We start from the raw sequence: 85,962 nt of genomic DNA on the forward strand, positions 1-85,962 counted from the left end.
ACTTAACTTCTTGAACTCTCACAATTTTGAAGTGGGAGTCTTACTGCTCGTTAAGGCTGGGATAAAATGTAGGAGAGTAGTCACTAGTTAGAATGTGATTCACTCTCCTTTTTTGTAGTATAATATTTTATGAATAAGAGGTGAAAAAATGAGGAAATTAATAAAATTTATTTTAATACTCGTTATTGTGTTATGTATTGCAGGTTATGGATTATACTATTTCGGCACAAATCTGGCATCTGATAAAGTAATGGATGCTGTTTCAACAGAGTTGAATGAAAGCGGACAAATAGAGAAAGTAAAGAGGTATGTGGAAAATGATCCGGAACTTAAAAAATTCGTAGAGCAAGCACAAACAGCCGATCAATCTAAATTACCTTTTACAACAAAAGAGCAGGCAACAAGGGTACTCATTCAAAAAGTAGGAATTTCTGAACTTCGTAATATTCAGGTACAGGCTCAGGAAGGAACTATTTCTAAAGGGGAAGTATTGCAGAAACTAGAAAGTAATTTAACAGAAGACGAGATTATGGCTTTAAAGGTTATTGCCTATAAGGAATTATATAATAAATAATTTATATGTGTCCCTGTGGAATTTCCACAGGGCTTTTTTATATAAAAGAAGATTTAAGCTGGAATTAGAGTAAAAGTCCTTTTATAGTTACAGGACTTTAATATCTTATATTTACAATTGATAAACAATGTCATCCTATTAAAATTAAATTTTTACAAAATTAATTATTTTTAACAGTATATATATTTTCTTACGGCAAAAAATTTACATTCGTATGATTAACTTGTGAATGGGGAAATAAGTTAACACTGCTGACGGCACGCCGTATGCGATGAAAGTCGCCCGTACGGTGTAGGCTCATGACGAAAGCTATTTTTGAAGAGAAAAATAGTATAAGTGGAGAATAGCGAAAACATAGAAGTTGCAGCAGAACATTTCAGTGGTACAGTTGGTCAGCCGAAAATATATAAAGGCAGTATCATTGTAAATCTTACTAATGCTGAGAAATTAGAGAATGCTGTAATCAAAGGGAATTTAGTTTTAACTGGAACGCCCTCTGTAAATCTCACTTTTTCCAATATTATAGTAGAAGGTAATTTAGATGTGTCAAAAGTTGAAGCTGATAATATAGACTTTGACAATATTACGGTAGCCGGAGATATAGAACTCTAATTTCGTTAGTACAGCCTTTCGCTAACATGCGTAAGGCTTTATTTTTTAATTTTATTAATAAGGGGAAATGAAGATGAATAAGGAAAAGTGGAAAAAACCTTTAAGCACCTTTTTGTCTGTGAGCTTGGCAGCTAATATCCTTTTACCTGCAATTCCAGCAAAAGCCAATGCAACGGGACCTGCAGCTGATTTAATTATTTCTGAGTATATTGAGGGCTCAGGGAATAATAAAGCGCTTGAATTCTATAATGGTACCGGTATCTCAATTGATTTAAGCAAGTATCAAATAGAGCTTTATTCAAACGGTTCATCTACCGTGTCTCAAAAATTACCCTTAACAGGTGAGTTGGAAAATGGAGAAACTTATATTATTTCTCCTGGGAATGCAACAAACGAGGATATAAAAAGTAAATCAAATATAACGAACTCATCTGTTATGGCATTTAATGGGGACGATGCTCTTGTTTTAAGAAAAGGTGGAGATGTAGTTGACTCTATTGGACAGGTTGGAGTAAGGCCATCAGGCTCTTGGGGAACTGATGTAAAAACTTTAGATATGACACTTGTCCGCAAAAGCTCTATTACAAAAGGTGATACAGATACAACTGATAATTTTGATCCAGCCGAAGAGTGGAATGGCCTTCCACAAGATACGACTTCAGATCTTGGAAAGCATACTATGGATGTCTCAATAGAAGATGAAACTAAGACTCAACCTGTAACAGCATCGGAAACTTCAGAAACTGTAAAAGAGGGAACACAAGTAACTTTATCATCTGCTACTGAAGGAGCAAAGATTTACTATACTGTTGATGGTACAGAACCGACAACAGAAAGCAATACTTACTCAGAACCAATTACTATTAATAAATCTATAACAATCAAAGCATTTGCAATAGCTGACGGACTTGAAAGCGGTGATATTAAAACTTTTACTTATACAGTATCAGAAGATAAAACAATTGCTGATGTTAGAACTTTACCAATCGGTTCTCAAATAAGTACAAAAGGTATTGTAACAGCAATCTTAAAAAATACTGCCCATATTCAGGATGAGACGGGTGCCATTGCTATTCATCCAGTTTCAGCTGTGAATGCCGCAGTTGGTGATGAGGTAGAAGTGACTGGTAAATTGACGGATTATAGAGGACTTTTACAAATTGGCACAGCTGTTGTGAAGAAGCTTGGGACGGTTGATACCGTGTCTCCTAAAGTATTAATAGGTGCTGATTTAAAAGAAGAAAATGAATCTGTTCTTGCAACTGTGAAAAATGTAGAGCTTACAGATGTTCAAGCTGGTACTGGCTGGGCTAATTATACAGCTACAGATGGCACACGGTTTTTAGTTCGTGATGAACGGGGCAGCTTGAATCTTGCTAAAGGTAAAATATATGACTCTATTACAGGGATTGTGCAGGAATTTGATGGTGCATTCCAAATCATTCTTCGCTCTGCAGCTGATATAGTTGAAGATGAAAGTACTGTTCAGCAAGTGACAGCTTCTGTTACTGGAACTGTAGAAAAAGGAACAAAGGTGACACTTGCAACAGCTACTATAGGTGCAAAAATTTACTATACGATTGATGGTTCAGAACCTGTAACAGATAGCCCTCTTTATTCAGAACCTATTATCGTCAATGAAAATATGACTATTAAAGCTTATGCTGTTAAAGAAGGTTTAAAGGCTAGTGCAGGAGCAACGTATGAATATAAAGTATTCAATCCCGAACAAGGATTACAAATTCATCATATTCAAGGGGCTTCCCATTCCTCGCCTATGAAAGGTGAACTGGTAAAAGGGATCGAAGGAATTGTTACGTACAAATATAATATAGGAAGTAATCAGTATTTTCATATGCAGACTCCTGATGACAAAAAAGATAATGATCCAAAAACATCTGAAGGCATCGTCGTTTACATAGGCACTACTGCTAAAAATATTAAGCTTGGTGATTTAGTAAGAGTTGACGGTAAAGTGGATGAATTCCAAATTGACGGATATAACGATACGAAAAGAGAAACAGATTTACCTGTTACACAAATTGATGCGAGAAGCGGTAATGTGACGGTTGCCTCCTCAAATAACACATTGCCTGCGCCGATTGAAATCGGAGATAATCTTCCGACAGGTAAAATTGACAGTGATGGTTTAACATTATTCAACCCCGATACAGATGCAATTGATTTCTGGGAAAGCTTAGAAGGTATGCGTGTTGTTATAAAAGATTCAACTAGAGCAGTTGCTCCACAGGAACATGGTGATTTAATTGTCGTTAGGGACAGTGTTGCAGCTGATACAATTAATGGAGGAGTACGACTTACGAAGGATGATGCAAATCCGGAAAGAATTCAGTTTAAATTATATCCTAATAACGACGCTAGAAAATTTGACGTGAAAACAGGTGATACTTTTGCAGGCAATATTGAAGGTGTCGTTAACTACGGATTCCAAAATTATAAAATCTATGCTGATTTAGACTATATGAAAGGAAAGCATGCTGTTGGACAAGCGAAGCCTGAAAAAACATCTATTGCCTTTGACGAAAATAAGCTGACAATCGCATCATATAATTTGGAGAACTTCTCAAATAACACTGCTTCTAATGAAACACCGGAAGATAAGGTGAATAAGCTGGCAAGAGCATTTGTGGAAGATATGAAAAATCCAGATATTATTGGTGTAACAGAAGTGCAGGATAACAATGGTCAAGTAAATGACGGGACTGTAGATGCAACTGAGAGCTATAACAGATTAATTAATAAAATTAAAGCTATTGGTGGAGAAGAGTATAAATTCGTTAATATCAACCCGGAGAATAATCAGGACGGGGGAGCACCAGGTGCGAATATCCGTGTAGGCTTCCTTTATAATCCAAAGCGAGTAAGTCTAACTGGCGGTGAAAATCTGGGAAAAGCTACAGATGCAGTCAGTTACAAAGATGGAAAGCTAACGTTAAATCCTGGACGTATCGATCCGGCAAATGCTGTATTTAATAGTACTCGTAAACCATTGGCAGCACAGTTTACGTTTAAGGGTAAAGATGTTGTCGTTGTTGCGAATCATTTCAATTCTAAATCAGGAGATACACCATTATTTGGAGCGAAGCAGCCTCCGGTTTACGGAAGTGAAGCGAAACGTCAAGAGATGGCAGCTATCGTTAATAATTTCGTAAAAACTGTTAAAGCCGATAACAGAGACGCAAATGTTGTAGTACTAGGTGATCTCAATGATTTTGAATTCTCAAAGACATTAGATGTGCTAAAGGGAAATGAATTAACAAATATGATTGATAAAACAGAGGAAAAAGAGCGTTATACTTACCTATTCCAAGGTAACTCACAAGTGCTTGATCATATTTTAGTAACAAATAATCTGGTAAGCTCCACATTAGTAGATATCGTTCATATTAACGCAGATTTCACTGATATGGGTGGCAGGGCAAGTGATCATGATCCTGTACTGATCCAAACGGATCTTGCTGAGATCAAGGAAACAGTTCAGCCGTTAATACCAAAACAGATTTATAATTTTAAAAAGTCTATAGTAAATAACGTAGTCATTACAACACCATATACATTAGTAAATGTAGATGCGGACGTAACTATTAAAAAAGAAATTGTGTTAAAAACAACAGCAATTTTAAAAGGGGAAGGTTTAAAAAACACAAAGGTTGTTATAAAACCGACTTCTAAAAAAGAAGAGACAATTATTGATTTAAGCGGTGCAACAGTAAAAGAAGTTGTAATCGATAATGTAAATGTAAAAGAAATAAGAGGAGCGGAAAACGTTCAGAAGTGGATTGTTCCAAAAGGGATAGATACATCTAAAATTAAGTTTTACAATGCAAAAGGGGAAGCAATTGCTTCTCCTTTTGTTCCAAAAGAAAATAAGGCTCCGATTATTTCTTTGGCGTTCTTAACTCAGTATATAAATAAGAATGAAACAGTGAAAATAGACTTATCAAAACATTTTTCAGATCCGGAAAATGACCCGCTGACATATAAAACGACTTTCGGTGCAATAAATGGAACGATACTTACTGTTCCGGCCGATTTTCCGGGTCAATTTGATGTGAAAGTAGAGGCAAGTGATGGCCAATCAGCAGTTGAAGCTTCATTTTCAATAGTAGTAAAAAATAGTGAGCCATCTATAGAGGGATATTACAAACAGGCTGACGGAAAATTAGGAAAAGAATTAAAGTTGTCACTTCATAATATTATTAAAGACCATACTACTCTATCATATTCAGAAGCACGCTATGCTTTAGAAAAAACAGATGAAGATCCAAATAATCCGAACAATATTATATTGCTTTATACAGGACGCTCTCAAGCAAAAAATACATTCGGCTCAGGCGCTGACGATTGGAACCGAGAGCATGTGTGGGCACAGTCTCACGGGAATTTTGGAACTAGTAGAGGACCTGGCACAGATATTCATCAGCTAAGACCGACAGATGCATCGGTAAACAGCTCACGGGGGAATCTTGATTTCGATAAAGGCGGTACACCTCATAAAGAGTGTACACAGTGTAAGAGTGACTCTGATTCATGGGAGCCGCCAGACCGTGTGAAAGGTGATATTGCCAGAATCCTATTTTATATGGATGTTAGATATGAAGAAAGCCAGCTAAATTTAGAATTAGTTGACAGGGTGGGAACATCAGGCCCTTATCATGGGAAACTATCTACATTGCTACAATGGCATAAACAAGATCCGGTAGATGAATTTGAAAGAAAGCGAAATAATCTCATCTATGAACAATACCAGCATAATCGTAATCCATTTGTTGATCATCCCGAATTTGCAGAGATGATTTGGAGATAGAATTAATAAGAAATTATCAAAAATTAAGCTTTAATTATATAAGACGTATTTGATAATCAAGATTATAGATTTCTGCAGAGATGACTTTTGTGCTGAATAGAGGGTCATCTTTTTTAATTTTTCTATTGATATATTCAATATAAACTTCTTCTCGAATACTGGATGAATAATTCTAAATAATTGGATTTGATTACCGATATAGTAATATATAGGGACTTTGGATTATAGAACGAATATGGTGCTTTTGATAAGATTAACTTATCCATATAAATTAAAAAACTTAGTATCATTGCTGACATTAAATTGATTTTAGCATTTGATATTTCCCCGAGCTTCTAATAGGTAGTCAGGAGTCTATTTGTAATTTGCTGAAGCATCTCTTAATAAATACTTGCAATCAACTCTCTAGTTTCAAATTGTAATACTTACGCCTATTTGGAAGGAAGGATAAAATGAAATACTTTATACTCTTAGTGATTATTTCTTTAACTTTAATTGGATGTTCTAATACATTAACCGGTATAGATGAGGATACTTATGAGGAACTGAAAGATTTTATGGAAACATATAATGAAGTAGCGGATCGTAATGAATTTAAACTGGATAAATTAACAGAGGAAAAAATAGAAGATTTCAAGAAAATGGACGATGGGGATGGTTATAAGTTAACTCTTGATGAGGGAGGTAAGGATGCAACAACATTAAGATATAATGTGCGCTGCATATTTGATAAAGATAAAAATATTATTGGCTACGAATCATTCGGTATGGGAAACCCGAAAAATATCGATATGGATGGAGCAGTTAAATTTTCAGATAAAGGGATACAGAACGGTTATGCAATAGCAGAAGCTTTGAATTTGAATATGAATACTTTTGATATGTTTTATGGGAAATTAATGGATGATAGAGAAGAGTTTATTTATAAGGAAAACGATTACGAAGTGATAATGAAAGCAAACGGCAATATTGGTAGTATATCTTTTGAGTTTTTAAAAACTAATTAATTATGTATTGATTTAATATGTTTAACAGTCTCCGCGTCGGGGTATTTTCCAAATGTAACCTATAAAGGAGGCTGTTAGAATGTTAGGAGATAAACAATCTGTTAAAGTTGAGGAAAAGCTGACTGAAATGAGTCAGGAGAAGAAGGAAGAGATTTTAGAAAACTTTAATCATTTTGCGAATTATCTGGGTGACAAAGTGAGAATGGCTAAAAACATAGGTATGAGTGATGAGGCTATCGCAAAAAGTGCAGAAAAAGTCGCAAACTATCTTGCTGAACATCAAGAGCCGAAAAATAGGGAAGAACAATTGCTACAAGAACTTTGGAAAAATGGTGAACAAGAGGAGCAGCATGCATTAGCCCATATGCTCGTTCGAATGGTACAAAATAGAAATTAAACATAAGCGGTGTCGATCCTTTCTCTCTGGATCGGCACCGTTTTTTATTGAGTTTTCAATTACTGATATTATTTATGAAGGATTTTGATTAACATATGATTCTTTAATACTTCTATTAAAAAGACTTAATAGAAGTGAAATATTTTTTGATTTTTTAATTAAACAAACGTTTAATTAATTCTTTCTCTTCTATATAGAAACTAAAGAAAAGGGGAATCAGTATTGAAAATATGTTGAGATAAGACGATATATACATATGGGTACAGCTGGGGAAACCTAGTGCCACAAAACTACAGGGGCTAAGGAATCTACTCTATGCCAGCCAGTTACCATTGCCCTATTATAAATTGAGGAGGAAAAGGGAATGTATAAAAAAATAATTCTTGCAGCTGTTTTAACGACAGGAACAATTGTAGCAAGTCCGGTTTATGCTACTGAAAAGACAGAGAAAGTGAAAGTTTCACAAAAGGTGAACAGCTCTTTAAAAAAGGAAGAAAGTAAAGGCAAGCCTAATACAGAGTCTGGCAAATTAAAAGGACAGGCCAACCAGTTGAAATCTATTGATAAACAATTAGAGGAAATTGAAGGAGACTTCCTTTCTTATCAGGCAAATGCTTTAAGTAAAGATAAAAAAAAGGTTGGAGAAATTGAGAAACTATTAAAGGCACAGACAGAGGCTGTAGAAGAGTTAGCAGAAGACCAGGCGGAAGAAATTAAAAAATTAGAAGAAAAACATAAGAAAGAGACAAAAAAGTTAACAGAGAAGCAGACCAAAGAGACAGCACAATTAACTAATAAGCAAAAGAAGGATCGTAAAACTTCAGATAAAAAGAAAAAAGAAGAGAAAGAAAAGCTGGCTGTAAAGCAAAAAGAAGCTATTGAGAAATTATCTAAGCAGCAAAAGAAAGAAAGAGAAAAATTAGTAGAGAAGCAGAAAAAAGAAAGCAAAAAATTAACAGAGAAGCAGGAAAAAGAACTCAAGAAATTAGTAGTTGAAGATACTGCAGTTCCAACAGCTCCAGTTGAAGCAGAAAATAAACTCTTACCTACAGGAGATAATATAACTCAGCAGGAATCTGATGCTGACACAGAGGATGACCAAAAAGATGAAGAAACAAGCAAGGATGATGTTTGGAAAAATCCGAGCTATGCTGGAAAACTTAATTCTATTAAAAACCGTCTGAACAGTGTAAAAAAGCAGCTTGATTCACTAGCAGTAAGAGGCGCTGATAAGGCTGAGTTAGCAGGCAGATATGAAAAAGTTTCTTCACTGTCAGCACAAGTAGATGCAATTCTCAATAATGTGAAAGAGCCAACAACAGAAGTGAAGGCAAAGTAGAATAATATAAGATTACGAAAAATAAGGTTAGACTAATAGAAAGAGAGGCAGTCTCGGCGAAGTGTATATCGTCAGGAGGCGGCCTCTTGTTTATTAATAGATGCTTATATAAATAGGAATAAAGGCTGTATTCTATATAATTAGTTGTTATTAATTGGTGAAAATTGTATCATATACCATAAGGTGTAATGCTTTATTTGATATTTTCTGCCTAAGGATTAGGATGATAAAATATTCCTTTATAAAGATTTATATAAGGATTTTAGTATTTCCATGTTATTTTAATACTATAAGAAATAATTCCATTCTTAACTAATCTCTACATCAATTGGGAAAGGTGTCAGCAAAAAATGAAAAAAATTTTTCAATTTCAAAAGGGCAATCGTTTATGGATACTTATTCTTGCTGTTATTATTATTCCTAATATTATCGAAGAATTCTTAACTATGATCTTTCATTTTAAGTTTGACCACACGATATGGTATGAAGTTGTTGATACAGCAGTTGTGCTGGTGATAGCTACTCCAATTTTCTTGTACTTAATTAAGAGGATGGATGGATATGCTAATCAATTAGAAGAACAATTGATTAAAAATTTGAAAATTACAAAACAGCTGCAAATAAAAAATGAGCAGCTTAATCAGCAGGCATATTATGATTATTTAACCGGACTTCCAAATCGATTTATGCTATTTGAAAATCTTAATAAATTAATAGAGGATATGGACAGTGAAAAGAAACAAATAGCGGTGATGTTTATAGATCTGGACCGCTTTAAGACGATTAATGATACGATGGGACATATTTCTGGAGATTACCTTATCCAGCAGGTCGCAAAAAGATTAAGAGATTCAATTCCTAAGAAGGATTTTGTTTATCGGCATGGGGGAGATGAGTTTATTATTCTATTAGAAGAAACGGATAAAGAGCAATATATAAAAACTGCTTCTAGTATTCTAGAACTTTTTTCTTTGCCTTTTTCAATAAATAATGAGAGTCTGTTTACTACAGCCAGTATTGGAATAAGTATTTATCCATTCCATGGTGAAGATGCGGAAACACTTATCAAGAATGCGGATACAGCAATGTATGAGGCAAAGGAAAGAGGTAAAAATACTTACCAGATATATAATGCAGATCCTGATGATAAAATTATTAGAAGAATGAAGCTTGAAAATGGATTAAGGACTGTACTGGAAAACGATGAATTACGTGTTTATTATCAGCCGCAAGTTGATTTGCGAACTGGAAAAATTAAAGGTGTGGAAGCTTTATTAAGATGGATTCACCCTGAGTTAGGATTCATTCCTCCTGATGAATTTATTCCATTGGCAGAGGAAACAGGAGCTATTATTCCGATAGGGGAATGGGTGCTTGAAACAGCATGTAAACAAGCGAAACTATGGCAAATGTCCACAAATCCATCTTTATGTGTTTCTGTCAATGTATCTATCCGCCAAATTAAAGAAGATAATTTTGTTGATGTTGTTGCAGAAATAGTGGAAAGAAGTGGGCTTGAACCTGCATATTTGGAATTAGAAATTACTGAAACTCTTATGCAGAATATTGATGCGTCACTCACTGTTTTCAATCAATTAAAGAAGCTTGGTGTACAAATATCTATTGATGATTTTGGAACAGGCTATTCATCCTTAAGCCTGCTTGCCCATTTACCGATTGATTATTTGAAAATTGACCGTTCATTTACAAACGGAATGCTCGAGCACTCAAATACAATTTCAATTGTAAAAACAATTATTAATATGGGACGTAATTTAAATCTTAAAATCGTTGCTGAAGGGATAGAGGAAGAAAGACAGGAGCTTTTCCTATCACAGTACGGTTGTCATATTGGACAGGGTTATTATTATAGCCGTCCTTTACCTGTAGAAGAATTAGATAAATTGCTGGAGGAACAGCATGAAGCTGTTTTTACAGCGTATTAATATAAAAGTGAGGAACTGCGTTTATCCAGGCAGCTCCTCTTTTTTATTTATGCAGTTAATTTATTCATAAGTGTGGAGATTTGATATTTAAATAAGAAGAAAAATATAGAAAAGACTAGAAATGATAGATTCCCTTTATCTTAAAGAGACTTGAGTAATAGTTCCTCGCTTTTTCCCGTTTAAATATTTATCTTTTTATTTTGTATGTTTCAGAGATTTGTTCAATTCCTTCTTTTTGACATATGTATCAATTTTTAAGTTGAGAATGACAAAACTATTTTTGTCACAATTAAACTAGCTTGTGACATTTTTTCCCTCCTTCTTTTGAATATCGTCATCCTTTGAGATGTTATTGGACTTATCTACATTCTTTTTCCGACTTTTTTTTTCCTCCTTTTTAGTTTGTTCATCGCTTTAGACGGATAATACCAAAGTAAGCCCACCTCTATAAAATTCCTTATTTTCAATTTATTTATAAAAAAATATAGCCGTTTTATTACTTAAATAAAATATAATAACAAAAATGTAAATTATATAGGAGGGATGATAACTTAATAGATGGAAATGTTATGAATAATATCCCAGAATAAATATTTTATGGTTCCATTTTCCTCATTTAAGATATATTAGGATAGTAAATATTTTCTAAAATGATAATTTTTTGGTATTAAAAAAATTTCAATTTAAAAATGGCATATATTTCGCATTTTTGTTATTATTTATAGGGGTTCTATTAAAAGTGGTAAATATTACTGGTGAAAAGCCAAAAAAAGTATGATAGAATTCTAATTACATTGACAAGCAGTCATGTTTAATATTAATCTTATGGTAAGATTAATATTATGAAAAAGTAAAATTTTAGTATCTTGAGGGGAGAACATATACACATGTCTAAGAAAAAAGTTGCTAAACTTGGTCTTACTGCAGCTGTAGCTGCTACAACATTTGTCGCTGCAAATCCTGCTGATGCTGCTTCAGTTTCACAAGCAGAACAAGCTGTTAAAAAAGCAGAGCAAAATGCAAAGGGATTAGTTAAATTTTACAGCTCAGAAGATTTAAAAGTATCTGCAGAGTTCACAGCTTCTTACAACAACGTTAGAAAATTAATCAGCGATGCAAAAGCTCAATTAGCGAATTACAAAGGTAAAGATAAATCACAACTTGAAGCAATTCTTGCAAGTGCTGAAAACCATCAAGCAGCAGCTGCTCGTTATATTGATGCAGTAGGAATTCTTAATGGTAAATTAGTTGAATCTACAAAAGCGGTTTCAGCTTATATCAAATCACAAGAACTTAATGCTGATACAGTTGCAGCATATGACACATTATCTGCAGAAATCAAAAAGGCAGAAGCTGTTATCGGTAAAGTTCGTGGTGCTCAAATTCGTAAAGCATTTAAAGACAGCTTCTTACTTGATGCAAAACTTACTCGTGAAGCATTAATCTATGAAGTTTCACAATACCAATTACTTAACCAAATCAATGAAAAACTTAAAGCTGAAAAAGTAGATCTTAAAGAAGTACAAGCAGACTTCGCTAAATTAGATCGTCTTAAAGAGCGCGCAGTAGACATCAAAAAAGCTGGAAAAGAATTATATCCTGACAGAGACGATGTTTACCCAACACATACAGCTATCGAGCAACAACTTCGTAAGAGCGAAGCAGATGCTAAAGAAGCATATGTAGGGAAATTAGATCCTGTGGTTGAGAGTGTAAGTGCAGTTAACGCTAAACAAATTGTTGTTACATTTAACAAATCAATTAAAAAATCAACTGTAATCTCAAATGATACTACAGGCGCTTTAGTTGCTAACACAATTTCTGTAAAACGTACTGTAACTGATTCTGTTGCAAATAAAAACGTTGACTATCCAACAACAGATACTGTAACAGGTTCTTTAAGTGAAGATGGAAAATCACTAACATTAACTGTAGATGCATCAACAGCTAAATATCTTGATGGAAGTTATTCAGTAACTGTTGCGAATTCAGTTAAAGCGACAGACGGTACTGCCGTTAAAGCATTTGCTGGTACTGTAAGTACTAAAGATGAAACAAAACCAGAAGTAACAGGTGTTACTTATGATACTATTACTGGTCAAGTAGAAGTAACTGTATCTGAGCCAATTACTGCAGTTCCAGAAGTCGTACGTGTTGATGGACAGCCTGTAACAACTCCAGTAACATTTGTAGCAAATAAAAACCAAACAAAAGTTGTTTTTGCGAAACCAACTTCAGTTGATTCAGGAACTACAAAATCAGTTGAAATTTCAGGTGCAGTAGATGCAGCTGGAAACATTTTAACACGCTATACTGGAAATGTAACATTTACTGCTGATGCAGCTGCACCACAGGTAGAATCTATTACTCAATTAAGCTCTAATAAAGCAAAAATTGTATTTAGTAAAGCTCTTCCAACTGGTAGTGATGCAACAATTGATGGAGCAATCAATGTAATACTTGATGGTACTCCAATGGTTGCTGGTGATGTTACTGCTGCTCTGGATGCTGATGATAAATCTAACAGAACAGTAGTAGTAACACTTGCAGGCGGAGCTGCCCCAAATTACTTCTATGGTAACGCAAGTAGCAAAACTTTAACATTTGCTTTTGCTAACGAAGTAATTACGGATGTGTTCGGTAAAAAACTTGAATCTGTTACTAAAAATGTAACAATGACTAAAGACGTAACAGGTCCAAAAGTTGTTTCTGTTGCTCTTGCTGACAATAAAACTGATCTAGAAGTAACATTTGATGAAGAAGTTGCTGCAGCTGGTACAGTTGCTAATATCGTATTACGTAAAGATGGTGTTGCATTAACTACTCCAGCTACAGCTACTCGTAAGGGTGCTACAAAGGGAGAAGAAAAAGTATTAGTTATCACTCCAGCTGCTGGTGATTTAGTAAATGGTAAGTTACCAAAAGGTGAATACAGTGTTCGTTTAGAAACTGGTGCAATTACTGATGCACACACTAATAAAAATAGCGCATCTACTAACACAGTTTCTGTTGATGGAGATGCTGCAAAATTAACTGCATCATTTGCTAATGCTGGTGGTACACCAAATGAATTTGAAGTAACATACAGTGAAGATGTAGCTACTACATCAGCGTTAAACTTAGCTAACTATACTTTAGATGGTTCAGCATTACCAGCTGGTACTGATATTTACTTTAAAGCAGGTCAAGCTAACAGAGTAGTTGTAATTAAATTACCAAAAGAATCAATCAACATTGGTGCCCAAGCTGGAACTAACGCACGTTTAGGAGTAAATGGCGTTCAATCTAAATCAGGTGATAAAACTGTAGAAGCTAAATCTGCAACTGTTTTAGTTGCTGATAATACAGCTGCGACAGTTCAAACTGCTCAATTAGTAGGTAGCAACGTATTAAAACTTACATTCAATGAGAATATTGACAATGCATTTGCTATTGCTGATTTAGAAATTAAATCTGATGCTGGAACTTTCGCTGTAAGTGATACTACAGCTACTGCGACTAAGTCTGGTAAAGATTTAGTAATTACTTTCGCACCAGGAACAGTAGATAACTATGCTACTGTTGTTGCTGGAGCAAACTTAAAAGTTAAAACTCTTGATACTGGTGCTGATACTACTGATGGTTTAACTGGTACACTTGTTGATGCAAACGGTTATGCTGTTAAAGCTGGAGTACAAGTTAACGTTTCAAAATAATAAGCATACATTTATTATGATGTGAAATATGTTGAAAGCTCTGTTGAGAGAAATCTCTACAGAGCTTTTCTTTTGCTAGAAACCGAATTAAATAGAATAGTGAACATATATTATTTGTGTGATAAAGATATTCTAAGCCCTAATTCCTTTCAAGGAGTCAGGAGTATTTCTATTTGAAGAGGAAAATCGATGAATCAATATGAAAAGCAGCAATCAGAACTACTAGAGAAAGGAGTAGAAAGAAAAAATCAGTTAGTCTAAAATTAGTGAAGGAATCAAGCATACTATCCAAGGACCATTGTGTGAAAGTCTCGAGTATGATTATCAATTACAGAAATAACTCGTATGAAAAGCAGATAGGGAATACTTTATAGTTGTATGTTTAGATATGAAGATCAACCGACAGCTATCAAAGTTTGTGATATTGGAAGTCTGAATGCCAGCATCGTTCCTCCTAGGGAATGCCACAAACCAGTTGTTTTAGCAGCATTTATTTTAGTAGGACATAACGACCTATCTGGACAAGCAACATCATTAGGAGAAGCAGGGAAGATCATCAGCATTGATGTGCTCGATTACATCATTTTAGGGGATTGTACATTCGTTTTACTAAAACAAAAAGGTATATGTGAGGGAGCGAAGGAGAGAAGATATATTTATCGATTTGCTTGGCCAATGAAAAAGACTTTAGTATAGTAGTGCCACGAGGTGAAGTGAGTTATGAGGAATATGATTTCTATCATGAAGAACTAGATGGACTGCTCATTTCTGCTGAGCATCTAAAGAAGCTACTTAATCTGCTTGTTTTAGAAATAATCCTATGTAAATGAACAAGGTTATGAAGGGATTGCTGGGATGGTGGAGGAAGAGGTAACAAGAAGACTATTGTATGAAGTATAGATAAAGAATGGAAAGTAAATAGCCTATAACATAAACGTTGAATAAATATATTTAACAAATTTTTTTCAGAATCTGATGACAATCTTAATTAGGGAACAACCTGAAAAGGTAAATGTAATGAATGATAAAAAATAAAGATACTTTTAGTATATAAAACTGATAGTATTATTATATAACTATCGTAATAAGGAAGAGTGAAAAAATGAATCAAAATCATACATAAAAGGCTATCGATGTAGAACAGCATACATTAATAGCTTTTTCTATTCTAAGAGATCATATTTGCATCTAGACAACTTTTCAAACTGGCTCTTTACAGAATATAAAGCGATCAAAACAGTTGAGTCATCTGTAAATGACATGAAAAGATTTCAATCCTGTTTATATGAAGAAGCTCATTTACTCTTTAGTCAATTTTGTTGCCTCTATAATCAATAATAAAAGGATTAATAGTTTAAAAGGTTATAATACTATCTAAAATTATCGATGAGGAAATGGGTATTCATCCGTTTAAAGAAAGGTATAATTAAATGTTTACTAAACATGAATATTTTGATGGTCAATGTCCTATCGAAAGAACAGACAGGAAAGTTACTCTCTTATATTAATAACAGAAATAAATTGATTACATATTTTCTTTATAAATATGGGTATTAGACTAAACAAACTAGTCAGAATCAAAATATCTACTTTGTAATAATTTAACTCAACACTATCATTAAAAGATAAAAGAAACATATAATAATTAAAGTTAGTAGAAGCTATTTAATTAGTTTTTAAGATTGTTCAAAAATATGAAACTCAAATTACATTCTCCATCTAATTTCCACAATTTCCGAGGAAATAATTACATATTCTTTCCTATTATTCATTGATAATTGTCCAACATAAAAAATATTTGAAATTACTTGCAATTTTATGTGAAAAACTCCCTTATTTTCGAATAAATTTTGACGTGTTTTAGGGAAATTTGTTATATTCAAGAGAAAGGAGGAGATTCATGTGAAACTAGTAAAAAGTCTTTTTGTTTTTTCTTTGCTTTTCTTCATCATCGCATGTAGTAATGATGCAGGGACTGTGAAGAAGGAGGAAGAAGAGAAAAACGTTACAGAACAAGAACAACCTGCTGAAACTGAGACAAAAACAGACACAGAAACAGAAACTGAGGTAGAAACAGATACAGAAACTGTTGCCAAAGAAGATAGTAAGGTTGACGAAGTAGAAAAGCCGAAAACTACTGAAGTAAAGACGATGACAGCTATTTATGTGGGACAGGTTGATCCGCATACGATTGAAGTAGCAGCAGAAGGTGAGACAATTAATTTACAAACAACAGAAGCTGATATAAATTTTGATGAATTTTCTGATGGTGATGAAGTAAAAATCCAATATTATAAAAATGAACAAGATCAATATATTTTAAAAAGTATGAAATTCAGTGTAGTGGAAGAAAAAAAGGAAGATAGCTCTAGCCCTGTAAAAGAAAGTCCAAAGGTTATTTCAACAGAAGCAACATATGTAGGTCAAGTTGATACTAGTACGATTGAAGTAACAGTCGATGGAGAAGCAATTAATCTGCAAACAACAGAAATTGATGTAAACTTGGATGAAATCGAAGAAGGCAGCCAAGTTATGATTGCTTACTATCAAAATGAGGATGGCCAAAATATATTAAAAAGCATTGAATAAAAAATAAACAGAATTCTATGGACTTAATGATGCATTTCTGTTTGACAAACATGAGAGCCTCCATTATTCTGGAGGCTCTCATGTTTGTCATGCACTTGTCTAAAAGAAAAAGGTCTTACTAATTGTCAAACAGAATCAAAGTCATAAATATGGTAAATATACCAAAAATATCTTAGTGAACCATATATTATGAAATATGGGAACAATGACTATTCTATCATATTTATAAAGGAATAATATCGTTTTTTTCTCTAATTTGATAAATAAATTTCTTAATTTTTAAAATAAACCATTTTCTTCATTATATTTACTTATTATTATAAGAAATATATTTGATTCAAGGTTAAAATTGCTAAATAGCTTATCTAGCATTTCTCAAACCAATAAATCACTGTATACATAAGATTAGATAAAAAAAGAAGGATCATTTGTGCTCCTATAATAAAATTTTTATAAAAAAGGTCTGAATGTAATGACTTAAAGATTTGAAAGTGTTACGATAAAAATGTGAATAAAATCAAGGAGTAGTAAAAAATGTCTAAAAACACTTTAATATTTTGTATGATTGTATCCTGTCTTTTTGTTGTTATGGTTGCATACCCTCTAAAAAGCAGTGCTGCTGCAAATAATGAGGATGCTCCATTTGAGAATTTAGGACCGAAAGTAGAACATTTAAACGTTATAAAAGGTAAGCTTGCTTCTTTAGAAGGTCAGAATTATTACGTTGCCTTATTGCAAGGGAAACCTGCAAAAGTGGCTGTTATTGATTATGAGACGAAAAAGCTTATCGATCTTAAGGAGTTAGAAGGAGCAGAGGATCCTTGGTCTATTGAAACATCTCCAGAAGGTATTGTTTGGATTGGGACAAACCCTAATGGTCATGTATACAAATATGATTTGAAGACGAAACAGGTTACTGATGTTGGAAGAGCTAATAAGAAAGAGACTGCTGTGTGGGACTTAGCATACGATTTAGAAAATAAGCGTTTGTTTGGCGGTACTTCTTATCTTGGCACTTTATTTGCTTACAATGAACATGAGAGTTTTAGAGATTTTGGTAAAGTAATGCCAGGTAAGCAATATGCGAGAAGTATTGCATACGATAATACTGCAAATACTGTGTATATTGGCATGGGATCGCCTGCTGCATTGATTAAATGGAATCTAGTTACTTATGAACATACTAACTTATTAGAAGGCTATGATAAATCTAGTGGATCTGTCTATGATTTGGATTTAATAGATGGCCAGCTTTTTGCAAAAATGGAAGGAACGAATGAAATTATCCATTACGATGTGAAGACAGATGAGGTTGTCAACACGTTCAAAGCAAATTCAAGAGGTGTTTCAGAGAAGATACCTGATGAAACAGCTGTTTTCTATAGTGACGGCGGAAGTCTTTATAAATATAACTATATGACACAGAATAGTGAGAAAATAGAGTCTAATCTTTATGGAACGGCAGCGGTATCGCTTGATATTGTACCGGGAAAAAATAAAGTTGTCGGATTAACTGGGAATTCAGGAAGATTCTATGAATATGACTATAAGAAAAATCAATTTTCTATAAGTACATTAGAATTACCCGCTCAGTTTGTTGGAATTTATCGAATTGGAAGCAGCTCAACAGGTGATATTTACAGCTCGGCATTCATTTCCGGCTCTTTATCCAAGTTTAATCCATTAACCTCTTCAAATGAGATTAATAGAATTGGGCAGGTTGAAGGATTTGCAGAACAGAATGGTAAAATGTATTTCGGAACATATCCAAATGCTGATATTTATGAATATGATCCTAAAAGCAGATGGAGTGCGGGATCAAACCCACGTAAATTAATCTCGCTCTCAGATGTAGGGCAGTCGCGACCATCTATTATGATAAGTGATGAGGAGAATCATCGTTTATTTATCGGAACTGGTCCAAAACGAGGAAACCATAGCGGATTATTAACGATTTATGATATAGACAAGCGTGAGGAAATAGAAAGTATTGAATTAAAAGAAGGACAGAGTGTTGTTTCTGCTACATATGATAAAAAGAATAACATTCTTTATGCCGGGACATCCGTTTATGATGGTACAGGAAAGAAAACAGAAGAAAGCGCCAGTATGTTTAAAATTGATTTAAATGTATCTCCATTCAATGTAGAAGAAATTGTTATTTCTAAAGGATATAATGAGTGGGTTTCTGCACTTAGATGGCATCCGGATGGTCGTGTTTTTGGAGTAGTAGACAATAAATTTATCGCTTACTATCTGGAAACGGAAAAAATAGATATTTATCCGATCATTCCGGAAAGTGTATTAGGAATGGGTAAAAACGAAGCTTTAATTAATGGCAATGATGGCTATTTATATGGAAGTGTACAGAAGAATTTATTTAGAGTAGACCTTGACTCATTTGATATTAAATTGTTCCGTAAAGGAGATGTCAATACATTAGTTAGTGATCATCAAGGCTATCTTTATTTTAATAGCGGAGCGAATTTATGGAGAGTTCATTCAGAAAAGTTAACGAATGATATTGCGATCAATCCCGATCAGCTTCAAATTCCGCATGTAACAGTAACAGAGTCACCATTCCCGATCGCTCGTGTCTATACGAAGAAGCCAGTGGTTTTATATCAAAAAATGGCCGATGGAAGAATGGTTCCATATGATACACTTGGAGTGAAAAAAGCATTTCAGGTTTATGGTGTAGAAGGGCAGTATTATCATACTGGAGGCGGATATTACATTTATCATGAAAGCTCTAAGTTGTCTCCTTATATTGGAAGATTATTTGTACTTGAGCCATTTCCTATGTTAACACCAAATGGACAGTTACACAGATATATTCAGCCGGGAGAAGAAATTAGAGTATATGATTATGATGAAGAAAAATATGATGTAGGTAATGGGTTTACGATTGCAAAAGATGTACTCGTTACTTATTATACTGGATCAGTCACATTGCTGGAGAATACTCCATTTTACAAGCATGGTGAAACAGAGCCGGCTGGTGAATTACCAGAAGGCGGCCAATATTTTATTACGAAGGCAGATGGAGATAAATTAGATATTGGTGATGGATACTACATCTTATATGATAAAAGTACTTTAAAATATAGTAAGAGTTAAATAGAGTCGGACTAATCTGTGTTGGATTAGTCCTTCTCTTTATTTTTAAAATGCATGATGCATTTTTATTATTGGGGGTTCATTTATGAAAAAAGTAATCTATCTTATTATTGTTACACTTTTCTTTATACATTTTTCTACTATTCCTACATTTGCATCTGAACTCAATAATCATCCTTCATATGAAGAAAATTCGAATCCTCCATCTGCAGAAAGTTTGCAGGAATTACTTTCAAAAAGAAAGCCGACAGCTTCAACACAAGAGGAACAATCTATTACGTTAAGTGAAGTAAAAGATAGAGAAATTGTTGTGAAAGGTAAGCTTAATTTAAAAGAATTGGATGGACTAGGTTTGACTTTCATCGAATCTATCAATTTAGCAGCTTCAGACTCTCTTCTTTATACATTTAAAATTCCAAAAGAGCTGAATTTTGAAAACACTTTGCAAAAGGTGACTGAATTGGAAGGTGTGGAAAAGGCCGAACCGAATTATAAAATCGAATCGGCAGCTGTTTTAAATGATCCTCTTTATAAAGAACAATGGCATCTTCCAGCCTTGGATCTCCCGCAAGCTTGGGACTTAGTTCAATCTCGTAAGGAAGTAAAAGTGGCAGTGCTTGATACAGGGGTAAATAAAAATCATCCGGATTTAGCAGGGAAAATATTAAATGGCTATGACTTTATTAACGATGATGCCGATCCGAACGATGATAATGGACATGGAACAAGAGTGGCTGGAGTTATCGCCGCTGTTGCGAATAATAAAAAAGGGGTAGTTGGAGTAAATCAAAATGTGAAAATTATCCCTGTGAAAATTAGTAACCGGACAGGACACTCTACAATTGGTGACTCGGTTAAAGGGATTAACTATGCAATAGAACAAGGTGCAAATATTATTAATATGAGTTACGGAAATTACCGTTATTCAGATCTTGAAAATGAAGCGCTTTGGGATGCTTACAACCATGGTATTACTCTTATTGCAGCAGCAGGAAATGATGGTACGAGTGAGGAGATGTATCCTGCTTCTTACAGCCCAGTGATAAGTGTAGCAGCAACAAATCAAAGTAAAGCTCTTGCCTCATTCTCTAATAAAGGCGACTGGATTGATGTGTCTGCACCAGGAGAGAGAATTTATACTACACTTTCAAATGGAGGCTATGGCAGTACATCTGGCACATCATTTTCAGCACCTATCGTATCGGGAATAGCTTCGTTATTATTAAATCAAAATCCTGATTTAACTCCGATGGAAGTAGAGTGGGCACTGCAATTAGGAACAAATACAGGGAAGTGGGAACGACATAAAGGCTATGGAATTGTAAATGCACTCAATAGCTTAAATGTTAAGTTTCCGTCTTTAGATAATGATATTTCTGATGATGAAGAGCAAGCATATGAGCTGCAGTTTAACAAGCCTTACATAGAAAAAATCGATCATCCTTATGATTACGATGTTTACCATGTGAAAGTAAATTCTAATTCACAGTTGAGATTGATTGTTGATCAATTTTCACCAGAGTTGGATATTAATATACAGCTTGCTAAAGTGGAAAATGGGCAATTTCAATTAATTGATATAATTGATGAAAATGGACACGGAGTAGCAGAAGATCATTCACTTTTTGCCTCACAAGGCGATTATTATTTTATTTTATCTGATTACTATGATCATTGGTCAACGAAACCTTATCGTATAAATGTTGTACTTCAGAGAGAGGACGTTGTAATTCAAAGTCCGAAACCGAATGTATTATCGGGTAAGTATAATAAGCCATTCAATCTTGAATTAAAAGCTGAATCAACTTCTAAAATGATTAAATATACATTAGATGGTTCAACACCTTCTTCTTCGAATGGCTATGAGTATAAGGAGCCTATCCCAGTCTATGAATCAACGACTGTAAAGGCAATAGCGATAGCAGGAGCACTTGAAAGTGAAGTAGTGACTTTCAATTATGAAATTGATCCTTTGACGATCCCGAATGTATCTGCTCTAAAAGGATTTAATAAATATCCTGTTGCTCGTGTTATTATTCGCCAGGATGACATTGCTATGTATAAGAAGAATAGTGATAATAGCTTTACGAAAGCCAAAACTTTATCAAAGCATGAACAGTTGAAGGTTTTCGGGGTTTCCGGCTATTATTACAATGTAGGTGGTCCTTATTTTGTAAAATATGAGGAAGGAAAGACAATTTCCTATATTGGAAGAGTTCTTATTAAAGCACCGACAACCTTATATGATCCTGACGGAAATTTTTATAAAACGGTACAAAAAGGTGAAGCGCTGAAAGTTTATTCTTATAATGGCCAAGCTTATGATGTTGGGGGAGGCTATACAGTTCATAATGACCGCAACGCGTTTTTCTTAATCGGGTATATTAAACCGCAGAAGGATATAACAATGTACGATGTACAAGGCAGAAAGTTTTCAACATTAAAGAAAAATAATTTATATTATGTGAAAGCAATAGAAAATGGAAAAGTGGATCTCGGTAACGGCTATTACGTATTAGATAGTAAAGAAGATTTCAATTTTATTAAAAACTAAGGAAAAAGATCAGTTTCCCCATGGTTAGCGGGGGACTGATCTTTTTTATGGTTATGATTTATTAAGGTACAATCTTTTTAATTAACGGTATTTTTTGTAAAATAAGAACGATAATCAGACTGACGACTAAAGTGAAAGCAGATAGTAATGGGATACCAGCCCATGCACGCACTGTATGGCCATGGATATCATAATTTTCTAATAAAAGCAGAAAAATATATGGGTGAACTAAGTAAATACCAAGGCTTGCCCGATTAATTAAAGCAAATACAGAAAATTTACATAGATCAAATGTAATATACTTGAAAATAAGGAAAACAGCCATTGATGTAATAACTGCTGGCATGTTTAAGTAATGGTAAAAGTAACCATCTAATATACCTTCATTCTCCAGTGTTAAGAAGTAAGTGCCTCTTATAATAACGAACATTGCTATCGCTGCTAATAAATAAATAATCCATCTTGCGAACTTAGGAAGCTCGTAGTTATGTAAATAGTAACCGAGAAGGAAATAGCCGATATATCCTGTTGCAGCTTCCACATTTATATCGATTTTAATTTCATAAAATTTAGCTATTAAACTAAAGCCGCTCGTAACGATTAAACAGAGAATTAAATAATATTCAATATTTCTTCTAGTCGCTGTAGCAAAATAAACTCTTAGTACCGGAAGGATTAAGTAAAGGGCAATAATGACGTAAAGAAACCAGAGATGGTAATAAATCTTCCCTTCTAAAAATGCTTTAAGAATTAGAAATGGATCATTTTCTATCATTTCATCATTTATTTGAACGACTAAATAAAATATACTCCATGCTATAAACGGAATAATAACCTTACTTACCCGCTTTTTTACAAAAATAGACGGTTTTTCTACCTTCGCAGGTTTAAGCAATAAAGCTCCGCTTATCATGAAAAAGATTGGAACACACCATCTCATGAATGAGTCGTATACATTGCCGGTCCACCAAGTTACATTTGTAACAGAACCGAATTTATAAAGGATCGGTGCAGCACTATGTAAAAGAATAACACCAAAAGTAGCGATAATCCGTAGATTATCAAAGTATATAATCCTCGACCTGTCCATCATCAACACATCCTTTTTACAAGTTACTCGTAATAAAAGCATCCATTGAAGAAATATAGCAGATTATGTTTGGTAAATCAAAAGGCAAAATGAGGATTTCGACTATTTATGTTGAAATATATCCATTTATTTTAGTAGTTTTGATATGATTAATAATGTAGAAATTTAAGAGAAAAGGAGAATGAAAGTTGAAAAAGAGCATTTTATCCGCTTTTTTCTTTTTATGTATATGTATGCTGCTAAGCTTTTCACCGGAACAAGCTTCAGCTGCTTCATATATCGATACAAAGCAAGTATATACATATGAAATAATGGAACAGGACATTGAGGAATTGGCAAAAGCCTATCCAGACCTAATCCAATATAAAGTGATTGGTAAAAGTGAGTATGGCAGAAATATTTATGCTGTATCTCTTGGAAAAGGTTCTTCTGTTTCCTTCATTAATGGCTCACATCATGCACGGGAATGGATGACGACGATTGTAAATATGTATATGATCGATCAATATGCGAACGCCTATAAAAACGGTACATCTATAAACGGGTATAATGTAAAATCTATCTTAAATGATTCGACGATCTGGTTCGTACCGATGGTAAATCCAGACGGTGTAACATTACAGCAGTTCGGATTAAAAAAGTTTCCGAAAGAAGACCATGATGATTTAATTAAAATGAATGCAGGCAGTACAAATTTTAGCAGATGGAAGGCAAATGCAAAAGGACTGGATTTAAACCGCCAATACGATGCAGATTGGAAAAATATTTGCTGTAATCCTGGAAAGCCTTATTTTAAAAATTATAAAGGTCCAAAACCTCATCATGCAAAAGAAGTAACAGCAGTTTTAGATTTTGTTAACGAAATTAAACCAGAAATCTCTGTAAGTTACCATAGCAGCGGGCAGATTTTATATTGGAATTTCCACCAGAAAGGTACTCAATATAATAGGGATCATGCACTGGCGAAACAGATTGGAAGAATGACTGGCTACTCTCTCGTATATCCTAAATCGAATCCTTCCGGAGGCGGATTTACAGACTGGTTTATTTCTCATTATAACAGGCCGGCTTTTACACCGGAAATTGCTCCTTATGTGCAAGAGACAAGTCCGCCGCTGTCTGTCTTTCCTAAAGTGTGGAATGAAAATAAAGCAGTCGGACTTTACGTGACAAAAGAAGGGCATAAGCTGTTCATGGGGAGATATCAAAATGTTCAAGCTACTGCTACAAAGAAAGTAAATAATGCTCTGTTAAAGAGTAAAGCGTTAAGATCATATCATACAACGAATATTAAAACAGTGTCAGATCTTAATATATCAGCAGATTTTACTAATCTTTTTAATGATACAGGGAAGCTTATTAAAGAAGCAGAACAGTCTTTAGTAAACTTAACAGAAACAGATAAAACAAGGCTATCTACTTATATAGAAGAGGCAAAAGCACGTAGAACAGATGCGGCCAGATTTATAGACGCAGTTAATACCGGCAATAAATTATTAGAACAAAAAACTGACTTTGATCGCCTTCTGCTCCAAGGGAAGCTCGATGACACAATTGTTATGAATTATAATGAACTGTCATCAAGTATTAATAGAGCTGAAAAAGTAGTTAGTAGAATATACGGAAGTGAATACCGTAAATTAGCAGGCGAGAAATATATTAGTCCTAGCAAAATTTCGAGAGAATCTATTATTTATGAGGTTTCCACATATAATTTACTAGGAGTTATTGACGATGAGCTTGAACAACAGCAGTATTCACAAGTGAAAGAACGATTTGCTATGTTAGAGCGTCTTGAAGAAAGGTCCGTTCAAATAAAAGCTGACGGGAATAAAAAGTATCCTGGCAAATATCCTGATTATCCTGAAATTGAAGCACAGCTTCAAATATGGAAGCAGAATTTAGCTGGAAAGTATAAAGAGATAACTGATGGTGAGCTTAGTAATAATGTAGAATAAAAGCATAGAAATTTGTAGAACGCAGGTAGTAATACCTGTGTTTTTTATGGTTGATTTTTAAGGTTTTGTCGAGAATTATCCTAATTTGTAATATAAATGTAATATAAGAGTGTAACTTTTAATGTTCTTGTTACAGTATCTATTAAAAAGATCAGTTATACTACAGAAGTGTAATAATCAATGAGGTGATCTTTTTTGAAAAAATACATATATACATTTTTGTTGCTTTGCCCAATTCTATTATTAACTTTAAGTGTTAATAAAGCGATGGCAGCAACGAAGGAAGAACAGTTTATCGAGAACAGTAAGAAGTATTTGGGAATACCGTACAAATTTGGCGGAACAACACCGAAAGCTTTTGATTGCTCAGGATATCTTGGCTACGTTTTTAAAGAATACGGTTATTCGCTTCCGAGAACGGTTGCTGGTATATACAGTTCAAAGAACTTTTCACCAGTTAAGGAACTTCAAGTAGGGGATATCGTCTTTTTCACAACATATAAAAAGGGCGCATCACATGCAGGAATCTACATTGGGCAAGATCAGTTTATACATGCAGCAAGCTCAAATGGTGTGTCAATTAACAAATTGCAAGACTCTTATTGGAAAAATAGATACATAGGTGCAAAGCGTCATAGTTTACTATCAAATGATTTAAATTCTCCATCACAAGATGAAGTGGAAGAACTATGGAAAACTGGACTTCAACATTATATGAGCGAGAATGTAACAATGAAAAATGAAGAGCTTTTAAAAGACTTCCAGGAAATAAGAACAAGCCTTTCAGCTAATGATCGTGTAAAGGCAGAAGTATATCTTACTAAAACAGCTAATTTAATTGACTCTGTTAACTTAGCGGCTAAATTAGAACAGTCTACAAATGAGCTTAAAAAGGTATTAATTGAAAATCAGCAGCTTGATGAAAGTTCTGTTGCTTTATATCACAGTTTTTCTGAGGATATTCGTAAAAGTGAAAAAGTATACAGCCGTCTAAGCGGTTCAGATTTAAGAAAGAGATTCAATCAAGAATCTATTACACCAGCAAAGATTTCAAAAGAAACAGTCATCTATGAAGTATCAATGTACGGATTGCTTAAAGTAATTGAGGATACAGTTGCACAAGGTAATGTAAGTGAAGCACAAAGTCTATTAGAAAAATATAATAGACTTGAAAATAGAGCATCTGAAATTAAAATATTAGGTAATTCCATTCATGAAAATGCCTATAATACTTTAGAAACTATAAATGCGCAATTGAAAGAAAGAAAAAGTTTAATAGAAAAGCAATTACCTGCAGTAGAGAAACCGGAAGCAAAAGAAGAAGCAGTTACTCCGGCGGCATAAACTAAGTAAAGGGCACTTACTTCATTGTAAGTGTCTTTTTTATATGCATATTATTGATATACCCAATAATTTTATTATCAATCTTCAAATTGGATAAAATATGTTAAATATGAGTCGAAACTTAAGTATGTGTACAAGAGTTTAATCCTCTATCTGTAATAAAAAAAGAGAGCAAGTTATTTGCCCTCTTCTACATATTATTGTTCTGTTTTTGGAGGATACACTTTCCAAGATGATAAGTCAGGATTAGCATTTAATATTAGATCACTTGGGAAAATGAATGTCCATGGTTTACTTGTATTTGCTCGGACTTCAAAATTATTAAGATTAAATACACCTTTTGCAATGACATTTTTCGATGCATCTTCTACTATGAGAGGAAGCTGCTCCAAATTGATGTTTTTAAGGCTGCCATTCCGGATAAGAAGTGTTACAACAAGGTTACGCTGTTCATTCATTTTTGCCTCTAATCCCATAATATTAATCTCATTTTCTTTCAATGGTGGCATATTATTAACAAGCTGCTGTAAATGCTCTTTCATCTCTTTTGAAAGCTTGTCTTCCCAGCTTGTATCTAATTCTAACTCATGGACTTCACTCGGCTTTTTCTTAATTTCAAATGCAATTTGCCAATTTTCTAATTTTGTTGGTTCTTCTTCAACGTTCCAATTTTCTCTCTCAAATACAAATGACCAAGGACGGCAGCCCATAGAAGGTAGCTCACCGAATTTTTCCATGTCGAATGTTTCTTTTGCAATCATTTGTTTATTTTCATCTAAAATGATTAAATCCAACATTTCAAATGTAATAGCATTTGGAAGAGTATTACGAATAAAAGCTGTTACATAAATAAGCTGGTCAAATTGTTCCAGTTTCAGTCCGGAAATAGAAATTTGATTTTCCCTTAATGGTTCAAGCTGCTGATGCTGGAACTGATAAACATACATTTCTTGTTTGCTTACATTCCAATCTGGATGAATCGATAGTACAGTCTCGATTTGGTTTGTTGTTGACATTTTATTCCTCCACCTTTTTTAAACTGTTTACATAGGAATGAACTTTCGCTGTCATATCATATTGGAATGACTCTAAATTTTTATCAAATAATTCAAATCCTTCTAATGTGTAAAGACGATAAGGATCTTCCTGTGCATATCCTCTTAGGTGAATACCTTCTTTTAAATTTTCCATATCGTTCATATGATTGATCCACATTTGATCAAGAGCTCTCATCATAATATTTCTAATTTGAAATTCTATACTCGAACGGTCATCAAGTTCATTTATGAAAGCGAAATAACTGTCGAGTGATGGATTAAGCAATTCAGCTAAACTTTCTTTATCCATCTCAATAAGCTCTTTTTCATCGAGGGAAATACCAAAAAGCTCTTGGAGCCTATAAGTAAAAGCATCTCGCTTCTCTTCTGCTAACTCATTATGTTCATCTAATGAGTGGAAGATAAGCTTGTCTACATAATCTCTGATTTCTTGTTCAGTATCATTTAGAATTTGTTCGGAATTTAAAAGTGAATTCCGTTTACTGTAAATGAGTTTACGCTGTTGGTCAACGACATCATCAAGCTTTAACAAGTGAATCCTTGAAGAAAAATGTCCGTTTTCAACAGTTTCTTGAACCATTGTAAGAAACTTAATTGGATTTGGACTAATGACTAATCCTTCTTCATTTACTTTTATTTTCTTTTTATACTTTTCAAGTTCTTCTTCATCAAATTGATTCATTAAATGGTCTTCCAGTGAAAGAATGAATTGTGATGAACCAGGATCACCTTGACGGCCAGCACGACCTCGTAGCTGCATATCAATTCTTAAGCTCTCATGACGTTCTGTACCAAGAATGAATAAACCGCCAAGCTCAGCAACACCTTCACCTAGAAGAATGTCTGTACCGCGGCCAGCCATATTTGTAGCGATTGTAATCATATTTTTTTGACCAGCAATAGAAATCATTTTTGCTTCTTCTTCCACACTCTTTGCATTTAGCAATTGATGCTTAATCCCATTTTTCTTTAAAATCTCTGACAATGTTTCAGACTGTTCAATCGATGTTGTACCGATTAAAATAGGTCTGCCTGTTTCATGGATCTCTTTAACTGTCTTAACGATTTTCTTATACTTATGCTCCAAATCCTTATACATAAGATCTTCATGATCAATACGCTGATTTGGACGATTCGTCGGTACATTAATAACATCCATTCCGTATGTTTCCATGAATTCTTTTTGTGCAGGCAGGGCACTTCCAGTCATCCCGCAAAGAGTAGAATACATACGGAAATAGTTTTGAATGGTAACAGAAGCCTCTGTTAAGTTTTCTTCGTTAATTTCTAATCCTTCTTTTGCTTCAATTGCCTGATGAAGCCCGTTGCTCAAGTTTCTGCCTTCCATTACTCTTCCAGTAAATGAATCTACTAATTCAATTTTACCGTCACCAATAATATAATCTTTATCTTTCTTGAAAATAAAATGAGCTTGTAAAGATTGATTAATAGAATGAAAAAGAATTTGATGCTCAGTATCATATAAATTCTCAATACCGAATGCTTTTTCAAATTTTAAAATACCTTTTTCAGTTAAATGAACTTGCTGGTAAACAAAATTGATTTCATAATCTTCTTCTTTTTTAAGTGATTTTACAAGCATGGACGTAATGGCAAAAAGATCAGATGATAACATTGACTTACTTGCGATAATAAGCGGTGTTCTCGCTTCGTCAATAAGTGTGTTATCAATCTCGTCAATGATAGCGAAATGCTGTCCTCTCTGTACTTTCTCTTCTTCACTGAATACCATATGATCTCTTAAATAATCAAAGCCAAATTCTGTTCCAGTACCGTATGTGATATGTGAATTATATGCTTCTTTTTTCTCTGCTGGTGACAGGTCGGCAATATTCAGTCCTACTTTTAATCCGAGAAATTTATGTATTTCTCCAATTAATTCATAATCCCGTTGTGCGAGGTATTCATTTGATGTAATAACATGAACGCCTTTACCTTCTAATGCGAATAAATAACTTGGTAAAGAAGCCATTAATGTTTTTCCTTCACCAGTTTGCATTTGACCGATATTTCCATCTGTTAATACAAGACCGCCGAGTATTTGCACATCATAGTGACGCTGATTAATAACGCGTGAAGCAGCTTCCTTTACAACTGCAAAAGCTTCCACGCGGATTTGTTTAAGTGTTTTTCCATCTTTTAAAGCATTTTGAAATTCAACCGTTTTTCCTCGTAACTGTTCATTAGTTAACGTTTTGAATTGATCTTCCAGTTGATTAATTTGTTTAACGAGCTTTTGAAGTTTATTAATTTCCGATTTGGACTTTAATTTTGTATATTGATTAAGCATAATAGACATTATTTATACCTCATTTTTTCATGTAATGTACTTACAAGATTATACCATATAAGATCTATCATATTCCTAATCTTTACTATATTTTTTTAAGGGAAAGATAGGAAAGATTATAGATAAGTAATATATTTGTTATTAAAGGCTTATCGATTATTTTTTTGATTCTCACCGTTAGAAACCCTCAATGCATGCGAAATAAAAAGAGGAATTACGGGGGAAAATAACGCAGAAGATGGAAAATAAAAAATTAAGATTGTTACATTCAAAAATATAACAATAGCTAGTGACAAAAAACGACTGATTTATGATAAAATATTTTAGATTGTAATAATCTTTAAAGGAATAAAGGAGACGATTCTTTTATGAAAGTACCTATGCTCGATTTATCGGAGCAATATTCTACTCTTAGAGGCGAAATGCTCGAAGTTTTAGACGAAGTAATGACATCTTCAAGATTTATTTTAGGTGATAATGTAAAAAAATTAGAGCAAGATGTAGCTGCATACAGCAATGTTCCGTTTGGAATCGGTGTTGCTAATGGTAGTGATGCTTTACATATTTCTCTTCAAGCATGCGGTGTAAAAGCTGGTGATGAAGTAATTACGACTGCATTTACGTTCTTTGCTACAGCAGGTGCGATTGCCCGTTGTAATGCAACACCGGTATTTGTTGATATTGATCCTGTTACATTCAATATCGACCCAAGTAAAATTGAAGAAAAGATAACAGAAAAAACAAAAGCAATTATTCCGGTTCATTTATACGGTCAAGTGTCTGATATGGATCCGATCGTGGAAATTGCGAAAAAACATAATATATACATCATCGAGGATGCAGCACAAGCAATCGGTGCTACATATAAAGGAAAGCGTGTTGGTGAGCTTGGCGATACGGCATGCTACAGCTTCTTCCCGACAAAAAACCTCGGTGCATATGGTGACGCTGGAATGGTTGTAACGAAGCATGAGGATCTTGCGGAGAAAATGAGAGTTATTCGTGTACATGGAAGCAAGCCTAAATATTATCACCATGTACTTGGTTATAACAGCCGTCTAGACGAATTACAGGCAGCTATTTTGAATGTTAAATTCCCTCATTTAGATGAGTGGAGCGAGAAGCGCAGAAAGATTGCTGCAAATTACTCAGAAAAATTGAAAAACGCTTTAGGTGATAAAATTGTAACACCTGTTGAGACAGAAGGAAATTATCATGTTTTCCACCAGTATACAATTAGAGTAGAAAACAGAGATGAACTTCAAAAGTTTTTAGGCGAGCAGGGTGTATCTACAATGATTTATTATCCTCAGCCGCTTCATCTTCAGCCTGTATTTCAAGAGCTAGGCTATAAAGAAGGGGACTTACCGATTACAGAGAAGGCAGCTCGTGAGGCTATCTCATTACCAATGTTCCCAGAATTAAAAGAAGAACAGCAAGACTATGTTGTTGAATGTATTACTAAATTTTACAAATAAAACATTGCTCTATTTCTTTAAAATGAAGTTAATAGGATTTAGAGTCATAGGGGCGTTGTTTATTTAAAAAGGCTCGTCATTTGGCGAGTTCTTTCCATTTTAAACTGTAAAAGAGAGGATATATTAATGTCGGTTCAAAAAGAAAAAGAATATGTTTTATATAAAAATTTAAAGTTTATTTGGGATAAAAAGGCGTTTCTAATTATTATTCCATTGTTAATCTGTCTGCTTACAGGAGCGGTTTCCTATTTTATAAGTGACCATCAGTATGTCGGGAAAGCAGTATTTTATACTGCCAAACTGAAAGAGGAAACGTTAACAGAGCCTGATTTAATGGATACAAAGTATAGGGCAGAAAATAAAAATGTAGAGGTTAATTTCTCTGTTCCTCAGAATAAACGTGTTCAAATTAAAGTGACTGGTGATAAGAAGGCTGATGTAGAAAAAGAATTACAGTCACTGTCAGAGAAATATAATGCCGATTTAATGGCAAACTATAAATTAAGATATGATCTTACAGAGACAGATATGAAAGCTTATAAAAAACAGCTCAAAAAAGTGGAAAAAAGTCTTCAGCCTTATTATAAGAAAGTCGAGGCTGCTCAAGGGGGATTGCCTGAGACAGATTTACTGCTTGGGATTGCAACAAAAGAAGAGCTTATCCATGAATATCTAACATCCGTTAATAGAATGAACACAGAGTTAAAGCTTTTTGATGAACCGAAATTAAATAGTACAAGTATCGAGAAATCTGATAATTACTTCATACAAAATGCATTTATTGCACTCGTAATAAGCTTTTTCTTCACTTTATTTGGGTTAATGCTGTGGAGATATACTAGAGAGGCTAGAGGTGAACTGAATAATGGTTAATTTCGCTATAGTAGGTATGGGTCATATTGCTAAAAAGCATATCGAAGCAATTCAGCATGCTGATGGAGCTAAGCTTGTTGCTGTATGTGATACGAATGCACAGCGATTAGAAGAATATGAAGGAATTTGCAGTCTTTACACAGATTTAGGAAAAATGCTTGATGAACAGACAGATATTGATGTTGTAAATATTTGTGTTCCATCAGGTTTACATATGAGGCTTGCTAAAATTGTCGCTGAAAAAGGAAAGCATATTATTTTAGAAAAGCCGATGGCATTAACAGTTAGCGACTCGGAAAAAATTAATAAAATCGCAGCAGAAAATGGTGTTAAACTTTCTGTTGTTCATCCAAACCGTTTCCGTCCTGCAATTCGTGTTTTAAGAGATTTAATGGACAGAAACCTTTTTGGAAAACTAAGCCATGCAAATGCAACAGTAAGATGGAATCGTAATCAGGCATATTATGACCAGGCTGACTGGAGAGGTACTAAGGAGTTTGACGGCGGTGTTTTAATGAATCAGGCGATTCATAATCTTGATTTACTCCTTTGGTTTATGGGACCGGTAAAATCTGTACAGGCGATGGCTTCTACACGTTTCCGCGATATTGAAACAGAAGATGTTGCAGTAGGTGTTGTGGAATTCGAAAGCGGAGCATTAGGTGTAATTGAAGCAGCAACAACTATTTATCCGGAAAACCTGGAAGAATCACTGGCTATTTTTGGTGAAACAGGTACGGTCAAAATAAGCGGACGCAATGCTAACTTTATTGAGACACTGAATGTCCTTGATATAAGTGAAGAAGAGAAAAATAAATTGATTGAAGAAGTAAAAGTAGATCCATTTGGTAAACCGGGTCACCAATGGATTATTGAAGATATGATTCAAGCGGTTCAGACAAATACAGAACCAATCGTGAGTGGTCAAGAAGGTTTAGCACCGGTGAAATTAATTGAAGCATTTTTAGAGTCAGCAGAAACTGGCAAAAAAGTATTCATAAAACAATTATCAGCAGTTTGATTTGCCAGTAAATGAAGGAGTGAAAACAATGAGTCATATGGACAATTTAATAAAAAAGATAGAAAATCGTGAAGCTGTTGTAGGTGTTGTAGGGCTTGGCTATGTAGGGCTTCCACTTGCAGTAGAAAAAGCAAAGGCCGGTTTTAAAGTAATTGGATTTGACGTTCAGCAAAGCCGTGTAGATCAAGTAAACCGTGCGGAAAATTATATTGGTGATGTTGTAAATGAAGACCTGAAAGAAATCGTAGCATCTGGTCTTTTAGAGGCAACGACAGATTACGGACGTATGATGGAAGTTGATGCAGTGGCTATCTGTGTACCGACACCGCTTGATCGTCATCAGCAGCCTGATACTTCTTATGTGGAAAGTTCAACGAGAGAAATTGCGAAATATGCGCGTGAAGGTATTCTTGTTGTTTTAGAATCAACGACATATCCTGGAACGACAGAGGAAATTGTTGTACCGGCATTAACAGAAGGCGGTTTAGTATGTGGGGAAACAGTGTTCGTTGCTTATTCTCCAGAGCGCGTTGATCCAGGTAATAAACAATTTAAAACGAAAAATACACCGAAAGTAGTCGGTGGTGTAACAGAAAATTGTACACGTGTTGCTTCAAGTCTTTACCGTTCTGTATTAGAAGGGGACGTATTTGAAGTATCAAGCCCTGCTGTTGCAGAAATGGAAAAGATTTTTGAAAACACATTCCGTCATATTAATATTGCACTTGCAAATGAAATGGCGATTCTTTGTGAAAAGATGGGCATTGATGTATGGGAAATGATTGATGCTGCAAAAACAAAACCGTACGGCTTTATGGCATTTTATCCAGGTCCTGGTCTAGGCGGTCACTGCATTCCAATCGATCCATTTTATTTAACATGGAAAGCGCGTGAATACAATTATCATACGAGATTAATTGAGCTTGCTGGTGAAATTAATAACTCAATGCCAGAGCTTGTCGTTGACCGTATGATGCGTATTTTAAACCAGGACGGCAAAGCACTTCGCGGTGCGAATGTTGTTGTACTTGGTGTAGCTTATAAAAAAGATATTGATGATGTTCGTGAATCACCAGTATTAGATATTTTAACAATTATGGACAATGAAGGTGCAGACTATAAAGTAGTCGACCCATTCGTACCAGTATTCCGTTTAGGCGACAAACAAGTAGAAACAGTAGGACTTTCTGAAGAGTTATTAAAAACAGCTGATTTAGTCATTATTACGACAGATCATTCAGACTTTGATTATGAACTTATTGCTAACAGCAGCCGTGTTGTTTTCGATACGAGAAATGCATTAAAACAAGTTGAGAAGAAACCGGAAAGATATATTAAGCTTTAATAAAGCGGGGGAGACTGAAGATGAATATTATTCACTCAACTGTAAATATAGATGAAACAGTCCAAATTGGTCATTTTAATGTTATTGAAGAAAATGTAGTAATCGGTAAAAATGTAGTAATCGGCAACCATGTAACGATTTATGCTGGAACAATTATCGGAGATGGAACTAAAATCGCTGATGGAGTTGTTTTAGGTAAACAGCCGTCACCAGGAAAAACATCAACTGTGAAGCTGAAAGGAACTGTTGCGCCGCTAGAAGTAGGGACAAATGTTACATTTGGAACGAATGCAGTTGTTTATGCAGGTGCTGTAATCGGCTCATCAACACTTGTTGCTGATTTAGCAAGTGTGCGTGAAAATGTAGAAATCGGTTCTGAATGTATCGTTGGCAGAGGTGTGACGATTGAAAATTACGTAAAAATTGGCCGCCGTGTGAAAATGCAGTCAAATGCATACATCACAGCGTATACGACATTAGAAGATTTCGTATTTATTGCTCCTTGCGTTGCAACGACAAATGATAACTTCATGGGACGTACAGAAGAGCGTTTTGACAAAATCAAAGGTGCAACTGTGAAAAAGGGCGCTAGAGTAGGCGGAGCATCAATCCTTTTACCAGGTGTTGTCATTGAAGAAGAGACATTCGTAGCAGCTGGTGCAATTGTTACGAAGGATACAGAACCAAAAACAGTCGTAAAGGGCTTCCCTGCGAAAAAGGTGCGCATGGTAGATGAACGGGAGCTGTTATAATTGTTTCAGAATTTGAAAAGATTAGGAGGGGATTCCCTCCTTTATGCATTAATGAATGTTGGAACGAAAATGATTGCGTTCATTATGCTTCCTATTTATACGAATTTTCTATCTCCAACTGAATATGCGCCGGTTGACATTATTGATCGTTGGACAGCGATGCTCGTTTTCTTAGTTATTTTAGGTACAGATTCTGCTCTTGCTTTTTATTATTTTGAAAAGAAGGATGAAAAAGATAAGCGTTCTTATATTCAAAGTGTTATGAATATAAGATTATTCATGGTTTTATGTCTATTCCTTATCATTCTAATCATTGGCCCGTTATTTGCTAATGAATTACTTCAGTCAGATCAGGGACTTTATTGGCTTTATTTAAGTATCGGAGTTCTTTTCCTCGATACGATCTCTGCTCTTATCTTAACGGTAATGCGTTATGAGTTCCATACAATAAAAGTAGTCGTTTTAACTGTTCTAAAAATGCTGTTAGTTGCAGTTTTATCTTATTTATTTTTGAAATTCTTTGTTCGCTCTGTCGAAGGAATTTTATATGGAAGAATTATTAGTGGGGCCTTAATCGTTTTATTATTAGCAAAACCATTAATAAAGTTTATATCCTTTAAAATAGATCGTGATGTATTAAGAGATTTATTAAAATATGGACTTCCATTAGTACCGGCATCACTTGCCTTTTGGATCATTTTAAATTCAAGCTCTTTTTTCCTAGCTTTTATGAAGTCTGCTGAAGAGGTAGGGATATACGGAGCAGCAACGAAATTTGCGGCATTGATTACACTTGTTACGAGTGGAATTCAAATGGCTTGGCGTCCTTATTCCATGTCATTGAAAGATAAGCCGAATAATAAAGAACTTTTCTCAAAAGTATATATCATTATTTTATTAATGGGAGCGACAGGGGTTTTAGTTGTAGCAACGATTATGCCATATGTCATTTTATTACTTGATGAAGCTTATTATTCAGCATATCAATACGTGGCATTACTATCCGCAGCAACATTTTTAAACTTCTATTATTTAATTATCTCAGTAGGAATTTTCTTCATGAAAAAGACGAAGATTATTTCTTATGCTTTTGCCGGAGCAGCAGTTATTAATGTTATTCTTAACATTATTTTAATACCGTCATATTCGATATGGGGTGTTGTTGCTTCCTACTTAATTTCGTATTTAGCTGCAATTATTTATATTTTCGTAAAGAGTCAGAAGCTTTATTATATTCCGGTCTCTTTATGGAAAATGTCAGCACTTTTCTTTGTGATGCTGGCTGGAACAATTGGCATCGTTTATGTACAGGAACATGCACTATCACCGCTTTATATCGTTCTTGCATGGGTAGTATATGTTGCAACAGTTGGGATTACTCGCGTTGATAAGGATTTGAGAGGAACAAGAAATCACGAAACAAATTAGGTGATGAATGTGGAAACAAACAATATAAATATCTCTTTATCTGACAGGTGGTCACAGTTAAAGCGGGATGGTAAAGAGATTTATTTTCGGGGATACTTTTATTATAAAGGAAAGCTTTTTACAGAAAAAGAAATAGAAGAAATGCTTTCCTTCTCTTATTCAAGTGACTGGATAAAAGAAGTAAGCGGCGAGTTTGCTTTTATTTTTCGAGATGAACAGAAAGTAGCAGCAGCAGTAGACCGTAAGCGGTCAATTCCTCTATTTTATTATAAAAGAGACTCTGCTTTTATTTTAACCGATGAGCTTTCTTCAAAACAAATACAAGCTGGAATAAATGATTTATCTAAATATGAATTTATTTTAACCGGTTATGTGGCGAGTGATCGGACATTATTTCAAGACGTTTGGCAAATTGAAGCTGGACAGATGATCGTTTATGAAGAAGGTAATGTAAAGAAAGAAAACTATTTTCACTATTATCATTCACCGGTTGAAATAGATGTTAATGATGCAGCTGAAGAGCTGGAGAAAAGATTTAAACAAACGTTTGAACAAATGTATAAACGTGTGAAAGACAAGGGAATTATCATTCCTTTAAGCGGCGGTTATGACTCTCGTATTATTGCTCTTCTTCTAAAGGAGATGGGAGCAGAAAAGATTACCACTTTTACATATGGTCATCCGGAGAGTAAAGAAGCGCTCAGAAGTAAAGAAATTGCCACACGTCTCGGATTAGAATGGACAATTTTCCCTTATAATAAAAGTAGTTGGTATAAATGGTATCATTCAGCTGAATGGCAGGAGTATGAGCAGTTCGGTACAAATGAATCCTCTATGGCTCATATTCAGGATTTCCCTGCAGTTAGACACTTGCTGCGAGAGAAACAAGCAGCTGATCACGAGTATGTATTTATACCAGGTCACTCAGGTGACTTTATTGCAGGCAGCCATATTCCGTATGAGTTAACAGTAGACCGTAAGTATTCTCTTGATGATGTTGTAAATGAAGTGATGAAAAGACATCATCGCCTTTGGACAACGAATAATTCAGCTGTAAATGGTCATGTTCATTCCGCAATAAAAGAACAGCTTCAAGGTTTCTCATATGAAAACAGGGAAGAAGCGAGTGCTCTTTTTGAATATTGGGACTGGAAGGAAAGACAGTGTAAGTTTATTATTAATTCATTGCGCGTATATGAATTTTATAATCAAGGTTGGGAAATTCCTCTTTGGGATGACAGTCTTGTTTCTTTCTTTCTCAATGTACCGGTTGAATATCGTTTCAAAAAGTATCTATATGACTTTACATTGCATAAGATGTATCCTGATTATTTTGATAAACCGGTTAATTCAGCTGGAAATGCTTCATCTTTTTCGAAAAAATATGGAGTATTGTATCCATTATTAAAAAGCATGTACAATAAAAAAGAATTGTACAGCCGCTATCATAAAGATCCGATGGAGTGGTACGGAATTACGGGTAATTATATGAATTATTTAAATTCCATTTCCTTTAAGGATAATGGAAGCAAGTATGTGAATCCGTATAATATCAATTCAATTTTAGTGAAAAATTATATGAATAATTTAAAGGGTTGATGAAATGAAAATTGTAACGGTACTAGGAGCGAGACCGCAATTTATTAAAGCAGGACCTGTCTCACGCGAAATTAGAAAAAATCATGAGGAAATCATTATCCATACTGGTCAGCATTATGATGCGAATATGTCGGATATCTTTTTCACTGAATTAAATATTCCAAAGCCTGACTATCATCTTAATGTAGGCTCAGGCTCACATGGTGTGCAAACAGCTAATATGCTTATTCAGATTGAGGAGATTTTACTAAAAGAAACACCTGATTATGTATTAGTGTACGGTGATACGAATTCAACATTAGCAGGGTCGCTTGCAGCATCAAAACTTCATATTCCGATCGTCCATGTAGAAGCGGGATTAAGAAGTTTTAATAAGAAAATGCCTGAAGAAGTAAACCGTATTTTAACAGATCATGTATCAAGCTTCTTATTCTGTCCGAGTGATACGTCAGTGAACAATCTGAAAGAGGAAAACATTACGAAACATGTCTATAATGTCGGTGATGTTATGTATGATGCTGTTCGTTATAATCAGGATATTGCTGACAAATCAACAATCTTAACAGATATCGGTGCAGCTTCAAAAGATTATTATTTAATTACTGTTCACCGTGCAGAAAATACAGAAGACCGTGAGCGTATTGAAAATATTCTTGCTGCATTCAGCCAAATAGAAGGAACAAAGGTGTGGCCGATCCATCCACGTACAAAAAATAAACTTCTGTCTTATGGAATTGATCTTGATAAGATTCCAGGATTAAAGGTTATTGAACCAATTGGCTATTTAGACATGTTATGCCTTGAAAAAAATGCGAAAAAGATTTTAACTGATTCCGGTGGAGTACAAAAGGAAGCTTATTTCGTTCAAACACCATGTGTAACATTACGTGATGAGACAGAATGGGTAGAAACATTGAAGGATAACGCGAATGTGCTTGTCGGTGCCGATACAGAGAAAATATTAGAAGCAGTTCAGCTCACATGCAATTCAGACTATCCGCCAATATTCGGTTCTGGAAATACATCTGAACAAATTGTGAAAATTTTAAGCGATAATCAATAATAGAAAGGAGCTGTCAAACCGAAGGCGAGACAGCTTCTTGTATAAATATAAATTGTTTTCTGACATAATCGAGAGTTCGCTGATATACCGGAAAAATCGCTGATATATTGGAAAAGTCGCCGATATAATAGAGAATTCGCTGATATATCAGGAAAGTTCATTGATATACAGTTAACGTGAACCCATTATGTTGGATTTATATAATGTTGGAGGATTAAATCTTGTTTTATATTGTAATTTGGCTCATCGTTGCTGTTATTTCTTTTATTTTATTTAAAAAGTCAGCAGGAACGATGACATTATTAAAACCGAATATACTATCGATTGTGTTTTACTACTCTTTATTTATTTCTTCTTTTATCGGCAGCTTACTCATTGCTTTAAACATAGATAAACATTATATGATCGATCTTCTAGCAGATGATCGTTTCCGAACGATTGGTTTTTTTGCTATTTGTTTCGTCATGATTATGCTTCCTCTTTCTATGTTGTTCGTTACAAAGCTAATTGGTTTTAATCCTGAAAAAGAATTTAATGACTATATAAATGCACCGGTTCAAATTGAGAATGATAAAATGACTTATTTAATATTTGTAGGATTTACAGGTCTGTCATGTTTATCCATTTTGTATACTGTTTATCATTTACATTCCATTCCGATTCTCGAGCTTTTGAGGGGCAGCAGTAATTTAGCTGAACTCCGGATAGAGGCAGCAAGAAATTTTGGTGGAAATACACTGATTCGTAATATTTTTGCGATTGGTCTTACTCCGCTTTTATCAATGATTACCTTTATCTACAGTTATAAAACAAGACAGCTCAGGTGGATTCTTTTATTTTTCATTACAACTGGGGGAGCAGTCTTTATTCAAATTTATGATTTATCGAAGGGCCCGATCTTTTTCTATCTGCTTATGTTCATCTTATTGCTTCTTTATTTGAACATTATAAAGCTTAATTGGAGAAGAATTGCTATTCTTGGGGGAGCAGGTATAGCTGCTATTGTAGTTATGTATGTGTTTATCCAAGGTGTAGAGGATGTTGATCAGTTTTTTGATTATAATCGTGGACCGATTGGAAGGCTTATTTTAACGCAAATTGCAGGCTTCTATTTTCATCTTGAGCTTTTTACAGACCGTATGCCGCTTTTATTCGGACAAAGCTTACCGTCGTCTATCACAGGGTTATACGATATAGAACAAGTTCGTTCAGCGAGACTTGCTATGGAAGTTTATTTTCCTACACGTGTAGAAGAGGGAACAGCAGGGGTGTTAAATACACTTTTTGCAGGTGAAGCATTTGCTAACTTTGGTTATATCGGAATGATTATTGGAACAGTCTATGTCGGTGTATTTATTCAGCTTGTATATATCGCATTTTTAAGAATTCCGAAAAATCCTTTATTTATTGCTCTATTCATCTACTTTACTGTTAACATTCCACGTGTTGTCATCGGTGGTTTTACAGATTTTCTTTTAAATATTTTATGGATTGCGCTTATTATCATTTTGACGTCACCATTTATTGTTTTAAAAGTATATCGCTTGTTTATACGAAGAAGAAAAGAGCTCGATTCGAATATTGGTTAGATAAGAAAATAGGCTAGCGCAAAACTGTTTTGCGCTAGCCTATTAATATTTGCTTATTTTGTTATTTACCTCTACTGAAATAATCTTTAATACCTTCAAGAATACCTTCAGCAGCTTTGTTTCTCGTATCATCGCTGCGAAGCATTTCTTCTTCTGTTGGGTTAGAAATGAATGCTAAATCAACTAAAACACTTGTTAATTTATTATGTTTTAATACATAGTAAGTATCATCCGTTTTAACTTTGCGATCCGTAGTATTCAAGCTGCCAATTAATGATTTTTGAATATCTTTAGCTAATAATTCACTGTTTGTTCCTTTTTTCTTAGTGTTAAGAAATGTTTCTGTTCCTTTTGCTGAACTTTTAACACTTGCATTTGCATGGATACTTATAAAAATATCTCCTTTAGATGCGTTTGAAATTTTGACTCGATTAGCTAATGAGACAGAAATATCTCGATCACGAGTGAGTATAACAGTAGCTCCTTCTTGTTCAAGTGCTTCTTTTAATTTCTTAACAACGGAAAGGGTTACTTCTTTCTCTTTAAGCTTTGTCGGTCCAACTGCACCTGGATCAGTACCACCATGTCCAGCATCAAGGACGATCTTCTTACCTGATAAAACACTTGGCTTATTTGGAATAGCCGGTGCTACATCTGTTGTGTTTTCTTCTGCGATCCAGCCGCGAATACCTTTTGTATTTTCCACATAAAGTGATTGGCTGGAAGCAGATAAGACTAATAGTTTATCTCCTTTTACAACTTTTGCAGAAGATGCAGAGGTTTTAGATATATCCTTATATAGTGAATCATCTACAATTGAATAAACAAAATTTCTAGTCGATAAATCGGTAAATAATTCCTGTTTAGGAATCCAGCCCTTTATTTTATTAGAAAGTTCTACATTATACCAATGCTCATTGTTACTATTAATAAATTCATATAGAACTTTAACATTTGTTCCTTCCTTGATATGTGCTAATTTTTTGTAGTGATTCATAGCACCCCAATAAACATAAGTATTTTTTGTTCCCGCTTTTAATGTTTGATTTATATAAACAACATCACCAGTAACAAATTTAGCATTAATCCAACCGAGCTGGCCATCTTCTAATTTAACTTGATACCAGAGTTCATTTACATCATTAGTAAGGTAATTAACAACATATACTGCAGAACCTTTAGATAATGATAAAAGAACATCAGCTGAATTTTGAGATTCAGTTCTTACATTCCCGTATTGGGTTAAATAATAAGAAGTATTTACTTTAGGTTCTTTTGAAACTTCATTAGAGAGAACCCATGCCTTTACACCATTCGGTAATTCTATATTAAGCCATTTTTCATTTTTCTTATTCGTAAACTCACCAACTGCTTTGAATGCTTCGTTTTCTTTAGCAGTGTAAACAACTCTATTTGAATCTAATGCACCGTTATGAATCTTTGTATTTCCTTTTTTGATATACACTGCTTTTTCAGAAAAAGGTTTCTCTTTTTCTTGAATAACTTGGTCTGTCTTTTTTAAATTACTAGAATTCTCTTTAATAGCTGTGTTAATTAATTGTTCTATGTATACCCAGCCTTGAATGTTTCCTAAGTCAATTTTATACCAGATTTCTCCTGCTTTATTGACATGGGAATCGATGACTGCCACTTTCTGTCCATATTCTATTACTTTTATAATGTTATAATCTATGGCTGCTTCTTTATAGACATTTACATTTCCTTTGCTAACGTACATGGATACAGGAAGTTCATTTTTGACAGATATACTTTCCATCTTAACCCATCCTTTAACTCCATTGGATGACACATTCAGCCATTCTTCACCTAAATTGTTTTCAAATATTCCTATAACACCAACAATTTCATCTTTTTTTAATGTTGATTTTATAGAATCCGCTGTAGTTGCACTCTTATAGAGTTCAGTCTTTTCTGTATTAACCTCACCTATATAAGGAAAAGTATCAGTTGGTTGTGCAAATACTTTCCTTGGAATATTGAAAGCTAAAAACATGAAAGTAACAAAAAGTAAAGATTTTAACTGTTTCAAAATACTTAGACTCTCCTTTTCTGTATGATTTAGTAAAAAAACCTCTGATAGCACTCAGAGGTTTCATTTCTATTTATTATGATAACAAACAAAAAATGTTTGTCTTTGGTATTTATGTAATACTTCATATTTTTTAGATTATTTTGATGAAACAAGTCGATTCTTTGAGATTGATAGAGAGGTACCATTCTTTTGTAAAGTCATTTTCAATACTAGTTTAATCGCAGATTATGTATGGAGAAAGAGAAGAAAGCCAATTCAAATATTGGATAAGAAAAGGGGACCTTCTTATAAAAAGAGGCCCCCTTGCTTGTGTCTTTCTATTTTGAAACTTCAGTATTAGCGAAATAATGCTTTACAATATTGATTGCTTTCCAGCCGTTTTCTGCTAATCCTTTTGCGCCGTATTGGCTCATTCCAATTCGATGTCCCCAGCCTTTTCCTGTTAAGGTAATAGAAGTAGGATCAGTATCTTTCGTAACAATACTGTTTGCTGTTTGAATTGCTACTTGGTTATCTGAAATAGTAGACTGTGTACCATTTCCCTGCATGACAGCTTGTCCTGATACTGCGAATTGAGAGTTTTGGCCGTTATTTGTTTGAACGGTATAGCTTTTATTTGCTTCTACAGTAAACCAGTTTGATTTTAGGAAGCCGTAAAATCCTTCAATTGGGAATAGTTTACGAATAACTGATTCATTTCCTGTAATCGTTTTTGGACCTGCTGATGTTTCGATTGTAATACTTGTAACTTCTCCGTTTGCTCCAGTAGCTTTTGGCTTTATATCATACAGTACTGTATTGCCAGGGTTAAAACCGAAGCTTTTTAAAATAGTACTGGAGGTAAATGAATTTTCCCAATTGCTATGAGGAGAATTTTCATACGGGTCATCTACAGAAATAAGATAAGGGAAATTAGCTTGGTTTGAGTTCCATACATCTCCTACATTTGCTGTTTTTCCTCCACTAGTGGAGTAGAAAAATGTTTGAATAGGTTTCCCATTATGCTTAACGACAATTCCAGCTGTTTCTTCGACAGCTTCTGTTGTTCTTTTATCCTCTGTACTGTAGCCGCCGTAAACTTGGCTTGCTGTTGTATTTTTTAATGACATACTGTTTGCGGCATAGCTTCTAGCAACAATTGCTTGTGCTTTAAGTGCTTCTTTATGCCAAGAAGCCGGCATTTCATTTGGAATAACTCCTTTTAAATAATCTTCGAGATCAAGATTATTTAAAACTGTTACTTTTCCACTTGTTTTGGGTAAAAGAGAAATACCACCTCGGTACGTTTTTTTACCGATTGTAACGATTGGTGTTGAAATCGAGTTATTTTCAATCAATGTTGTTTTAGCAGGAACCCATCCTTTTTGTCCATTTGCTAAGAGAACATTATACCAAGTTTCTCCTTTATCATTGACAAGGCTTTCAATATATTCAGCTATTTCTGCTTTTGATAAAGTGGCTCTCGTTTCAGAATCAGAAGCAGCACTAGCTTTGACACTTGTTGCATTTGTAAATTTCGCATATTTTGCAATATTATCTACTTCTTTTACTTCAAAGCCAGCGCTTGAAGTAAAAGAAGTTCCTATATTAACGACAACATTTTGACCGGAACGGCTGGCATTCATCGTTATATTAGGCAATAGAAATGTTTTCTCGTTATTCCCTTTATTCGTAAATTCATAGATTCCTTGCAGCTTGATACTGCTTGAAGCGGCATCTGCTAATTGAACGGCAACTGGATTTGAATAAGATTTAACAGTTGCAGCACTTGCCTCATTATGGATGAAAAGGAGACTTAGAGAAAGAAAGAATGTAAGAATGACTTTGCGGGTCATAAGCTTATTTCACCTCTCCGTGGGCTGCTTGAACCCATCCTTTTACACCGTTTGATAATTGTACGTTATACCATAATTCATTTTGTTTATTTGTAAATGAACTAATATACTTTACAGTCGTGCCGCTTTTAAGAGTTGCAACAACACGTTCTGAAGATACTGCGCTTCTATGAACAGTTGCTGTCGATTTAGCTGTGAAAGAAGTTGGAGCATTTACTGCAGTTTTCGATACATCACCTGAATAAATCCAGCCGTATTTATCTGCTGCATATTCTACACGGTACCATGTCCCGTCAGAAGAAAGATGCTCTTCTATTACCTTTAAAGCTTGTCCTTTTGTAAATGTTGCGTAAACTCTTTCACTCTTAGCAGCTCCTCTATGGACAGTTGCAGAAGCTGTATTCACATACACGTTGTTTGGAAGAGGGGATACCTCTCCGCCGTTTTCAAGTGCTTGGCGTAAAGCTTGTACTTCTGTTTCCAAACGGTCAACCTTTGTTTTTAAAGGATTGATTTGGCTTGTAACCCATTCAACACTTGCTAAAACAACGTTGCCGGCTGCAGAACCGATAGTAGAAGGAGTTAAACTGCCGACTAAAATCCCTGCTGCGAAAACAGAAGAAACGATTGCTAGATTCTTCTTTTTCATAGATTATTTGCCTCCGTTAAAGTACTTAATAAAACCTTTAGTAATACTGTCTGCTGCTTTAGCTCTTACTGCATCCTCACGAAGCATTGCTTCTTCAGTTGGATTAGAAATAAAACCTAATTCCACTAATACGCTTGGCAGCTCGTTATTTTTAATAACATAGTAGTTAGCCGTCTTAACACCGCGGTTATAAGTATTTAATTGTTTAACCATTTCGGGCTGAATACTTTCTGCTAACAATTTGCTTTTTGCTCCGTTTTTACTTGTATTATAATATGTTTCTGTCCCGCGGGCAGATCTGTTTGTCGCTGAATTAATATGAATGCTTATGAAAGCATCGTATTTAGAGTTATTTGAAATTTTAACACGCTCACTTAATTCGAGAAAAACGTCTGTGCTGCGAGTTAGTAACACAGTTGCTCCTTCTGCTTCAAGTTTATCTCTTAATTTTAGAGCAACATCAAGTACTACGTCTTTCTCACGAAGTTTGGCTCCGCCGGTTGCACCAGGATCTTTTCCGCCGTGACCAGCATCAATGACAATTTTCTTACCGTCTAAAGCACCAGTGCTTGGAGTAGAAGGAACATTTGATGTTTGTCCTTTTGTTAATTCTTCCTTCAGCACCCAGCCCTTTGCTTTATTTGAAAGCTCTACGTTATACCAATGTTCATTTCTATTATTAATAAATTCATAGATTACTTTCACACTTGTACCTTTTTTCAGTGTGGCGATTTTTGTATAGTCAGTCGTCGCACCTTTATGAACATACACAGTGCCAGCAGCTTTAAATGCTTGATTAATATAAGGTATTTCACTAGTAATGAATTTAGAGTTAATCCAGCCTAATTGGCCGCCCTCTATTTTCACTTGGAACCAAAGCTCATTTGCATCATTAATAAGGTGATCTACTACATATATGGCAGAGCCTTTAGACAGCGGTGTAATAGCGTCCGCAAAATTTTGTGCCTCTGTTCTTACATTCCCGTATTCACCTAAATAATAAGTCATATTAATCTTTGGATCTCTTGAAATATCATCAGCGCTAACCCATCCGGCCAGAGTGCTTGAAAGCTCTACACGATACCAAAGCTCGTTATTCTTATTAATAAAAGAATCAATTACTTTTAAATGCTCGTTTGCAGGAAGAGAATCTACAGCTTTGTAATCAGAAAGAGCGCCTTTTCTTGCAACTGCATCCTTAGATTTTACAAAAATATAATCTGGTAAAACTTGTGCATCTCTTGAAGGTTCCGCTTGCACTGCTGTTTCAATAACCCAGCCCTGTAGACTGTTTGATACATGTAAACGAAGCCATCTTTCATTCTTATTGTTGACGAATTCGTCGATGACTTTGAATGATTCATTTTCTTTTGCTGTATAAACAGCTCTATATGAATCTAGTGCACCTCTACGGATTTGTGTATTCGCATTTTTAATATAAACTGTTTGACCTACTTCTATTTTCTCTGTTTCTTGGATAACTTGATTATCTTCTTCTGTTTGATCTGAATTAGTAGAGTCAATTGTTAACGCTTCTAAAGAAACCCAACCTTGTTTAATACCCAAATCGATTCTGTACCAAACATCACCATCTTTGCTGATGAAGGAATCAATAATTGTAACTTTTTGACCATGTGCTAATTTTTCTATACTTGTATATGAGTCATTAGCACCTTTACGAACATCTGCATTGTCTTTCTTAACATAAAGAGAATGGGGGAGGTCCTCTTTTATTGATACACTTGTCTTTTTAACCCACCCTTTTACACCGTTGACTGAGACGTTTAACCATTCTTCATCTAAGTTGTTCTTAAATTCTCCTACGACACCTACGATATCGCCTGTTTTCAACGTGAGCCTGACATCATAATCTGCAGTAGCCCCTTTATGGATTTTAGTTTGATTTTCCTTAATCTCACCTATATAGGGGAAAGAATCTGTTGTTAGTGCGAATCCTTTGGCTGGAGTAACGAGGGCTAAAAACACAAAAGTAAAAAAGAGTAAAAACCTTACCTGTTTCAAAATACTTAGTGCTCCTTTCCTAAATAATTTTTTCAAAAAAACCCTCTGAAAGGATTCAGAGGATTTAATTTCTAATATTTATGATAACAAATAAATATCATTTTGTCTGTGAAAATTATGTCAAACGCTGTATTTCTAGTACGAATTTTTTCATAATAAGTCTAATCTTGAGACTGGCGAAGATGTTTTTTTAACTCATATTGTAATTCATCAATACTTTCCTCATCAGGAATAAAATAGTAAACATTATTAATATACTTATCTTCACCCTCTAATTTCAGCTTCCCAATATTGTTGGAATTTAAATGGGGATATTTCTGCTGCAAAGCTAAAGCATCCATTACTTTAAAATTTGTTTTTGCATATTTTCCAATATGGGCAGCAATATCATCTAATTTAAAAATATTGCTAGGTGCTGTTGCCTTATCAAGCATCGCGGAGATAATTTGTGTTTGACGGTCATTTCGTCCGAAATCGCCCCTTGGATCACGCTTTCTCATCCTTGCATATGCGAGAGCTTCTTCACCGTCTAACGTCATTTCACCTTTTTTAAAGTAAATTCTTCTATTATCTTCGTCACTATTCTCCCAAAAATCAAAAGGAACATTTACTGTTACACCATTTAATTCGTCAACGACTTCTTTAAACGCTCTAAAATTAACTTCAGCGTAATAATCGATTGGAATATTTAATAAATCTTCCACTGTTTCAATCGTTAAATTTCTTCCGCCGTAAGCATAGGCATGATTAATTTTCGTCTTTTTCTCTTTTTCAGGAATAAGAACCCTTGTATCACGGGGAATGCTTAACATCTTTATCGATTCATCTTTCGGATTAATCGTTAAGAGGATCAGTGTATCAGTTCTTCCGTTTTCTCCATTTGTTGAGTAATCTTCCACGCCCATTAATAAAAGGGAAAATGGATCTTCGTTCACTTTAACAGCATTTTCACGTAATTTTGACTTTTCGCCTCTCTCTAGCTCTAAATAGGAATTACTGGCGCTTTGATATGTTTTATACAGTGTATAGCCTACAGAAGCACCTATTATAATCAAAAAGAGAAGAAGAGTGAGTAAAATTCGCTTTACGATTTTTTTCTTCTTTCTCTTTCTTTTTCTCGTTCTCTCCATTATAATCCCTCGTCTTTTTTCAACTGTTACTCACAAGTCTTTCTAAGTAAAGATTAGTACCTTCATTTATTACGCTTTGCCCATTGGTCAGTTCTATCATCCATTCGGTAAATTGACTAATCTGTTCTTCTTCCACATACACTTCGACTTCGACACCGTCTAAATAGTGTATCTCTTTTATAGTATAAGGAGATGATCTTAATTCATTCTCAACTTTTCCTAACCATGTATAGTCAATTTTTACATGGATAACTCTCACTAATCTTCTCTCAACGATACCGATTGCATTTAATCCTTCTGATACAGATTTTCCGTAAGCACGAATAAGACCTCCAGCACCTAGCTTAATTCCTCCAAAATAACGTGTTACGACGGTGACAGTATCCTTTAAATCACGTTTCTTAAGTACTTCCAGCATTGGAACACCGGCAGTTCCACTAGGTTCTCCGTCGTCATTTGCTTTTTGGATATTATTCGTTTCGCCAATTAAATAAGCTGAGCAATTATGATTAGCATCCCAATGCTTCTTTTTTATTAGATTGATGAAATTTTGTGCCTCTTCTTCCGTCGTTGCCCGGTTTACATAGCAAATAAAACGGGATTTTTGTATCGTTATTTCATGCTCTCCATAGTCTTTTACGGTATAATAGTAAGAAAGCATGCTTGTACACCTCCTAATTATAAAAGCTAAATGTTAAAGCTTAGGTCAAACAGAACGTTGAAGCTGGAGCAAAGCTGAGGTGTCAGACCCCGGTGAAATTAGCCCCAAGAAATATGTACTAGTTAATAAAAAGGTCTTGCTAAGGTGACAGTACTAAAGATAAGTTTTTATCTTAATAAAATAATTTAAAATACTGTCCCTTTTTATGTATGAAAAATAAAGCACATTCTTTTATTATAAAACGACATAATTCTTACTTCAATTGTTTATATTTTGACACATTGACATTACACTTATGATGGAGGGAAAAAATGTATTATAAAAAGATAGATAGTGAGCTTTTGGATGACATTTTAGACAGAATGATTAAAACAGTTGACGGGAGCAAAGATGATATTTTTGAAATCGGAGAGAAATCCCGTGAACAATACGAAGGTTTAGTGGAAGAACTAAAAAAGATTAAAATGCAAGTTAGTGAAGTAATCGATGAAGGGGATAAATTAGAAGTTCAGGCAAGACTTGCCCGCAATCGTTTATCAGAAGTCAGCCAAGATTTTAAGCGTTTTGGTGAAGAACAAATAAGAGCAGCTTATGATAGAGCACACAAACTCCAAGTAGAATTAACGATGATGCAGGAAAGAGAGAAGCAGTTAAGAGACCGAAGAGATGATTTAGAGCGGAATTTAATTGGATTGCAGGATATTATTGAACGTTCTGAACATCTTGTCGGCCAAATTACTGTTGTCCTAAATTATATGAATCAGGATCTGCGCCAAGTCGGACACTTAATTGAAGATGCTCAGCAAAAGCAGGATTTTGGTCTCCGTATTATTGAAGCACAGGAAGAAGAAAGAAGGAGAGTATCCCGTGAAATTCACGATGGACCCGCACAAATGCTTGCAAATGTGATGATGAGATCCGAATTAATAGAGCGTATCTTCCGTGAACGAGGAGCAGAGGAAGGATTTAAGGAAATTCGCAGTTTAAAAACTAATGTAAGAAATGCTTTATATGAAGTACGGAGAATTATTTATGACTTACGACCTATGGCATTAGATGATTTAGGACTTATTCCAACGCTCCGAAAATATATGAATACAATCGAAGAATATAACGGAAAAACGAAAATTCACTTCCAAAGTATCGGGGAAGAACAAGGGGACCGTCTGCCCGCCCGATTTGAAGTTGCTCTGTTCCGTCTTGCTCAGGAAGCTGTTACAAATGCATTAAAGCATGCTGAAGCAACAGAGGTTACAGTAAAGGTTGAAACAAGAAAAGATAAAATTACAATGACGATTAGAGATAATGGAAAAGGATTTAATATAAAGGAAAATAAAGATAAAAAATCATTTGGATTAATAGGAATGAAGGAGCGCGTCGAACTGCTCGATGGTGATATAAAGATTGATTCAAAAGTAGGATTAGGTACTCTTGTTTTAATATCAGTTCCCTTTAATTTGGGATAGTTAGGGTAATTTTGGCTCATTGACAGAGAAGAGAGACAATCAATTAAAATGAATATGAGGAGGCAAAAAATGAAAACAAATATTGCAATTATAGATGATCATCAATTATTCCGTGAAGGTGTAAAACGGATTTTAGATTTTGAACCGGCATTTGAAGTGGTAGCAGAGGGGGACGATGGTACTGAGGCGTTGGAAATAGTCGAAAAGAATAACCCTGATGTCATTATTATGGATATTAATATGCCGAATATGAACGGTGTGGAAGCGACGAAAAAATTAGTAGAAGCTAATCCGAGTGTAAAGGTTATTATTTTATCGATTCATGATGATGAGAACTATGTAACACATGCGCTAAAAACAGGAGCAAGAGGCTATTTATTAAAAGAGATGGATGCAGATACATTAATTGAGGCTGTGAAAGTAGTTGCTGATGGAGGATCTTATTTACATCCGAAAATCACACATAATTTAGTTAATGAATTCCGCCGTCTTGCAACGAGCGGAGCAGAAGGTGGACTGCTTGGACACGTACAGCCGGAAATCCGCCGTCCCTTACATATTTTAACACGCCGTGAATGTGAAGTGCTGCAAATGCTCGCTGATGGAAAAAGCAATCGCGGAATCGGTGAATCATTATTTATTAGTGAAAAGACAGTTAAAAACCATGTAAGTAACATTTTACAGAAGATGAATGTAAATGACCGTACACAGGCAGTTGTCGTTGCTATTAAAAACGGCTGGGTCGAAGTGAGATAAGTGAGTTTCACTCAAAGGGGGAAAAGCACCTCTTTGAGTGAAACTCCTAAAGGGCCCCTTTATGGAAGTTTGGTGAAGCCAGGGAGATGTGCTAGTGGGCCTTTTAGGTGGAATTATTTAGAGATTTATTGTACAAACCTAGTGAATATAGTACCCCTCGGGATAAATAGTAGATACAAACTATATTGAGTGAGAGGGGTTAAAAAGATCAGACCCTATGTATGTGTCTGATCTTTTTTTAGTTTAATTTAAATTATTTCAATTTCAAAAGAAAGGGAGATTTTTATGAAGACAGCTGTTGTAACTGATAGTACAGCATACATAACGGAAGAAATGCGGGAACAATTAAATATTCATATGATTCCGCTCAGTGTGATTTTTGATGGGGAGACATATCGTGAGGAAATAGACATTACGGCAGAGGAATTTTATAAAAAGGTGAAGGAGGAAGGAAAGCTGCCTACGACATCCCAGCCGCCGATCGGTGAATTTGTTGCTCTTTTCGAGAAATTAGCAGAAGAATATGATGCGGTTGTTACGGTTCATTTATCAAGCGGAATAAGCGGGACGTTTAATGGTGCTGTTTCAGCAGGAACAATTGTGGGAAATATACAAGTGTATCCATTTGATTCAGAAGTCAGCTGTTTAGCCCAAGGGTTTTATGCAATTGAGGCAGCTAAAATGGCGAATGAAGAAAGAGCACCAGAGGAAATAATTGCTCGTTTAGAAGAAATGAAGAAATCAATGCGTGCCTATTTTATGGTGGATGATTTAGTGAATTTAAAGCGAGGCGGCCGTTTAAACAGTGCTCAAGCCTTAGTAGGAAGCTTGCTCCAAGTAAAGCCGATTCTTCACTTTGAAAATAAACTGATCGTTCCATTTGAAAAAATCCGGACAAGAAAAAAAGCATTAAACCGTATATTTGAGCTCTTTGATCAAGATGCAGGTCTCAAGGTGCCGATGGATGCAGTTATTATTCATGCAAATCGCCAGGAAGAAGCAGGAAAAATAAAGGAAGATCTTCAGAGTCAATATCCGCACGTCCATTTTACGATAAGTTATTTTGGTCCTGTTATTGGAACACATTTAGGAGATGGAGCTATTGCTTTAGGTTGGTATAAGCACTAAGGACTATATCCTCAAAATAGAACTATTTGTATAGTCCTTAATAACCATATTACTTTATACCGGTGGACATAGGTTGTTAATTGATCCATAATAACTGGTAATAAAGATGATTTATAGGGGTAAATTAGTAAAAATGAATGGTATTGAGAATAGAAATCGTCTTGAAGCATCGGTTACAACAATGGAAAAAAAACGTACGTACCGCCACTGGACAACTTTAGAAGATAGAAAGCTGCTCGAACTGCGTTTAAGTGGGATGAAATTTCGTGAAATAGCGCAAGAGCTTTCAAGGACAGCAATTAGTGTGGAAAAGCGCTATCGAAAAATTACTGTTGCACAAGACTATCTATGAGATTTATAGAGGGGAACGGAAAGTTGATTATAGCAAAGTCCTCGCAAAAGGGAATGCCGTTATCTCTTATCAAAAATCTACCAGAAATTCGAACTAATTTAACATATAAATATTCAGCTAATCTTCAGCAATTTCTTGAAGGAAAGGAATTGCTGATGGATGAAATCCCGTTTTCTTTTCCTATTATTAAGGAACATTTTGAAAACGATTACATCCAATTTAATTATGGGGTAGAAAACGTAAATAAAAAGAGATGTAATCGTTGTGCGAATGAGGACCTTTTTATGTTTAGTTCTTTTCTGTGTGCGAGATGCGGGGAAATGTGCTTCTACTGCAGGAAGTGCATAATGATGGGGCGAGTTAGTGAATGTACACCACTTATCAGTTGGAAAGGTCCGCGATTGGAACGATCAGAACCTGCCGGTCATCGTTTAACATGGGACGGGAAATTATCAAGAGGTCAAATGGATGCATCAAAGAAAATTGTGGAAACGATTCAATCGAATAATGAAATCCTTATTTGGGCTGTTTGCGGAGCCGGTAAAACAGAGGTCTTGTTTGAGGGATTGCAGATGGCACTCTATAAAAATCAGAGAATATGTATTGCAACTCCGAGAACAGATGTCGTATTGGAACTGGCTCCAAGATTGCAGGCTGCCTTTCCAGAAACAAAAATCGCTGCTTTATACGGAGGAAGCAAGCAGAAAAATGAACAAGCGGAAATGTATATCGCAACGACCCATCAGCTGTTAAGATTTAAAGAAGCTTTTGATGTTGTAATCGTTGATGAGGTCGATGCATTTCCTTTTTCAGTGGATAAATCTTTACAATTTGCTGTAGAAAAATCAAGGAAAAAAACGAGCTCACTCATTTATTTAACAGCCACACCTTCTAAACAGTGGAAAAGAGAAGTGAGACAAAACAAGCGTCAAGCGATAAAGATTCCCGCACGTTATCACGGGCATGCCCTTCCAGTACCAAATTTCGAGTGGTGTGGAAATTGGACGAAAGAAGTAGCAAAAGGAAGATTGCCTAAAAATGTAGCAGTTTGGCTTCAAAAACAATTGAAATTGAATAAGCAAGCTTTTTTATTCGTTCCTAATATCTTATTGCTTGAAAAAATAGAGAGAATATGTAAGTTTTATAATGATAGAATTGAAAGTGTACATGCCAATGACAGGATGCGGAAGGAGAAAGTTAGGAAATTCCGTCAAGGGGAAATTCCGATCATTATTACATCCACTATTTTAGAAAGAGGTGTTACGATTCCTAATAGTGATGTAGCTGTTTTAGGAGCGGAAGATGATATTTTTACGGAAAGTGCTCTTGTGCAAATTTCCGGCCGTGTCGGCAGACATATAAACTATCCAACTGGTAATATCATTTTCTTTCATTACGGAAAAACAGATGCCATGGTGGAGGCAAAAAAGCATATTGAAGAAATGAATAAGGAAGCCCGGGAAAAAGGCTATTTAAAATAAAGATATTTCCATATTATAGAACCTGTTGTATAATGCCAATAAACAAGCAAGCACTTACTATTAGTGTAGAGATAGAATAAAATAATATCTAGGAGATTAGTTATGGTTATTAATGCAATGGAAAAAATTATGAAAGATTTATTTTCTGAGTATGAACATAAATTGCAGATGAAGTGCACGTGTGAAAGCTGTAAAGAAGATGTTTTAGCGATGGTTCTAAATAAGGTACAACCGAAATATGTAACAAACGAGGAAAAAGTAATGTATATAAAAGCGGGTTATGTGGATAAGCAGGAAATGACAACATTACTTGTGAAATTAATAGAATGCGCGAAATTAGTATCGGATAATCCTTATTGTAAAACAGGTAAAAAAGCCGAGGTGGATCAATCATCTACTGTTTAATGTGCCATAACGAACTTTCCTTTCATATGACATGGAGAAACTTTCTATTAATAGAAGAAACACGTATGAAAGTATGTGAAAGCTGCAATTCACATTTAAAGAAGATTGAAGGGGATATATGTCCAAAATGTTCAAGGGAAAATGAAGGTGTCTGCTATGATTGCAAGCGCTGGGAAGATGATCCTAAATGGAAAAATATTTTAGATAGAAATGTTTCTATTTACGAATACAATCCATTTATGAAAGAACTGCTAGCGCGTTATAAATTCCGCGGTGACGCAGAAATTTCCAACGTTTTTAAAGAGGAGCTTTGTTTTACTTATAAAAGAGAATTTCAAAAAGAAGTCGATCTCATCGTTCCTATTCCTTTAAGTGAGGAACGATTATATGAAAGAGGCTTTAATCAGTCAGTCTTACTTGCACAATTTCTCAAAGCTCCGATTATTACTCCTCTTATAAGAATAAACCACGAAAAACAATCAAAAAAATCCCGCCGAGAAAGAATAAATCATTCCAATTATTTTACTATTAACGATACAATATGTATAAAGGGGAAAAATCTTTTGCTTATCGATGATATTTACACAACTGGCAGTACATTAAGACATGCTGCGAAAATTTTAAAAGAAAAAAATGCACAAAATATTTCTTCATTAACATTAATTCGCAGTTAAAATCTAACAGAAATAGTCGATATAAAATGTAGGTAAATGTTTCATAAACAATTATTGCTGACAGAGGAGCAATTTTAATAGATATTTCATGAGAGAATAGGAGTGTATGTGATGGGAGAGTTATCCAATTGCCCTAAATGTAATGCGATCTTTGTAAAAACACCATTAAAAACGATTTGCCAAGACTGCTTTAAGCAAGAAGAAGCTGATTTTGAAAAAGTATATAAATTTTTGAGAAAGCGTGAGAATAGAACTGCGCTTATTGATGATGTTGTTGAAGCAACGGATGTGGAGGAAGGTTTAATTTTAAAATTTATCCGAAATGGAAGAATCCAGCTTTCAAATTTCCCGAACTTAGGCTATCCATGTACGAAGTGTGCAACAACTATTCGTGAAGGAAAATTATGTAGTCATTGTGAAGCGGATATAAAGTCGCAGGTAAAACAGATGGAACGAGAGGAAAGTCATAAGAGAGATCTTGAACTTCAGCAGAACAAAAAAACTTTCTATGCATATATGCCCAAAAGTAAATGAAAATCTAAACACGAGGGTAAACTTGTCGATATAACCTGTATTAGAAGGACGATCAATAGGCAAGGAAAGTGAGGAGATCTTTCATGAAAATTAATAATATTGGCTCCACAAATGGTGTTAATCCATATAAACGACAGCTGGATAAAAATGAATCAATTGCAAAAGCATCCGCAAAAAAAGATAAAGTAGAAATTTCAACTGTGGCTAAAGACCTCCAGCAAACGAGCGAACTGACAAAAGCACGTCACGAAAAAATTAGTGCTATTAAAGAACAAATAGAGAACGGGACATATAAAATTGACGCTAGTGCAATTGCGGAAGGATTGCTGAAATTTTATAAGAAATAAAGATAACAGAGAGGATGGAAAGTGATGACCGAAAAGTTAATAGCAAACTTAGAAAAGCTGCTCGCTCTCCATCATCAGCTTTATAAAGTGGCCTTTCAAAAAACAGATCTTTTAAAGAAAAATGATATTGAAGCATTAAAAGAAACATTAAACTATGAACAAAAATTCGTCCAGGCAATCAATCAGATGGAAGCGGAACGAATTGAGCTCACATCAAAATTTCTTGGACGAACAGATGAATTAACATTAACAGCTTGCATTGAAAAAGCAGACGCATCAGATAAAGAAAAGCTCCAAAATATATATGATGAATTCAAAAAAGTGATGGACGACTTAAAAAATATAAATAATTTAAATAAACAGCTCACACAGCAGGCATTACAGTTAGTGTCTATCACAATAAACACGATGATGCCGCAAGAAGGTGATCATAACTATCAAAAGCCGGATAACAAAAATGGACAAACAAAACGTCGCTCCATTTTTGACTCAAAAGCATAAGGAGGGAAACAAATGCGATCCACTTTTATGGGATTAGAAATTTCAAAGCGCGGGATGTTCACACAGCAGAGTGCGCTTCATACGACAGGGAATAATATTTCGAACGTGAATACACCAGGGTATTCACGTCAGCGGATTAACTTTGAAGCGACAACGCCATACCCGTCTATTGGGATAAATCGTCCGCAAATACCGGGGCAAATGGGGACTGGGGTTGAAGCGGGAAGTGTGCAGCGGATAAGGGAAGGCTTTTTAGATGTTCAATATCGCCAAGAGAATAATAAATTAGGATATTGGGAATCAAGGGCCCAGGCATTGGAAAAGATGCAAGAGATTATGAATGAGCCATCAAAAGCCGGATTGTCAAAGACATTAGATGAATTTTGGCAATCATTTCACGATTTAGCAGTTAATTCGATAAATGAAGGAGCGCGTTCAGTTGTTGCTGAACGTGGAGAAGCAGTGGCCCAGACTTTTAACTATCTTTCTACTTCATTAACACAAGTACAGGGTGATTTGAAAAGCGAACTTAAAGTATCGGTTGATGAGATTAATTCCATTGCCAGTCAAATAAATAATATAAATAAACAAATTTCTGAAATTGAGCCTCACGGTTATTTACCTAATGAATTATATGATGAACGAGATCGGCTTTTAGATAAGTTATCAACTTTAGCAAATATTAAAGTAACGAATCACTCTTCGGGTGGAAATTCCCTGAAAATTGCAGAAGGAACCGTTACTGTTGAATTTGTCGATAAAGACGGCAAATCGATAAAGGGTTTAGCCCCTTTTATAAATGGAGATACCACTAAAGGTCCGCTTGGAGTTCAAGAGTTTAAAATTGAATTCTCAGATAATGGCACAGATGTTTCAGAAGATGGTCGACTTGTAAAAGGTATTAAACTTAACAATGTAGATATAGATATCAACATATTTAGTAAAACTGGAAAGATAAGCAGTTTGATAGAATCCAATGGTTATTTTGACGGTACAGATGAAAAAGGGATATATCCTGATATGTTGAGGGAATTAGACACTATGGCTTTCGAATTTGCTCTGCAATTTAACAAGGTTCATAATCAAGGGAAATATCTTGTTGATTCTGGTAATGGGGGCTTGAAGCTTAATGATCCTAATGATCCCAATACTCCACCAATTAATTTTTTCTCGTTTGGTTTGGATTCTAGTAATAAAGAAATATTTCCTGTAGCTAATGGCAATGTGAAAGGTGCAGCAGGTCTTATCCGAGTTTCTGAAAAAATTAAGGATTCACCCAACAATATTGCTGCCGCATCTGGAAGCGCAACCGAAGATGAAGTGGATAACGCTGATAATGCACTTGCACTGGCAGAAGTTAAAAATACAACTTTTAATATTGGAACTAGACACACAACATTCCAGACGTACTATGAAGGGTTAATTGGAGGAATGGCTGTAAAGACACAGCAAGCGGAGCGTTTTACAGATAATACAATGATTTTGCGTGATTCCGTTGACCAAAGAAGGCAATCAGTTAGTGCTGTATCATTGGATGAGGAAATGACGAATATGATTCAGTTCCAACATGCCTACAATGCATCAGCAAGAATGATTACATTACAAGATGAGGTTTTAGATAAAATTATTAATGGAATGGGAATGACAAGATAGGTAGGTGGAAAATAAATGCGTATTACACAAGGCATGCTTGCTAGTAATTCTTTAAGAAATTTGAGCAGCAGTTATGCAAATTTGAGTAAATATCAAGAGCAGCTTCATAGTGGAAAGAAAATTTCTCGACCATCAGATGACCCTGTTGTAGCTATTAAAGGGATGTTTTATCGGACTAATTTAACAGAAGTTGAGCAATATAAGCGTAATTTATCAGAAGCATATACGTGGATTGAGAATTCTGAGGCAGGGATTGAGCATACTACACAAGTTATACATCGTGTTAGAGAACTACTTGTTGCAGGAAAGAATGGAACTAATAGTGATGAGAGTAGAGGAGCAATTGCAACAGAAATTGAGCAACTTAGAGAGGATTTAATTGGAGTTGCTAACACACAAGTTGGCGGACGTTATATTTTTAATGGAGCTAATACCCTTAATCCCCCGATAAAGAAAAATGGAGGATCGACTGAGTTCTTTAAAGATAGGAACGGTAATGATCTACAACCAGCTGATTTTAATATTGAAGTTTCAAAAGGTGTTTCACTAAAGGTAAATATTAATCCTAAGAATGTATTTGGAGAAGAGTTATTAGGTGACAATGGGACGCTTTCCAATATCATAAAAGCTTTTAAAGATAATAGCGGTGATCTTGATAAGCTATTAGGAGATTTAGATGCTTATTCTGAGAAAATATCTGCAGAACGTTCTGGATTAGGTGCTCGTTACAATCGTCTTGAATTGATTGATGATCGTTTAGGGAATCAGGAAGTTATTGCAAACCGTATTCTATCTGAAAATGAAGATGTGGATATGGAACGTGCTATTACGAATTTAACTATACAAGAAAGCATTCATCGTGCATCGCTTGCAGCAAGTTCAAGAATTATTCAACCTACATTAATAGACTTTTTACGATAAGCTATCTTTTTACGAAGATAGCTTTTCTTGATAGGAGTGGATTATAATGCAAATGCCTCAAATTAGATTAGATAGTCAATTTGCAAGAATAGGTATCCAAACGACAAATACTAGAACAGAGACACAACAGCCTCAAGCTGATTTGTCAATTCAACAGCCAAAGGCAGATTTAACAATTGAAACTACTCCGTCAAAGTTAACAATTGACCAGACAGAGGCTTGGGCAGATATGGATCTTAAACATATTTCGCGACGAATTGAGGAAGCGGCACAGCAAGGGAAGCAGGATTTACTAGAAGGAATAGCAAGACGTGCACAGCAAGGTGATGAATTAATGAAGATTGAGAATAGTGGCAATCCACTTGCTGAGCAAGCAAAAACAAATAGTGTAAATCCGATGAAGGAATTCAATATTGGATTTATTCCATCAGCCGGTAGTGTGAAAATTCAATTTGAACCAGCGAAAGTGAATATAGATGTTAAGCGAAATGAACCTATAATAGAATCAAAACCAAATAAACCAATTGTTGATTACTATCCAGGGAAAGTGGATATTAATTTAATTCAAAGAAACGAACTTGAAATTGATTTTATAAATGTGGATATAAAGGCATAATAGAAGGGAAGGTGAATAAATATGATGATTCAGACGAAGTATCATGGAGAAATTAGTATAGAAGAAAATGAAATTTTAAAATTTGAGCAAGGGATTCCCGGATTTAATGATGAGAAAGATTTTATTCTGATCCCGCTTGAACAGGGCTCTCCCTTTTTAATATTACAATCAATGCAAACAGCAGAACTTGGATTTGTTGTCGTTAATCCATTTCAATTTACGGCGGATTATGAATTTGATTTATCGGAATCAGATAAAGAAATATTAGAAATCAAGAGTGAAAAAGATGTGGAAGTATATACAATTTTAACTGTAAAAGAACGTTTTGAAGAGACAACTGCAAATCTCCAAGCCCCACTTATTGTTAATCGTAACCAAAACAAAGCGAAACAAATCATTTTGAATGAGCAAAAATATTCAATAAAACATAATTTATTTGCTCAAACACAATTAAAATAAGGAGGTGGAAGCATGCTAGTATTGACAAGAAAAACAAATGAAGCAATACAGATTGGTGATGATATAGAAATTACTGTTCTATCCATTAGTGGTGACCAAGTTAAACTTGGTATTAGCGCACCAAAAAATATTGAAATACACAGAAAAGAAATTTATTTATCGATACAAGAATCTAATAATGAAGCGGCTTCTATCTCATTAAATCTACTTGATCAAATAAAGAAACAATCCCTAAACCTTAAGTAAAAAGCTTGAGGTTTTTTCGTGTTAATAAATAAAGAAAAAAATTATCAATTTAAATATAAAATAATTAAAAAACTATTAAACAATTTTTTATACTGACGATAATAATAGTGTAAAGAAGAAACATTCTATACTAATAAATAAAGTGTTTTTTCTAACTAAACTTTCATTCACAAGGACGTGGATGATTTTAAAACTCAAGGAGGAAATAAAAGATGAGAATTAATCACAATATCGCGGCGTTAAACACACACCGCCAATTAAACACTGCATCTAGTGGACAAGCAAAATCTATGGAGAAATTATCTTCAGGTCTTCGTATTAACCGTGCAGGAGACGATGCAGCAGGTCTTGCAATTTCTGAAAAAATGCGTGCACAAGTACGTGGTTTAGACCAAGCTTCTAAAAATGCTCAAGACGGTATCTCTTTAATCCAAACAGCTGAGGGTGCATTAAACGAAACTCACGACATCCTACAACGTGTGCGCGAACTTGCGGACCAATCTGCAAACGGGACTAACACAGCTGAAGACCGTAAAGCGATTCAAGACGAAGTAACACAATTAAAACAAGAAATCGATCGTATTGGTAATACAACTGAGTTCAATACTCAAAAATTATTAAATGGTAACTTGAAATCTGCTGGCGGTGCTTCTGTTGGTCAAAACACAACAACTGGTACTAGCGTGGGTAAATTAGCAGCTGGGACAATTACTGTTTCTGCTACTCATACACTTTCATCATCTGCATTTTCAGCATCTTTCGTAGCTGAAACTATCAATGTTGATGGCACTGATATTACTGTAAACTGGCAGAACCTAAGTACAGAAGAGCGTAACATTATTAAAAGTGGTGCTAGCGCTGATGCTACTTCTCAACAAAAAGCACTTGATTTAATCGTTAGCAAGATTAACGAGGCTATCGATCAATCTGGCAGTGGTGTTGCTCACGTAAGTGGTTATAATACTGCTGGTGTAATTACACTAACTAGTGGTTCTGAAGGTACAAATTCTAAAATTACAGCTGGATCAGCTGGAGTATTAAATGAATCTCTTGGTGGGGTAGGTACATCAACTACTGGAACGAACAATTATAATGGTACAACAGTTACAGCAGGAACTAGCTTTACTGCAGACATTAATGGTGTGACAATGGACGTTAAACTTACAGCTTCTATTACAAACGGAACGTCTTCTATGTCAGACGCAGCTACTGCGTTACAGTCTGCTATTAATACAGCTATTAAGAGTGCTAATACTACTGCAGGTGCTAGTTCTGTAGCAGATCCAGGATTTATTTCTGATGTAAGAGTAAATGTTACAGGCGATGGACGTTTTGAAATTATCAGTGAAACTGGTCCGATTAAATTATCTGATAAATCAGGAGAAACAGCAGTTAAGGACTTAGGATTATCAGCTGCTCAAACTGATGCATCAGCTAATGGTGGAATGACATTCCAAATTGGTGCAAATAAAGGACAAACAATCACTTTTGGTGTGAATGATATGCGTTCAGCAGCATTAGGAATTTCAAGTGTTGATGTTTCTACGCAGGCTGGTGCGTCAAATGCACTTGAAAGCTTAGATAAAGCGATTAAATCTGTATCTTCTGAACGTGCAAAACTTGGTGCTGTTCAAAACCGTTTAGAGCATACAATTAATAACTTAAATACATCTTCTGAAAACTTAACTGCTGCCGAATCTCGTATTCGTGACGTAGATATGGCGAAAGAAATGATGAATCAAACTAAGAATTCTATTCTTTCTCAAGCTGCACAGGCGATGTTAGCTCAAGCGAACCAACAACCACAAGGTGTGCTACAATTATTACGTTAATGATCAAAGTAAGAGGATCGAGGAATTTCCTCGGTCCTCTTTTAGATTTAGTGAGAATATTTGATTTAATATATTCGCCTCTGTCTTCTCCTTTACAGAGTCGCCAGTCGGCAACATTTCTCTATATATGCCAAATAGAAATGTATATCTTTTATATGAACTGGCGTTTAACTGTAACATTCAATTCAATAAACTTCTTCAAAAGGGATGAAAACGCATCCACTATACAATATATTAAAAATCAATTTCAATAAATGAGCTTAGAGGTGATCACATGTTTATTAATAAAAATATTGATATTTTACAGAAAAATGAGATGCATTGGATTGGAAGTTTGACATCTTCCTCTATTACGCATGAATTCATCTCTTCGGAAAATTCTAGAATAGAGTATTTTAAAGATATGGTGGGAAAAGTTTATAAAATAGAAGATTTTTACGACAAATCATATGAAAGTAATTTATTGAAAAGAGAGATTGTTTTTGTAATAGGAATTAATTCTATTTATGAAATAAAGGAATTATATAACAAAGTAAATAAGGAGTCATGTTTGGTAGTTATAGAACCTAATTTATCCTTTTTTAATCATGTTTTACATCATAAAAATTTAGATATTTTTCAAAATAAAAATGTTATCTTATTTTCAGATCATATAGAGCAGTTAAGTGATTTTCTTCGCAATTTCTTTTCTGGATATTCCTCAATTGCGTTAGCAAAAAATATTAATTTTTATCAGACGGATTATTATAGAAAATATGAATTGGGGACAGTCAAGGATGTTGTACAAATTATTAGGGAAGTAGTTAGGAATGTTATCTTGTCAATAGGAAATAGCATAGAAGATGGTTTAGACGGATTAAAGAATAATCTTAAGAATTTGAAATGGTTACAAAGATCAAAAGATACTGCTCAATTAAAAGATAAATTTAAAGGCAAGCCTGCTATTGTTGTATCAGCTGGTCCATCATTAAATAAAAATATACAGGAACTAAAAAGAACTGCACATAAAGCAGTGATTATTGCAGTAGATACTATAGTTAATAAATTACTAATGGAAGGGATTACTCCTGACTTTGTATGTTCTGTTGAACGAGGAAAAGAAACTTATGATTATTTTTATCAAGATGCTAATATTCCCGAAGAAGTAACATTAGTGGGTCCTCCATTGTTAGATTCTCGTGTTTTTTCAAGTTTTCAAGGAGATATTATTTTACCAATGAGGAAAGGAATTTCTGAATATAGTTGGTTACAAGGTATTCTAGGAATGCAAAATGATAGTTTTATTGAAATGGGATCTTCCTGTGCGCATGTAGCATTTGGATTAGCGATGCATTTAGGTGCACAGCCTATTATTCTTGTTGGACAGGACTTAGCATTTGGTACTAATGAGGGTCAGTCTCATGCAGTAGGTACTATTTATGATGATAAACTTAATCTTAATGACAGCAAACGGTTATTTCAAGATTATGAAATAGAAGGCTACTATGGTGGAGAAGTAAGAACAACTTTTATATGGGTATATTTTAAACAATGGTTTGAAGCACAAATTAGTAACCATCAATTATTTGTTATTAATGCTACTGAAGGTGGCGCTAAAATTAATTCGACTGTGCAAAAGTCTTTAAAGGAAACGATAGATACTTACTGTTTGGAAGATATTGAATCACTAAAAGAAATAGTGAAAAATATTGATACCTATAATGTAGATAGAAATTGTATGAGAGATGCTTTTAGTGAAGAGCTAAAATACTTTAGTGTATTTAAGGAACAGTGTATAAAACAGTTAGAAAAAATTAAACAATTAAAAATTACTCATTCAAGTACAATGAAAAAGCTAACAAAGGTTGTAGAAGAATTGCAAAAAACGAATGTAATTATGAATGAGATATTAAAGCATGATTTATTAAAACATAATCTCCAATCTGTTGTTGTAAAAACTCTATGGGATATTAATAATATAGAACAGATTATTAATACTAAAAATTTAATAAAGAATAGAGAGATTCAAATTAATATGCTAGCTCCAACTATTGTTTGTTTGGAGAAAATTGAAAAATATATAAAAGAAGCTTTAGAAAATGATATTTAATATACTAAGGGTATTCCAATTATTAAAAATACTTATGTTAATTTATATAATTAATTATTGATTATATAAAATGTTGATATATTAAAATGTATAATTATTTTGAAATAGTAAATTTTTATAAATGATTCGGAAGGGGGAATTTTTAGGATGGTTAGTAGTGCTTCAAAAGTATTAGTTACAGGAGCTGATGGTTTTATTGGCTCTCATTTAACTGAATCATTAGTAAGACAGGGCTATGATGTTCGTGCTTTTGTTTATTACAATTCCTTTAATTCGTGGGGATGGCTTGATTCTACTGTAGAAGATGTAAAAAAAAATCTTGATGTATTTGCAGGTGATATTCGTGATCCATATGGTGTGAAAGAGGCAATGAAAGGGTGCGATATAGTATTACACCTTGCTTCATTAATAGCGATTCCTTATTCATATCATTCACCAGAGACGTATGTGGATACAAATATAAAAGGAACGCTTAATGTACTACAGGCGGCTCGTGATCTTGGTGTTTCAAAAGTTATTCATACGTCAACGAGTGAAGTGTATGGAACAGCTCAATATGTCCCGATTAATGAAGATCATCCGTTACAAGGTCAGTCACCATACTCTGCTTCTAAAATTGGAGCTGATCAAATGGCATTATCTTTTTATCGTTCATTTGAGACACCAGTTGCAGTTATTCGTCCATTTAATACATATGGACCTCGTCAATCTGCACGTGCAGTAATTCCAACTATAATTACACAATTAGCATCGGGTAAAGAAAAAATAAAACTTGGCGCGTTAAGCCCGACAAGAGATTTTAACTATATACAAGATACTGTAAGTGGATTTATCTCGATAATGAATAGTAATAGGTCTATTGGTGAAGTAATTAACATTGGGAGTAATTATGAAATTTCCATCGGTAAAACAGCAGAAGTAATTGCGGAAGTAATGAATAAAAAGATTGAAATTGAGACAGATGAAGTTCGTCTTCGTCCTGATAAAAGTGAGGTAGAAAGACTTTGGGCAGACAATCAAAAAGCAAAAGGCTTACTTGATTGGGAGCCCTCATACGGTGGTTTAGAAGGCTTTAAACGCGGTATTAAAGAAACGGTAAATTGGTTTTCTGATCCAGTAAATTTATCTCAATATAAGGCAGATGTATATAATATATGAATGAAAAATGGAGAGAAATAGCAAGTGAAATAAAAGCTATTTACGGAAATAAAGATTATGTGGCGCTTCATGAACCGACATTTAATGAGAAAGAAATCGAATATGTTACGGATTGTATTAAAACTGGCTGGGTTTCTTCTGTTGGAAAATATGTTAATGAATTCGAAAAAAAATTAGCTGAATATACAGGAGTTAAGCGAGCCGTTGCCGTTGTGAATGGTACTGCGGCTTTGCATATTGCTCTTAAAGTTGCGGGTGTTAAAGAAAATGATGAAGTATTTATGCCTGCGCTGACATTTGTGGCTACAGCCAATGCTGCTTCCTATTTAAATGCTATTCCACATTTTGTTGATGTGTCTGAAAAAACTTTAGGATTAGATCCTGTGAAACTTAAAGAACATATTCATGATATTGGTGAATTTAAAAATGGCCAGCTTATTAATAAGTTAACAGGGCGTATCATACGTGCAGTTGTTCCAATGCATACATTTGGTCATTCTGTTGACCTTGATCCATTAATTGATATATGTCAGCAATATAATCTTATTCTTGTAGAAGATGCAGCTGAGTCATTAGGTTCTTACTATAAAGGAAAGCATACAGGTGGATTTGGGGTTGTCAGTGCCCTTAGTTTTAATGGTAATAAAATTATGACCACTGGTGGCGGTGGGGCTATATTAACAAATAATGAAAAGCTTGCCGACTATGCCAAGCATATTACAACAACTGCTAAAATACCGCATCAATGGGAATATTATCATGATGAGATTGGTTATAACTATAGAATGCCTAATATTAATGCAGCATTAGGATATGCCCAATTGGAGAAAATGGATGATTTTCTTGCCTCAAAAAGGCAACTTACAAAGCAATATCACCAGTTACTAAAAAAAATAAATGGTGTGAAAGTATTTAAAGAAAATTCTTTTGAAATGAGCAATTACTGGTTGCAAGCAATATTGATTGATCCACAGAAGCATGAGCGCGATAATGTACTGGGAATTTTGAATGCCGAAGGTGTTATGGCACGACCGATATGGTCACCACTTTCTGAATTAGCTCCTTACATGCATTGTCCAAAAGCAGATCTTACTATGACCAATCATCTTAACAAAATAGTCATTAATATTCCATCTACTCCAGTGAAAGGAGAGAGCTATGACTAAAAGAAAAATATGTGTGGTTACTGGTACACGTGCTGAATATGGATTATTGTATTGGTTGATGAAGGAAATTGAAGGGGATAGTGCACTTGAACTTCAGCTAGTTGTGACTGGAATGCATATGTCTCCTGAGTTTGGTTTGACATATAAACAAATTGAAGAGGACGGCTTTGTAATAAATGAAAAAGTGGAGATACTTTTGTCATCGGATACAGCCATTGGAGTAGCAAAGTCGATGGGATTGGCGACAATTGGGTTTACAGATGCGTTTGATCGTTTGAAGCCAGATTTATTAATTGTTCTGGGTGACCGCTTTGAAATGATGGCAGTAGCACAAGTTTCTCTAGTTATGAGAATTCCTATAGCACATATTGCAGGTGGAGACATTACAGAAGGTGCTTATGATGACGCAATTCGTCATAGTATCACAAAAATGTCTCATCTTCATTTTGCTACAAATGAAGATTCTTATCGAAGAATTATCCAACTTGGTGAGGACCCTAACTCAGTTTATCATGTAGGAAGCTTAGGGATTGATAATATAAAAAAATTAAAACTTCTTTCGAAACAAGAGTTATCAAGGGAACTAAATTATCAATTTCAAGAAAAAAATGTCCTAGTTACGTTTCATCCAATTACTAATGGATTGCATTCTACTTCTAAACAGATTCAAACTATCCTACAAGCATTAGAAGAACTATTACAAAAATTTAATTTGGGAATTATTTTTACAAAATCAAATGCGGATAATGGTGGAAGAGATATTAATCAGCAAATACAAATGTTTTGTGAAGTACAAAAAAATTCTATGCTATTTGATTCATTAGGACAGCTCAAATATTTGAGTGCCTTAAAATATGTGGATGCAGTTATTGGTAACTCGTCCAGTGGGTTATATGAAGTACCTTCATTTAAAAAACCTACAGTCAACATTGGGAATAGACAAACTGGGAGAATAAAAGCTTCTTCGATCATTGATGTAAATGTAGAAAAAGAAGAAATTATTAGTAATGTAGAATATGCTTTAAAAAATGATTTCTCTTCAACGATTAATCCGTATGGGGATGGAAATACGACACAGAAAATCATAGAAATTATTAAAAGGACTACAGAATTTCCATTGAAAAAATTTTTTGACTTAAGGAGTTCTAAGCATATATGAGGACGTATATTATTGCTGAAGCAGGTGTTAATCACAACGGTGATATTGAACTTGCGAAAAGACTTATAGACATTGCAGTAGACGCTAAGGCTGATGCTGTGAAATTTCAGACATTTAAAACGGAAAATGTGATTAGTATTCAAGCTCCAAAAGCTGAATATCAAATTGGAACAACAGGGAAGGAAGAGTCACAATTTGATATGGTGAAAAAGCTTGAATTATCTTTTACTCAATTTAAAGAATTAAAAGCCTATTGTGATAAACGAAATATAGAATTTCTTTCGACACCGTTTGATATAGAAAGTGCTGATTTTTTACTAGATAAACTATTATTAAGACTGATTAAAATTCCTTCTGGGGAGATTACAAATGCTCCATTGATTCTCCATATTGCAAAGAAAAGACCGAAGATTATTCTATCAACGGGGATGGCTACATTAGGTGAGATAGAAACTGCTCTTGGAATAATTGCTTTTGGGCTTTTACAGAAGGAAGAGAATCCATCTATTGAAGCGTTTAAAGCAGCATTTATTTCTAAGGAAGGTCAGCAAATTTTAAAAGAAAAGGTTACTTTACTTCACTGTACAACTGAATATCCTGCACCTATTCGAGATGTAAATCTTTTAGCTATGAACACTATGAAAACAGCTTTTGAATTACCAGTAGGATACTCGGATCATACAGAAGGAATTGCAATTACTATTGCAGCAGTTGCATTAGGAGCATCTGTTATAGAAAAACATATTACACATGATAAAAATGCAGAAGGTCCAGATCATCAAGCATCTCTTTGTCCAGAGGAGTTGATTCAAATGGTACAAAGTATTCGCCAGATAGAAGAAGCTAAAGGAACTGGAATAAAAATTCCTTCTATATCTGAATTGAGAAATATTAATATAGCACGTAAAAGTATCGTTGCTAAGAAAAAAATTAAACAAGGTGAAGTATTAACAGAAGAGAATATAACATTTAAAAGACCTGGAAGCGGTATAACACCACTAAAATATTGGGAATTAAGAGGTTCTTCAGCAATAAAAGATTTTAATGAAGATGAGGAAATAATACTATCATGATTTTATGTAAGGAGGAAGCAATACATGTATTTAATAAATTACCAACAGAGATGCAATCATATTATTTTCATCCTGAATATGTAATAAATGATGCTTTATATAAAAAGGATATAGAGCCTATATTTTTCGTTTTGGAAAATAAAGGGATGGTTTTCTATCACGCTTTTCATTTTGGGAAAATATTTAATACTTCTTATTACGATATTCAATCTCCCTATGGATATGGAGGACCTATATGTTTAGGCGATAAAGACTTTATTGAAGAATCTATTCAAATTTATAAAAAGTGGTGTTCGAATCAAGAAGTTATAGTAGAATTTATTCGTTTTCATCCATTGTTAAAAAATCAATTAGAGTATTACGGACAAGTTTTTCAAAATAGACCGACAGTTTATATTGATCTAAAAGCTGAGGATTTATTTTCTAAGTTTAGTACTCGTGTACGAACTGCTATAAGGAAAGCGAAAAAAAGTAATTTACGTATTACGTTTTCTAAATCTCAGAAGTATATTAATGAGTTTATCAGATTATATACGGTATTAATGAATGAAAAAGCTGCAGAAGAAGATTACTTTTTTAATAAAAATTATTTTATTCAATTGATAAAGAGTAAGAATGTTTATTTATTAAGTGTAGAAAATGAAAACGATCAAGTAATAGGATCTTCAATTTTCTTTATCAGTGGTTATGTGGGGGAGTATCATTTATCTGCTTCGAATGAAGAAGGAAGAAGCAAAAATGTTGCTAACTTACTTATTTATGAATTTGCTGAATTTTGCAAAAAAATAAATATTAATATTTTATATCTAGGAGGTGGCAATGATTGCTTAGAGAACAATTCACTTCTTTTTTTTAAGAGAGGGTTCTCAAAAAATGAGGAGCTTTTTTATATTGGAAATTTTAAGCATAATCAATCTGCTTATGATCAATTTAGAACAGAATATACTAAACAAAGTTCTGAAAAAGAAAACTATATATTGTTTTATCGTTAAGAATTAGGAGGAATGAATAATGGCATGGGACCAAACATGGGAACGAGTATTCCAAAATCAAGAATGGGGAAAGTATCCTTCTGAAGATCTAATTCGTTTTATTGCGCGGAATTTTTATCAATATACAAATAGAAAAGAAATAAAAATATTAGAAGTTGGTTGTGGTACAGGAGCTAATCTATGGTATATAGCAAGAGAGGGTTTCTCGGTTTATGGAGTAGATGGCTCTAAAACTGCTGTTAATAAAGCGAAAAATAGGCTGGATTTTGAAATTTCCAATTGGAATGGAGAGTTAATAGTGGGTGATATTATATCGTTGCCATATGAAAATGAAACATTTGATGCAGTAATTGATATCGAAGCTGTTAGTTGTAACTCATTTGAAAATTCATTGTTAATATATAACGAAATCTACCGTGTACTGAAAAATGATGGGAAAATATTTAGTCGGACATTTGCAACAAACTGTTGGGGAGATCAGACTGGTCAAAAGATTGATTATAACACATGGATTCCTACAGAAGGACCTTTAAGTAATAAAGGTACTGTTAGGGTTACTTCTAAAGAAGATGTTTATAAATTATTTGACAAATTTGAAGTCGTTGAACTAGAAAAACTAGAAAGAACTTATAATAATCTCGAGCAACGTATTATAGAGTGGCTAATCATAGGAGTAAAAAAATAAAATGGTTGGTCAGGAGGTTTAATATGGCTTCAAGTACTGTAGTAGTTGGTGGAGGAATCGCTGGTATATTAGCGGCGCTAATGTTGAAAGATAGATTTGAAAATGTAGTATTAATAGAGAATAGTGATGAACTAGGTGGGCTTTTAAGAAGTGACCATTATGATAATCAATATTGGTTTGATAAAGGCACTCATATACCTGCATTGACGTATAATGAGGAAATAAATAAATATTTGTTTCCTAAACAGCTCTATAATGAGAATTTATGGTTGCGTTTCTCCTATCTTAAGCCGGGAAATTATTTTAATAATAATCTTAATAATGAAAGCTCATCTATTGATATTACTAGTTATGGTAAAGAAAAATATTGTAAGATGTTAATAGATTTATTTAATAGTAACTTGGAGCCTAAATTACATTATATTAATGCATACGAGCAGATAATGGATTTATTTGGAGAAACTTTAACGAGAGAAGTTTTTGATCAAATTTCTTATAAATTTTTCGGTGTATCTTTGAAAAAGCTATCGCAGGATGCCTTTAAGCTCGTATTTAATCCACGCATTATTGCTTTTGATGAGAAGAAAACAAAGGAATTTAAAAAAATAAAGTTCTTTGATCTTAGACTCTCTTTGAGATCCCCAATAATTAATGAATCAATAACTTATTTCTATCCTGTAGAGGGTGGAATAAATTTATGGATTAAAATGTTAGAAGAGAAAATGGGGAATAAAGGGATAAAGATCCTTAAAAACACATCAATATCTGATATTAAATTAAAAGATGGGAATATTAGTGAATTGATACTAGGAGAGGGTAATGAATGTTTAAAGAATATATCCCATATTGTTTGGACAGCTCCAACTCACCTTCTTGCTCAAAGATATAAAATTATTAATATTGAGTCATTGAAAAATGAGTCGAATCAAAACCTAAAAAGGGCGACATACTTATACCATTTTATATGTAATAAACCTTTTTTAACTGATAGACAATATGTAACTTGTTACGATCCTATAATGAGAACATTTAGGGTAACTTTATATAACAATTTTCAAAAGAGTGATCAGTTTAGATGTAGTGTTGAAGTCTTAAGTGAGGATAATATAGCTATTGCTGAAGAAATAATTTTTAAAGAACTTATTACAATGGGAATTGTAAGCGAAGATACATTGATAGAGAAAAGTTATTCCTACAAGCTTGGAAGTTACTTTCCTATTATCACTCCATATATGGAAGAATTGCATTCTAATATAGTGAATACTGTATCAGATAAAATCAGTAATATAACTTTAGTTCAAAGAAGCGGAAATCAGTTTTTTATGGCTGATGTATTAGAAAATGTTTATAAATGCGTGAGTAAAATTATTAAATATTAGAAGATGTATAGTGAATCTAATAAAAAGGCTTTAGGACTAAGGAAGTGTGAATATTGACTAAATGGAAATCGATTTTAATCAATCCTAAAACATCGATCATTCAAACTATGGAAATAATTGATCGATCCGCTCTACAATTTGCTGTAGTAATAGACGATAATATGCACTTGTTGGGAACTGTAACTGATGGTGATATTCGCAGAGGAATTTTAAAGGGTATGTCACTTGAAACCCCAATTGAAAAGGTGATGAATGAATCACCGATATACGAAACAGCGGGGAAGAGGGCATTTTATTATAAACACCTAATGAAAAAAAGAAGACTAAAACAATTGCCAATTGTAAATAAGAAAAAACAAATTCATAACATTATTTTTTCAGATGATAGTGTACAAGTATTACAAAAAGAAAATACAGTTATTTTAATGGCTGGAGGACTAGGAACTCGTCTTCGTCCATTAACTAATGACATTCCAAAACCAATGTTGAAGGTAGGCGACAAACCTATTTTAGAAACTATTATAGAAAGTTTCAAAAATTTTGGTTTCACTAATTTTATTATATCGGTTAATTATAAAAAGGAAACTATTAAGGATTATTTTCAGGATGGTTCGCGCCTTGGAGTAAATATTGAATATATCGTGGAAGATAAAAGATTAGGAACAGCAGGGGCTCTTTCGCTTTTGTCAGAAAAACCCAACAAACCTTTTTTTGTGATGAATGGAGATTTGTTAACGAAAATTAATTATGAACATTTGCTTGATTTTCATTATGAAACAGGGGCAACAGCTACTATGTGCGTACGTGAATATGAATATCAAATCCCATATGGAGTTATTGAAACTGAAAATCATAAATTATTATCAATCCTAGAAAAGCCGGTCTATAAGAGTTTTGTGAATGCGGGGATTTATGTGTTAAATCCTGAAGTTTTAAAGCTTATACCGCAGGATGAATTCTATGATATGCCAGATCTTTTTAAACGGGTTATTACTCTTCAGAAAGAAGTTGCTGCCTTTCCTTTGAGAGAATACTGGTTAGATATTGGTCAGAAGAATGATTATGAAAAAGCAAATGGAGACTTTAGAGGAGTGTTTTCATGATCAATGGAAAGACAATTCTTGCTATTATACCAGCAAGAGGTGGTTCAAAAGGAATCCCTCGTAAAAATATAAGAGAGTTAGCTAGAAAACCGTTAATAGCATGGACGATTGAAGAAGCAAAAAAATCAAAATACATTGACAGACTCATATTATCGTCGGATGATTTAGAAATTATTGAAGTTGCAAAAAAGTACGGCTGTGATGTTCCATTTATTCGCCCTAAACATTTGGCTGAGGATACAACTCCAGGAATTGCTCCAGTTATTCATGCAATAAACGAATTATCTGGATATGATTACGTTATTCTGCTTCAACCTACATCTCCGTTTAGACTAGCCGAAGACATTGATAGTTGTATTGAGAAGGTAATAAATGCAGGAGCTCCGTCATGTGTTAGCGTAAGCGAGCCTGAGAAATCTCCATATTGGATGTATATATTACAAGAAAGGGATAGAATGAAACAACTTCTTTCAGAGAAGGAATTAATAACACAGCGACAAGATCTTCCTCCAGTGTATGCTTTAAATGGGGCTATTTATATTGCTGAGACAGATTGGTTAAATAAAACAAAGACGTTTTTAACAGATGAAACAGTAGCATTTATCATGCCGAGGAACCGGTCGTATGATATTGATGAAGAGGAAGACTTATTTTTGTGTGAATATATAATGACCAATAGGTAAAGAGAAGTGACAAGTAGATTCTTACTTCATTTCATAATAGTGTTCTATAGAAATTGATATAAGAGGAGATAAGTGGAACTAATTACATAAAAATATGAAAGTTGAGTCGTTATGTTTTTTATAGAAACTTTTTTAAAATCATTACTTAGTTAATGTAGATGAAGACTTCAGTTCTATGGTTTTGTTAAATTTTAAATAAACTTTATTATAAGGAGATAATATGGAAACAAGTATAGATATAATGAGACAATCATTAGACCTGCAAGAAACTGTTCTAGAAGGTCTAGAGCATGTACAAAAACAAATTAGTGAAGGGAAATTTGAAGATACAATTTCTTTATTCAGAGATATTGTTCAAGCTTTTTTTTCAATAGAATCTTCATTGAAATGTTTACCTGATCAAATTTTAATTGATGAAGTGATCATAGACAATATTAGAGGGAGTTTAAATATAGCTGTTAATGCATATGAGTCCAAGAACTATATGAATGTGCAGGAAGTAATAGAATTTAAAATTATCCCTATGTATAAAGAGATGAAAATACAGCTGGAACAGACATTTAATCCTTATATAATTTCTTAATATTTTTAAAAAACATTGTTAACTATTAATTCCCTTCTCTGGTTAGATGAGCGGTAATAGAATTTAATGAGAATAAATTTAAAATATAAAGAGGCTCTTTTAGAGTTTCTTTTTTTATGACCTTTTTCCTATTTCAACCATTTCCTTGTAAAGTCATTAAATAGTTTCTATTTACTTCCGATATAAAGGCTAGAGATGCATTTATTGTAAGAAGAATAAAACAACCCATTTATATGGAAATAGTTTCTGTTTATTCAATCATGAGAGGTCGAAAAGTAATCAACTATAAAAAGAACAGGACGGTGTTAAAATGGTACAACGAATAGGCGGTTTAGCAAGTGGAATGGATATTGATTCTATTGTTAAAGATATGATGAAAGCAAGAAGCATACCTTTAGATAAAATGAAACAAAAAAGACAAATATTAGAATGGCAACGAGATGGTTATAGAGAAATGAACAGTCTTATGATGTCTTTCCGTAATCTTACATTTGATATGAAACTCACGGATAAATATCGTGTTAGAACAACTTCATCTTCAGATGAAAGCAAAGTTACTGCAACTGCTAAAGGTTCGGCAGCGCTATCATCTTATAATATTTCTGAAATAGAACAATTAGCGACTGCTGCGTCTAAAGTGAATAAGAAGGCTAATGGTAATATTTCTGGTGCTACTAAAGTCGATGTAACAAAGAGCCTATATGGATCAGAATCTAGTTTTGTTAATGGTTCAAGTTTTAAATGGGAATTAGGTAGTACAGAATCGCAGGTAATATCTGCATCATCTAATGGAACAGTCTTCAATTTAACATTAAAAGATGATGTTAAATTGAAAAATCTTGCTGCTGACCCTGCTACAGATTTAGAAGTAGATGTATCAATAGAAGTAAATGGAAAATCTTTCAAAGTCGTAACAGATAATTTCGCAAATGATGGTACTAGTCAAGTTCTTGTAAATAAAGATGGCAGGCTGGAATTTAATGAAGAGATTAGGCAAGGTAGTATTATTAAAGTTGATTACGCAGCCGAAAATCGAGTAGATACTTTTAAATCTTCTGAACCATTAGAGGAGATTCATTTAACTAAAGGTTCTATTTCCCAGGCTGATGACAGTATTGAAATTAAGATTGACGGAGTAACATATAAGAATAAAGGAAACAAATTTTATAAAGATGGTAATACCAGTAATCCTAGTTTTGCAGAAATTAATACCATGGGAACAATTAAATTTTCTTCACCAATTGGAGCAGATAAAGAAGTAAAAGTTTCTTATAAACAAAATTATTTTTCTGTTGATTTATCTACTCATACATCAAAAGGAAAAGTAGATGAAAAGATCTTTGTTGAAGGCACAGATTCGCTAAATACTGTACTTAATAAAATTTCTACTTCAAATGCTGGGGTTTCTGCATTATATGATACTCATAATGACCGGGTAATCCTTACAAGAACAGAGACAGGGAGTTTCAATGGAACTAATCCTGAAATTGAGACATCTGGCTGGTTTTTAAATGACGTTCTTAAGTTTAACGAGGCTGAGGATACAAATGGAAAGAATTCAATCTTTACAATTAATGGCCTTAAAACTCAAAGGTCCTCTAACACTTTTGAAATGAATGGTGTTACATTTACTTTAAAAGATACATTAGCAGCTGGTAGTCCTAGTGTTGCTATTAACTTATCAAATGATACAAGTAAAGTATTCGATAATATTAAATCTTTCGTTGAAAAATATAATGAATTAATCGATAAAATTCAGAAAAAGATTGGCGAAGAGCGTTATCGAAGTTATACACCTTTAACCGATAACCAACGTGAACAACTTTCTGATAAACAGCAAGAACAATGGGAAGAAAAAGCAAAGAGTGGATTACTCCGTAGGGATACGTTGTTAACAGGTGTTTTAAGTAAAATGCGTCAGGATTTCTATGGAGTTGTTAATAACGGCGAAATTGATCCTAAATTCCGTCAACTTACTAGTATTGGTATTACAACTACCGCAGATTATTTATCGGGTGGGAAATTAGAAATAGATGAAGCGAAGTTAAAGAAAGCAATTGAAGAAAATCCTGAAAGTATTGAAAAACTATTTACAAGCAGCGGAACAACAGATAGTGAAAAAGGGATTTTAAATAGACTTTATGATAGTCTAGCAAATGGGATGAATAGAGTAAGAGAAAGAGCAGGAACTTCAAATTCTACAAATGAACAATTTGTGATTGGAAAAAACCTTAAAAGTTTGGGTACTCAAATTAGCAGTTTTGAAAAGCGCCTAGTTCAGATTGAAGACCGTTATTGGAGACAATTTACTGAGATGGAAAAGGCAATTCAAAGAGCTAACCAACAATCGACTTATCTCTCTCAGCAATTTAGCTTTTAATATAGGTGAATCATCTTATATTCTTTGTTTAGCAGGTTAACAGAGGGACTAATTACAAAAAGATCGAGGATAAATAAAATTCTCGATCTTTTTATATGATATTTAGCTTTAATTAATAAAATATTATGAATAAATACTTTGTCATTTATTACTTAGAAACAATATTTAAGACATCAGTTGTATTTTGATTTACTTTTACTACAAGTAACTGATCCCCTTTTTGGCGTATATCCAAACTGACAAATTGCATCATTTCTTTAGCTGTATCTAAATCAGTTAATTTTGAAATAGAAGAAGTAAGGTTATTCTCCTTTACTAGAGCATTTTTCATATGATGCTCAATTGCTTTATAATAAGAACCAACTTTTGTTAGGTTACTAGTTGTTTCCAAAATTGCTTTATCCAGTTTAGTAATTAAATTAGAGGAGGCTCCAGATGTAAGAAGATTTGCATTGTCAATTCCGAGTGCTGATGTACTCGTATCCATTAAATCTATTGAAATTTGCTGTCCTGGATTAGCACCGATCATCAATATAAGTGGAGCATTTTCACCTAGAATTTTTTTAGTATTAAACTCTAGTTTATGAGCTGTATCATTAATTCCCTTCATGAGCTGATCGAGTTCTAATTGACTTGCTTGACGATCGGTATCCGTTAATGTTCCATTCGTACTCATCACAGCTAACTCACGTGCTCTTTGTAACAGACCATTCACATTATTTAATCCTTCACTGGCTACTTGTAAAGCAGAAAGCCCATCCTGCATATTACGCTGTGCCTGGGAAAGTCCTCTCACCTGTGCACGCAGCGTTTCAGAAACAGCAAGCCCTGCCGCATTATCACTAGCCTTACGAATATTTAAACCAGTTGCCAGTTTATCTATCGTTTTCTCCATCTTTGTAGCATTGCGCTCATAGCGATTAATAGAAAAAGCGATCGCTGGCTGGTTGTGAATTTTCATTTCTTCACCTCTTTTCCTAAATATCATCTACTTTATTTATATCGTCTCTTTTCCTGGATTTTTAATGGAAATAGTAAATATTACAATATTTATACCGATATTATCCATATATGTAGTAGGAGAAAAATAAATGGATATAAATATGGCTAGTAAGTTATATAAGGAAAATAGTTTAATGACCCTTAGCCCAAAGAAATTTATTTTATGGCTCTTAGAAGAATCATTAAAAGCCTTGGAAAAGGGAAAGGAAGCTATAAAGTATAAAGATATAGTGGAACAAAATAATCAGCTTCAAATAACACAACAGCTAATTCTCGAAATAATACCACTGATAAATGAAGGTATCGATGGAGGAAAACAGTTAATACTTCTTATTGAGTATGTACATCGAGGATTAATAGAAGCAAATATAGATAGTGATCTTACTGTTTTGAAAGAACTAGAAGCTGTTTTAAGTGAATTAAAATCTGCTTGGGAAGAGATATAAAATATGAAGCCCTGGAAATCAGGACTTCATATTTTTATGTCTAAAAACTGTGAGAATGGGGAAGGTCTTTGAATCTCTCTTATATTTTTAGCTGGGTCATTGATGACGTCTCTAATTTTTGAATTAATTACTTCTTCAGCAATTTGTTTATTAATAACGACAAACTGGGATACTGGCCCTTCTCCAACTCCTCCAATATTCATACAACAAAACCTCCTGAAGTTTGATTGTTATGTTAAAAATTACCCATTTTAATCTTAATATAAAAGTCCTAATAATGGAAGTATTAAGTTTAAGTGGTAAATTTGTTTATTATTTTACAATTAGAAGGGTAGAGCAAGGAAGTATAAAGGGATAGGGTAATAGTAGAGAATAAAACCCTATTATTATTTACAGACTTGTCAATTCACTACAAAATGGGACAAAGTTCACCTTTAATCCAAGCAATCCCCCCAACTTTCTGCTATAATATCCATAAGAAAAATAAATACTAATAAGAATGGTAGGGGAACTAGTGCTACTAGTTGAGAGTGAGTCTATTGGAGGCTCTGACCCTTTGAACCTGATCTGGATAAGACCAGCGTAGGAAACATATTCACACTTTATGAATAAATAAAAGTATGTTTTTATGCGCGCGGTTTGTTACCGGGCGTTTTTATTTTTCTAGAAAATGAGGAAATACATATTTTTTAGGAGGAAGGTTAGATGAAAAAGTTAACTGTTTTACTTTTTTCCGCATTGCTTCTTCTGGCGGGTTGTTCAGGCGGACAGGAGTCAGCTGAGAACGGTAAGGACAAGCAGACAGAGAGTAAAAATGAGAAGGTGACGGTTGTTCTTGATTGGACACCGAATACGAATCATACGGGTTTGTATGTGGCGAAGGAGAAAGGTTATTTTAAAGAAGAAGGTTTGGATGTTGATATCATTTTACCTGGTGAGGCAGGGGCTGAGCAGCTTGTTGCTTCAGGTAAAGCAGATTTTGGTGTAAGTCATCAGGAGACAGTGACAGAAGCACGTGTTCAAGGGCTTCCAGTCGTTTCGATTGCGGCGATTATTCAGCATAATACGTCTGGATTTGCTTCACCTGTTGAGAAAAATATTAAGTCACCGAAAGATTTTGCAGGCAAAACATATGGTGGCTGGGGTGGACCTGCTGAGAAGCCAGTAATTTCGACGTTAATGAATGCGGAAAAAGCGAATGTGGATGATGTTTCATTTGTAAATATGGGTGAGACGGACTTTTTTACAGCTGTGAAGAGAGATATTGATTTTGCGTGGATTTTTTATGCGTGGACAGGGATTGAAGCTGAACTGCGCGGGGAAAAGCTGAATATGATTTATTTAACAGATTACAGTAAAAATCTTGATTATTATACGCCGATTATTGTAGCGAATGAAGGAAAGATAAAAGATAATGCAGATCAAGTGAAGAAGTTCATGAATGCTGTTTCAAAAGGATATAATTTTGCAATTGAAAATCCAGCGGAGGCAGCGGATATTTTAATAAAAGAAAATCCTGATCTTGATGCAGAGCTTGTGAAGAAAAGTCAGGAATGGCTGTCACCTCGTTATAAAGATGATGCACCAAGATGGGGCGAGCAAAAGCAGGAAGTTTGGGAAAACTATGCTAAGTGGATGCTTGAAAATAAAGTATTAGAAAAAGAGCTTGATACAAAATCAGCATTTACAAATGAATTTTTACCTAAGTAAGGGGAAGATAAAATGAGCAATGCACTTCTAAGTATTCAAATTATTCCTAAAATAAAAGGCGGGGACGATGTTATCCCATATGTTGATGAGGCGATTAAAGTGATTGCTGATTCTGGTGTAAATTTTGAAGTTCATCCGATGGAGACGACGATGGAAGGCGAACTTTCCGAGCTATTGGATATTGTGAAAAAGCTAAATGAGAGAATGATTGAGATTGGCTGCAGCGGAGCAATTTCACAAGTGAAAATTTCGTATAAGCCTGAAGGAATTAAAATGTCTGATTTAACGGGGAAATACCGTTAATGAGCGGGCGATTATTAAAGGGATGGAGACCGCTAGTCGTTCTCATCCTCTTCTTTTTTATTTGGGAGATTGTCGTAAAAAAAGCAGGGATTCCTGCATGGCTGCTTCCAGCTCCTTCTCAAATTATTCAGGAGGGGATTAAAAGCTGGACAAGCTTCTCCGGACATTTATTCTCGACGATTAAACTTGGAACAAGCGGTTTTTTAATTGGGATTACAATTGGTCTTTTAACAGCTGCTATTTTATATTTGATCCCGGTTGTAAGGGAATCTGTTTATCCGCTGCTTATTTTATCGCAAAATGTTCCGGTTATCGTTCTTGCTCCGCTCCTCGTTATTTGGTTCGGTTTTGGGATGCTTCCGAAAATCATCGTTATTACACTTGTCTGCTTTTTCCCAGTTACAGTCGCTGCGCTTGATGGATTTAAACAGACTGCTCCTGATTTAAAGCATTATATGAGAATGGCAGGGGCGACAAGGGGGCAATTGTTTTGGAAGCTTGAACTGCCGCATGCCCTTCCATCTATTTTTTCCGGACTTAAAATTTCCGCTACATACAGCATCATGGGTGCAGTTATTTCTGAATGGCTTGGGGCAAAAGCAGGGCTTGGTGTTTATATGACACTTGCTTCTTCTGCGTTTCGGACGGATCGTGTTTTTGTCGCTATTTTTGCGATTATGTTTTTAAGTTTATTATTTTTTGGAATCATTATTTTAATTGAAAAGCTGCTTGTTCGCTGGCAGTCAAAAGGAGCGAAATAATATGTCTGTTTTAACGATTGAAGATGTGTCAAAAAAGTTTGCTGAAACAGAAATTATTAAACATCTTAACCTGCAGGTAAATGAAGGGGAATTCGTTTCGATTCTCGGGCCGTCAGGAAGCGGGAAAAGCACTCTGTTTTCTTTAATTGGCGGTATTCTTACACCTGACAGCGGAGCAATTATACTTGAAGGAGAGAAAATAAATAGTAAAACAGGATCAATCAGCTATATGCCTCAGTCACCGAGCTTGCTTCCTTGGCGTACTGTCCTGCAAAATGTTCTGCTTGGTCAGGAGTTAAAAGGACCGAAAGATGAGAAAAAAGCAATAGAGATGATTGAAAAAGCAGGATTAGGAGCTTATATTCATGCATACCCAGACGAGCTTTCAGGAGGAATGAAACAGCGTGTTTCTTTTATTAGAGCACTGTTAAGTCCTCAGCCTCTCATTTTACTTGATGAACCGTTCTCCGCACTGGACGAGCTTACAAGGCTTGATATGCAGAAATGGCTTTTATCAATATGGGAAGAGAATCGTCGTACAGTTCTATTTATTACGCATAATTTGGAGGAAGCATTGTTTTTATCTGACCGGATCATTATTCTTTCAAGCAAGCCGGCAGAGGTCGTTGCTGATTATAAGATTCCATTTAAACGTCCGCGTGCAGAGGAGCTTTTTTTAGAGAATGAGTTTTTAGAGTGGAAGAGAGAAATTTATCATAAGATTAAAGCAGTAATGGAGTAAATCTAGATGAAAAGAATAATTGACGCTCATATTCATCTTGATCAGTATGAAAAAGAAGATATTGTGAATATTGTTTCTGACAGTTCGGTAGATGCTCTTATTGCAGTTTCATGGGATTTAGATTCTTGTAAAAGAACGAGGGAGCTTGCACAACAGTTTCCAAAGGTAAAGCCTGCTTATGGCTATCATCCGGAACAGTCTGTTCCAGCTGAGAAAGAAATAGCAGATCTCCTTTCTTGGATGGATCATCATCAACATGAGATGATCGCGGTCGGTGAAGTCGGTCTTCCTTATTATTTACGCAGGAAGGAAGATATTTCGCTTGAACCTTATATTGAATTGCTTGAACAATTTATCATTCGGGCAAAGAAATGGGATAAACCGATTGTTCTTCATGCGGTATATGAGGATGCACCAGTTGTTTGCAGCCTGCTTGAAAAACATTCGATTGAAAAAGCGCATTTTCACTGGTTTAAAGGAGATAAAAAAACAGTGGAGCGGATGATTAGAAATGGTTATTATATTTCTGTTACTCCTGATGTGCTGTATGAAATGGAGATTCAAAAGCTCGTCTGTCAGTGTCCGCTTGATCTGCTGATGGCAGAAACAGATGGTCCGTGGCCGTTTGAAGGTCCTTTTTCAGGCAGACAGACAGCTCCGCAAATGATTCACTTTTCTATTGGGAAAATTGCTGAATTGAAAAAAACGAGGGTAGAAGATATTTATTCGGCTTTATATAAAAATACACTGGAGATCTTTTCTAATTAGGAGAGGTCTTTTTTCTTTTAAATAGTAAACATTTTCTATAAAAAACCGATACAAATAGTAGAAAAGATAGTTAGGGAGTGTTCTAAATGTCTGTTGAGAAAATTCTATCACAGTCGGCACTTCACAGCTTAGATTTACTAACAAGAAATGAATATAAGGAGCCTGAGGAAACACAAGCTCCAGTGCAAACTGTAACGAGAGAAGATCTCGAAAAAATGGTGAGCAGTATTAATGACTTTCTTCATCCTTCCAATACACATATTAAGTTTCAGTTACATGAAAAGTTAAATGAATATTATGTTACAGTAGTTGATAATCACACAGAAGAAGTAATTCGCGAAATACCTTCAAAAAAATGGCTCGATATTTATTCGGCGATGACAGAGTTTATCGGCCTTATTGTAGATAGGAAAATTTAAGAGGAGTGACAGAGATGGCAATCAATAATCCATATGCTGCTTATGAGCAAAATGCAGTAACAACAGCAGCCCCAGGTGAAATTACACTTATGCTTTACAACGGTTGTTTAAAATTTATCCGCCAGGCGAAAAAAGCGATAGAAGAAGCAAATATTCAAGCGAAAAATACGAATTTACAAAAAGCTCAAAGTATCGTTACAGAATTAATGATTACACTTAATATGGAGCTTGAAGTGTCAAAGCAAATGGTTGTAATGTATGAATATATTAATCACCGCTTACTGGAAGCAAATTTAAAAAATGACACGGGGATTTTAGAGGAAGTAGAAGGACTTGTGACAGATTTTCGTGATACGTGGAAGCAGGTAATTCAAGTTACTCGTCAACAGCAATACGGTCAAGGCGGACAAGCATAGTGAGTGCTGTCGGACAAGTATACGATCTGACGGAAAAGCTCTTCCACCTAGTGGAAAACGAAGTGAAGCCTGAAGATCGGGATGAATTAATCGAAGAGATTTCTACCTTACTGGATGAGCGTGAAGACCTCCTTAAGGAGGTCGTTCCTCCTTTTACAGAAGAGGAGCAACTAAAAGGAAAGCAAATTGTACTTTGGAATGAGCGGATTAATTCTGAATTTATTAAAATAAAAGCGGAAGTACAAAAGAGTATATCAAATTTAAAGAAGACAAAAACAACAACACAGAAATATGTCAATCCATATCAGAACACAAGTCTTGACGGCATGTTTTACGATAAGAGAAAATAGGTGGACCATTTGCAAACTTTGACGGCTGATCAATATAATCTTTTAGCCTTTTACTATCAATTTCTAAATACAATTGAAGAAGGATTTGATTATGTGATCGAAAGCTTTCAAAGCTTGCATTTTGATGAAAGCAGGCTCATGCTTATTGATATCATTACTGCCTTTTATCATATTGATTCATCGAATCCGATTCTCCTTGCAATTTTGGAAGAAAATAATGATTTGCGTAAAGAGATTATGAAGTTTGACTCTGTTATTGAAACAGTGGAGCGTATTGAGCTTCTTGTTTTATTGCCTCATGAATACGAATTATTTGTAAAAAGTGAATTATCACCTGCTTTTCTTGCATGGAAGGAATCTGTGCAAATCAAGCTGAAGGATTATGTGACACATTAAATGGCGTGACAAATCTATAGGTCACCGATGAATGGGAGGTATTATTACCTGCTATTCATGAGTGACTTATGTAAGTCACTTTCTGTTTTAAATTTTCGGAATTTTTAAAAGATTCACAAAATGTTTACAGTTTTTTTAGGTTTAAGCAGGAGAAAGAGAGGGAAATGTAGAATTAAGTCTACATATCCTGTTAAGAGGAGGAGTTTTAGCCATGAGATACAACATCCGAGGAGAAAACATTGAAGTAACACCTGCATTAAAAGAGTACACTGAGAAAAAAATTAGTAAACTTGAAAGATATTTTGATGACTCTGTTGATACAAATGTGAATATTAATTTAAAATACTACAATGATAAAGAATCCAAAATCGAAGTTACGATTCCGATGTCGGACCTTGTGTTACGTGCTGAGGAACATAATGAGGATATGTATGCTGCGATTGACCTTGTAGTAAATAAATTAGAAAGACAAATCCGTAAACATAAAACAAAAGTAAATCGCAAGTCCCGTGAAAGAGGAGCTAAATTAACATTTACGGCAGGTGTAGCTGATGAGATAGAATCTGCTGTTGCACTTGAAGAAGATACTTTAGAGCTTGTCCGGACAAAGCGCTTTGATTTAAAACCGATGGATAGTGAAGAAGCGATCCTTCAAATGAATATGTTAGGCCATAATTTCTTCGTCTTCACTAACTCAGAAAATAATGCGACAAATGTCGTTTATAAACGTAAAGATGGAAAATACGGTTTAATTGAACCTAGATAAATTAAAATGAAAGCGCAGTGCAAAAAGGCACTGCGCTTTTTAGTGTCTCCAATTTGTTGTCCCACCTTCTAATTAATGTTAAAATAAAAGATAGTTTTCAGAAGGTTAGATAAAGTGAAACTTCCATCAGTGGGGTTTTTTC

73 protein-coding genes and 2 riboswitches are annotated in these 85,962 nt (G+C 34.4%); of the genes, 62 read left to right on the plus strand and 11 right to left on the minus strand.

The window, feature by feature from the left end:
- Window positions 1–148: 148 nt before the first annotated feature.
- The 12 genes from BFA01S_RS02840 to BFA01S_RS02895 all read left to right on the plus strand — a co-directional run bounded on the left by BFA01S_RS02840 (window position 149) and on the right by BFA01S_RS02895 (window position 22,661).
- The gene (locus BFA01S_RS02840; RefSeq protein WP_066225534.1) at window positions 149–574 is read left to right on the plus strand and encodes a hypothetical protein; all 426 of its coding nucleotides are present in this window, start codon (window positions 149–151) and stop codon (window positions 572–574) included.
- A gap of 336 nt (window positions 575–910) precedes the next feature.
- On the plus strand, window positions 911–1,186 hold the full coding sequence (locus BFA01S_RS02845; protein WP_066225536.1) for a hypothetical protein: 276 nt from the start codon (window positions 911–913) through the stop codon (window positions 1,184–1,186).
- A gap of 73 nt (window positions 1,187–1,259) precedes the next feature.
- The gene (locus BFA01S_RS02850) at window positions 1,260–6,014 is read left to right on the plus strand and encodes an endonuclease (protein WP_066225539.1); all 4,755 of its coding nucleotides are present in this window, start codon (window positions 1,260–1,262) and stop codon (window positions 6,012–6,014) included.
- 452 nt (window positions 6,015–6,466) lie between these two features.
- Entirely contained in the window at window positions 6,467–7,021 is a 555-nt protein-coding gene (locus tag BFA01S_RS02855; RefSeq protein ID WP_066225541.1) for a hypothetical protein, read from the plus strand.
- A gap of 79 nt (window positions 7,022–7,100) precedes the next feature.
- Window positions 7,101–7,418: a DUF3243 domain-containing protein gene (locus BFA01S_RS02860; RefSeq protein ID WP_066225543.1), complete on the plus strand. Its 318-nt coding sequence runs from the start codon at window positions 7,101–7,103 to the stop codon at window positions 7,416–7,418.
- 249 nt (window positions 7,419–7,667) lie between these two features.
- Window positions 7,668–7,752: riboswitch (cyclic di-GMP riboswitch) on the plus strand.
- Window positions 7,753–7,782: 30 nt separating this feature from the next.
- Window positions 7,783–8,757 carry a hypothetical protein gene (locus BFA01S_RS02865; RefSeq protein ID WP_066225544.1) on the plus strand — a complete coding sequence of 325 codons (975 nt, stop codon included), beginning with the start codon at window positions 7,783–7,785 and terminating at the stop codon, window positions 8,755–8,757.
- A 350-nt stretch (window positions 8,758–9,107) separates the two neighbouring features.
- Complete coding sequence (locus BFA01S_RS02870; RefSeq protein ID WP_066225546.1) at window positions 9,108–10,703, plus strand: putative bifunctional diguanylate cyclase/phosphodiesterase; 1,596 nt, start codon at window positions 9,108–9,110, stop codon at window positions 10,701–10,703.
- A gap of 866 nt (window positions 10,704–11,569) precedes the next feature.
- Window positions 11,570–14,398, plus strand: coding sequence for a hypothetical protein (locus tag BFA01S_RS02875; RefSeq protein WP_156483512.1), 2,829 nt, complete (start codon window positions 11,570–11,572; stop codon window positions 14,396–14,398).
- A 378-nt stretch (window positions 14,399–14,776) separates the two neighbouring features.
- The gene (locus BFA01S_RS22215; RefSeq protein WP_066225550.1) at window positions 14,777–15,094 is read left to right on the plus strand and encodes a JAB domain-containing protein; all 318 of its coding nucleotides are present in this window, start codon (window positions 14,777–14,779) and stop codon (window positions 15,092–15,094) included.
- A gap of 1,206 nt (window positions 15,095–16,300) precedes the next feature.
- Window positions 16,301–16,987: a hypothetical protein gene (locus BFA01S_RS02885; RefSeq protein WP_066225552.1), complete on the plus strand. Its 687-nt coding sequence runs from the start codon at window positions 16,301–16,303 to the stop codon at window positions 16,985–16,987.
- Between the two features lie 534 nt (window positions 16,988–17,521).
- The gene (locus BFA01S_RS02890) at window positions 17,522–20,107 is read left to right on the plus strand and encodes a ligand-binding sensor domain-containing protein (protein ID WP_066225555.1); all 2,586 of its coding nucleotides are present in this window, start codon (window positions 17,522–17,524) and stop codon (window positions 20,105–20,107) included.
- 85 nt (window positions 20,108–20,192) lie between these two features.
- On the plus strand, window positions 20,193–22,661 hold the full coding sequence (locus BFA01S_RS02895) for a S8 family serine peptidase (RefSeq protein ID WP_066225557.1): 2,469 nt from the start codon (window positions 20,193–20,195) through the stop codon (window positions 22,659–22,661).
- A gap of 61 nt (window positions 22,662–22,722) precedes the next feature.
- Here the strand turns inward: BFA01S_RS02895 and BFA01S_RS02900 are convergent, their stop codons facing one another.
- On the minus strand, window positions 22,723–23,751 hold the full coding sequence (locus BFA01S_RS02900; RefSeq protein WP_066225559.1) for an acyltransferase: 1,029 nt from the start codon (window positions 23,749–23,751) through the stop codon (window positions 22,723–22,725).
- Window positions 23,752–23,939: 188 nt separating this feature from the next.
- Between BFA01S_RS02900 and BFA01S_RS02905 the strand changes: the two genes are divergently transcribed.
- Together BFA01S_RS02905 and BFA01S_RS02910 are read left to right on the plus strand one after the other, a co-directional pair.
- Window positions 23,940–25,709, plus strand: a complete 1,770-nt coding sequence (locus tag BFA01S_RS02905) for a M14 family zinc carboxypeptidase (RefSeq protein ID WP_235842949.1) — start codon at window positions 23,940–23,942, stop codon at window positions 25,707–25,709.
- A 195-nt stretch (window positions 25,710–25,904) separates the two neighbouring features.
- The gene (locus tag BFA01S_RS02910; protein WP_066225561.1) at window positions 25,905–27,053 is read left to right on the plus strand and encodes an NlpC/P60 family protein; all 1,149 of its coding nucleotides are present in this window, start codon (window positions 25,905–25,907) and stop codon (window positions 27,051–27,053) included.
- 197 nt (window positions 27,054–27,250) lie between these two features.
- On the opposite strand, the gene BFA01S_RS02915 is transcribed toward BFA01S_RS02910, so the two are convergent.
- Window positions 27,251–28,069 (minus strand): accessory Sec system S-layer assembly protein, encoded by an 819-nt coding sequence (locus BFA01S_RS02915; RefSeq protein ID WP_066225563.1) that lies wholly within the window; start codon window positions 28,067–28,069, stop codon window positions 27,251–27,253.
- Window position 28,070: 1 nt separating this feature from the next.
- On the minus strand, window positions 28,071–30,431 hold the full coding sequence (gene secA2, locus BFA01S_RS02920) for an accessory Sec system translocase SecA2 (RefSeq protein ID WP_066225565.1): 2,361 nt from the start codon (window positions 30,429–30,431) through the stop codon (window positions 28,071–28,073).
- 359 nt (window positions 30,432–30,790) lie between these two features.
- On the opposite strand from secA2, the gene BFA01S_RS02925 reads away from it, so the two are divergent.
- From BFA01S_RS02925 to BFA01S_RS02965, 9 genes are all read left to right on the plus strand, one after another.
- Window positions 30,791–31,900, plus strand: coding sequence for a DegT/DnrJ/EryC1/StrS family aminotransferase (locus BFA01S_RS02925; protein ID WP_066225567.1), 1,110 nt, complete (start codon window positions 30,791–30,793; stop codon window positions 31,898–31,900).
- A gap of 126 nt (window positions 31,901–32,026) precedes the next feature.
- Entirely contained in the window at window positions 32,027–32,773 is a 747-nt protein-coding gene (locus tag BFA01S_RS02930; protein WP_066225569.1) for a hypothetical protein, read from the plus strand.
- Complete coding sequence (locus BFA01S_RS02935; protein ID WP_066225571.1) at window positions 32,766–33,794, plus strand: Gfo/Idh/MocA family protein; 1,029 nt, start codon at window positions 32,766–32,768, stop codon at window positions 33,792–33,794. Before BFA01S_RS02930 ends, BFA01S_RS02935 begins: the two co-directional genes overlap by 8 nt.
- Window positions 33,795–33,822: 28 nt before the next feature.
- On the plus strand, window positions 33,823–35,139 hold the full coding sequence (locus tag BFA01S_RS02940; RefSeq protein ID WP_066225573.1) for a nucleotide sugar dehydrogenase: 1,317 nt from the start codon (window positions 33,823–33,825) through the stop codon (window positions 35,137–35,139).
- Window positions 35,140–35,159: 20 nt separating this feature from the next.
- Window positions 35,160–35,891, plus strand: a complete 732-nt coding sequence (locus BFA01S_RS02945; RefSeq protein WP_066225578.1) for an acyltransferase — start codon at window positions 35,160–35,162, stop codon at window positions 35,889–35,891.
- Window positions 35,892–35,903: 12 nt separating this feature from the next.
- The gene (locus BFA01S_RS02950) at window positions 35,904–37,319 is read left to right on the plus strand and encodes a lipopolysaccharide biosynthesis protein (protein WP_268874802.1); all 1,416 of its coding nucleotides are present in this window, start codon (window positions 35,904–35,906) and stop codon (window positions 37,317–37,319) included.
- A gap of 3 nt (window positions 37,320–37,322) precedes the next feature.
- Window positions 37,323–38,918, plus strand: coding sequence for an asparagine synthase family protein (locus tag BFA01S_RS02955; protein WP_169800423.1), 1,596 nt, complete (start codon window positions 37,323–37,325; stop codon window positions 38,916–38,918).
- Between the two features lie 4 nt (window positions 38,919–38,922).
- Complete coding sequence (gene wecB / locus BFA01S_RS02960; protein ID WP_066225583.1) at window positions 38,923–39,981, plus strand: non-hydrolyzing UDP-N-acetylglucosamine 2-epimerase; 1,059 nt, start codon at window positions 38,923–38,925, stop codon at window positions 39,979–39,981.
- A 221-nt stretch (window positions 39,982–40,202) separates the two neighbouring features.
- Window positions 40,203–41,570: an O-antigen polymerase gene (locus BFA01S_RS02965; RefSeq protein ID WP_066225584.1), complete on the plus strand. Its 1,368-nt coding sequence runs from the start codon at window positions 40,203–40,205 to the stop codon at window positions 41,568–41,570.
- A 61-nt stretch (window positions 41,571–41,631) separates the two neighbouring features.
- On the opposite strand, the gene BFA01S_RS02970 is transcribed toward BFA01S_RS02965, so the two are convergent.
- The 6 genes from BFA01S_RS02970 to BFA01S_RS02995 form a co-directional block, all read right to left on the minus strand.
- Window positions 41,632–43,620 (minus strand): N-acetylmuramoyl-L-alanine amidase, encoded by a 1,989-nt coding sequence (locus BFA01S_RS02970; RefSeq protein WP_066225586.1) that lies wholly within the window; start codon window positions 43,618–43,620, stop codon window positions 41,632–41,634.
- A 320-nt stretch (window positions 43,621–43,940) separates the two neighbouring features.
- Window positions 43,941–45,458 carry a SpoIID/LytB domain-containing protein gene (locus BFA01S_RS02975; protein WP_066225588.1) on the minus strand — a complete coding sequence of 506 codons (1,518 nt, stop codon included), beginning with the start codon at window positions 45,456–45,458 and terminating at the stop codon, window positions 43,941–43,943.
- Window positions 45,459–45,462: 4 nt separating this feature from the next.
- On the minus strand, window positions 45,463–46,107 hold the full coding sequence (locus tag BFA01S_RS02980; RefSeq protein ID WP_066225589.1) for an SH3 domain-containing protein: 645 nt from the start codon (window positions 46,105–46,107) through the stop codon (window positions 45,463–45,465).
- A gap of 3 nt (window positions 46,108–46,110) precedes the next feature.
- Entirely contained in the window at window positions 46,111–48,129 is a 2,019-nt protein-coding gene (locus tag BFA01S_RS02985) for an N-acetylmuramoyl-L-alanine amidase family protein (protein ID WP_156483513.1), read from the minus strand.
- A gap of 161 nt (window positions 48,130–48,290) precedes the next feature.
- Complete coding sequence (locus tag BFA01S_RS02990) at window positions 48,291–49,259, minus strand: LCP family protein (protein WP_066225594.1); 969 nt, start codon at window positions 49,257–49,259, stop codon at window positions 48,291–48,293.
- Between the two features lie 19 nt (window positions 49,260–49,278).
- Window positions 49,279–49,920, minus strand: coding sequence for a YigZ family protein (locus BFA01S_RS02995; RefSeq protein WP_066225596.1), 642 nt, complete (start codon window positions 49,918–49,920; stop codon window positions 49,279–49,281).
- Between the two features lie 311 nt (window positions 49,921–50,231).
- Here BFA01S_RS02995 and degS point away from each other — a divergent pair, with 311 nt between their 5' ends.
- The 28 genes from degS (at window position 50,232) to fliD (ending at window position 77,741) form a co-directional block, all read left to right on the plus strand.
- On the plus strand, window positions 50,232–51,386 hold the full coding sequence (degS, locus tag BFA01S_RS03000) for a two-component sensor histidine kinase DegS (RefSeq protein WP_066225598.1): 1,155 nt from the start codon (window positions 50,232–50,234) through the stop codon (window positions 51,384–51,386).
- A 69-nt stretch (window positions 51,387–51,455) separates the two neighbouring features.
- On the plus strand, window positions 51,456–52,142 hold the full coding sequence (gene degU, locus BFA01S_RS03005; RefSeq protein ID WP_066225600.1) for a two-component system response regulator DegU: 687 nt from the start codon (window positions 51,456–51,458) through the stop codon (window positions 52,140–52,142).
- Between the two features lie 285 nt (window positions 52,143–52,427).
- Window positions 52,428–53,270: a DegV family protein gene (locus tag BFA01S_RS03010; protein ID WP_066225602.1), complete on the plus strand. Its 843-nt coding sequence runs from the start codon at window positions 52,428–52,430 to the stop codon at window positions 53,268–53,270.
- 133 nt (window positions 53,271–53,403) lie between these two features.
- Window positions 53,404–53,622 (plus strand): hypothetical protein, encoded by a 219-nt coding sequence (locus tag BFA01S_RS03015; protein ID WP_066225603.1) that lies wholly within the window; start codon window positions 53,404–53,406, stop codon window positions 53,620–53,622.
- On the plus strand, window positions 53,619–55,103 hold the full coding sequence (locus tag BFA01S_RS03020; RefSeq protein ID WP_066225606.1) for an ATP-dependent helicase ComFA: 1,485 nt from the start codon (window positions 53,619–53,621) through the stop codon (window positions 55,101–55,103). Before BFA01S_RS03015 ends, BFA01S_RS03020 begins: the two co-directional genes overlap by 4 nt.
- A 102-nt stretch (window positions 55,104–55,205) precedes the next feature.
- The gene (comFB, locus tag BFA01S_RS03025) at window positions 55,206–55,508 is read left to right on the plus strand and encodes a late competence protein ComFB (RefSeq protein ID WP_066225607.1); all 303 of its coding nucleotides are present in this window, start codon (window positions 55,206–55,208) and stop codon (window positions 55,506–55,508) included.
- Window positions 55,509–55,573: 65 nt separating this feature from the next.
- Window positions 55,574–56,182, plus strand: a complete 609-nt coding sequence (locus BFA01S_RS03030) for a ComFC family protein (RefSeq protein ID WP_235842951.1) — start codon at window positions 55,574–55,576, stop codon at window positions 56,180–56,182.
- Between the two features lie 111 nt (window positions 56,183–56,293).
- Window positions 56,294–56,716: a TIGR03826 family flagellar region protein gene (locus BFA01S_RS03035; RefSeq protein ID WP_066225610.1), complete on the plus strand. Its 423-nt coding sequence runs from the start codon at window positions 56,294–56,296 to the stop codon at window positions 56,714–56,716.
- A gap of 83 nt (window positions 56,717–56,799) precedes the next feature.
- Window positions 56,800–57,063 (plus strand): flagellar biosynthesis anti-sigma factor FlgM, encoded by a 264-nt coding sequence (gene flgM, locus BFA01S_RS03040; RefSeq protein ID WP_066225612.1) that lies wholly within the window; start codon window positions 56,800–56,802, stop codon window positions 57,061–57,063.
- Window positions 57,064–57,087: 24 nt separating this feature from the next.
- Window positions 57,088–57,564: a flagellar protein FlgN gene (locus tag BFA01S_RS03045; protein ID WP_066225613.1), complete on the plus strand. Its 477-nt coding sequence runs from the start codon at window positions 57,088–57,090 to the stop codon at window positions 57,562–57,564.
- 12 nt (window positions 57,565–57,576) lie between these two features.
- A complete protein-coding gene (flgK, locus tag BFA01S_RS03050; RefSeq protein ID WP_066225615.1) occupies window positions 57,577–59,217 on the plus strand; it encodes a flagellar hook-associated protein FlgK in 1,641 nt (546 codons plus the stop codon).
- A gap of 15 nt (window positions 59,218–59,232) precedes the next feature.
- Window positions 59,233–60,138 carry a flagellar hook-associated protein FlgL gene (gene flgL, locus BFA01S_RS03055; RefSeq protein WP_066225618.1) on the plus strand — a complete coding sequence of 302 codons (906 nt, stop codon included), beginning with the start codon at window positions 59,233–59,235 and terminating at the stop codon, window positions 60,136–60,138.
- A gap of 46 nt (window positions 60,139–60,184) precedes the next feature.
- Window positions 60,185–60,754 carry a DUF6470 family protein gene (locus BFA01S_RS03060; RefSeq protein WP_066225620.1) on the plus strand — a complete coding sequence of 190 codons (570 nt, stop codon included), beginning with the start codon at window positions 60,185–60,187 and terminating at the stop codon, window positions 60,752–60,754.
- A gap of 21 nt (window positions 60,755–60,775) precedes the next feature.
- Window positions 60,776–61,213: a flagellar assembly protein FliW gene (gene fliW / locus BFA01S_RS03065; RefSeq protein ID WP_066225621.1), complete on the plus strand. Its 438-nt coding sequence runs from the start codon at window positions 60,776–60,778 to the stop codon at window positions 61,211–61,213.
- Window positions 61,214–61,225: 12 nt separating this feature from the next.
- On the plus strand, window positions 61,226–61,459 hold the full coding sequence (csrA, locus tag BFA01S_RS03070) for a carbon storage regulator CsrA (protein ID WP_066225623.1): 234 nt from the start codon (window positions 61,226–61,228) through the stop codon (window positions 61,457–61,459).
- Between the two features lie 212 nt (window positions 61,460–61,671).
- Window positions 61,672–63,291 (plus strand): flagellin N-terminal helical domain-containing protein, encoded by a 1,620-nt coding sequence (locus BFA01S_RS23565; RefSeq protein ID WP_066225625.1) that lies wholly within the window; start codon window positions 61,672–61,674, stop codon window positions 63,289–63,291.
- A 274-nt stretch (window positions 63,292–63,565) separates the two neighbouring features.
- Window positions 63,566–65,380 (plus strand): motility associated factor glycosyltransferase family protein, encoded by a 1,815-nt coding sequence (locus BFA01S_RS03080; RefSeq protein WP_066225627.1) that lies wholly within the window; start codon window positions 63,566–63,568, stop codon window positions 65,378–65,380.
- Between the two features lie 147 nt (window positions 65,381–65,527).
- Window positions 65,528–66,538, plus strand: a complete 1,011-nt coding sequence (locus BFA01S_RS03085) for an NAD-dependent 4,6-dehydratase LegB (RefSeq protein ID WP_066225629.1) — start codon at window positions 65,528–65,530, stop codon at window positions 66,536–66,538.
- Window positions 66,535–67,704 carry a LegC family aminotransferase gene (locus BFA01S_RS03090; RefSeq protein WP_066225631.1) on the plus strand — a complete coding sequence of 390 codons (1,170 nt, stop codon included), beginning with the start codon at window positions 66,535–66,537 and terminating at the stop codon, window positions 67,702–67,704. Before BFA01S_RS03085 ends, BFA01S_RS03090 begins: the two co-directional genes overlap by 4 nt.
- Window positions 67,697–68,863, plus strand: coding sequence for a UDP-N-acetylglucosamine 2-epimerase (neuC, locus tag BFA01S_RS03095; RefSeq protein WP_066225633.1), 1,167 nt, complete (start codon window positions 67,697–67,699; stop codon window positions 68,861–68,863). Before BFA01S_RS03090 ends, neuC begins: the two co-directional genes overlap by 8 nt.
- Window positions 68,860–69,936, plus strand: a complete 1,077-nt coding sequence (gene neuB / locus BFA01S_RS03100) for an N-acetylneuraminate synthase (RefSeq protein ID WP_066225634.1) — start codon at window positions 68,860–68,862, stop codon at window positions 69,934–69,936. Before neuC ends, neuB begins: the two co-directional genes overlap by 4 nt.
- On the plus strand, window positions 69,933–70,928 hold the full coding sequence (locus tag BFA01S_RS23075) for a GNAT family N-acetyltransferase (RefSeq protein WP_066225635.1): 996 nt from the start codon (window positions 69,933–69,935) through the stop codon (window positions 70,926–70,928). Before neuB ends, BFA01S_RS23075 begins: the two co-directional genes overlap by 4 nt.
- 19 nt (window positions 70,929–70,947) lie before the next feature.
- A complete protein-coding gene (locus BFA01S_RS03110; protein WP_066225639.1) occupies window positions 70,948–71,613 on the plus strand; it encodes a class I SAM-dependent methyltransferase in 666 nt (221 codons plus the stop codon).
- 23 nt (window positions 71,614–71,636) lie between these two features.
- The gene (locus BFA01S_RS03115) at window positions 71,637–72,992 is read left to right on the plus strand and encodes an NAD(P)-binding protein (protein ID WP_066225641.1); all 1,356 of its coding nucleotides are present in this window, start codon (window positions 71,637–71,639) and stop codon (window positions 72,990–72,992) included.
- Window positions 72,993–73,045: 53 nt separating this feature from the next.
- Entirely contained in the window at window positions 73,046–74,095 is a 1,050-nt protein-coding gene (locus tag BFA01S_RS03120) for a nucleotidyltransferase family protein (RefSeq protein WP_082799831.1), read from the plus strand.
- Entirely contained in the window at window positions 74,092–74,778 is a 687-nt protein-coding gene (locus BFA01S_RS03125) for an acylneuraminate cytidylyltransferase family protein (RefSeq protein WP_066225643.1), read from the plus strand. The genes BFA01S_RS03120 and BFA01S_RS03125 overlap by 4 nt, the downstream gene beginning before the upstream one ends.
- Window positions 74,779–74,998: 220 nt before the next feature.
- Entirely contained in the window at window positions 74,999–75,361 is a 363-nt protein-coding gene (locus BFA01S_RS03130; protein WP_066225645.1) for a DUF8042 domain-containing protein, read from the plus strand.
- A gap of 310 nt (window positions 75,362–75,671) precedes the next feature.
- Window positions 75,672–77,741, plus strand: coding sequence for a flagellar filament capping protein FliD (gene fliD / locus BFA01S_RS03135; RefSeq protein ID WP_156483514.1), 2,070 nt, complete (start codon window positions 75,672–75,674; stop codon window positions 77,739–77,741).
- 148 nt (window positions 77,742–77,889) lie between these two features.
- On the opposite strand, the gene BFA01S_RS03140 is transcribed toward fliD, so the two are convergent.
- Complete coding sequence (locus BFA01S_RS03140) at window positions 77,890–78,702, minus strand: flagellin N-terminal helical domain-containing protein (RefSeq protein WP_066225647.1); 813 nt, start codon at window positions 78,700–78,702, stop codon at window positions 77,890–77,892.
- A gap of 130 nt (window positions 78,703–78,832) precedes the next feature.
- On the opposite strand from BFA01S_RS03140, the gene fliS (BFA01S_RS03145) reads away from it, so the two are divergent.
- Window positions 78,833–79,189: a flagellar export chaperone FliS gene (gene fliS / locus BFA01S_RS03145; RefSeq protein ID WP_066225649.1), complete on the plus strand. Its 357-nt coding sequence runs from the start codon at window positions 78,833–78,835 to the stop codon at window positions 79,187–79,189.
- A gap of 26 nt (window positions 79,190–79,215) precedes the next feature.
- Here the strand turns inward: fliS (BFA01S_RS03145) and BFA01S_RS22720 are convergent, their stop codons facing one another.
- Entirely contained in the window at window positions 79,216–79,392 is a 177-nt protein-coding gene (locus BFA01S_RS22720; RefSeq protein ID WP_169800424.1) for a hypothetical protein, read from the minus strand.
- Window positions 79,393–79,683: 291 nt separating this feature from the next.
- Window positions 79,684–79,795, plus strand: a riboswitch (TPP riboswitch).
- Between the two features lie 99 nt (window positions 79,796–79,894).
- Here BFA01S_RS22720 and BFA01S_RS03150 point away from each other — a divergent pair.
- From BFA01S_RS03150 to hpf, 10 genes are all read left to right on the plus strand, one after another.
- Window positions 79,895–80,899, plus strand: a complete 1,005-nt coding sequence (locus BFA01S_RS03150) for an ABC transporter substrate-binding protein (protein ID WP_066225650.1) — start codon at window positions 79,895–79,897, stop codon at window positions 80,897–80,899.
- Window positions 80,900–80,911: 12 nt separating this feature from the next.
- Window positions 80,912–81,202 (plus strand): thiamine-binding protein, encoded by a 291-nt coding sequence (locus BFA01S_RS03155; protein ID WP_066225654.1) that lies wholly within the window; start codon window positions 80,912–80,914, stop codon window positions 81,200–81,202.
- Window positions 81,202–81,963, plus strand: coding sequence for an ABC transporter permease (locus BFA01S_RS03160; protein WP_066225656.1), 762 nt, complete (start codon window positions 81,202–81,204; stop codon window positions 81,961–81,963). Before BFA01S_RS03155 ends, BFA01S_RS03160 begins: the two co-directional genes overlap by 1 nt.
- Window position 81,964: 1 nt before the next feature.
- The gene (locus tag BFA01S_RS03165) at window positions 81,965–82,705 is read left to right on the plus strand and encodes an ABC transporter ATP-binding protein (RefSeq protein ID WP_066225658.1); all 741 of its coding nucleotides are present in this window, start codon (window positions 81,965–81,967) and stop codon (window positions 82,703–82,705) included.
- A 6-nt stretch (window positions 82,706–82,711) separates the two neighbouring features.
- A complete protein-coding gene (locus BFA01S_RS03170) occupies window positions 82,712–83,473 on the plus strand; it encodes a TatD family hydrolase (protein ID WP_066225660.1) in 762 nt (253 codons plus the stop codon).
- An 86-nt stretch (window positions 83,474–83,559) separates the two neighbouring features.
- Entirely contained in the window at window positions 83,560–83,892 is a 333-nt protein-coding gene (gene flaG, locus BFA01S_RS03175; RefSeq protein ID WP_066225662.1) for a flagellar protein FlaG, read from the plus strand.
- A gap of 14 nt (window positions 83,893–83,906) precedes the next feature.
- Entirely contained in the window at window positions 83,907–84,308 is a 402-nt protein-coding gene (gene fliS, locus BFA01S_RS03180; protein ID WP_066225664.1) for a flagellar export chaperone FliS, read from the plus strand.
- Window positions 84,308–84,658, plus strand: coding sequence for a flagellar protein FliT (gene fliT, locus BFA01S_RS03185; protein ID WP_066225666.1), 351 nt, complete (start codon window positions 84,308–84,310; stop codon window positions 84,656–84,658). Before fliS (BFA01S_RS03180) ends, fliT begins: the two co-directional genes overlap by 1 nt.
- Before the next feature lie 9 nt (window positions 84,659–84,667).
- Entirely contained in the window at window positions 84,668–85,054 is a 387-nt protein-coding gene (locus tag BFA01S_RS03190) for a DUF8042 domain-containing protein (RefSeq protein WP_066225667.1), read from the plus strand.
- A gap of 211 nt (window positions 85,055–85,265) precedes the next feature.
- Entirely contained in the window at window positions 85,266–85,820 is a 555-nt protein-coding gene (gene hpf, locus BFA01S_RS03195; RefSeq protein ID WP_066225669.1) for a ribosome hibernation-promoting factor, HPF/YfiA family, read from the plus strand.
- Window positions 85,821–85,962: the final 142 nt, after the last annotated feature.

Origin of the sequence: Metabacillus fastidiosus NBRC 101226 (assembly GCF_001591625.1) — a bacterium.
GTDB lineage: Bacteria > Bacillota > Bacilli > Bacillales > Bacillaceae > Metabacillus > Metabacillus fastidiosus.

Bases quoted from the DNA above. Each gene is read 5' to 3' on its own strand.
- fliD (WP_156483514.1), top strand. From the start codon at position 75,672: ATGGTACAACGAATAGGCGGTTTAGCAAGTGGAATGGATATTGATTCT.
- BFA01S_RS03015 (WP_066225603.1), top strand. From the start codon at position 53,404: ATGAATGGTATTGAGAATAGAAATCGTCTTGAAGCATCGGTTACAACA.
- BFA01S_RS03085 (WP_066225629.1), top strand. From the start codon at position 65,528: ATGGTTAGTAGTGCTTCAAAAGTATTAGTTACAGGAGCTGATGGTTTT.
- BFA01S_RS02990 (WP_066225594.1), bottom strand. From the start codon at position 49,259: ATGGAGAGAACGAGAAAAAGAAAGAGAAAGAAGAAAAAAATCGTAAAG.
- BFA01S_RS03165 (WP_066225658.1), top strand. From the start codon at position 81,965: ATGTCTGTTTTAACGATTGAAGATGTGTCAAAAAAGTTTGCTGAAACA.
- BFA01S_RS02930 (WP_066225569.1), top strand. From the start codon at position 32,027: ATGTCGGTTCAAAAAGAAAAAGAATATGTTTTATATAAAAATTTAAAG.
- BFA01S_RS03010 (WP_066225602.1), top strand. From the start codon at position 52,428: ATGAAGACAGCTGTTGTAACTGATAGTACAGCATACATAACGGAAGAA.
- BFA01S_RS02940 (WP_066225573.1), top strand. From the start codon at position 33,823: ATGAGTCATATGGACAATTTAATAAAAAAGATAGAAAATCGTGAAGCT.
- wecB (WP_066225583.1), top strand. From the start codon at position 38,923: ATGAAAATTGTAACGGTACTAGGAGCGAGACCGCAATTTATTAAAGCA.
- BFA01S_RS23565 (WP_066225625.1), top strand. From the start codon at position 61,672: ATGAGAATTAATCACAATATCGCGGCGTTAAACACACACCGCCAATTA.
- BFA01S_RS03125 (WP_066225643.1), top strand. From the start codon at position 74,092: ATGATCAATGGAAAGACAATTCTTGCTATTATACCAGCAAGAGGTGGT.
- BFA01S_RS02995 (WP_066225596.1), bottom strand. From the start codon at position 49,920: ATGCTTTCTTACTATTATACCGTAAAAGACTATGGAGAGCATGAAATA.
- BFA01S_RS03060 (WP_066225620.1), top strand. From the start codon at position 60,185: ATGCAAATGCCTCAAATTAGATTAGATAGTCAATTTGCAAGAATAGGT.
- comFB (WP_066225607.1), top strand. From the start codon at position 55,206: ATGGTTATTAATGCAATGGAAAAAATTATGAAAGATTTATTTTCTGAG.
- flaG (WP_066225662.1), top strand. From the start codon at position 83,560: ATGTCTGTTGAGAAAATTCTATCACAGTCGGCACTTCACAGCTTAGAT.
- BFA01S_RS02975 (WP_066225588.1), bottom strand. From the start codon at position 45,458: ATGACCCGCAAAGTCATTCTTACATTCTTTCTTTCTCTAAGTCTCCTT.
- degS (WP_066225598.1), top strand. From the start codon at position 50,232: ATGTATTATAAAAAGATAGATAGTGAGCTTTTGGATGACATTTTAGAC.
- flgK (WP_066225615.1), top strand. From the start codon at position 57,577: ATGCGATCCACTTTTATGGGATTAGAAATTTCAAAGCGCGGGATGTTC.
- BFA01S_RS02855 (WP_066225541.1), top strand. From the start codon at position 6,467: ATGAAATACTTTATACTCTTAGTGATTATTTCTTTAACTTTAATTGGA.
- fliW (WP_066225621.1), top strand. From the start codon at position 60,776: ATGATGATTCAGACGAAGTATCATGGAGAAATTAGTATAGAAGAAAAT.
- fliS (WP_066225664.1), top strand. From the start codon at position 83,907: ATGGCAATCAATAATCCATATGCTGCTTATGAGCAAAATGCAGTAACA.
- BFA01S_RS02925 (WP_066225567.1), top strand. From the start codon at position 30,791: ATGAAAGTACCTATGCTCGATTTATCGGAGCAATATTCTACTCTTAGA.
- neuB (WP_066225634.1), top strand. From the start codon at position 68,860: ATGAGGACGTATATTATTGCTGAAGCAGGTGTTAATCACAACGGTGAT.
- BFA01S_RS02900 (WP_066225559.1), bottom strand. From the start codon at position 23,751: ATGGACAGGTCGAGGATTATATACTTTGATAATCTACGGATTATCGCT.
- hpf (WP_066225669.1), top strand. From the start codon at position 85,266: ATGAGATACAACATCCGAGGAGAAAACATTGAAGTAACACCTGCATTA.
- BFA01S_RS03150 (WP_066225650.1), top strand. From the start codon at position 79,895: ATGAAAAAGTTAACTGTTTTACTTTTTTCCGCATTGCTTCTTCTGGCG.
- BFA01S_RS03160 (WP_066225656.1), top strand. From the start codon at position 81,202: ATGAGCGGGCGATTATTAAAGGGATGGAGACCGCTAGTCGTTCTCATC.
- BFA01S_RS02840 (WP_066225534.1), top strand. From the start codon at position 149: ATGAGGAAATTAATAAAATTTATTTTAATACTCGTTATTGTGTTATGT.
- BFA01S_RS03115 (WP_066225641.1), top strand. From the start codon at position 71,637: ATGGCTTCAAGTACTGTAGTAGTTGGTGGAGGAATCGCTGGTATATTA.
- BFA01S_RS22215 (WP_066225550.1), top strand. From the start codon at position 14,777: ATGTTTAGATATGAAGATCAACCGACAGCTATCAAAGTTTGTGATATT.
- BFA01S_RS22720 (WP_169800424.1), bottom strand. From the start codon at position 79,392: ATGAATATTGGAGGAGTTGGAGAAGGGCCAGTATCCCAGTTTGTCGTT.
- BFA01S_RS02860 (WP_066225543.1), top strand. From the start codon at position 7,101: ATGTTAGGAGATAAACAATCTGTTAAAGTTGAGGAAAAGCTGACTGAA.
- degU (WP_066225600.1), top strand. From the start codon at position 51,456: ATGAAAACAAATATTGCAATTATAGATGATCATCAATTATTCCGTGAA.
- BFA01S_RS03090 (WP_066225631.1), top strand. From the start codon at position 66,535: ATGAATGAAAAATGGAGAGAAATAGCAAGTGAAATAAAAGCTATTTAC.
- secA2 (WP_066225565.1), bottom strand. From the start codon at position 30,431: ATGTCTATTATGCTTAATCAATATACAAAATTAAAGTCCAAATCGGAA.
- BFA01S_RS03030 (WP_235842951.1), top strand. From the start codon at position 55,574: ATGAAAGTATGTGAAAGCTGCAATTCACATTTAAAGAAGATTGAAGGG.
- BFA01S_RS02955 (WP_169800423.1), top strand. From the start codon at position 37,323: ATGAATGTGGAAACAAACAATATAAATATCTCTTTATCTGACAGGTGG.
- BFA01S_RS02935 (WP_066225571.1), top strand. From the start codon at position 32,766: ATGGTTAATTTCGCTATAGTAGGTATGGGTCATATTGCTAAAAAGCAT.
- neuC (WP_066225633.1), top strand. From the start codon at position 67,697: ATGACTAAAAGAAAAATATGTGTGGTTACTGGTACACGTGCTGAATAT.
- BFA01S_RS03140 (WP_066225647.1), bottom strand. From the start codon at position 78,702: ATGAAAATTCACAACCAGCCAGCGATCGCTTTTTCTATTAATCGCTAT.
- BFA01S_RS23075 (WP_066225635.1), top strand. From the start codon at position 69,933: ATGATTTTATGTAAGGAGGAAGCAATACATGTATTTAATAAATTACCA.
- BFA01S_RS02870 (WP_066225546.1), top strand. From the start codon at position 9,108: ATGAAAAAAATTTTTCAATTTCAAAAGGGCAATCGTTTATGGATACTT.
- BFA01S_RS02865 (WP_066225544.1), top strand. From the start codon at position 7,783: ATGTATAAAAAAATAATTCTTGCAGCTGTTTTAACGACAGGAACAATT.
- BFA01S_RS03110 (WP_066225639.1), top strand. From the start codon at position 70,948: ATGGCATGGGACCAAACATGGGAACGAGTATTCCAAAATCAAGAATGG.
- BFA01S_RS03130 (WP_066225645.1), top strand. From the start codon at position 74,999: ATGGAAACAAGTATAGATATAATGAGACAATCATTAGACCTGCAAGAA.
- BFA01S_RS03035 (WP_066225610.1), top strand. From the start codon at position 56,294: ATGGGAGAGTTATCCAATTGCCCTAAATGTAATGCGATCTTTGTAAAA.
- BFA01S_RS02890 (WP_066225555.1), top strand. From the start codon at position 17,522: ATGTCTAAAAACACTTTAATATTTTGTATGATTGTATCCTGTCTTTTT.
- BFA01S_RS02850 (WP_066225539.1), top strand. From the start codon at position 1,260: ATGAATAAGGAAAAGTGGAAAAAACCTTTAAGCACCTTTTTGTCTGTG.
- BFA01S_RS03080 (WP_066225627.1), top strand. From the start codon at position 63,566: ATGTTTATTAATAAAAATATTGATATTTTACAGAAAAATGAGATGCAT.
- BFA01S_RS03020 (WP_066225606.1), top strand. From the start codon at position 53,619: ATGAGATTTATAGAGGGGAACGGAAAGTTGATTATAGCAAAGTCCTCG.
- BFA01S_RS03155 (WP_066225654.1), top strand. From the start codon at position 80,912: ATGAGCAATGCACTTCTAAGTATTCAAATTATTCCTAAAATAAAAGGC.
- flgL (WP_066225618.1), top strand. From the start codon at position 59,233: ATGCGTATTACACAAGGCATGCTTGCTAGTAATTCTTTAAGAAATTTG.
- BFA01S_RS02895 (WP_066225557.1), top strand. From the start codon at position 20,193: ATGAAAAAAGTAATCTATCTTATTATTGTTACACTTTTCTTTATACAT.
- BFA01S_RS02980 (WP_066225589.1), bottom strand. From the start codon at position 46,107: ATGAAAAAGAAGAATCTAGCAATCGTTTCTTCTGTTTTCGCAGCAGGG.
- BFA01S_RS03170 (WP_066225660.1), top strand. From the start codon at position 82,712: ATGAAAAGAATAATTGACGCTCATATTCATCTTGATCAGTATGAAAAA.
- flgM (WP_066225612.1), top strand. From the start codon at position 56,800: ATGAAAATTAATAATATTGGCTCCACAAATGGTGTTAATCCATATAAA.
- BFA01S_RS03045 (WP_066225613.1), top strand. From the start codon at position 57,088: ATGACCGAAAAGTTAATAGCAAACTTAGAAAAGCTGCTCGCTCTCCAT.
- BFA01S_RS02915 (WP_066225563.1), bottom strand. From the start codon at position 28,069: ATGTCAACAACAAACCAAATCGAGACTGTACTATCGATTCATCCAGAT.
- BFA01S_RS02945 (WP_066225578.1), top strand. From the start codon at position 35,160: ATGAATATTATTCACTCAACTGTAAATATAGATGAAACAGTCCAAATT.
- csrA (WP_066225623.1), top strand. From the start codon at position 61,226: ATGCTAGTATTGACAAGAAAAACAAATGAAGCAATACAGATTGGTGAT.
- fliS (WP_066225649.1), top strand. From the start codon at position 78,833: ATGGATATAAATATGGCTAGTAAGTTATATAAGGAAAATAGTTTAATG.